This is a genomic window from Microbacterium oxydans, assembly GCF_900095745.1.
In the GTDB taxonomy this organism is placed as follows: Bacteria; Actinomycetota; Actinomycetes; order Actinomycetales; family Microbacteriaceae; genus Microbacterium; species Microbacterium oxydans_B.
In genome coordinates, this window is the sequence record NZ_FMIR01000015.1 from 1 (window position 1) to 114,781 (window position 114,781).

The window sequence follows — 114,781 nt, forward strand, 5'->3', positions numbered from 1 at the left end:
GGGGATCGGCGACCGGGAAGGGCATGGGCAGCGCCTCGATCGTCGGGAGACCGATGCCCGGCGTGGGCGCGATCGGCGCGCCGGGAAGCGAGGGCACATCCACCCGCGGGGGATCCGCGATCAGGTCGGGGAAGTCGGGGCCGGCAATCCCACCCGGCAGCGACGGCAGGTTGACCCGCGGCGGGTCGGCGATGAAGTCGGGAAGCGACGGGAGCACCGGCGCAGGACCGCCACCGATACCGGGCTCGGGAAGAGACGGCAACGGCGCAGGAATCGGATCCGGAAGCGACGGGAGCACCGGCGCAGGACCGCCACCGATACCCGGCTCGGGAAGAGACGGCAACGGCGCAGGAATCGGATCCGGAAGCGACGGCAGCACCGGCGCAGGACCGCCACCGATACCCGGCTCGGGAAGAGACGGCAACGGCGCAGGAATCGGATCCGGAAGCGACGGCAGCACCGGCGCAGGACCGCCACCGATACCGGGCTCGGGAAGAGACGGCAACGGCGCAGGAATCGGGTCAGGTGCAGGACCGGGGGCCGGTGCAGGAGCCGGCGAGGGGCCGGGAGCAGGTCCGGGAGTCGGCCCCGTGGCGCCGTCCGGACCACCGCCGACGGTGGGAGGCGTCTCAGCCTGGCCACCCTGCGGCCGCTCGACGTGCTTCATCCCGTCGGTGACGCTCTTGGCCATGTTGCGGTCGAGGTCGCCGAAGGTGTCGGCGATCGCCTGCAGGGTGTCGCGGATGCCTTCCAGGCTCTTCTGCAGCTGGCCGCGCTTGCGATCCCAGTTGCCGGCGAAGTCCTGCACCTTGCCGGAGAGGCCGCCGTGGCCGGTGAGCCCGGCGACGTCGTCACCGAACCGGTCGGCGTTCGCGAACGTCTGGATGGCGGCGCTGATCGATGAACGCGACGCGTCCAGCAGACTGCTCTCGAGCGTGAGGTCGCTCATCGTTCCCCCCGGAGATGGATGAAGGTCGTTCAGGCGCACACGAGGGGATGCCGAGGTCGGCATCCCCTCGTGTGGTGTGCGGCGATTACTGGCGGATCTGCGCGGCCAGCTGCTCGTCGGTCGACTGCAGCGACTGGGCTGCGACGTCGAGGAAGCGAGCCATGCCTTCGATGCCGGCGATGGTCGCGGTCGCGCCCTGGTTGAACTGTGCGTACGACGCGTCGAACGCACCAGAGGCGGACGTGGTCACGAAGCCGCCCGAGACGAGCTGCGAGACGTATGCGCGGAGGTTCTTCAGCTGCGTTTCGATGTCCTGCTGGCCCGTGCGGAGACGGCCAGCAGCATCCTTCATGTCGGCGTAGCTGACTTTGAGGTTCGTCATGGTGTTACCTTCCGGTCGCCCCGGCGGGTGCCGGAGAGTTCTTGTGCTTCGAGACTAACGAAGCGGTCCTGGTCTGCAAATGGGGAGAAGTCCCCATCGGTCTCGGATGTGCGCTCAGACGGTCTCGGGGATGACGAGCGGGAACTGCACACGCACCACCTTTCCGCGCTGCGCGAGCACCGCACGCCCCACCGGGAACTCGCCCCGACCGATCCGCGGCAGCGGCGCCTTGAGCACGAGTTCGCCGTCGATCGTCTCGGGCTGGAGCACCACCCCGCGGCGCGACTGCTTGATCTCGCCGAGCAGACCGAAGTTGCTCGTCCACTCGCTCGTGTCGCCCGTGAACAGCAGCAGCAGCTCGCCGCGGCCGGCCCTCTTGACCAGGTCGGACAGCGGCATCTCCAGCAGCGACGACGCGAACTCCGCCACGCCCTCGACGGCCACGACCGGCTTGAGACCCGCTTCGGCCTTCTCGACGATCTCGGCGACCGCCGCCGTGCCGCTGATGCCGTCGGCCGCCGAAGCCGTCCACGCCACCGCGTTCTTCACCGGCGAGCGCGATGACCCGAGGTACAGCGTCGGTGTGCCCGGCCGCGCCCGCAGCATCTGCTGGGTGATCGCGGCGAGCGCGTTGCTCTTCCCACTCGCGGGAGGGCCGGCGATCACGAACGTGCCGGTCGGCTCGATCCCGAACGGACCGAGGTCGGCGTCGGAGAGTCCGACGACGAGCTGGTCGCCGAGAAGAGCGGGGACCTCGTCGATGCGGTAGCTCAGCGGGAGCGCCCGCACCGGCGGAGCATCCGGAACGCCACGGCGCGACATGGACGCCGCCATCCGCTCGATCGCGAGGGACTGCTCCTTCATGCTGCGCGTGCCCCCGACGATCGCTATCTGCGCCTCGTTCTCGCCGACGATCGCGCGTCCGGGTACCGACTCCGGGTTCAGCACGTCCTTGGGGACGTTGAGGATGTTGTACGCGTCGGTGTCGGACATGCGCAACACCACGCGGCGCTGGATCATCGCGTTCAGCGCGCTGGGGATGCTCTGGAACCGGTCGGCCGACAGCACCACGTGGATGCCGACCGCTCGTCCGTCGGAGAGCACCTCCTGCAGGGCGTTGTAGGTGTCGGAGCGGCCGATCACGGCCTCGTAGTCGTTGCGGAACGCCGCGAAGCCGTCGATGAGCACCACGATGCGCGGCTCGTCGGACTTGCCGGACAGCGCGCGGTACTCGGTCAGGGTCGCCGCGCCCACCGCGGAGTAGGCGTCGCCCCGACGGTCGAGCTCGCTGCGCAGGGTCGCGAACAGCCGGGCCACGCGCTCGGCGTCGTCGCCCGAGATGACCGAGCCCACGTGCGGCAGCGGCTCCAGCATCCGCAGCGCGCCGGAGCCGAAGTCGAGCCCGTAGACGTGCACGGGGCCGCCGCGCGGGGTGATGCCGGCCGACACCGCGAGGGTGCGCAGCGCGGCGCTCTTGCCCGCGCCGCTGGTGCCGTAGATCACCATGTGACCCTCGGTGTCGGGCAGGAAATGGAACGGCACCTGCTCCTGGCGCTCCGGCTGGTCGACCACGCCGAGCAGCAGAGCCGCGTCCGTACGCTGCGGCAGCTTGAGCTGGTCGAACGTCGGTGCCAGCTCGTCGAGCCACGGCCGACGCGGCTTCTCGACCTGGGCTGCTTGGGCGGCGAGCACCATCGTGCTGACGAGGCGCTGCTGATCGTTCGGACCGAGGTCCTCATCGACCACGACCGCGTTCTCGTCGATGGGCAGCTCCCACGGTCCCTGGTCGGTGGTGCCGAACGAGGCGATCGCCACATCGACGCCGTCGCTCTCGCCGAGGCTCCAGCCACCGGCGTAGGCGGACTGGAACAGGGTCATGCGCCCCGGGCCGGTCTTCGCGATACCTCGACCCGGTGTGCCCGGATCGAACAGCGAGGCGTCCTTCGTGCCGATGACGTCGTTGCTGTCGGTCTCGTCGGCCATGCGCAGGGCGACACGGAGGTTCGTGTTCGCCCGCAGGTTGTCCTTGATGACACCGGCCGGACGCTGCGTGGCCATGATCAGGTGGATGCCCAGCGAACGGCCGCGCTGGGCGATGTCGATGACGCCGTCGACGAACTCCGGCACCTCCTTGGCGAGGGCAGCGAACTCGTCGATCACGAGCACCAGCGCGGGCGGAGCCTGCGGGTCTCCGGCGCGCTCGAGCTCGAGGATGTCCTTGGCCTTCTTGCGGTTGAACAGGTGCTCGCGGTAGTGCAGTTCGGCCCGGAGGCTCACCAGCACGCGGCGCACGAGGTGCTCGTTCAGGTCGGTCACGATACCGACGCAGTGCGGCAGGCTCGTGCAGTCGGCGAACGCCGAGCCGCCCTTGTAGTCGACGAACAGGAACGTCAGGCGCTCCGGGCTGTACTCGGTCGCCATGCCGAGCACCCACGCCTGCAGGAACTCGCTCTTGCCGGATCCCGTCGTGCCACCCACGAGGGCGTGCGGTCCCTGCTGACGCAGATCGAGCTGCAGCGCGCCCTCCGCGCCGGCGCCGACCAGGGCGCGCAGCTTCGGCTGGTAGCGCCGCGCCGACCCCGACTTGCGCCGGGAATGGAGCGAGTCGTTCTGGGTCCAGCGGTCGACGACGCTCTCGGGCTGAGTGGCCATGTCGCGCCCCAGCAGGTGCAGCATCGAGATGGTCCGCGGCACGTCGCTGCGGTCGAGGGCGACCTCGCCGGCGTCGGTCAGGCGGGCCAGGGCGCGGGCGAAGACGGCGAACTGCTCGCGTGTGAGCTCGTCGACGGAGAGGTTCTCGACCGTCTCGCCGAGTCGCACGAAGTGCGCACTGTCGGTCTGACCGAGCTCCACGAACGTGCGGCAGGATGCCGGGAGGGCAGCCGCGTCCTCCGTGAGCCACACCGGGAAGATCCCGCGCATGGCGGCGCGCTCGGAGAGCTGGATGAGGCGTCCGCGGTCGATGGGCGCATCCGGGGCGATGAGCACGACGATCGCCGGCTTCGGCACCGAGTCGTTGCGGTTGCGCGAGGAGTCCTCGCCGACCTTCGAGCCGCTGTTCGTCGCGGCCTTCTCGGCCTGCAGCGCACCGAGCTCCACGGCTTCGCCGCCACGGCTGGAGCGGTTGTCGATGAGCTCTTCGAGACGGGCGACGATCTGCCCGGCCGACGATGGGCCGTCGCCGATCGGCTGCACGCCGAGAACGGCCTGTGCCGACCAGGCGTGCGGCAGCCACTTCGCGTCGGCGAGCTGCGCACCCCAGCGCGGACCCCACAGACCGACGACGCCGACGTCGCCGGGAGCGTGCAGGCCGGCGATCTGCGCGAGCAGCGCTCTGGCGTAGCCCGTGGAACGGCCGCCGAGGCCGGCGATGCCGAGCGCGCCGACGTCTTTGAGGTCTTCGAGGATCGGCACCTGCGGCACGATCCGGGTGGCATCGATCACCGCGTCGAGCTTCTCCACGTACTCGGGGATGGCACGGTCCCGGCCGTTGGAATCCTTCACGGAGCTGCGGGAGCCGGTGTCGCCGATGCCGAGCCGCACGTGCAGGAACGACCAGTGCTCGGCACGACGCGTCCAGATGGTGGGTCCGGCCGCGAGCGCGGCGTCGCTGACCTCGCGCAGCAGCGGAACCTCGCGGCGACGCACGTCGATCTCGCGTTCGCGCTCGCTCTGCAGTCTGGCGTCCAGACGCTCCAGCTGCTCCTCGAACCGCTTCTTGTCCTCTTCGAGCTCCTGCTTGTTCTGGTTCCTCGTCGTGACCCAGGTGCCGATCATGAGCAGCGGCGACAGGGCCACGAACATCAGCGACATGGGGCTCTGGGTGAAGGCGAACATCGCACCACCCATGAGCACCGGCGCGACCAGTGCGAGCATCGGGAACGGCTGCTTGCGCGCGGGGACCGGCAGATCCGTGCCGTCGAGTTCTTCGCCCAGGTACCGTTCCTCGACGCGCGGCGATCGCACGAACTCGACCTGGCGGATCGAGGCGACGGCCGGCGAGGGCGCTGCGGCATCGGCCTCGACCTTGACCGTGATCGGGGTGTCGCCGATCACGACGGCGAGCTCGCCCTCGGCGGCGACCAGACGCACGACAGAGGCCCCATCGATCAGGATGCCGTTGGCGGAGTTCAGGTCGATCATCTCGACGCGATCGCCGATCTCGAGCCGCGCGTGCCGCTTGGACACCAGCGGGTCGTCGATCACGACATCGCAGGAGTCGTCGCGACCGAGCACGATCGTGCCGCGGGTGAGGGCGATCGACCGCGCTCCCGGCCCCGTGCCGACCTCCATGCGACCGATCACCGGGCGCTGCTGGTACGTGGCGGGGACCACACGGACGGTCGCTCCGTGAGCGAGACCGACGTGCGCGAAGGTCGACTCCGGCGCGAGCAGGTCACCGGAACCGGCGACCACCGAGCTGTACGCCTCGAGTGTCACCGCGGTCGGGTCGGCGGTGACGAAGGATCCGAGCGGATCCGCCCGGACGATCATCGCGGCGATCTCGCCGATCGTCGCCGTGTTCTCGGCGGTGACCTCGATGTCGCTGGATGCCGCGCCCTGGCGGAGCAGGGTCAGCCGTACCTTCACTCGTTCTCTCCCTCTGTCTCACTCGGCTGCGGGGCATCCAGCAGCGGGAGGTCGTCTTTGCTCACCAGCCGTGAGGCGATGACGTGCTCGACCAGGCGCGCGCGCCGGTTGGTCGCGAAGCTGCGCTGACCACCGCGCATGCCCGGCACGCCGATGCGGTCGAACTTGTCGCATACGTTGTCGAGCTTGCGGTTGAAGCGGGTGACCGTCCAGCCGAGCCGTTCCGCAGCCTTGGCCGACGACGGGATCTCGCTCATGCCGGTGCCGTCGCGGCGCAGCTGCGGCTCGGCCAGTGCGAGGATCAGCAGCTTCTGACTCAGCGTCAGCGGCACGTCGCCGATGGTCGAGGCGCCGCCGTCGTCGTGCTCGCGCTTGGTGGCGCGGAACGTCGGCTCGGCGGCATGCAGCACCAGCTCGTACGTGGTGGGACCGGCGCTGAACACGATCGTCGTGGTCTCGAACACCAGGGGCAGCCGCGCGCCGGGGGCGAGCCACGCCTGCACGCCGCCCGCCGAATCGGTCACGGTCGCGGTGAGACGCGTACCGACGTTCGCGAGCCACCAGAGCCCCTCGCCGTCGCTGATCTCGAGGAAGTGGCGGTGCAGGAAGAGGTTATCGTCGAGTTCGAGGTCTCCCTCACGCCCGACGATGAAGCGGCTCCCCGGTTCGATCGGGAAGTACTCCCCCGCGAACTCGACGGTGACTGCCGCGGGCGCGGTCATCCGACGCACCCCGTGGCGGGTTCGGAGGCGCGTCCGTCGCCGCGACGCAGCATCACCTCGATGCACACCTCGCCCGTCGACGCGGGGGTGAACGTGACCGTCTCGTCGGGCGCCTGCCGGACGGCGCCGTCTGCCGCACCACCCGTCTCGGACCAGATGAAGCTGTCGTCCTCGACCGGATCGGGGTTCGTCCACGTGAAGGTCACCTGGTCGCCCTGCCGCGTGCCGGTGAGCTCGGTGACCTTGGGCACGGCGTCGGACACCGGGTCCTGCGGGTCGACCTCCTGTGCGGTGGCCTCGGGCTGGGGCTCGGTGCCGAGGTTCGCGACCAGGGCGTTCAGGCCGAAGATCCCGCCGACGACCACGACGACGGCTGCCACGGCGGCCAGAGTGATCCACAGTCCCCTGCGGCTGCGCTGCGGGTGGTCGGCCGCCTCGGCGACCGGGGCGGGTGCGGCGGCGGGCGCCGGCTCGATCCGGGGCGCCGTGACCGGCGCCTGCGGCTGCACGACCTGCGGCGGCCGCACGATGGTGCGGTCATCACGATCGGGCATCACAGGGGCGGTCGGCGGCGGAGTCGCACCCGGCGCGGTTCGCTCCGCCTCCCGGCGACGCTGCGTCTGCTCGACGGCCGGCTCGGGACGCGGCGGCATCTCGAAGCGCGGAGCGTCGGGCACCACGACCGACGGCCCCTTCGGCTGCGTCATCGCCGACGGGCGCGTCGCGCTCTGCATCCCCGGATCGATGCTGACGATCTCCCGTACACGGGTGAGACCGTCGCCGTCATCTTCCAGATCCTCCGCCGGCGGGTGATCGTCGACGATGTCGATCGGCGTCACCGAGTGCGAGAGCTCGATCTGCACCTTCTGCAGCGCGCGGGCGAAGGCGACGGCGCTCGGGAAGCGGTCGTCGGGGTTCTTCGCCATCGCGCGGTCGAGCAGGCGCTGCAGGCTGTCGGGCGAATCGGGGCGGGCCAGATTCGGCAGGGCGGCGCGTTCGATGCGCTCGATCAGGTCGGCGCTGGAGTTGCGCTCACCCGGCCGCTCGAACGGGGAGCGCCCGGCCAGCAGCGTGTACAGCGTGGCACCGAGCGCCCAGACGTCGGTACGAGGACCGCTCTGCGGCGGCTCGGCGAACGACTCCGGCGGCGACCACGGGATCGACATCCCGGAGGACTCGCCCGTCGCACCGGTCGTCGACGCGATCCCGAAGTCGGTCAGCGCCGGACGGTTGTACTCGGTGACGAGGATGTTCGCCGGCTTGATGTCGCGGTGCAGCACCCCGGCACGGTGGGCGGTCTCGACCGCTCCGGCCACCTGGATGCCGACCCGCAGCGCCTCGGCCACCGAGAACGGCTCCTTGCGGGAGCGGATCTGCAGGTTCGGCCGCGGGCAGTACTCCATCACCAGGTACGGACGGCCGTCGCCGGCGACGCCCGCCTGGTAGATCGTGACGATCGCCGGATGCGTCGACAGCATCGCCATGACGTTCGCCTCGTCGGCGAACTCCTGCGCCGCACCGCTGGAGATGCGGTCGGCGAGCAGCACCTTCACCGCGACGCGACGTCGCGGCATCTCCTGCTCGTACAGGAACACGTCGGCGAAGCCACCCGTGCCCAGCGGCTCCACATAGGTGAACCCGGGCAGCGCGGGCGGCGGCGAGGGGCGTCGGTTCACGGCAGGTCCTCGAACGCGACGGTCACCCCGTCGCCGAGGTCCACCACATCCCCGGACAGGACGAGAGTCTGCTCACCGGGGTGCAGGCGCATGGGGTCGGCGCCGGGACGCAGCAGCGTCGAGCCGTTCGTGGTGTGCAGATCGATGACCACGACCGTGTCACCCTCCGGACGGATCTCGAGGTGACTGCGCGAGATGTCCTGCTGCGGGCTGTCCACCGCGATCAGATGCGGCAGGTTCGCCCCGCTCGCGCGGGTGGAGCGCGGTCGGCGTCCGATGATGACCGTCCGGTCGAGGGCCACGACCTGTCCCGACGACACCCGGATGCGCCCCGTGGATGCCGGGGCCGCAGCGGCCACCGGGATGACCTCCGTCGGAGCCTCGGGCGCCGCGGGGGCGCTCTGCCGCAGACTGCGGAGTTCTTCGGCCGAGATCGTCGCCCCGTCGTGATCGCCGGTCGCGGGGCCGGCGTCGACGGCGGGCGTCTCCGGCTCCTCGCTCGGGCGGACCGCGGCGGCCTCGATCGGCGTGTGCACGGTCGCGCCCCAGAGGTGGTCGAACTCGTCGACGGGCGGAGCGAACGTCGACTCCCCCGGCACCAGCGTCGACTCGATCATGTCGGCGTCGGCGACCTCTGCCGCGGCTTCGGAATCGGCATCGGAGTCGGCATCCGGTGTCTCGTCGTCGGCGCTCGGGGGCACAGTGGGCAGATCGGATGCGGCGTCGGGCGTCGGCACCGATACCGCGGGCACGGCCCCGACCCCGGGAGGCGGCGGCAGCGGCACCGAGGTGCCGGCCACCGGAGCCGGAGGTGCAGGGACGACGGAGGGCACGGACGCCGGTGCGGACGCCGGATCGAGCACGGGCGCGGGGCCCGCGGCGACCGAGATCGCCTCGGCGTCAGCCGGCTCGATGTCGGCGCTCACGGCTGCCGCGAGGACGATGCCGCTCTGCACGGGAAGCGCGGATCCGGAGCCGCCCTCGTCGACCGTGATCTCCACCTTCGAGACCCCCGGAACGAAGCGCTCGCTCCACGTGGTGACGTCGGCGCCGGAGAACGTCTGCGCCTCGGCATCCGCGCCGGTGACCCGCACGGCGAGCGAGCCGCGCACGGCCACCCTGGCGTCGGTGCCCTCCAGCACGGCCGCGACGAACGGCGGCATGTCGGCGAACGAACCGCCCGCCTGCGTCGTGAGCACGTCGATGACCGTGGCGAGGCTCCGCTCGCGCGGCAGCCGATCCCACAGCGCGGCGACCGTCTCACCCGTCGCGTCGGGTGGCAGCGCCACCAGGGCGCCCGGAATCACGATCAGGTACCACTGTCCCGGTCGGTAGATCGTCTGCATCAGCGAACCCCTCCTGCTGCGGCTTCTCGTGGACGCGTGTCGGCGTCGACGTCGTCGGCTTGGAGCAGCGCCCCCCGGCGCGCCGCCACCGACACGGCATCGACGATGACCACGGTGATGTTGTCGCGACCGCCCGCCTGCACGGCCTCGTCGACCAGAATGTCGGCCGCCCGCTGCGGGTCGGGCTCGGCGGCCAGGATCTGCGTGATCCGCTCGTCGGAGACCTCGGTGGTCAGACCGTCGGAGCAGATGAGCATCCGATCGCCGAGTTCCGCCGGGAACAGCCAGTAGTCGGCGTCGCCGGTGCTGCTGGCGCCGATCGCCCGCGTGATGATGTTGCGGCGACGATCCGTGGCCGCCTCCGCGGCGGTGAGCTCACCCGATTCGATGAGTTCCTGCACGACCGAGTGGTCGACGCTGATCTGCTCGAGCTCGCCGTCGGCGAGGCGGTAGGTGCGCGAGTCGCCGATGTTCACGGTGAGCCAGTAGCCCATCCCCTCGACCGAGGCGACGACGACGCCGCTCAGCGTGGTGCCCGCCCGGCCGCTGCCGTCGGTGGACAGGGCCTCGACGGCCGACCGGGCCCGGGCCAGCGCCTCGAGCAGATCCTCCAGCTCGAGGTCGACCCGGCCGATGTAGCGCGCGAACTCGTCGATGACGGTCGCGCTCGCGCGCTCGCCCGCCTCGTGCCCGCCCATGCCGTCGGCGACGAGGAACAGCGGCGGGCTCGCCATGTACGAGTCCTCGTTGAGCGGGCGGCGCAGGCCCGAATGGGTCGCGGCGCCCGTGGCGACGATGAGCGGACGGGTCATGCGTATCCTCCGACCATGACGACGCGGTCGCCGACCTCGATCACGTCGCCGAGCTTGATCGGCACGCGCTGGCCTGCGGGGCAGGAGATGCGCTGGCCCTCGCGCACGAGGGTCAGCCCGTTGGTGGAGTGACGGTCGAGGATCCAGCCGCCCGAGGTCTCGGCCGCGGCCTCGAAATGCGTCTTCGACAGCGAGAGAGTCTCGTCACGCACGGGCACGACCACGACGCCCTCTTCCGGAGCGGGGTTGCGCCCGAACACCGTGCGACGCGAGACGGGGATGCGCGTCCCGTCGTCCCACGTGAACACCAGCCGGTGACCCGGGATGCTGATGCGGGTCTCTTCGAGGTCGTCGTCGGCCGTCACGGGTGCGGAGGCAGTCGGTGCTGCGGCGGCGGGTGCGGTCGGAAGGACAGGCGGTGCCGGCGGTGCTGCCTGCGTCACCGGCGCGGGCGGCACGGGCGGTGCCGCGGGTGCGGGGGGAATCGGAGGGGCGGCGACGGGCGCCGGCGGTGCGGGCGCAGCAGCGACCGGTGCGGGCGCAGCGCTCGCGACGGCAGGAGCTGCCGGAGCGACCGGGGCTGCCGGCGCAGGAACCTTCGCGGGTGATGGCGGCTGAGTGACACCGGGGACATAGGCGATCATGCCGGAGTCCTGCACCGGGGCCGTGTAGCTCCGGGCGACCGGCGCCGGAGCAGCGGGCGGGGTCGGCTCCGGGGCCTGCGCGGGTGCCGGTGCGGGATGCACCGCCGGAGCGAATCCCGGCATCGGAGCCGGAGGAAGGCGCTCGAACGACGGTGCCGGCAGGAGCGGCGGTGCCTCGGGCACCGGTGCCTCCTCGACGACGGGTACCGGTGCCGGCACCGTGGCATCGAGCATCAGCGACGACGCGACCTTGTCATGCCATCCCTGGAAGCGGCCCGAGCCGTCGAACAGCGGGCTGAAGTATCCGACGACGATGGCTCCGGCGAGGCCGAAGATGATGTTGCGGAGCAGCGTGCGTCCGAACCCGAGGGGCTCTCCGTCGGCGGCGGAGACCAGGCGCAGCCCCTTCGCCCGCATCCCGATCGAGCCCTTTCCCGCCTGCATGACGGTGTACACGATGAACCAGGCGAGCAGCACCAGGCTCACGACGGGGCCGCCGATGAGCAGCACGGTGATCGAGGCCTCGAGTCCGCCCGAGAGCATCGAGGCGAGCAGCAGGCCACCGCCGAGAAGGAGGCCGAGTCCGCCGGCGATCAGGGCGTCGATGACGTAGGCGACCGCGCGACGGGAGATCGGCGCGATCTGATCGAGCGCTGGCTGCGTCATGGGGTCTCACTCTCGGAGGACGAAGTCGTCGTGCTGTTCTTGATGGTGCCAGGTTCGCGGCGCACGCGCGCGGCGGCCGCTTCCTTCAGATTCTGCAGGCCGTTCGAGACCGCGGTGCCGCCGACCAGAGACCGCACGCTCAGTCGCGCCTTGACGCGCTTCCAGAAGCCGGCCTCCTTGCCGAGTCCGCCGACGATCTCATCGACCTCGTGCCAGAACGACTCCACGTCCTGCGGGCTCGGCTCGGCGGGACCGAACACCTCGGCGTCGGCGCGTTCGGCCAGCGCGGTGACCTGCGGGACAGTCAGGGAAGACGCCACGACGGCGGCCTCTTCGATGCGGGTGCCGCCGGGGGCCAGACGCGCGCCGTAGTCGACGGCGCGGTCGGTCAGCTCGTCCCAGCCGCCGCTGATGCGGTCGGAGGTGCGGGCAGCGGCGCGACGGGAACGGCGCTTCGCGGCCTTCCAGGCGCCGATCACGATGAACGGCGAGGCGAGCACGGCGATCACCGCGAGCGAGATCCCGCCGATCAGCAGGATCGCGCCGATGATGCCGGCGAGGTTCAGGCTCTCATCCTCCGACTCGCGGTCGTCGGGCAGCGTCGGCGGCAGGTCGACCGGCTCCTGCGGCGGGGGCGGCGGCTGCAGCACCTGCGGCTTCGGGTCGACGCGGGGCTTGGTGTTCTGGTCGTTCGGGACCTGGTCCTCGGGCGGCGTCGGGTTGAACGTCATCCATCCGACGCCCTCGAAGTTGACCTCGACCCACGCGTGCACGTTGTCGCCGGTGGCGGTGAAGACCGCTTCTCCCGCCTGCTCGTCGTCGGGGTAGTACCCCATGACGACGCGGGCGGGGATGTCGAGCTGTCCGGCCAGCAGCGCCATCGCCACGGCGTACTGCTCATCGTCGCCGATCATCTGGTCGGCGCCGACGAGCGTCGAGATGCGCTCGGCGGTGTGGCCGGCGCGCGACAGCACCTCACCCTCGAGGCCATGGCTGAAGAAGCCGCCCTCGGAGAGGAAGGTCTCGAGCGCCCGCACCTGCTCGATCGGCGTCTCGGCACCCGCCACGGTCTCGGCGGCCAGCGAGGTCAGCTCTTCCGGCACGTTGCTGGGCTTCGGCATCGACACCTTGCCGAACGCCACCTCGGCCAGCTGCTCGTCGTCGGGCTCGCTCGGCATCACCGCGTCGACCGCGTACTCGTCGCCCGCGTTCAGCTTCGGGGTGGCCACGGCCGTTCCGGTCACCGTGTTGACGAAGGTGCCGCGGCGCAGGTCCTCGGCGCGGTCGCCGTCGAACCGGATCTCCGACAGCTCTCCGGCCGTTGGCATCCAGACACCGCGGTACTCGTCGATCGCGAACTTCAGCGTGACGGGCACACCCTCTGCCTCCGGCGCCATGTTCGACCGCAGCGGAGCGAACGCGCTCGACGATGTCGGACCGCCGTCGGTGACGTTGTAGACCATGCCGTCGAACTGGTCCATCACGGCCGTGCGGATGCGGGCGCCCTTGGGCAGACCCTGCACGGTGAAGAGCGTCTCCTCGGCCTCATCGCGCACGTTCTTGCGGAAGGCCTGCAGCGGGCTCGGGTAATCGCGGATGTCGAACGGCGGGATGATGACGTCGCGGAACACGTGGCGCGGTTGTGCGGGGGTCGCGACCGCGGCCGTGGCGACGCCCGCCCCACCCGCGACGGCCAGCACGGCGACTCCGGCCAGCAGGCGCCGGGTGCGCATGTGCGCCGCGCGGGACGGGTCGACCTCGCTCACCGAGACGGCCATGTTCTGCGGCGCCCAGAGCTGACGCAGCGCCAGCCAGGACATGCTCACCACGGCGAACACGAGCCCCTGCACGAGAGGGAAGGCCGGCTCCGGGGTGCCCAGCGCGATCACGAGCATGAGAAGCACGCCGGCCGGCAGCAGCGCCCACGCGACCTGCGACAGACGCAGTGCGAGCGAGGCGGTCAGCGTGGTCACCACGAGCGCCAGCAGGAACGGGACGATCAGGTGCCCGTCGGCCGCTGCCACCGGGGCGACCGTGGTGAGCATCTGCTTCCACGCGGTGACCGTGCCCAACGCCAGCTTCTGCAGCGTCTCGAGGGTGGGGATGAATCCGAGGATCGCGGTCTGCGGCAGCGCGAGCGCGGCGCCGAACACGAAGTACGCGGCGACGGTGAGTCCCGCGATGATCAGGATGCCCCAGCGACGCCACGTCGCGACGGCCGCGATCGCCAGGCCGAGCAGGATGCCGCCGATGACGGCGGGGAGGAAGGAGGGCCCGGCGAAGGTCGGCCAGAACCCCACCATCGACGTCACGACCAGGAGCGCCGTCGCTCCGAGATCGAGGATCCAACGGCGCGGGGCCAGGGTGGCGGACGCGGTGGCGGGCGCGGTCATGCGAGCACCTTCTGCAGAGCGAGGGGAATCTGTTCGAGGGCGCCGACCGTGACGACGTCGGCCTCACCGATGCGCCGCAGCGTCGGTGCGGTCGCGGTCGTGTCGGTGACGACGGCGAGCACCTTGGCGCCGAAGGGAAGGCGCGAGCAGGCGAGGCGGAGGTCGTCGGAGGGCACACGGGAGCCGCACACGAGCACCACCACGCTGGCGAGCGGCATGGTCGCCGAGACGATGCCGGCGAGGTCGGCGATGCCACCCTCCTTCGCCTTGCTGTTCTCGACGGCGGCGAGGGAGTCGAGCAGCTGCTTGCCCGTGCCGGCGGGCAGCTCACGGCCCTGCACGCGCACGTCGACGCGCTGCGAGTCGCGGAGGGCACGGAGGCCGATCGAGCCCGCGGCGGAGATGCCGAGCTCGAAGTCGTCGGCCGTGGCGTATTCGTTGAGGGAGCGGGACAGGCCGATCACGAAGTGCGAGCGACGGGTCTCCTCGTACTGACGGACCATCATCGTGCCCGTCCGGGCGGTGGACTTCCAGTGCACGTGGCGCAGATCGTCGCCGGGCTGGTACTCCAGGAGCGCGTGGAAGGAGACGTCGTCGCGGGAGAGGTCGGCGGCCGGAAGTCCCTCGAGGTCGCGCAGGTAGCCGAGCGACTGGCCGTCGAACAGCACGGTGCGCGGGTGCACGAACAGGTCGACCGGATCGTCACGGCGGTGTGCGCGCTCGAAGAGACCGAGCGGGTCGCCGCGGACGACGCTCACGGGACCGACCTTGACCACGCCGCGGCGCTGGGTGGGGATGGCGAAGAGCTCCTCCGCCTCCTCCCCCGGTGCGAGCCGCTGGATGCCGAACTCACCGCGGCCGGAGCCGACGGGGAGCACGACGCGCGAGGGCAGGATGGCCCGGCTGCCGCGGTTGGCCAGGGTGAGGGCGCCGACCGCGCGCTCCCCCACGACCACGCGGGTGCGGGCGAGGTCGAGCGAGACGTCGTAAGCGGTGCGGCCGATCAGGAACAGCGCGCACACGCCCACGGCGATCGCGATCACGACCGCGGCGATCGTGAACTCCGACCAGCCGGCGATCTGCCCGATCACCCAGAAGCCGACGGCGATGGCCATCAGCACCCAGGCCAGCGGGCGGATCGCCGCGGTGATCTTCCGGAGGCGCGTCAGCAGGCGCGCGCCGATGACGGCCGCGATGTCACGCCATCCGGCGTCGCGTTCCGTCTGCGGCGGCGCCGCCTGAAGAGCCTCCGCGGTCATCAGGCCGCTGCTCGGGCCTGGGGTGCCGCGACGCCGTCGAGCACGCGGGCGATCACGGTGTCGCTGCTCGTGCCGGCGAACTCCGCCTCGGCGTCGAGCAGCAGACGGTGCTGCCACACCGGCCGCGCGAGGGCCTTGATGTCGTCGGGCAGCACGAAGTGGCGGCCCTGCGCAGCGGCCCACACCTTGGCGATGCGGATCATCGCGATGGCACCACGCACCGAGACGCCCAGGCGGATCGCGCCGTCTTCACGCGTCGCCTCAGCCAGCTCGGCCACATAGCGCAGCACGGCCGGCTCGACGTGCACGGTCGCGGCGAGGTCGGCCATGTCGGCGACGGCGCTCGTGGTGATGATCGCCGAGAGGCCGGCCGACGGGTTGCGGTCGGATGCTCCGGCGAGGATGCTCTCCGTGACCGCGAGGTCGGGGTACCCGATCGACGTCTTGATCAGGAAGCGGTCGAGCTGGGCCTCGGGGAGCTTGTACGTTCCCGCCTGCTCGATCGGGTTCTGCGTGGCGATGACGAGGAACGGGCGACCGGCCTCGTGCGTGACGCCGTCGACCGTGACCCGCGACTCCTCCATGACCTCGAGCAGCGCCGACTGCGTCTTCGGCGAGGCACGGTTGATCTCGTCGGCCAGCACGATCGACGCGAAGATCGGTCCCTTGTGGAACTCGAACCGGTGCGACTGCTGGTCATAGATCGTCACACCCGTGACGTCGGAGGGCAGCAGGTCGGGCGTGAACTGGATGCGCGCGCTGGTGCCCTGCACGGTCGCCGCGAGCGCCTTCGCGAGGCTCGTCTTGCCGGTTCCGGGCGCATCCTCGAGGAGCACGTGGCCCTCGGCGAGCATCGACGCCATCACGAGACCGACGATCTCCTTCTTGCCCTGCACCGCCTTGTCGATGTTCTCGACCAGTCGCTGGAAGGTGCCCTGGAACCAGGCGGCCTGCTCGGGGGTCATTGTCATGAGTGTGGGGTTCCTTGTCGTAGGGGAAATCGTGTGACGGGAGCGGTGGCCTATGGCCAGCTGGTGCCCTCGGACGCGCCGAGGCCCTGGATGTCGGCCTGCAGCGTCCTGCCCATGCCGCCGTGCCAGCAGGAGAGCTGGATCGTGCCGTTGGCCGGCACGGTGTACCGGTTGTAGGACGAGACCTGCCCGTTGGCTGAGCGGTACGGCTGACCGTTGTCGAGGCAGCGGATCATGTACGTTCCCGCGGGCACATTCGCCGTGTTCAGGTTCAGGTAGTAGCACGTGTCGGGACTGCAGTTGCGGGAGTCGACTCCCTGCGAGGCCCACCAACGCGGCTGCGGCTGCGCCTGCGCGGTGTTCCCCGCCGTGCCGCTCTCATCCGACCAGGTGCCCGTGGTGTCCCTCGCACGCGCCTTGATGGTGTGGTATTCGCTGTATGTGCCCACATCGACGTAGCCCGACGCCGCGACGCCCTGCCATCCGCCCCCGTCGATGCTGACCTGCACGGTGTCGATGCTGCGGCCGTTGCCCGAGCCGTTCGCGTTCCAGTTCAGGCGCACCTGGCTCGCGAGCGACTCCGCGCTCACGGCCGGAGGGGCCGGCTTCCCGTGCGGGTTGCCCTGTGCGGCATTCGAGACGGCGCCGGCGTAGCTCGACCCCGCGAAGTCCGTTGTGAGGAGGCGGGTGACGGCCCTTACCTCGACGGTGTAGTTGTGGCCGTTCGTGAGTCCGCCGATGGTCTTGTTGCCCGGCAAAGCGTTCCAGTTGCCGCCGTCGAGCCGGTACTCGTAGAAGATCTCGCCGGAAGACGCGCCACCGCTCGACCCCGGACGGAAGTCGATGACGAGTGCGCGGTCGAGCTCCTGCGTGACTCGCAGGCTCGTCGGCGCTCCCGGTGCGATCACGCCGCGCCGTGGTGCCGACGGGGCGCTCATGTCGCCCCAGCCCGCCTTGTTATAGGCCTGGATGCGGTAGGTGTACGCCGTCTCCGAGGTGTCGACGACGACCGCCTGGCTCGTCGCCTCGGGGCCGGGGGTGATGGTGCGCACGACCGCGCCGCCGCGCAGCACTTCGAGCCGGTAGCCGCGGATCGCGTCGCCGTTCTTGTCCGGCGCCGCCCAGTTCACCTGCATCTGCGCCTGGTTGCCGACGGGCGAGAGCTCGACCGTCGTCGGGGGTGCCGGGGCCAGCGGGGGACCGGCCGGAATCTCGGAGGCCGACCAGCCGCTCCAGCTGGAGGGGTCCGGCGCCTTGTTGTGCGCCTGCACCTTCACCTGGTAGTCCGAGCCGTTCTCCAGCCCCTCCCACGTGATCGAGTTGCCCGTGACCTCTTTCTGCGTCACGCCGGAAGGCGGCGCGGGCGAGATCTCGAGCGTGTACCGGTCGACGGGAGAGCCCGGCGTGGTCGGAGTGGCCCACGACACCTGGAGCGACTTGTCGCCGAACTTCAGGGTCGGCGGGTTGGGGGTGTCCGGACGCGCGTCGGGGCGTGCCGGTGCCGACAGGGCAGACGGCTCGGACTCGCCGACGCGGTTGGTCGCGGTCACCTGGAACGTGTACTCGACGTTGTTGGTGAGGCCGTCGAGCGTGCAGGTGGTCGACTGGCACTCCTTGGTGTATGAGCTGCCCCCGACCGACTTCACGGTGTACTTCGTGATCTCGGCGCCGTTGTTCGAGGGGGCCGAGAACGACACCACGACCGTGCGGTCCTGCACGCTCGCGATGACCGGGACGCCGGGCGCATCCGGCACGTCCTGCACGGTGACGACGATCTGGCCGTTGACCTCGCGGTCGGCATCCTCGGTCGCATCCTGGATGCGGTAGCGGACGACGAGCGTCCCCACGAACGACTCGTTCGGCGTGACGGTGACCTCGCTGTCGGTGAACGTGACCTCGCCGGAGCCCGACTCCGCGACTGCGGTCACGATCTTCAGCGGCGTCTCGGGGAACGGGTTGTAGTCGTTCGCGAGAGCGGGCACCGTGATGGTCTTGCCCGCATCCGCTTCGGCGACCGTGTCGGTGTTCGCCGCCGGCATCGACCTCGTCGACGCCGTGACCAAGACCGCGACCGTGCCCTCTACCGGTTCGGTCGTGCCGTCGGAGACGCGGATCTTGAGCGTGACCGTGGTGCCCTTCTTGGCATTCGATGCGGCCTCGACGACGAGCTTGTCGTCACCGTCGATGCGGGCGGAGATGCCCTTCTCTTCGCCGCCGACGAGGGAGTAGTCGTGCTTGCCCTCGTCTTCGGGGTCGGGGTCGTCGGTGAGAGCGGCCAGGTCGAGCGAGGTCGCCGGCTCGCCGGGGGCGACGTTGACCTGCCCCTGGATGAAGGTGGGCTGCTGGTTCTCGGGCGGCAGCACGTTGATCGGGATGCTGAGCGTGGCCTTGCGCCCCTCGGGGTCGTCCGGCCCATCGCCGTCGGTCACCTCGAAGGTGAGGGAATCCGGTCCGAAGAAGCCCTTGGCCGAGGTGTAGACGAGGGTCTTCGCGTCCTTGAGCAGGTCGGAGCCGTCGGCGTGGTTCGCGCTGATCTTCGCCTTCTCGGTGATCACCACGTCACCCCCGCCGGCGACCGTGACGTACTCCGAGAGCGGAACCTCCTCGGTCTCGCCGCTGACGACCTCGAGCGGCTTCGTCGAGGTGAGCGTCGGGCGCAGGTCGGCGCGCGAGGGCACGAAGATGAACGCCGATGCCTGCAGGTCGTCGCGGTCGGTGAGCGTGTAGCGGATCAGCTGCAGCTCGTCGGTGACGGTGACGCGCACCTTGCCGTTCTCGAGCTGCGTGCCGCCCTCGCCGATCGCGACGGCGAGGCTGTCGGTGGTGCCGTCGGGGTCCTCGTCGTTGGCGAGGATGTCGAGGTCGGCGCTCAGGCCACCGTCCTTCAGATCCACCGGCTGCAGCCGGTCGTCGCGGGCGACCGGCGCGCGCAGGGGAACGTCTTCATCGACCGTGATCTGCAGGGTGGCCGTCGCCTCGGCCCCGCGGGCGTCGACGGCGGTGTACTGCAGCGAGGTCTCGGTCGGGCCGTTCGGCGCCTGCACGAGCACCCGGTCGCCGGAGACACGGGCCTCCAAGCCCTCCGGGAGCTCGAGGCCGTCTTTGAGGAGCGAGACCTTGTCGCCCTCGGGGTCGGAGTCGTTCGCGAGGACGGGCACGGCGATCTCGCGGCCCGGTCGCACGACCACCGCATCCTTCACCGCATACGGGGGCTGGTTGATCTGCTCGGCCGGGGCGATGCCGACGCGGATGGTCGCGACGCCCTCTGCTCCGAGCCGATCGCGCACGCGGTACTTGAACACGTCGACACCGGATGCCCCGTCGGAGGCCTCGTAGGTGAAGTAGTTCGGACCGTTCGTGATGCGTCCCTTGCTGGGGCTCGATTCGATGCCGACCAGCTCGACGGAGTCGCCGTCGGTGTCGATGCCGTCGAGCGGCACCGCGATGTTCACCTCGGTGCCGGCGAGTGCGCGGGCGACGAGGTCCTGCGGACGGGGAGCTGCGTTGTTCTCCTCGTCGATGGGCAGGATCTGGATGGTGACGTAGCCGGCCGCCTTCTGCTGGCGCGAGTCGGAGACCTCGTACGTGAGGTACACGGTCTTGGCCTCAGGGCCCGCCTTGAAACGCACGGTGTCCTGCGAGACGAAGGCCTCGCCGTCTTCGGGGTCGACGAACGGCTCGATGAGCTCGGGCTCGACGTGCATGACGTCGTCGCTGGGGTGCGTGTCGTTGTCGAGCACCGGGATCGTCACGACATCGCCGACGCGGACGGTCGCCGTGTCGGGGTTGGCGATCGGCTGCAGGAGCTCGTCCGGGGCCGGGATCGGGATGACGACGACCTCGCCCTCGGCCGACTTGGACCCGTTCGAGATGCGGTACTTGACGCGCACCTGCTCTTCGAGGGCGCCCTGATCCGTGATCCGCAGCGTCTCGTGGTTGAGGACCGAGACCGAGATGCCGCTGCTCGGCTCCAGTGACACCGACTGCACGACGAGGATGCCGCCGGCGGGGTCGGTGTCGTTGTTGAGCACGCCCAGCAGCACGTCGCCGCCGGTGGGGAGAAGTGCCACGTCGCGGACGGCGATGGGCGGCAGATCGGTCTCCGACTCCGGCATCACGTCGACGCGGACGATGCCCTCGCCGTTCTTCGGACCGGTCGTCACCTGGTACTGCACGTAGTAGACGCCCGGCTTCTCGGCCATGAAGGAGAAGGTCTTGTTGGGCGTGTTCGGGACGATCGTCGCCCCGGGGGTGTCGAGTACCCGGCTCAGACGCAGCTGCTCGCGGGAGGTGCTGGTGTCGTTCGCGGTCGGGGCGACGGTGACCTGCTCGCCGGCGCGTGTGATCACGTGGTCGGCGTTGGTCTTGGGGTTCGTCGAGCCCTGCGGGCGCACGTCGAGGGCGATGGTCGCGGTGCCGAGCTTTCCGAAAGCGTCGGCGACGGTGACCTGCACGTCTTTGCGCCCCTGCAGGCTCGCGGTCGCCTTGTAGGTGATCTGACCGTCCTTGCTGAAGTCGACCTCGTCGCCGGGGGCGGCGAGCACCTCCTTCAGGTAGATGTCGTCGCCGTCGGGGTCGATCCAGTCCGGGAGGATGTTGTACGAGATCGTGCCGCCGGTCTCGACCGCGAGCGAGGTCTTCCGCTTCGACGTGGGGCCGGCGTTCTCGTTCCAGTCGTGCACCGCGAGGGTCACGACCGCGGTGTCCTTGCCCTTGCGTCCGTCATCGACCTCGTAGGTGAAGCTGGCGGTGCCGGAGGCCTTCTCGCCGACGGTGATCTGCAGCGAGCCGCCGTTGTTGATCGGCTGCACGGTCCCGATGGACGGCTGCGCTTCGGCGAGCGCCGCGACGAGCACATCGCCGTCGGGGTCGTTGTCGTTGTCGAGCACGGGGAGCAGCGTCGTGGCGCCGGGGCGCACGCCGTACGAGTCGTCTTCGGCGATGGGAGGCGTGTTCTCCTCGCTGCGCTCCGGGAGTGTGGTCTCGACCGTCTCCTCGGTCGAGTCCTCCTGGTTCTCCGTCTCGCCCTCGGGCGGCGTCAGGTCGTTCCAGTTGTCGACGCGCTGCAGGCTCTCGTTGGCCATCCAGGCGGCGCCGCCCACCGCGTCGTTGAGGATGATCACGTCGCGGTTGACGCGGAACGTCAGGCTGGCGGATTCCTCGGCGCCGTCGATCGGGGCGTTCACGTCGTTGCTGTCACCCGGGCACTCGCGGATGAAGGTCGCCGACCCCGCCCAGGCCCCGTACGTGCAGCCGCGGAGCCAGACCGGTGCCGCAGCCGTGCCCTCGCCGCCCGCGGAGGTCTGCTCCGGTTCGCTGCCGTCGAGCGGCACGCGCACGAGCGCGGTCGGGGTGGCGATCGCGACGGCGTCGGTCTCGGCCGAAGCCTGCTGCAGCACGGCATCCGCCGCGCCCTCGACCTCGGTGCGGAGGCCTCCCGGCGTCGTGACGACTCCGGCCGCCTCGTCGAACACGACAGGTGTGCGTCCGACGGCGGTGATGGTGGGGCGCACCGACAGGTCGAGCTCGCCGACCGACGAGGTCGACGTCTCTCCCGGAGCACCTTCGTTGTCGACGGGCACAGTGACGACCTCGCCGCGTTCGCCGGAGAGGGCGAAGACTGTGCCGTCTTGGGCCACCGTGACGTCGGAGTTCTCGCCGAGTTCGACGACCGGCTCGGCCGCCTCGATCTCGAAGGAGGCGATGCCCTTGACCGGCACGACCCAGAGGTCGCCGGACTTCTCGTCGAGGATGGCCGCGGTGTTCGCCCCCATCGCGACCTTGGCCGACGAGGGGATGATCGTGGAGTCGCCGAGCGAGACCCGGGCCGGATCGATCGCGGTCACGGTGGACGCGCTCTGGTCGACGACGAGCACGTTGGCCGCGGCCTGGAGGATGTCGTAGTTCTCGCTGGTGGTGCGCAGACCGCCGTCGAGGATCGTGGACTCGTTGTTGAAGTGGCCGACGAGCAGGCTCGACGTCTTGGTGATCCAGACGCCGCCGTCGTTCAGGTCGACCTTGGTGGTCGGGAACCCCTCATAGGTGAAGGCCATGGTCGTGATGGCGATGACGCCGACGGTGACGCCGGCGGCGGACGCCAGCGTCTTGGGTCGCGCGCGCATCCATGACAAGGCCTTCATGCCCGGTTCCCCCCCAGGGTCACACTCTCCGATTACTCATGCGCAGGCCTGACTGGTCGCTGAGCACTCGTACATCCTAACCGCGTCGCGGAATATCACTCGATGGGCAGATATCCCCATCACCCTCCGTTACGCGCGCCAGCATCCTGCCATGTGATCGTCGACCATCCCGGCCGATTGCATGAGGGCATACATGGTGGTCGGCCCGACGAAGCGGAACCCGCGTCGACGCAGCTCTTTACTCATCGCCGTCGACTCCGGCGTGACCGCCGGAACGTCGGCGAACGACGCCGGACGGGCGCCGGATGCCGCCGGTGCGAACGACCACATCAGCTCGTCGAGCTCGCCCTCCGCCATCGTGCGCACCAGGCGGGCGTTGCCGATCGTGGCCAGGATCTTGGCGCGGTTGCGGATGATGCCGGCATCCGCCATGAGCCGCTCGACATCGGCGTCATCGAACTCCGACACCGCCTCGGGCTCGAACCCGGCGAACACCTCTCGGAACCGCGGACGCTTGCGCAGGATCGTGATCCACGAGAGTCCGGCCTGGAAGCCCTCGAGCGCCATCTTCTCGAACAGGGCGCGGTCGCCGTGCAGGGGCACACCCCACTCCTCGTCGTGGTAGCGGCGGTACTCGACGTCGTCGCCCACCCAGGCGCAGCGGTCGCGGGCATCTGGGCCCGTGAGAAGAGAGGTCATCGTGTCAACGTATCGGCCCCCACCGACGTCAGTCGGCGAAGGTGGCCGCGTCGATCACGAACCGGTACCGCACGTCGGATGCGAGCACGCGCTCGTAGGCGGCGTTGATCTCGGAGGCCGGGATCACCTCGATCTCGGCGGCGAGACCGTGCTCGGCGCAGAAGTCGAGCATCTCCTGCGTCTCGCGGATGCCGCCGATGTTGCTGCCGGCGAGCGATCGCCGCCCGCCGATCAGTGACATGACCCCGACCGACAGCGGCTCGGCGGGCGCGCCGACGCAGACGAGCGCGCCCCCGACGTCGAGCAGGCTCAGGTACGAGCGCACATCGATCACGGCGCTCACGGTGTTGAGGATCACGTCGAACGAGGAGCGCAGCTCGCGGAAGGTGTCCCGGTCACTCGTGGCGCGATAGTGGTCGGCGCCGAGCCGCAGACCGTCGTCCTTCTTGTTCAGGGTCTGCGAGAGCACAGTCACCTCGGCGCCCAGTGCGTGCGCGATCTGCACACCCATGTGCCCGAGGCCGCCGAGGCCGACGACCGCGACGCGGGTGCCGGGACCGACGTTCCAGTGCCGCAGCGGCGAGTAGGTCGTGATGCCGGCGCACAGCAGGGGCGCGGCGACATCCAGCGGCAGGGCATCCGGGATGCGCAGGACGAACTTCTCGGTCACCACGACCTGCTCGGAGTAGCCGCCCTGCGTGACGGTGCCGTCGCGGTCCGTGCTGCCGTAGGTCTGCACCGCGCCCTCGGTGCAGTACTGCTCCTCGCCGCGCAGGCAGTTGCGGCACTCTCCGCACGAGTTCACCAGGCATCCGACGCCGACGCGATCGCCGACCGCGTGCCGGGTGACGGCATCGCCCACCGCGGCGACCGTCCCGGTAATCTCGTGCCCCGGAGCGAGCGGGTACCTCTGCGGACCCCAGTCGCCGCGCACGGTGTGGATGTCGGAGTGGCAGATGCCGGCGAACGCGATGTCGATGAGCACGTCGAGCGGCCCGAGCTCGCGCCGCTCGATGACGGTCTTCTCCAGCGGGGCGGCTTCGCGGGGTGCGGCGTAGGCATTGACGCGGGTCACGGGGACTCCTTCTTCTGAGGTTCGATCCACCCTACGCACCGGCTGCCGTCAAGGCCCCTGACGGTCGATGCGAACGGTCCGTACCCTCGACATCATGAGCATCCACACCGACCGGATCGAACAGTACCTCTCGCGCTATGCGGCATCCCTGACGGAGTTCGACGCCGAAGCCGCCGTCGAGCTGTGGTCGACCCCCGGCATGATCGCCGACGACCGGGTCTCCGGCGTCCTGGACACCCGGGAGGAGATGGTCGCGGGGCTGAAGCAGTCCTATCCCCTGTACCGGGAACTCGGCCTCGCCTCCGTCGGGCACGAGCTCCTCGACGCGAACGAGCTGTCGGATCGACTCGTGCTGGTGAAGGTGCGCTGGCTGTTCCGCGACGCCGAGGGCAAACTGCTGACCGACGCGACCAGCTACTACCTGCTGCGCGACGACGACACCGCGGGGCTGCAGGCGTGCGTCTGCGTCGAGACGGATTCCGCCGAGCACCTTCAGGCGCTGGCCGTCGAACGCGGTATCGACCTCACGAAGTGGTCCTCCTGACCGGCGCCCGGTCGACGGCCCGTCAGCGCTGCTTCTTCTTGAGCGCCTTCTCCTGGATCGGGGCCTTGCCGGTGGCGGCGAGGTCGGCGTAGTAGGCGCGGGCCTCGTCCTGACGCTGCTTCTCGATGCCGCTCGCGATCGGCGCCCGCACGTGCTCGGGCTCGTAGCCGAACGCGTTCACCAGGTCGAGGGCATGGGGGCGCAGCCGCGCGCACAGCCGGTCGATGTAGCTCGACACGGCGGCGGCGCGCTGGGTCGACAGGCGTCCGTTGATCAGGTGCCAGGCAAGGTGCTTCTCGATGAGCTGCAGACCGAACAGGTCGCGCAGCCACGTGAGCACCTTCTTGGTGTCGGCGTCGTCGATCTGGTGCACGGCGTCGGTGAACGCCTCCCACTGCAGCAGCTCTCCGTGCGCGCGGGCGGCTTCGATGAGCTCGGCCTGGTTCTCGTTGAACAGGCGGGCGCCGAGGGCCTTGTCCTTCGCGCCGGGGCGCAGGCGGGAGGCGATGTCGGCCACCATCTGCTGCACGCGTCCGGCGAGCAGATCGTGCTGCTGCTCCTCGCGCAGCCCCCGCTCGACCGAACGGCTCACCTGGCCGAAGTCGGAGACGGCCTGGCCCAGCTGACGGAGTCCGGCGCCGTGGAACAGCTTGCCCGCGGTCATCCCGACGGCGAACTTGGCGAGCGCGGCGGCATCCTTGCCCTGGAACTGCTTGGCGTAATCGGTCAGCAGACGCTTGCCGACCAGCTGCAGCAGGACGTTGTTGTCGCCCTCGAACGTGACGTAGATGTCGAGGTCGGCGCGCAGGCCCACCAGACGGTTCTCGAACATGAAGCCGGCACCGCCGGTGGCTTCGCGGGCCTCCTGCAGCGTGTCGAGAGCGTGCCAGGTCGACAGCGGCTTGAGAGCGGCGGCCAGCGTCTCGAGGTCTTCACGGTCGGCGGGCGTGTCGGTGCGACCCGAGAAGACGCCGTCGAACTTCTGCAGGAACTCGTCGTGCGCGAAGATCTGCGCGTACGTGGTCGCCAGGCGCGGCAGCAGACGGCGCTGGTGCTTGCCGTAGTCCATCAGCACGACCTCCTGCCCGTCCGCGCCGTCGAACTGGCGACGCTGGGTGGCGTAGGTGATCGCGATGTGCAGGCCGAGCGCGGAAGCCCAGGATGCCGCGCCGTCGAGCGACACGCGCCCCTGCACGAGCGTGCCGAGCATCGTGAAGAAGCGACGGCCGGGGCTGTCGATCGCGCTGGAGTACGTGCCGTCGACGGCCACATCGCCGTAGCGGTTGAGCAGGTTCGTGCGCGGGATGCGCACCTGGTCGAACGAGAGTCGTCCGTTGTCGATGCCGTTGAGGCCGCCCTTGAGACCGTCGTCCTCGCGGCCGATGCCGGGGAGGTCGACGCCGTCCTCGCCGCGCAGCGGCACATAGAAGCAGTGCACGCCGTGGTTCACGCCGTTGGTGATCAGCTGCGCGAAGACGGTCGCCGCGACACCGTGCAGCGCGGCGTTGCCGAGGTACTCCTTAGTGGCCGCCCGGAACGGGGTGTTGATGACGAACTCCTCGGTCGCCGCGTCGTAGGTCGCGGTCGTCCCGACGGCGGCGACATCCGAGCCGTGGCCGATCTCGGTCATCGCGAAGGCGCCGGGGATCGAGAGGTCCATGATCCCGGGGAGCCACTTCTCGTGGTGCTCCGCGGTGCCGAGCTGCAGCACGGCCGAACCGAAGAGCCCCCACTGCACGCCCGACTTGATCTGCAGGCTGGGGTCGGCGACCACGAGCTCCTCGAAGCCGGCGATGTTGGCGCCATTGTTCTCCTCGCCGCCGAGCGACTTGGGGAACGCACGGTGCACGGCCTTGTTCTCGACCAGCAGGTGCAGCTGGCTGAGCACACGCTCGCGGTGCTCGTCCTTACCGAGCTCGTCCTTGCGCCAGAACGCGGAGTCCTTGATCATCTCGCGCGCCTGACGGCGCACGTCGCCCCAGGTGCCCATCAGGGCATCGTTGACGCGGGCGACATCGACTTGCGGGGCGAGCGCGGTCGCGGGCGATTCATCGGGTGTCGTCGAAGGACGGACGGCAGCGTCGACCATGGCATTCCTCCAGGGAAGTAGGGGTGCCCCCATGGTAGGTCTGCGACAAACCCGGGCGAACTCCGCTGTGAGCATCCTCCAACGGCGTGCGGGCATATCCCGGCGTTCCGTTGTCGCCTCGCGACAGGGCGACCGCGACAAAGGCTCAACGAGTGCGGAGATGTCCCCGCAGTCCGGGGATCGCGAAGTCGACGCGACCGTGGCCCGCCGGTTGGATCAGGCCCGAAGCGATGAGCCGCGCGCGGTAATTGCCGACCGTGTTCTTCTTATCACCGAGGCGACGACCGATGTCTGCCGTGGTTGCAGGGATATCGTCTTCGGCCATCGCTCTGAGGAAGTCGAGGTCCTTCGGGGAGACAGCGGACAGTGCAGCCTCGATGACCACCCGGGCATTTCTGCGGTGTGCGGCAGCCAGCGCCAGGTCGACGTCCTCGGCGCCGAGCGGTCGAGCCGTAGATTCCGCCAGCTGCCACAGGTGATAGCCGATCAACTGGATCAGAAACGGATAGCCTCCCGTCGACTCCGCCGCAGCCCTGATCAGCACCGGCTCGAGTGGCATCTCCCAGGCGGCGAAGATGTCTGCGAATGAGCTCTCGACTTCGTCGATGGCTGCAGCGTGCAGATCGACCCGATCCGCCCGCCGCAGGAAGGTCGCGACCCCCTCGTTGAGGAGATCGGACACCGTCGCGGGGAGGCCCGCGAAGAGGAGCGCGATCGGGAGACCATCGCGGATGTAATGCTGGACCGAGGCTGCGAGCTGAGCGAGTTCATCCCGGTCTGCCCCGTGGATCTCATCCAGGGTGATGACCAGCCCGGTTCCGTTCTCGTCGAGCTGTCGGAGAAGTTTCTCGCCGACCTGTCGCCATCCTGCTTGCTGTTCGGGAGGGAGCTGCGTCGTGATGGAGAAGCCTGCGGCGCCGATACCGGTGATCCGCCTTCCGGCCGGACCCTGCCCCTGTTCTTCTGCGGCGGCGCGCATCGCCTCGCCGATGCGACCCAGGAAGCCACGGGTCGCGGTCTCCGAGACGACCATCCAGCCGTGAGTGAGCGCCGCGTCCTCGGCTTCACCGAGCATGACGGTCTTGCCGATGCCTCGCGCGCCGGTGAAGATGGTCAGCAGCCCCGGCGCCCCGGAGCGGATGCGGAGCCCGTAGCGGAACTCATCGAGGATCCCGGCACGACCGATCAACTGCGGAGGCTCGGCTCCGGCTGTCGGGCGGAAGGGATTCACGCCGATCATCGCTGCCCTTCTGTGAACTCTTGTGTACCCAGTGTACTTAGATGTTCTTGCCGCACTCCCGACCGCCCGCCATGGGTCTATGCGATTGGGCCGCGGCGGTCAGGCGGCGGCGATGACCGCCAGCACGCCCTCGCCGTAGGCCTCGCGCTTCTTGGCGCCGATGCCCGTGATGCCGTCGAGATCCTTGAGAGATGCCGGCCGATGCTCGGCGAGCGCACGCAGCGTTGCGTCGCCGAACACGATGTACGCGGGCACACCCTGCTCGCGAGCGGTCTCGGCCCGCCAGGCGCGCAGCGCCTCGAACAGCCCGCGGTCACCGGCATCCAGCGCATCGGCGGCACTCGCCTTGCGCGCCCGCGACGAAGAGGTCGGACGCCCGATCGTGTCTTTGCGCAACGGCACCGCGGTCTCGCCGCGCAGCACACCCGCCGCCTGCTCCCCGGGGGCGAGGGTGCCGTAGTCGCCCTGGGCGACCAGGATGCCGCGGGCCAGAAGCTGCCGCACGACGCTGCGCCAGTCCTGGTCCGAGAGGTCGTTGCCGATGCCGTAGGTTGCGAGCTTTTCGTGCCCCTGCTGCCGGATGCGCTCGGTCGAGGCGCCGCGGAGGATGTCGATGAGGTGCCCGGCGCCGAACGACTGGTTGCGCTCTCGCTTGAGCCGAACGATCGTCGAGAGCAGCTTCTGTGCCGGCACGAGGCCGTCGAACGTCTCGGTGTCGTCGAGGCAGGTGTCGCAGTTGCCGCAGGGCTGCGACTCCTGGCCGAAGTACCCGAGCAGATTCTGCCGGCGGCACTCGACCGTCTCGCACAGCGCGAGCATGGCGTCGAGGTGCTGCCCCATCCGCATCTTGAAGGTGCGGTCGCCGGGGCTCTGGTCGATGAGGCGGCGCTGTTGCACGACGTCGCCGAGTCCATACGCCATCCACGCCACCGCGGGCTCGCCGTCACGGCCGGCACGACCGGTCTCCTGGTAGTACCCCTCGACGGATTTCGGCAGGTCGATGTGCGCGACGAAGCGCACGTCGGGCTTGTCGATGCCCATGCCGAACGCGATGGTCGCGACCATGACGACACCGTCTTCGCGGAGGAAGCGCGCCTGGTTGGCCGCCCGCACCTCGGCGGGAAGACCCGCGTGATACGGCAGCGCGTCGAGACCCTGCGCGGCGAGATAGGTCGCCGTCTGCTCGACCGACTTGCGGCTGAGCGCGTAGACGATGCCCGCGGGCTGCGCGCCGTCGTCGCTCGCCGGGGTCTGCGCCTTGATGAAGGCGACCAGCTGCTTGCGCGGGTCGACCTTGGGCACGATCCGGTACTGGATGTTCGGGCGGTCGAAGCTCGCGACGAAGTGCTTCGCGGTGTCGAGGCGCAGCCGCTCGGTGATCTCCTTGTGCGTCGCCGCGGTCGCGGTGGCCGTGAGCGCCATGCGCGGCACCCCGGGGAACCGCTCGCCCAGGTCGCCGAGGGTGAGGTAGTCGGGGCGGAAGTCGTGGCCCCACTGCGACACGCAGTGCGCCTCGTCGATCGCGATCACGCTGAGCGTTCCGCGCTGGAGGAGCGCCGTGGTCTGCGCGTTCGACAGACGCTCAGGGGCGACGTAGATGAGGTCGAGCTCGCCGGCGACGTAGGCCCGCTCGACCTCGCGACGCTCGTCGATCGCCTGCGTGGAGTTGAGGTAGGCCGCGTTGACGCCGTTGGCCCGCAGCGCGTCGACCTGGTCGTGCATGAGCGCGATGAGGGGGCTGATGACGAGCCCCGTGCCTTCACGCACGAGTGCGGGCACCTGGTAGGTGATGCTCTTTCCGCCGCCGGTGGGCATCAGGACGACGGCGTCGCCGCCCGAGATGACCTGCTCGACGATGTCGGCCTGGTCGCCGCGGAACTCGTCGTAGCCGAAGACCGTGTGCAGCGCCTCGCGCGCGGTCGGATAGCGGCTCGGGGTGGCGTGGCGCACGGCGGGCGCACGGCCGGCGGAGGGAGCCGGGGCCACCGGAGTGACCGGCCCCTGTCCCCAATCGAGCGGCGGCTCGTAGCCCGCGCCCTGCGGCTCCCAGTCCATGGGCTCCGGAGGAGCGGACGACTCCCATCCGTCGTCGTAGGGCTCGTCGGCGTACGGCAGATCCGCGTACGGGTCACGGGGAGTCTGCGGCATCCCTCCAGCGTAACGACCCCCGCCGACGCGGGCGGCGCCTCATCCACAGGAGCCCACCCCGCGCGGCGGGCGTAGGTTGGAGACACCCCGTTCGAAGGAGCATCCGATGACCGACATCACCGTGACTCGCAACGACAAAGAGTCGCGCTACGAGATCCGCTCCGACGACGTGCTCGCGGGCTTCGCGGCTTTCGACCTGCGCCCCGGGAGCATCCGCTTCATCCACACCGAGGTCGACCCGGCGTTCCAGGGCCACGGGCTGGCGGGGAAGCTCGCAGCGGCAGCACTGGCGGATGCCACGGAGCGCGGTGAGGCGATCGTCCCGCTCTGCCCCTACATCGCCAAGTATCTCGAGACGCACGAGGTGCCGGGCGCCGAGATCCGCTGGCCGCAGACCCCCGCGGGACATGCCGGATCCGCGGGTGAGGACCCGACGGGCCGAGCGGAATGATCGGGCAGCGCCGCCTCATCCTCGAGCCGCGCGAAGTGCCGCTCGGCGGGGTACGCGGCATGAACGTGCTGCGGGCACTGCCGCACCGCAACCTGCCGACGATCGGCGCCTGGTGCTTCCTCGACCGGTTCGGGCCCGCCGACACGAAGATGCGGGTCGAGCCGCATCCGCACATCGGGCTGCAGACGGTGACCTGGCCGCTGGTCGGCGAGATCCGCCACCGCGACTCGCTCGGCAGCGACGCCGACCTGCGCCGCGGTCAGCTCAACCTGATGACGGCCGGGAACGGCATCTCGCACTCCGAGTACTCGATCGGCGAGGGTCCGGTGCCCCTCGACGCCCTGCAGTTCTGGGTCGTGCTGCCGGATTCCGCCCGCCACGGCGCGGCCGGGTTCGAGCGCCACACCGAGCTGCCCTCCGTCGCCCTCCCGGCTGACGATGGAGCGGATGCCGAGGCCACGGTCGTGCTCGGCGAGTTCGCGGGCGTGCGCTCGCCCGCCACGGTGCACACTCCGATCGTCGGTGCGGAGATCGTGCTCGCCCCCGGCTCCCGCGTGCGACTGCCGCTGCGCTCCGACTGGGAGCACGCCCTCATGCTCGTCGAGGGCGATGCCGTGGTGGCGGAGCATCCACTCGACCGGAATGGTCTGCTCTATCTGGGCGACTCCCGCGACGAGGTCGAGGTGGCCAGCCGCGATGGTGCCCTGCTGTTCGTGCTCGGCGGCGAGCCCTTCGAGGACGACATCGTGATGTGGTGGAACTTCGCCGGCCGCTCGCATGACGAGATCGTCGCCGCGCGCGAGGAGTGGGAGGCGGAGTCCGCGACGGGAGCGGCATCGCCCCGCTTCGGCGCGGTCGAGGGTCACGACGTGCGCATCCCGGCCCCGCCGCTCCCCGACGTACGGCTCATGCCGCGCAGCCGGAAGCTCTGAGTCCGATGTCGACGTCGAACACCTTCCCGGGCGCGCTCGCGCCGATGCCGGACGCCATGTCCGCCATGCTGATCTGGCCGAGCCCCGAGCCGGTCGCGCCCCCGCGATTCGTCGAAGGCTTCGAGCTCTTCGAGGCCTTCGCCCACGACGCCGGCGCCGACCCCGCCGCCCTCGCCGCCGACCTCGGCGCACTGTGGGACTTCGTTGCCGCGCACCCCGAACTCCTCGATGATCCCGAGACGGCGGAGGCGGCGGAACGGTTCCTGGGCAACGCGATCGCCGTGGCGCATCCGGCGGCGAGGTGGCGCTTCACGAGCGAACCGGAGGTGGGTACCTCGACGATGTCGGTCCCGGTCGCCGGCCTGCTGAGGGGGATCATCGAGCACCCGGAACAGCGCGAGCCGTTCCGGGAGATGCTCGCGTCCTGGCCGCAGGCCGACCGCGACGGCGAGGAGCTCGACGCCCTGCGGCGCGAAGAGGTGGACATCGAATTCGTCGTCGCCCCGGTGCCGTTCACGCGCCCGGTGCTCGCGATCCCGGAGTTCGTCGACGAGTCCGGCCGTGTCATCGCCTACGGATCCCGCTGGGCCGGTGGCTCGCCTCCGGAAGACGCCTACTCGCGGGTGACCCATCCGGAGCGGTTCGCCCCGGTGATGTCGGTCGTCGACGCACTCGTCCACCACCTCGAGACCTGGTACGACGTCGATGTCGAACGACGGTCCGATGAGTCGGGGGCACGCGTCTGGCATCTGCGTCCCACCACAGGGGCGCAGATCACCCTCACCGGGACGGCCGAATCCGTCTTCATCCAGTCCGGAGCCCTGACCCGGGAATACGCGCCCAGTTGCACCTGCGATGCCTGCGACGAGACCGCCGAGAGTGTCGCCGACCAGCTCGAGGAGACCCTGCTCGCGATCGCCGCCGGAGGGCTGAGGGAGGTCTTCCCCGTCGGGCAGCGACGCTGGCTGCATACCGAGCTGCGCACCCCTGACGGGGGCGGACGGTCGGGCGGCGGCGAACCCGACCCGTCGTTCCCGGCCGAGGAGCTGGACGATGCCGAAGACCTCCTCGCGCGTCTCCCTGACGGCTGGTGGCCGGCCTGGACGCTGCGCACTCCCCGGTCCTGACTCAGCCCGCTGACTCAGGCGCGTTCCAGCCCTGACTCAGCCGCGCTCCGGGGTGTGCACCCGCGCGAGGAAGCGGTCGGTGCGTGGCGACGGCCCCCGCGGGTCGAGGAGCGAGACCACGACCGTCACGGTCGTGGCGAGCGGGATGGTCCAGGCGGCCGGCTGCGCGAGGTACGGCGCGGCGACGCCGACTCCCCCGACCGCCGCGTGCACGAGCAGCGCGAGACCTGCGGCCAATCCGCCCGACACCATCCCGGCCACGGCCCCTCGAGCGGTGAGCCCACGCCACCACACGCCGAGCAGCACCACCGGCGACAGCGTCGACGCCGCCACCACGAACACCACGCCGACGCTCGATCCGAGCCCGGCCGGCGCCGTGAGCAGCGCGATCACGAGCGGCACCAGGGCGCAGAGCACCGCCGACAGGCGGAACGAGCGCACCGAGCCCGAGAACACGTCCTGGCTGATCACCCCGGCAAGTGACACGACGAGTCCGGCCGAGGTCGCCAGGAACGCCGCGAACGCTCCGGCGACGATCAGCGCGGTCAGCAGCTCCCCGACCACCCCGGGGAAGACCCGCGAGGGCAGCAGCAGCACCACCGTGTCCGCCACACCCGGCACGGCGAGGTCGGGAGCGGCGATGCGGGCCAGCAGCCCCATCGTGCTCGACACCGCATAGAACGCGCTCACCATGCCGATCACGATCACGGTCGTGCGGCGGGCAGACACCCCGGTCGGGCTCGTGTAGAACCGCACCAGCACGTGCGGCAGACCCATCGTGCCCAGCAGCAGCGCGAGCAGGAGCGAGGCCGTCTCGTACACGTCGAAGCCGGAGGGACCGGCCTCGACGGGGAAGACGAGCGCCGGATCGAAGTCGTGCGGTCCCCCACTGAGGGCGAAGGCGATGAACACCACGGGCACCAGGAGAGCGGTGAGCTTGAGCCAGTACTGGAACGCCTGCACGTAGGTGATCGCCCGCATACCGCCCGCCGCGACTGCGGCGGCCACGAGCACCGCGACGGTCACCGCGCCCACCCATTCGGGAAGGCCGGCCACGACGAGCAGCGTGAGCCCGGCGCCGTGCAGCTGCGGCACGATGTACAGCCAGCCGATGACGAGCACCGCGATGCTGGTCACCCGCCGTGCGGAGGTCGACTCGAGCCGAGCCTCGATGAAGTCGGGGATCGTGTACGCGCCGCTGCGCCGGAGCGGGGCGGCGACGAATGCGAGCACCAGCAGATAGCCCGCGGCATAGCCGATCGGGAACCAGAACCCGCGGGCGCCGTCAAGCAGCACGAGGCCCGACAGCCCGAGAAACGTGCCGGCCGACAGATACTCGCCGCTGATCGCCGACGCGTTCCACACCGGTCGCACCGTGCGCGAGGCGACGAAGAAGTCGCCCGTCGTGCGCGAGATGCGCAGTCCGTAGACGCCGATCAGCAGCGTCGCGACGATGACCAGCGCGACCCCGATGAGGTCGAGCACCGCGTTCATTCGCGGTCTCGCAGCGCCCGGTACCGGCGCTCGTTGCGGGAGGCCGTGCGCACATACAGCACGGCGAAGACGACGATGATCGGGTAGAACGCGTACGCCTGCAGCAGCCACGACAGCGGCAGGCCCCACACCAGGATGCGTCCGATCTCGGGGATGAGCGCGATCGCCAGGGTGAGCGCGACGACGACGACCACGAATCCGGCGACGGTCCCCAGTGCGAGGCGGAGCTGGCTGCGCATCAGGGCCCGCGCGTAGACGGCATCCGCCTCATCCACGGGGGCACCGGGCAGTGCGATGCCGCGGGTCAGGGGCATCGGGCGCCGGTCGGGGAGGTCGGCGGTGACGCGGACCCGCTTCGGCCTCTCGGTCATCCCGCGCCCTCGCCGCGCACCAACGCCTCGCGCACGGCCGGCACCATCCTCCGACTCACCGGAAGTGAGAGCCCACCGATCGAGACGGCGGCCTCCGCGCCGGAGAGCCGAGCCTCGGTCACGGCGGAGATGCGCACGAGCGACGAGCGGTGGATGCGCACGAACCCGGCATCCGTCCACCGCGTCTCGAGCTCGGAGATCGGGATGCGCACCAGATGCCCCGCGCCGTCGCCGGTGTGCAGCCGGGAGTAGTCGCCCTGCGCCTGCACCCAGGTCACGTCGCTGCGGCGCACGAACCGCACCGCGGAGCCGACCGTGACCGGCAGCACCTCGTCGTCGCCGGATGCCGCGGTGTCGCCGCCGACCTCGACCACACGGTCGACCGCCTGACGCAGCCGCGCGGCCCGCACCGGCTTGAGCAGGTAGTCGGCGGCTCGCAGCTCGAACGCCTCCACCGCCTTGGCGTCGTCGGCCGTGACGAACACGACCGCCGGCGGCACGGCGAGAGTCAGCAGTGCCCGCGCGAGCTCGGTGCCGCTGAGCCCCGGCATGTGGATGTCGAGGAAGGCGATCCGCACCGCGCGCTCCGACATCAGCCGCAGCGCCTCGGCACCCGACGACGCCGTGAGGATCTCGCCGATGCGCGGATCGGTGCGCAACAGATGCACGAGCTCGTCCAGCGCGGGGCTCTCGTCGTCGGCGACGAGGACGTCGATCGGGGGTGCGCTGTTCGCGGTCATCGTCATCAGTCGGTGTCCGGATCGTGCTGCGGTTGAGATTTCGGGACCCGCATGCGCACCAGGGTACCCGCGCCGCTGTTGGTCTCGACCAACAGACCGCCGTCCGCGCCGTAGAGCTGGCGCAGCCGGGTGTCGACGTTGCGGAGGCCGACGTGCACGCCGTCGTCGCTCGCGGTGAGCGTGGCGCGCAGGGCTTCGGGGTCCATGCCCACGCCGTCATCCTCGACGGTGATCTCGGTGTGCGGGCCGTCGTCGCGCGAGACGATGCGGATCTCCCCGCCGCCCTCACCCGGTTCGAGTCCGTGGCGCACCGCGTTCTCGACGAGCGGCTGTACCGAGAGGAAGGGGATGACCGTCGCGAGGGTCTCCGGCGCGATCTGCAGCGTCACCCGCAGCCGATCCCCGAAGCGGGCGCGTTCCAGTTCGAGGTACGAGTGGATGCTGCCCAGTTCCTCGGCGAGCGTGGTGAACTCCCCCTGCCGCCGGAACGAGTAGCGCGTGAAATCGGCGAACTCGAGCACCAGCTCGCGGGCACGCTCGGGGTCGGTGAGGATGAACGAGGCGATCGCCGTGAGGGCGTTGTAGATGAAGTGCGGGGAGATCTGCGCCCGCAGCGACCGCAGCTCCGCCTCGGCGAGCTGGGTCCGCGATGAGTCGAGCACCCCGAGCTCGACCTGCGCGGCGCACCAGTCGGCGACCTCTTCGGCGGCCCGCACGAGCGCCGCCCCGACGGGTGCCGCGAACGCGACGACGACGCCGACCACGCGGCCGTCGACGCGGATCGGAGCCCCGACGGCCTCGAGGTCGTCGTCGCGCCCCGACGCGGGGAACACCTGTCGACGCCCGGAGGCCCGGACCTGCGCGGCGATGCGGATCGCCGCCGACTCCAGCCCGTCGGACGAGCCGTCGAACGAGACGGTGTCGTCGGCGCTGACGATCGCCACCGCGGCACTGCCGAGCAGCACCCGCAGGTGGCGTGCGGCTTTGACGACATCGGGGGCGGCGAGACCGGCGCGCAGGTGCGGAGCGGCCAGGCTCGCCTGGTGCAACGCGGTGAGCGCCGCCTGCTCCGCATCGCTGCCGAGGTCGGCCGCCCCGCGCGCGAGACGGCGAGCGAGCAGCAGCAGCAGCGTCAGGACGACGCCGCCGAGCACGCCGAGCACTGCGGCGAGAACGACGTCGGTCATGGGATCAGCCTACGGAGCCGTGCACAACGCGTCAGCAGCAGCGGGCACCGGGGTTGCGGTCCTGGTCGTCCATCCGCTCCCGCCAGAACTGCCGTTCGGTCATCGGCTCCTCGTCGGGGTGCACGCGGCGCTGATGGGCGACATAGGTCGCGTAGGCGCTGTCGCCCATCAGGTTCGTCATGTACCAGCGGATGCCGCGGCCCACCCGGCCCACAGCGCCCAGTAGAGCGCGCAGGAGGGTGGTCGCGGCATCCGTCCGACTCATGGTGTCGGCCATCTCAGTGGGACGACGCCTTGCGCTCGTCGGCGAGGATCGGCTCCCACTGCTTCTCTAGCTCGCGCTCCGCGGTGCTGGGCAGGAACCCGGCCGGGGCGAAGCGGCGCGAGGCGACCGGCTCGTCTTCGGTGTTCTCGCCGCCGCCGTTGCGGATCGCCTTGACCGTGACGATCACGGCCATGACCATCACGATGATCGCGAGGGTGACGAAGATGATCGACAGGGTGCCCTGCACGGCCGTGTTGCGGATGACCGCGTCGAGCACCTCGGGCCCACCGAGCGCGGTGTCGCCGGAATCGCGCGCCGCCACGTACTTGAAGTGGTTCGCCCAGTAGCCGATGGCGGGGACCGGGGAGAGGATCTTGTAGAACGACGCCGTGATGGTGACGACCGCGGTGAATGCCAGGGGCAGCGCGATGATCCACAGCCACTTGAAGTAGCTGCGGCCGCGCTTGGCGACGATGGCCAGCACCACGGCGAGCGCGATCGCGGCGAGCAGCTGGTTCGCGATGCCGAACAGCGGGAAGAAGGTGTTGATGCCGCCGAGCGGGTCGGTCACACCGAGGATGAGGATCGCTCCCCAGCCGGCCACCATGATCGCGGTGCAGATCCAGACGCCGGGGCGCCACGAGACGTCGCGGAACTTGGGGAACCAGGCGCCGATCGAGTCCTGCAGCATGAAGCGGGCGACGCGGGTTCCGGCATCCACCGCGGTGAGGATGAACAGCGCCTCGAACATGATCGCGAAGTGGTACCAGAACGCCATGAGCGCCTGACCGCCGAGGGCCTGCTGCATGATGTGCGCGAGTCCGAGCGCCAGGGTCGGGGCGCCACCGGTGCGGGACACGATCGACTCCTCGCCGACCGCCTCTGCCGTGCCGGTGAGCATCTCGGGCGTGAGGTTCACCCCCGACAAGCCCAACGAGTTCACGAAGGCGACGGCCCCTTCGACCGTGCCACCCGTCGCCGAGGCCGGTGCGTTCATCGCGAAGTAGATGCCCTGGTCGATCGAGATCGCGGCGACGAGGGCCATGATCGCGACGAACGACTCCATGAGCATGCCGCCGTAGCCGATGAAGCGCGTCTGGCGCTCCTTCTCGATGAGCTTCGGTGTGGTTCCGGACGCGATCAGCGCATGGAAGCCCGAGAGCGCACCGCAGGCGATCGTGACGAACAGGAATGGGAAGAGGGGGCCGGCGAACACCGGACCCATGCCGTTCTCGCCGAAGATGCTGACCGCGGGAACCGTGATCTCCGGACGCACCAGCACGATGGCGCCGGCGAGCATGACGATCACGCCGATCTTCATGAAGGTCGACAGGTAGTCGCGCGGGGCGAGCAGCAGCCAGACCGGGAGCACGGCGGCGATGAAGCCGTAGATGATGATGCCCCACGCGATCGTGGTGCGGTCGAGGTGGAAGATCGCCTGACCCCATTCGGTGCCCGCGACCCAGCCGCCGCCGATGATCGCGGCCATCAGCAGTGCGAAGCCGATGATCGAGACCTCGGTGACCTTGCCGGGGCGCAGGTAGCGCAGGTAGACGCCCATGAAGAGCGCGATCGGGATGGTCATGGCGACTGAGAAGACACCCCAGGGGCTCTCGCCGAGCGCGTTGACCACGACGAGGGCGAGGATCGCGACGATGATCAGCATGATCAGCAGCGAGGCGATGATCGCGGCGGTGCCACCGATCTTGCCGAGTTCCTGACGCGCCATCTGGCCGATCGTGCGGCCGCCGCGGCGCATCGAGAAGAAGAGGACCGTGTAGTCCTGCACAGCGCCGGCGAGCACGACGCCGACGATGATCCAGATCGTGCCGGGGAGGAAGCCCATCTGCGCCGCGAGCACGGGGCCGACGAGCGGCCCGGCGCCGGCGATGGCGGCGAAGTGGTGGCCGTAGAGCACGCGCCGGTCGGTGGGGACGTAGTCCTTGCCGTCCTGGCGGACCTCGGCGGGGGTGGCCCGTCGGTCGTCCGGGCGGGTGATGTACTTCTCGATCACCTTCGAGTAGAAGCGGTAGCCGATCAGATACGTGCAGACCGCGGCGAACACGAACCAGATCGCGTTGACGGTCTCGCCGCGGACGATCGCGAGCATGGTCCACGCGACGGCACCCAGCAGGGCGATCGCCGCCCAGAGGATGATCTTCGGCAGAGTCCAGCGGTTCGCCTTCTCGTGATGCTCCTCGCTGAGGGCGACGGGAGGGAGTTTCGGGTCGGTGACGGGTTCGATGCCCGGTGCGGTCATGGGAGTCTCCTCGGGATACGCGACGTTGCGTTCCCCCACGTTAGGAAAGCGCGTGGGCCGGATGCGGAGGAGGAAGCGGATGCTGCGACGAGCGGCGCCGATCACGCGATGAACGGATGCCCGTGCGCGCACACAGCGCCCCGCGGAAGGGAGACCGCGGGGCGCTGTGCTGTGGGGGCTACTCCGGTTTCGGCGTCTCCGGTGCCGGGGTCTCCGGTGCCGGGGTCTCCGGCGCCGGGGTCGGTGCCGGAGTCGGTGCGGGAGTCTCCGGGGCCTTCGTCTCGGGTGCCGGAGTCTCCGGGGCATCCGTCGGCGGGGCCTGCTTCGCCGGAGCGTCCGGCGTCGTCACCGTCACGACGGTGCGCACGTCCGAGTCTCCGTACTGGACGAGTCCGAGATAGCGGGCGCCGGCGGTCAGGCCGGTCCAGCTGAGGTCGTAACTCGTCTTCGCACCGCGGACCGCGGCGATCGGATTCGGCGTCGCGGTGAACGCGCCTTCGCCGCCCGGCTGCACGTTGGCGTAGGACATGTCCCACGTCATCGGCCCCGTCGTCGAGTACACGTTCGCCACCACCAGGTAGGTGCCGGCGGTCGGTGCCGGAACCGTGACCTGCTCGTCCGCCGAGCCGGTCGCCGACTGCCAGTTCTCGTAGTACCGCAGGTCGTCCGGGCTCACCACGCGGTACACGGTGAGGTCGAGGTCGCTGCCGTCGTCGTCCGACGAGTCGAGGTCGAACCGGGAGAGCGTGGTGCCCTCCGGGACGTCCACGATCCAGGCGACGTCCTTGTTCGCATCACCCGAGTTCTCGTCGCCCGAGTGGCCCTCGACCGGGTTGTCCGGGTCGGCGAGCAGCTCGTAGGCAGTGAGGCCCGAGAGGTTCAGCGCCAGGTCGCCGTCGAGTCCGGGGATGATCTCCACGGACGTGCTGCCGTCGATGCCGGTGCCGGTGACCTCGGCCGGAGCATCCGCCGTGACCGGGAACACCGCGATCGGCGAACGTACCGAGTTCTTCGCGCTCTTCCAGGTGAGCGAACCGGTCGCCCACTCCTCGACCGGCGCGCTCTTGTTGTCGAACGTGACGGTGAAGGTCTTGGTCTGCCCCGGCCTGTCGAACTTCAGTTGCTGCGGGGTGACCTTGACGTTCACACCCGGGACGGACGCCTTCGCGGTGAAGGTGCCCTTCTCGGTCGACGTGACCGTGCGGGTGACGGTCTGCGCGCTGGCCAACGAGCCGATCGAGATCGACGCCTGGTTCAGGTCGCTGCCGTCGATGGGCTCGATCCCCGGGAAGTCCGACAGGCCCTTCCCGTCGAGGAACGCCGCCCAGTCCTTGACCCCGTTGAGGTACAGCAGACCGGGATTCAGGTACCGCTTCGGGTCGACCTGACCGGCACCCTGCTCGAACGGGTCGGTGTTCTTCGAACCGTCGGGCAGCACGGTGTCGTAGGCGGTGGTCATCATCGCCGACCGGATCTCCGCCGGTGTCGCCTTCGGGTGCTCACCGAGGTACAGCGCTCCGAGACCCGCCACGTGCGGCGAGGCCATCGACGTGCCGGAGAGGATGCCGAAGGTCGGCTCCTCGTCGGGTCCGTTGTTCGTCGCCGCGAGGATCGCGACGCCGGGGGCCGCGACATCCGGCTTCAGCACATCGCTGCCGTCGGCCAGCATCGGTCCGCGGCTCGAGAAGCCCGCGATCTGCGGGGTGGGGGTGGTCACGCCCGTGGTGTTCTCGCCGACGAGGGTGATCGGACGGTCGACGCCGCCCTGCACGTACGCCAGCACAGCGGCGCGGTGCGCGGCGTTCAGGTGAACCGTCGGCACAGCGTGGAAGTCGTTGTCGAGCGAGTCGGCACCACCGGGCACGTTCACGAGGACCATGCCGATGCCCCCGGCATCCTTCACGACCTGCGACTTCTCGGCGCGCGCGTTGCCGCCGCGGTCGCAGACCACGATGCGCCCTGTGACCTTCGCGGGGTCGAGGGTGCCGGCCAGGCAGAGCTGCGGGTCGACGGCTCCGGCCGCGGCGGCATCCACCGCGGCGATCGACGGGCCCGTGACGCTCTCGCCGAACGGCACGCTCACCGATGCTCCGGCCTGCTCGAACCCGTCGAACTGCACGGTGCCCTCCCAGGTCGGGATGGTCGATGCGGCGACGGTCGTGTACCAGGGCGAAGCATGGTCGGCCGTAACCGGGTCGGGGCCGTCGTTGCCGGCACTCGTCGCGACGAAGACGCCCGCGGCCGCGGCGTTGAAGAACGCGAGGTCCTCCGGCGACAACACGGTGCTCGCGGCCCCTCCGCCGATGGAGTAGTTGATCACGTCGACGCCGTCGGCGACCGCCTGATCGATCGCGGCGACGAGGTCGCTCAGCGCGCAGATGTCGTCGGTGGTGACGGTCGTGTCCGGTCCGACGTAGCAGGCCTTGTAGGCCGCGACCTTCGCACCGGGCGCAACGCCCGAGATCGTCCCGAAATCGACGTCCTCGATGGCGGCATCGACCTTGAAGTTGCCCGCCGCGGTGCTCGCGGTGTGCGAGCCGTGGCCGTCGCCGTCACGCGGCGAGAGGTAGTCGTACTGGAAGTCGAAGCCGGCGGCCTCGGCCCCGGCATAGAAGTACTGTCCGCCGATGAGCTTCGAGGAGTAGTCCCTCGTGTCCCAGTCTTGGCCTTCGACCATGGCCGCCTGGAACTGCCCGCCGTCGGACTTGTCGAAGTACACGTTGGTGCCGTCGGTGTAGGGCTGGTTGCCCTTGTGCCGGCTCTGCTGCTTCTTCTGCTTCTTGATCTTCTTGCCCTCGAAGGAGGGGTGCTCGGGAGCGATACCGGTGTCGATCACGCCGACCACGACGCCCTCACCGGCCTTCTCGACGCCGCCGGTCTGCTGCCACACTCCGCCGCGGCCCTTGCGGTCGTCGCCGAGTCCGAGGAAGTCGGTGGACGTCTGCGCGTCGGGGTGCCGGACCTCATCGGGGTAGACACCCAGGACATCCTTCGACGCACGCAGCGCGTCGACCTGCTCACCGGAGAGGTCGGCACTGAAACCGTTGAGCGCGACCTGATAGGTGTTGTCGGGCGTGACGCCCACGTCGCCGATCAGGTCGGTCTGCTGCGTCTGCAGGTGCTCGACGTATCGCTGCGAGTCCTTCGACTGCGTCTCGAGCTGCTCGCCTTCGGCGGGCTTCGTGGCCTTCAGGCCCTTGACGTCGCCCTCATAGCTGGCGAGCGGGTCTGCCTTCATGACCACGATGTAATGCCCGGGCGTGCCGGCGACGGGGACGGGGTGCGTCCCCGTGGGCGTCGCCGCGTAACCGGTGGTTGCTGTCGATGCGATGAACAGAGTCGCCAGGGTGGTGGCTGCTGCCATCCGGAGGGGTGTTCGACCCATGTGGTGCTCCCGATGATCACGGTGCAACCTCGTTGCTGCACCGCGGCCAACATAGTCCCGCTGTTCGCCGCCGAAGAGAGAACTGGTCGATCGACCACCCGGCCTTCGCCGATCGACCAGGGTTATCCACGGCCTCCCTCCCGATAGGTCGACAGTAAGCTGGAGAGGTGGCCCGCACCCCCGTCCTGTCGACTCGAGTACTGCTCGTCTGCGCAGCGATCGGAGTGGCCACGGGCATCCTCGCCGGCATCGCCGGATGGGTGACTCCCGTGCTGCTGGCGAGCCCCCTCCTCTTCCTCTACGGGCTCGTGCTCGGCTCGCACGTGCTGCCGGGGATCATCGCCCAGGAGGTGCTGCGGCTCCCCCTCGTCGCCCTGATCACGCACGTGTTCGCGGCACTGATCGCGAGTGCCTTCAACCCGGCGTGGGCGCTGCGGTTCATCGGCACGGCCCTGCTGTTCGGCCTCATCCAGGAGGGCGTCGCCGCCCTCACCCGCTACCGCGCCTGGGGGCCGTGGCGCTTCTTCATCTCTGCCGCCGTGATCGGCGTCGTCGTCGCGGTCGTGGTGTTCTTCGCCGCGCATCTGTCGGTCATGCCGCCGTGGGCGCAGATCCTGTACCTCGCGATCTCGGTGCTCGGCCCGATCGCGTGGACCGCGGTGGGGCTCGCGATCGGCTCGGCGCTGCGCAGGGCCGGGGTCGCTCGGCGCTGACTGCATCGGCGCCGGTCGCCTCGGTGCCGGTCGGTTCCGCTCGATGGCGGATCAGGTAAGGCTCAGCTAAGTTAGACGGGTACGATCCGTCGACCCGGGACTCCGCCGTGCGCCCATCCGCGCCCCTGCTGAGCGTGCGTGAGCTCTCTCTCACCCACGCCGATGCCGCGCACCCCTCACCGCGCGACGTGACGTTCGACATCCACCCCGGAGAGGTCGTCCTGCTGCTCGGACCCTCCGGATCCGGCAAGTCGACCCTCACGCTCGCCCTCAACGGCCTGATCCCGCATGCGCTGCCGGCGACCATGGTCGGCACCGTCGAGGCCGGCGGAATCGACACCGCCGCCGCGCAGCCCGCCACTCTGAGCACGCACGTCGCGATGGTCTTCCAGGACCCGGATTCGCAGATCGTCACGGGCACCGTCTACGACGAGGTCGCGTTCGGGCCGGAGAATCTCCTGCTCGCACTCGACGTCGTACGGGGCCGCGTCGAAGCAGCACTGCGCCGGGTGGGACTGTGGGATCGGCGTGAGGAGAACCCGGATCACCTGTCCGGCGGCGGACGGCAGCGACTCGCGATCGCCTGCGCGCTCGCGATGGGCTCGCCCCTGATCGTGCTCGACGAGCCGACCGCCAACCTCGACCCGCAGGGCATCGACGACGTCTATGCCGCACTGGCCGATGTGGTCGCCGCCGGAGACCGCGCGATCCTCCTCGTCGAGCACAATCTCGACGCGGCGATGGACTTCGTGACGCGGACGATCGTGCTCGACCGCGATGGCAGAGTCGTGTTCGACGGGCCGGCGGGCGAGATCATCCGCGAGCATGCCGACGAGCTCGTCGCGATGGGTGTCTGGCTGCCGGCAGCGACGCTGGCCGCGCTCCGGCTGCGGGGTCAGGGCCTCTCGTTCGACCCGCTGCCGCTGACTCCGGATGAGCTCGCCGCAGGGCTCGAGCGGGAGGGCGTTTCGTCTCGCTCCGCTCGCTCGGTTGGCTCGGCTGGCTCGACGACCGACGAGGGCAGCGACGCGAAACGCGCAGACGCCAGCCGGCCCGAGCCGGTCATCCGCGCCCGCGGGCTGACCGTGCGCCGCCGACGGACCGAGATCCTGCACGGGATCGACCTCGACCTCGAGCCGGGAAGCCTCACCGCCATCGTCGGCGCGAACGGTGCCGGCAAGACGACGCTGATCCAGGCTCTCGCGGGTGTCGTGCCGCCCCCGCGGGGTCAGGTGTCGGTCGACGGCATCGATCCCGGTACTGCTTCCCCCCGCGACCTCGCCGCGCGCATCGGTTTCGTGTTCCAGAACCCCGAGCACCAGTTCATCGCGCACACCGTCTTCGACGAGCTGGCGCACGGGCTGCGGCTGCGGCATGTGCCGGATGCGGAGATCACCGCCCGCGTCGCGGAGATGCTCGCGCGGTTCGGACTCGAGCACAAGGCCGACGTGCACCCGTTCCTCCTGTCGGGTGGCGAGAAGCGACGCCTCTCTGTGGGAACGGCTCTGATCACACGACCGCGCGTCCTCGCGCTGGACGAGCCGACGTTCGGGCAGGACCGCGCGCGGGCCGCCGAGCTTCTCGATATCCTGCAGAACCTCCGCGCCGAAGGCACGACGATTGTGATCGTCACGCACGACCTGCAGCTCGTCGCGGAGCACAGCACGCACGTCGTGATACTCGCCGACGGGCGGATGCGGGCGGCGGGTGCCACCGCAGCGCTGTTCCGCGACCCGCAGCTGTTCGCCGACGCCGGGCTCCGCATGCCCGCGCTGCAGCGCGTGCTGGCATCCGCGGGACTCGAGGTGACCCGGTGAGCGCCGACGTCACGGGCAGCGCCACCCGCAGCACTCCCACCGCAGGAGATCGCGCTTTCGACCCGTACGCCCGGATGACGGCGACCTCGCCCCGGCAGTTCCTGTATGCCCTGAATCCGCTCGCCAAGGTCGCGGGGTTCGCCCCGGCGATGGTGCTGCTCGTGTTCGTCCGAGACCTCGCCACCCCGGCCGCGTTCATGGTGCTCGCGTACGCGCTGATCCTGGTCGGCGCCCGTCTCACCGGTCGGCTTCTCGCCCTGCTGTTGCTCGGACTCCCGGCCGGCATGCTCCTGGTCGCGGTCGGGTTCTCGCTGTGGGTGGATGCCGGGCTCGTCGACGGCAGCACACCACTGGTGCAGATCGGCGACTGGACGCTGTACAGCGGTGCTCTGGTGATCGGCGCGGCGACGGCGCTCCGGCTCGGCTCCATCATGGCGCTCGCCCTCGTCGGCGGGCTCACCACCAGCGGCCCCGACCTCGTGCGGGCGAGCGTGCAGCAGCTGCGGGTGCCCTACCGCGTCGGCTACACGGCGCTCGCGGCGTTCCGGTTCGTGCCGAGGTTCGGACATGAGCTGGCCGTGATCCGCGCCGCGCACCGGGTGCGCGGGTACCACGGTGGGCGCGGACCGTTCGCCCGCATCGCTCGCGGCTGGGGCTACATCGTGCCGCTCCTCGCCGGCGCCATCCGCCATGCCGAGCGCGTCGCCCTGGCGATGGATTCCCGGGCGTTCGGCGCTCATCCCACCCGCACCGAGCGGCATCTCGTGCCGTTCCGCACGCGGGACACGGTCTTCACCCTCACGACACTGCTGGCGTCCGCCGCCATCTTCGTCGTCTTCTTCCCCTGGCAGCTTCCCTGAAAGGCGCCCCATGGCATACAGCAAGATGGTCAAACCCGAGACGACCGAGCTCATCCATCTGACGGTGCTGCGCTCGGAGCGTCTCTCGGCGCACTGGATCCGTGTGACTCTCGGCGGCGGCGAGATCGAGAAGTTCCGCCCGATGGGCTTCGACCAGTGGTTCCGCCTGTTCCTGCCGATCGGCGGCGACGCCGGCCTCGAGCGGGTGCCCGCCAAGGCGAACAAGATGTTCGGGTATCTGAAGTTCCTGCGCATCCCCGACGGCGAACGCCCCGTGATGCGCAACTACAGCGTGCGCGCCTATCGTGCGGCGACGGCGACGGCCGGCGCCGAGATCGACGTGGACTTCGTGCTGCACGGTTCGGCGGCCGACGGCACGGCCGGTCCGGCGTCGCGCTGGGCGGAGACCTGCCAGCCGGGCGAGCACGTGCTGATCATCGACGAGGGGCTCACCTTCAACCCGCAGCGCGGCACGGACCGCGTGGTGCTGGTCGGCGACGAGACGGCGCTGCCGGCGATCGCCTCGATCAGTGCGTCGCTGCCCGCGGATGCCACCGGCACCGCGATCGTCGAGGTGCCGAGCGAGGAGGATGCCCTGGAGTTCCCGCATCCGTCCGGTGTCGAGGTCGTCTGGATCGTGCGGCCTCACGATGTCGCCCCCGGCGCGATGGCGCTGCAGGCGCTGGGGCGCACCGCGCTGCCGGATGCCCCGTTCCACGCGTATGCGGCCGGTGAGCAGGCGCTCGCCTCCGGCGCTCGCAAGCACCTGGTGGGCGAGCGCGATGTCGACAAGAACGCGGTCAGCTTCTGCGGGTATTGGAAGATCGGCGCAGCCTCACCCGCGTCGAAGGCCGCTCGCGAGGCGGCAGCGGAGCCGCTGGTATGAGCGGGGTGGATGCCGCGGGCGACCTCGCCCCCTCGGATGCTGCTGCTCGTCGGTCGGGCCCGCGTCGGCGGTTCCGGTTTCCCACCGCGATCCTGTTGACCTGTGCCGCCCTCGGTGTCGCCGGAGCGGTGCTGCTCGCGCCAATGAACTGGCTCTCGACGCTGCTGACCGGTCCGCTGCCCTTCGTCGGCATGGCGCTCGCCGGACTGTGGCTGCTGCCGTCGGTGATCGCGCTGCGGCTGCTGCGGCGTCCGCTCGTCGGACTGCTCGTGGCTCTGATCGCCGGTCTCGTGCTCGTGCCCTTCTCGGGTTACGGGTTCGGCAGCGTGCTGACCAACCTCTGGTGGGCGGCGTTCACCGAGCTGCCGTTCCTGTTCGTGCTGTGGCGCTACTGGGGCACCTGGATGCACTACGTCGGCGCCGTCGCGGTGGGGATCGTCTACCCGATCTCGGCGTGGGCGTGGTTCGATCTCGGCTCGATGACCCTCTTCGCGCAGGTCGCGTTCTTCGCGGTGACGATGGCGAGCTGCGTGGGCGGAACAGCCCTCGGTATCGTCATCGCCGACCGGCTCCGGAAGGCCGGCGTCGGCGGGCGCGGTTCGCAGCGATCCTGAGGTGATGCCGGCCGCGGCCGCTACCCGAGCCCCATCCGCGCAGGCGTGTCTCATGCGGCGATGTCGAAGCGGGCGCGTCCGCCGAGTCGTGGGGTGCGGGTGGGGTCGACGTGCGGCGGCGGGAGGAACCACACTCGTCCCCCGGTCTTGGGGTGGTCGATGCGGATGTCCCATCCGTTGTCGTGGATGCGGTGGTGGCAGGTCTCACACAGCAACACCCCGTTACTGAGGTCGGTGGGTCCGTGGTCACGTTTCCACCAGCGGCTGTGGTGTGCTTTGGTCATCTCCGGTGGGAGCCCGCACATCGCACACCCGCCATCGCGTTCCACGAGGGCGAGGCGCTGTGCGCGGGTGAACAGGCGTTTCTCCCGCCCCCAGTCCAACACTTCGCTGTCCGTTCCGAGGACGCAGGGGATGATCCCACCGCCGGCGGCCATCCGCCGTGCCGCTCCGATACTGACCGGCTGATCCAGACCATCCACGGTCGCCGACCCGGTGCCGGATTCGAGGTCTTCGACACGCATCCGGACGATCACGGTTGCCCCGGCGACCGGGACCCGCTTCTCACAGCCGAGGACGTGCGCGCAGAACACCGCGAGCGCATCGGCCTGGATCATCGGGACCGTGCGCCGGTCCGCATCCGGAGCATCCGCGTCGGGAGCACCCTGCCGGGCGGCGAACGCCGCGGTCACGAACCCGCGGATCGCGGCGATGATCGGGGCGGCGGTCTCGGCATCCAGGCGCGCGTTCAGGTGCAGCATCCCGCCGCGCTCGAACATCGTCAACGCCCTCTTCCCCCGCCGCTCCTCTTCTTTCGGCTCGACACCGTCAGGGTCCAACCACGCCTCCACCCGCACCACGAGCCGGCGGACATGGTCCAGCGCCAACCCGACCGCGGCCTCGGTCAGCAGGCGTTCCGCCTCCGCGACCCGCTCCACCCCGGCCGCGACCCGGCACCGGTCCAGCATTCCGATGATCATCGCCGCCGCCTGCGCGCCCAGCACGCCCGCGCGCAGCGCTTCCCGCACCACCGGATACCGTGCCGGCAACCGCGCCCCCAACAGGTCCGCACGCGGCGCTGTCGCCTCGCCGACCTTCACCAACCGGGCCGCATCGCCCGTGGAAACCCCGCTGGTCGCGGCGATCAACGCCGCCGCCGTGCGGAACCCCTGCTGCTTCGCCAGGCTCTCCGCCCCCAACTCCGGCCGCGACTCGTAGGCGAGGCGCGCGGCGACCTCGACATGCATCGCATCCACCCGCCGCTGCAGCGCACCCATCGCGTCACTGACCGCGATCAACTGCGCCCGGGACAGAACCCCCGCCTCCCCGGCACCCGCCCACGCCTCGCCGAGGTGACTCATCGCCTCGCGCAACCCGGTCAAAGTGGACATGCTTCATTCTAACCGACTAACACGTTACCTTCGCAGCTTTGTTCGCATCGGATGCCAGAATTCTGCCGAATCCCGCTACAGCACGCTCGCGACCTCTCCTCCACAGGACTCGCCAGCTTCGAAGCTATCCACGAACGCCACAACAGGCACAACAGGCACAACAGGTCATCACAGAACCCCCGATAACCTCGCTACTTCACGCTCCCCTGCGTCAGCCCACCGACGAGCCACTTCTGCAGGAAGAGCGCCAGCAGATAGATGGGGATCAACCCCGACAGACTCGCGGCCGCCATCTGACCGAACATCACCTCGCGGCCACCCTGCATCAGGGCTATGCCGACCGGGAGCGTCTGCGAATCGACGCTCTGCGTGAGCAGCAGCGGGATCAGGAAGTCGTTGTACGCGAGGATGAACACGATGATCGAGACCGCGACGATGCCCGGCGCGGTGAGCGGCAGGATCACCGACCAGAGCGTGCGGAGCGGTCCGCATCCGTCGATCTGCGCGGCCTCGTCGATCTCGAACGGGATCGCACGGAAGAAACCGTCCAGCAGCCAGACGGCGACCGGCGTGAGCAGCAGCCCCTCGACGATCCCGAGCCCGAGAACCGAGTCCATCAACCCCGCCGTGCGCACCAGCACGAAGAGCGGGATGATCGCGACGACCGGCGGGGCGACGTAGGCGGAGACGATCAGTCCGAGCGTCTGCTTTCCGCCGGCGCGCAGCCGGGCCATCGCATAGTTCGCGGGGATCGACACGAGGAGCGACACCAGCACGGCGATGATCGCCGCACCGAACGAATTGCGCAGGTACGTGAGGATCGGCCAGTTCTCGAACGCCGCGGTCCAGTTCTCGAACGCGAGACGCGAGGGGAGGATGCGCGTCGACAGGATGTCGTCCGGACTCTTGAACGACATGCCGACCATGTACAGCACGGGAAGGAGCGCGAGCGTGATCGCGACGGCGATCACGACCCACTTCACCGCCGTGACCAGTGCAGACGGACGCCCGGGGCGCGACGTGCTCGACGTGCGCACCTTCGAGCGCCCTCGGCGGCGGGCGGAGGGAACGATGAGCGTCTCGGTCGCGCTCTCCTCGAGGCGATCGGATGCGCGGAGCATGAGCGACATGATCAACTCTCCTTGTGCAGGCGCTGCCGCACGGCGTTGAGCGGCAGGATGACGATGGTGACCAGGACGAGGAAGGCGATGGTCTGCGCGGCCGCCGCCCCCACATCGAAGGTCTGCAGACCGGTGCGGTAGATCTCATAGCTGCTGACGGTGGTGTCGAACCCCGGCCCGCCGCTGGTCATGATGAACACGAGGTCGAAGACCTTGAACGAGACGACGAGCTTCAGCAGGAGCACCGTGATGAGGCTCGGCAGCACCAGCGGGAGGGTGATGCGCCAGAAGGTCTGCCACACGCCGGCGCCGTCGACCTGAGAGGCCTCGTACACCTCAGTGGGCAGCGTCTGCAGGGCGGCGAACACCAGCAGGACGCAGAACGGCGTCCACTGCCAGGCGTCGACCGTGATCACCGAGATCATCGCGGCAGGGCTCGACCCGAGGAACAGGAACGGCTCGGAGCCCGGATCGAGCGATTGCCCGATGTTGTTGAGCAGCCCGCCCGTGGGGGCGAGCATGAGCTTCCAGATGACGCCGGCCATGACCGGCGGCGTCATCAGCGGGAGCAGGAGCAGCACGCGGATGATGCGCCCGCCCTTGACGGCCGCATCGAGCGAGAGCGCGACGGCCAGCCCGGCGATCAGCGCGATGAGCGCCGACGGGATGGCGAACAGGAGCGACCTGCCGAGGGACGGGAGGGTGATCCCGTCCCCCAGCAGCGCCGCGAAGTTGTCGAACCCGACCCATTCCGAGAACGGTCGTCCCAGCGACGACTCCGAGAAGGAGGCGGCGATGATGTAGCCGAGCGGGTAGATCGCGATGATGACGATCGCGATGACGGCGGGGGCGAGCAGGGCGCGCCCCGTCCACGACGCACGTCGGGAGACGCGTCGGTGGGTGACGGGCTGCGACATGAGCGGTCCTTTCGGGTTCGACGAGGAGATCAGTCGGCCAGGGACTGCCAGGAGTCCCAGGTCTGCTGCATCGCCTGTTCGGCGGTCAGGCTCCCCTGGAGCATGAGCGCGAGGTTGTCGCTCAGCGACTGGATCATCTCCGGTGCCTGCGGCGACGTGGGCCACGACTGCGCGTTCGGCAGCACCTGCGCGGCGACCGCCGACACCTCGGGAGCGAACTCGACATATTCGGGGCTCTCCAGCGTCGAGGTGCGAGTGGGATCGACTCCGGAGCCGGTGGTCGTGATCAGCTTCTCGTTCGTCTCCTTCGACGAGGCGAAGGCCACGAATTCCTTGGCCAGGTCCTCGTCGCTCGCGGTGGGGCTGATCCCCATCGCCCACCCGGCGTTCAGCGCTCCGGAGATCTTGCCTTCCGGCCCGATCGGCAGCGGCGCGACACCCCAGCCGTCGACGATCTTGGACTGCTCGGGGTCCTGCGCGAAGACGCCGAGGTCGGTCCAGAACTCGATCATGCCGACGGACCCCGAGAGGAACTGCGGCAGCGCCTGCTCGAACCCGATCTCCAGCGGGCTGGGCAGGGCCGAGGGGGCGGCGTCGAGCATCGACTGGGCGGCAGCGACCGCGTATTCGGTGTCGAGCTGCGGCATCTGCGGGTCGATCGGATCGGGTGACATCGTGGCGAGCCGGTTGAAGAAGGTCGATCCGATGTTGAACGCGCTCTTCGAGCCGAGCAGGGCGTTGCCGTACACGCCGTCCGCCTTCTCGGCATCGGTGATCTTCTTCGAGACCGCGACGTACTCATCCCAAGTCGTGGGCACCTCGACGCCGTTCCGCTCGAAGATCGCCTTGTTGTAGAAGAGCACGTGCGTGTCGCCGTCGATCGGCAGACCGTAGGTGCCTCCCTCGTACTGCGAGTACGGACCGAAGATCGCCTCGATGAAGTCGGACGAGTCGATGTCTTCGTCGGACTCGACCCAGTCGGTGATGTCGGCGAGCGCGCCGGCGTCGGCGAGCGCGCCGACCGACGTGTACCAGTACTGGATGACGTCGTAGTTGTTCGTTCCGGACTGCGCGTCGAGGACCGCCTTGGTCTGGATCTGGTCGTAGGGCACGACCTCGACTTCGACCTCGACACCGGTCTCGGCTTCGAAATCGGCCTCGAGGATCTTTCCGGCCCCCTCCTGCGGGGCGGCGATGAGGACCTTGAGGGTCTTGTCACCGCCGTCGCCGGAGGATCCGCCGGCGTCGCCGGAGCAGCCCGCGAGCACGAGGCCTGCGACGGAAGCCAGGGCGATGACGGGCAGGGAGCGACGCGCATAGCGCGCGAGGGATGAGGAGCGTCGTTGCACACTCATGGTGCTGTCCTTTCGATGTTCTTCTTCGGGTGAGGGGGTGAAGCGGTCAGGATGCGGATTCGGGGTCCGGCGTCCAGGGGCGATCGACCTTGTCGCCATCGACCCAGGGGGTCTTCACGAAGACGGCTCGGAACGTCTCGTCGAACGGGTTGCGCACGAAATGCTCCTCGTGCGGTTCGGCACGGAGCACGTCACCGACCGAGACGACCTTGCAGGTGTCGCGATCGAGCCAGATCTCGGCGCGTCCTTCCAGCACCACGAACGACTCGGTGTGGTGCTCGTGCAGGTGATTGCCGAACTCGTCGCCCGGCCGCAGCACGACCACGCCGAACGCGGCGTCGTCGCTCTGGGCGAGGTAACCCGGCCCCCAGTCGCCGAACCGGAGTGCGGCGTCGGCGGCCCGGAGCACGTCGGCACTCATGCGAGCACCCGCGTCTCGGTGGCCTCGCGGAACAGCTCGTACGCGTCGGCGGGAGCGGCGTCGTCGTGGACGACCGCCCGCACCGCACGCATCATCGCCGCGGGATCGGCGCTCTGGAAGATGTTCCGCCCCATGTCGACGCCGGCGGCGCCCGCGCGGACCGCGTTCGACGCCATCGTGAGGGCATCCAGCTCGGGGAGCTTCTTCCCCCCGGCCATGATCACCGGCACGGGGCAGCCCGCGACCACGTCTTCGAAACCCTCGTCGCAGTAATAGGTCTTGACGAGCTGGGCGCCGAGCTCCGCGATGATGCGGGTGGCGAGGCCCAGGTAGCGGGAGTCGCGGACGAGCTCCTTGCCGACCGCCGTCACACCGAGCACCGGGATGCCGGCGGCGTAGCCCTCGTCGACGAGCGTCGTGAGGTTGCGGATGCTGCGGCTCTCGTGCTCGCCGCCGACGAAGACCTGCACGGCCACGGCGTCGGCGTTGATGCGCACGGCATCCGCCATCGCCATCGCGGTGTATTCGTCGGAGAGGTCTTTGAGGATCGACGGTCCGCCCGAGGCGCGCAGCACGAGACCGGCGCGGGTGGCCGGCGGCACGGAGGTGCGCAGCGCGCCGCGGGTGCACATCACGGCGTCCGCGTATTCGGCGAGCGGGGCGATGTTCAGGTCGATGCGCTCGAGGCCGGACGTCGGTCCCTGGAAGTATCCGTGGTCGAACGCCAGCATGACCGTGCGGCCGGTGTCGGGGTCGAGGATGCGGGAGAGGCGGTTCTGCATGCCCCAGTCGAGGTTCGCGGCCCCGCGGATGCTCTGCGAGAAGCGCACGGCCGGTGTCTCGGAGTGGAACTTCTTCGCTGCGGCGTTGCCTTCGAGGTCTGCCATGGTGTCTCCTTCTGGTGGTCGTCAGCCGGCGTGGCCGACGGGCGAGAGTCGGGTGGGGGAAAGGTCGTGGGGGCCGCGGGCGGCACCCGGTGGGGTGAAGAGCGGGAGCAGATCGGGGCCCGAGATCGAGAGCATGTCGCGATACACGCGGTGCCAGCGCTCGGTCACCGCGCGGTACTGCTCGTGCTCGTCGGGATCGACGCGCTCGATGCGGTCGGGGTCGCCCATCGGCGGCAGGGCGGCGCCCACACCGCGCGCGGCCAGGCGGGCGGCGCCGTACGAGGTGGCCTCCGGCGCAGGGGTCACGCGGGTGTCGAGTCCGGTCACGCCCGCGATCACCCGCGGCCAGAGAGCGCCCGCGCTCGAGCCGCCGGTGAAGGTGACCGATCCTTCGGCGACCGCTCGGCCGCCGGTGAGGGAGGCGAGGATCTCGAGGTGCGCGCCGGCCACGATCGCGGCTGATTCCTCGATCGCGCGGACGAATGCTCCCCGTGACGATCGCGCCGCGTCGTTGATGTCGAATCCCACGAACGCGGGGGCCGCGTGATGCCAGGCGTCCGCCTGCATCACATTCGCCATGGTCGCGACGACACCGTTGGCGCCTGCCGGAACCGCCGCGGCCCATTCCTCCATGACGGTGAACGCGGACGTTCCGGCTGCGCGTCCGAGCTCGGCGGCATCCGGGCACATCGCATCGCGGAACCAGCGCATCGCGAGACCGGAGAGGAAGCCGATCCCCTCGACCATCCAGGTACCCGGATCGACGTGGCAGAGCGTGCGTAGACGCCGCTCGGGGTCGATCAGAGGTTCCGATGTGACGGCCGTGGTCTGCCAGAACGTGCCGGCGACGATCGTCGGCACGCCTTCGCGGGCCGCGATGCCATGGAGCGCGAGCTGGGTGTCGGCACCGCCGGTGACGACGGGTGTGCCCACCGGGAGTCCGGTGGCGGCGGCCGCAGCGGGCGTGACAGCACCCACGACCTCGCCGCATTCGATCACGGGAGGGAGGATGCTGCGGTCCACGCCCACGAGTCCCGCGAGCTCGTCTGACCAGTTCCTCGACCGCAGGTCGAACAGGGCCGAACTCGAGCCGCTGGTCGGCTCGGTGACGAACTCCCCCGTGAGGCGCGTCGTGACCCAGTCGCTCAGCATCCCGAAATGGCGCGCCTGTGCGAAGAGGTCGGGCTGGTGGCGGGCGATCCACCGCAGCCGGGCCGGCGCCGTGATCGACACCCAGTCCCCCGCCGTGCGGTAGACCTCGTCGGCGACGCCTTCCGCGACGAGTTCGTCGGCTTCGGCGCGCGCCCGGCCGTCGGTGTTCGGGCAGGCCCAGAGTTCGCGGCCCGCGGCGTCGTACAGGACGAAGCCCTCCCGCATGCTCGACGCGGCCACGGCCGCGATGCGCCTCCCGTCCAGATGTGCCACGACCTCCGAGACGGCGGCGGCGATGGCCTTCCATCCGCTCTCGGTGTCGAAGACCGTGCCGCCGGGGTGGCCCGGTACGGCGGTGTGCGTCCACTCGCGCGCTGCCCGGGTGACGAGTCGGCCCTCGATGTCGAAGGCGAGCGCTCGCGCCGATCCGGTGCCGGCGTCGATGGCGAGGAAGACGTCCGTCATCGTTCCCATCGCAGGCTCCCGTCGGTGAGGAAGCTCTCGACTTCGGCAGCGAGCATGTCGGCACCGCGCACGAGGGTCTCGTTCGTCGCCCCGGCGAGATGGGGCGTGAGGATGAGGTTCGGTTCCGCGACGAGTTCCCGCCACGGCCCATCGGGTTCGTTCACGTCGAGGGCGACTCCGGCGAGGTGGCCGCTGCGCAGCGCTTCGAGGAGCGCATGCTCGTCGACGAGCGATTCCCGCGCGGTGTTGATGAGGAACGCCCCCTCCGGCATGCGGGCGATCTGTGCGGCGCCGATCATGTGGCGGTTCTCATCGGTGGCCCGCGCATGCACGCTGACGACATCGCTGGCGGAGAGCAGCGCGTCGAGGTCGGAGACGATCGTGGCATCCGCCACCGAGGCCGGGTCGACGAAGGGGTCGTACGCGGTGATGGTCGCGCCGAGCGCCCGAGCCCGAGCCGCGACGAGGCGGGCGACGTTGCCGTACCCGATGAGCCCGAGACGCAGTCCCTTCACCTCGCGGCCGAACCAGCGGGCCCCCTCGAAAGTAGATTCGGCGAGCGGACGGCCGTCGGCGACCCGCTCGTCCACGTCGCGCAGCGACGCCGGCACATTGCGCACCAGGGAGATCAGGAATCCGATCGTGAGGTCGGCGACGGCATCCGCGTTCTTCCCCGGCGTCGTGGTCACTCGCACCCCGCGCTCGCGCGCCGCATCGAGATCGACGTTGACGGGTCCGCCGCGTGCGCATCCGACGAGGCGCAGGTCGGGGAGCGCGGCCAGGACGTCGGCGGTCACGGGCGCCGCGTGGAAGGCGATGACGTCGTAGCCGCGGCCGAGGCTCGCGACCTCCGCCGGGTCGCCCTCGTACTCCCGGATGGAGGAGGTGTCCCACGTCGGCGTCGTGATCGTCATCGTCGTCGCGTCGACGGCGAGGCCCCGCTGCGCGAAGGCGCGGGTGAAGATCTCGGCGGTCATGTAGCTGTCGCCGATGACGAGGATGCGGTGGTCGGTCATGTGCAGGGCTCCCGATGTTCGTGAGTGGATGGGTCAGCGCAGGGCGGACGGGTAGCGGCCGGAGGCGGTCTCGGTCGAGATGCCTCCCGCGTCGAAACCGGTGTCGACGCTGACTCGGAGGCGATCGGTGCGCACGGAGGCGCGGGAGAAGTCGATGGGCTGGCCGCTCTGGTCGTAGGCGACGGCCTCGACGACGACGATCGGATGCCCCGGCTCGACCTCGAGCAGACCCGCGAGCGCCCGATCGGCGGCGACGGCTTCGATCGTCCGGTGCATGCGGGCGATGCGGACGCCGGCGACGTTCCTGATCGCGGCGTAGAGGCTCGCGCGGGGGTCTCGGAGGTCGGGCAGCACCCCGGCGAAGCGCGACGGCAGATAGTTGATCACGTGCACGGCGGTGCGCGAGCCCACGGCGCGCACGCGCTCCAGCACGAAGCCCGTGCCGTCGGGAGAGTCGCGTCCGACGACCGCGGCGGCCCACGAGGGAAGCGGCTCGATGCCGGCACGGAGGATCTCCGAGCTCAGGGCGCTGCGGCCGTCCTCGCTGTACTCGCCGAGAAGGCTCGGGGCCGAGGGGAGCGTCCAGGCCGACGGCCCCTGGGCTCGTTCCACGAAAGCGCCCTTGCCCTGCTGTCGGGAGATGATGCCGGCGCTCTCCAGCCGGGACAGCGCGTCGCGGATCGAGGTGCGCGAGGCCGAGAAGTGCTCCCGCAGCTCGTTCTCGCTGGGCAGGCGATCGCCCGGGGCCCAGGTGCCCTGGGCGATCTCGGCTTCGATGGCACGCATGATCTGGAACCAGATCGGAGCCGTCGACGTGCGGTCGAGCAGCGGCAGGCTGAGAGTGGACATTCCGGCCTCTTCGGTGAGCGGGTGCGGGAACATCTGCGTTCCCGAGCCGGACTCTCCTGTCCGGACATGTATCGATCATGGACCGATACTTGTATCCCCTGAAGAGACAAGTCAGGAAATTCTCCGACCCCTGCTCTCAGCGCTTGTTTAACGTGCCTGGTCAGGGATTTTGACACATTCGGTGTTCGCTCGGAGTGCACGCCGACTCCGGTGCAGCCCGGTCAGCGCGGCGCGGTCCGGTACAAGTTCGCCCTGATCCAAGCCTCAGAGCGCCAGGTGCACCCGCAGCGCCTCATCGATCTCCCCCATCTGCTCGGCCGGCACCCAGCCGAGCGGACGGATGATGTGCGCGGTGGAGATGGTCCGCACCTGCTCCGCCTGAGCCTTCGAATCGCGATCCAGCCCGGTGGCGGCGGCGGGCAGCAACACCTGGAACGGCAGCAACCGCGTGACGTTCGACGTCACCGGCACGACAGTGACCGTGGCCTGCGGGCGTCGCACGGCGACCGCGTTCGCCGTGTTGTTGCTCACGAGGACGGCCGGCCTCGTCTTGCGAGCCTCGGACCCGACCGTGGGGTCGAACGAGACGAGGACGATCTGACCACGACGGAGCAGAGAGACCGCGCTGTCGCTCACGCGGTGGCCAGGCCGTCGGAGGCCGCGGCATCCCACTCGTCGTCGTATCCCTCGGCGTAGGCCTCGGCGTACGCGTCGGCGAGACGGCTCTCACGAAGAAGGCGAACCGCCGCGTGCACCACGGCCGAGCGCGAGGGGTACCCGCCTTCGAGGGCCTGCGCATCGAGGAACGCCAAGTCGCTCTCACTCAGACTGAGACTGACCTTTGCAGTGGACATGCGGCAATGCTACTTCGGTAGCACCGTCGGTACCACCCGCCCTCCCTCGAGCATTCGAGCGCTGCAGCGTCCCCGGCTGCACGCGAAGAGGCCCCGGATGCCAGAGCATCCGGGGCCTCTTCGAGACGTGCGTCAGCGCTTGCCGGCGATCTGACGGCCGACGAGATCGCGCATGATCTCGTTCGTGCCGCCGTAGATGCGGTGCACCCGAGCATCGGTGAAGGCGCGGGCGATCGGGTACTCCATGATGTAGCCGTAGCCACCGTGCAGCTGCACGCCCGTGTCGAGCACCTCCCACTCGCGCTCGGTAGCCCAGAACTTGACCTTCGCCGCGTCCTCGGCGGTGAGCGTGCTGTTCTTGTAGGCGAGCAGCGCGCGGTCGATATACGCCCACATCGCATCGGTGGTCGCCGCCATGTCGGCGAGCCGGAAGCGGGTGTTCTGGAAGTCGGCGATGCGCTCGCCGAACGCCTCCCGGTCCTTCGTGTAGGCGACGGTCCAGTCGAAAGCGGCCTGCGCAGCGGCGGCCGCGGCAACGCCGATCGAGAGACGCTCGAGCGGCAGGTTCAGCATCAGCTGGATGAAGCCCTGACCCTCCTTGCCGCTGATGAGGTTCTCGTCGGGGACGAACACGTCGGTGAAGCTGAGCTCGGCCGTATCCCAGCCATGGAAGCCCATCTTGCTGAGCTTCTTGCCCTGGTCGAAGCCCTCCATGCCCTTCTCGACCAGCAGCAGGCTGAAGGCGTCAGGACGGTTGCCCTCACCGGTCTTGACGAAGGTCACAACGACGTCGGCCGTCGTGCCCGAGGAGATGAAAGTCTTCGCGCCGTTGAGGATGTAACCGCCGTCGACCTTCTTGGCGTTGGTCTTGATGCCGCGCAGATCCGAACCCGCTCCCGGGTCGGTCATGGCGAGTGCGCCGAGCACTTCCCCCGTGGCCATCCGGGGCAGCCACTTCTCCTTCTGCTCCTGCGTTCCCATGTGCACGAGGTACGGCACGGCCAGGTCGTCCTGGATGCCGAAGGCGCCTGCGAGTGAGCCGGCGCCCGCGGCGATGACCTCCTCCATGACGACCGTGCGGAAGCGGTAGTCCTGCAGCATCCCGGCGCCGCCGAACTCCTCGGGGACCGACAGTCCGATCAGTCCTGCCTCGCCGGCAGCCAGCATGGTCGCCCGGTCGATCTCACCCGCGGCGTCCCACTTCTCGATGGCCTCGTTCGTCACGTGGCGCTTGACGAAGTCCTTGACCAGGTCCCGGAATGCCTCGTGATCCTCGTCGTAGATGTCGCGTTCCATGCCGTCCTCCTGAACGTATCGTGCATCGTTGCTCCGGCGATTCTACGTGTCGGGCACCGCCGCGGACAGGACGTTGTGAGAATGCATCCCATAAGACGTGACACTGGGTACCGCGGTTGTCGGATGCCGCAACCGGGGCCTTCTCCGATGCCTCAGTGCGCGTAGTCAGGGGCCGCCGGGAGCCCGAAGAACTCCTCCAGCGTGTGGAATCCGCCGTCGTGATAGGCCGCGGCGAGGTCGACCCCGACGTAGCGGAGATGCCACGGCTCGGGCGCGTAGCCGGTGACCGGCGTACCCACCTGCTCGTACCGCACGATGAACCCGTACTCCCACGCGTGGGCCGCGACCCAGTCGCTCTGCGCGGTGCCGCCGAAGCCGTCGAGTCCGCCGCAGCCGCTGCCGCACGCGACGACGTCGAGGGCCAGTCCGGTCTGGTGCTCGCTGTGGCCGGGGCGCGCCGACCCGGCATCCGCCTGCCCCTGACCCTGCGACTGCACGTGGGAGTCGTAGGTCGTGACCTGCAGCCCGTACGACCGATAGCCGTTGTTCGCGCCGATGCGGCCTACCCCGGCAGCCTCCGCCGCATCAGCCATCTGCCCGACGGCGACCGCGACGTCGGTCCGCACCCGGCCCGAGGGCGTCGTCATCTGCAGCGGTACGGAGTCGAGCGCCCCGGGCTCGTAGTCCGCGGGCTTCAGCGGAAGGCTCTTGTTCACCACGACCCAGACCCGCGCCGGATCGCGGAGCGAGACGCAGGGGGCGTTGCCCGCCACCACGGCCTCGCGGAAAGCCGCTCCACCACCGAAACCGGCCACTGCAGCCGCGTCGTCACCGGCCTGGACGGCCTGTTGCACGGCGGGGTCCGAGCACGGGTCGGCTGCGGTCGTCGCCCCCACCTGCACGGTCGGCACCTGCATCACGGCGACCGGCTCCGGCATCGCGGCAGCATCCGGCGACGTCGCGGGAACGGAGGCGATCGAGAGCATCATCCCGAGCGCGGTCACGGCGACGCCGATCGGCAGTGCGGGTCCGCGGATCGGGGACCGCGGAGCCGCATGCTGAGCGTGCGGCGAGAAGGGCATTGGTCCATTCTCTCCCGCGCTGCGTGGATGGCACCACCGCGACGGCCACAACGGTACCCTCGACCCATGCCGTCCGCCCCGCTCGCCCCCGCACCATCGAGCAGCATGGGCCGAGGACTCGACGTGCTCACGGCTCTGAGTGCGCTCATCGAGAAGGGCAGCGGCACCACCGTCGGCGAGATCGCCCACGCCCTCGACCGCGAGCGCTCCCAAGTGTCCCGCACCCTCGCCACCCTCGCCCGTTCCGGTCTGGTCGAGCGTCGGCCCGACCGTTCGTACGCGCTCACCTGGTCCTGGTACGCCGCCGCGCAGGAACTCACCGCGCACCGGATGTACACGCACGGGCTCGCGGTGCTGGACTCCCTCGCGGCGCAGCTCGGCGAGGCCACCTTCCTCAGTGAGCTGCAGGGCGATGCGACCCTCACGACGCTCGAGAGCCTGCCCGCGGACTCCCGCATGATCGGCTCCTGGATCGGACGCTCCTACCCGGCGTACTGCAGCGATGCCGGGCGCGCCACTCTGTGGGATGCCTCGGATGACGAGGTGCGCGCGGTCTTCGGCTCGACCGACTTCACCGCCCAGGGGCCGAACACCCCGGTGTCGGTCGACGACGTGCTCGCGCGGCTCGACGCGGATCGCGAGCGCGGCTTCACCATCGTCGACCAGGAGGCGGAACCGGGCCTCTACTCGGTCGCGGCACCCGTCTGGGACTTCCGCGGAGAGGTCATCGCCGCGGTGCAGGTCGTGGGCACCCGCGACGCGATGCACGAGCGAGTCGGGGAGTGCGGTGCGGCATGCGCGCGGGCGGCCGCCGATCTCTCCCGCCGGCTCGGCGCACCCGCATCCGTCGAGCGCTGACCCGCGGGGCGTCAGACCGACGCGTCGGCCGCTGCGGTGAGCTCGCCCGCGAACCGGGCGAGCAGGGCACGGGTCTCGCGCGTGGCACCCTGCGCACGATGGCGCCCTCGGACCGCGAGCGAGGCGATGACCTCGCCACCCCGACGGATCGGGAGGGCGAACTCGTCGATCCCCTCGTCGTACTCCTCAGCGGCCGAGATGAGCCCTTCGGCACGGTCGCGTTCCTGCACGACGCCCACCTCGTCCACGGAACGCGGGGCGGTCGGACCGCCCACGCCGATGAACTGCACCCCGTCGAGCACCACTGCCAGCTGCTCGGGCGTTTGATCCCACAGCAGCGCGCGGCCCGCTCCCGTGCACCAGATCGGCGTGACCAGCCCGGCACGGATGGAGCGGTCGCCCCCGTCGGCAGATCGCTCGTATCGGAGCAGCACGCCGCGCGCACCGTCGGCCACGGTGATCAGCGCGTTGACTCCGAGCTGCGCGGCGAGCGTGCGCAGGGCGACCCTGGATTCGCGAAGCCAGGCCGCGTTCAGCACGGCGGCCGCGCGGAAATACTCGGTCCCCGCCCAGAACAGCGAATCGTCGTCCCGGCGGAGGAACTGTCGTGACTGCAGCTCGCGCGTGAGTCGCGAGACACGGCTCCGCTCGATGTCGGTGGCGTCGGCGAGCCGCGAGGCGTTGAGACCCGGTCGCGCACGGCGCTCCTGCTCGACGGCCGCATCGAGCAGACTCAGGCCCTGCACGAGCGAGGAGGAAGCCACGACGACCCCTCCTCTCCTGTCGGCCCAGACCTCGGCCATCCTATCCGGAGGCCCCCACCGCGCGACGCGGGAGGAGCCTCCCCCAGGCGACGTAGAGGTCGGCGGCGATGTTGCCGTGGGCCCGCTCGACGTCGGCCGCGGTGATCGTCTGGTTGCCCTGCGCGCCGAACAGCACGACCTCGTCTCCCGGCGTCGTCGCATCGAGATGGGAGACGTCCACGAGGAAGCTGTTCATCGCGATCCGGTCGACGATGCGCGCACGGCGACCACGGATGAGCACCTCGCCGGTGCCGCTCAGACTGCGATGCACGCCGTCGGCGTACCCCAGCGGGATCAGCGCGAGACGCGCATCCGCCTCGAGCCGGTGCCAGCGGTCGTAGCCGACCGTGCTCCCCCGCGGATACGAGTTGATCGCCGCGATCCGCGACACCACCCGCATCGCCGGTCGGAGCGATCCTCCCAGCGCGTCGGTGTCTCCGTAGAGCCCGGCGCCGATACGGACGAGGTCGAACCGGGACTGCGGCAGGCGCAGCGCCGCGAAGGTGGTCGCGCAGTGCCGGGCCACCGCGCCGTCGGAGACGTCGGCGACCGCGCGCGACTGCTCGTCGAAGCGTGCGGCGCCCGCCATCACGTCGGCCTCGTCTTCGCAGGGGAAGTGGGAGCAGACGCCGACGACATCCAGACGCGGATCCGCCAGGACGCCCCGAGCCGCATGCACTCCCCGGGGCTCACCGACCTCCAGCCCGTCCCGCCCGAGCTCGGTGGAGTTGAGCGAGACGTGCGCACGGATGCGCACACCCCGAGCGGCGGCGACCCCGGCCACGATCCCGGCATGCTCCGCCCCGCCGATCCACTCCTCGATGCCGAAGCGGATGCCGTCGTCGACCTCGGCCCGCCCCGCGGGCCGCACGCGCAGGAGACGACCGGCGAAGCCGCTCGCGCGCACGGCCGCCGCCTCTTCGTTCGATGCCAGTCCGATCAGGCCGAGCGTCTGCTCGCCGAGCAACGGCGCCACGATGTCGATGCCGTGACCGTAGGCGTCGGCCTTCACGACCGCGCAGAACCCGACCTCGGGGCCGAGTTCTGCGCGGATCGTGCGGACGTTGTGGCTGATCGCGTTGCGATCGATCTCGACCCATCCGCCCGCCGGTGTGGAGGCTGTCACGCGTCGACGGGCTCCGCCTCGTGATCCTGCACGACGTCGCGCTTCCCCTTGCGCCCGTGCCGCCACCAGAAGAACAGGTAGCACGCGGCGACGAACGGGATGCCGAAGTACAACGCCGCCACCTGGTTCGGGTCGAACGCGATCGCGATGACCGACAGGAGCAGCAGCGAGAACGCCACGATCGGCAACGCCGGGTACAGCGGCGTCCGGTAGGCGAGAGCCGACACGTCTCCGCCCTCGCGCACGAACTTGCGGCGGTGGAAGAACTGCGAGGCGACGATCGACATCCACACCGCGACGACCGCGAATCCGGCGATCGACACGAGCACCAGATAGACGGTGCCGGCGGCGATCACACTCGTGAGCAGCGAGACGAGGCCGATCAGGATGCTGACGCTGAGCGCGATGAGAGGGACGCCGCGCTTCGTGAGTCGCGTGAACGCCTTCGGCGCGTGGCCCTCCTCCGCGAGCGAGAAGAGCATGCGGGCACAGGAGAAGAGCCCGCTGTTGCCCGCGGAGAGGAGCGCCGTGATGATGACGAAGTTCATGATGTCGGGCGCGTACGGCACTCCCACGTACTGGAAGACGTCGACGAACGGGCTGCTGGTGACGCTGGCGTCTTCGTAGGGCAGGATCGCGGCGATCACGGCGATCGCGCCGACGAACAGCACCACCAGTCGCAGCACCGTGGAACGCAGTGCCTTCGGGATGTTCTTGGCCGGGTCCTTGGTCTCGCCCGCCGCGACGCCGATGAGCTCGGAACCGCTGAACGCGTAGAACACGGCGAGCGCGGTGACGATCACACCGCTGAACCCGTTCGGGAAGAGCCCTCCGGGGGTCTCGAAGTTGCTGAACAGGATCGCCGGAGGGTGCTCGGCCGACAGCGGCGTGAACCCGAAGATCGCCGCACCGCCGAGCACGATCAGCGCGACGATCGCGACGACCTTGACCAGCGAGAACCAGAACTCCGCCTCGCCGAACACCCGGGCCGAGATCGCGTTGAGCAGGAACAGCACGGCGGCGAAGATCAGGCACCACAGCCACACCGGCACCCCGGGGAACCAGCGCTGCATGAGGATGCCGGACGCCGTGAACTCCGACCCCAGTGCCACCACCCAGCAGAGCCAGTACAGCCACGCCGTCGTGAATCCGGTCGCCGGCCCGATCGATCGTGAGGCGTAGATGTGGAAGGCGCCGGAGACGGGATACGCGATGGCGAGTTCACCGAGGCAGGCCATGACCAGGTAGACCACGAACGCGCCGATCAGGTACGCGATGATCGCGCCGAGTGGTCCCGCCTGGGAGATCGTGTAGCCGGAGCTGAGGAACAGGCCCGATCCGATCACGCCGCCCAGCGCGATCATGATCAGATGCCGGGCGTCCATGGTCCGTTGGAGGCGGCGGAGCGGCACCTGCGTCGCCGTCGTGTTCGGCAGGACGTTGGGGAGGGACTTCTCCCCGGGAAGAGGCGTCATCGGAACTCTCAATCGGGTTTGATATGTGCATCATATTCACATCTATGTGCCAATGACGCATTTTGTTGGTCGGATGCGGGGACACTATCCGCTCCGCGATCCGGCCCACAAGACCCCGCGGCGGAATTCTTCGCCCCCGTGACCACTGCCGACCATCCGGCGGAGGAGCTGCCATTCCGGCAGTATCCGCGGCCGATCCGACAGGCGCGCACGGACGCCGCCCTCGCCGACGATGGATCCGTGTCCGCACGGCGTCGCCGGCGACAGCTCATGGAAAGAAGGAGACAACGGTGACTCACCACGACCTCGCCCTCATCGGCTTCGGAGGCGTCAACCGCGCCCTGGCCGAGATCATCCGCGACCGCGGTGCGGCGCTCGTCGACGACCTCGGCTTCGGCCTGCGCGTCGTCGCGATCACCGACCTCCGCCTCGGCTCGCTCATGCAGAGCGACGGCATCGACCTCGACGCGGCGCTCGCGATGACCGGCGCCGACACGTTCGCCGGAATGCCGGGCGGCCACGCCGAGCCCCGCAACGACTACGTGATCCGCAACACCACGGCCGATGTCATCGCCGAAGCGACGTTCACGAACCCGGTCGACGGAGAGCCGGCGATCTCGCACGTGCGCGCCGCCCTCGAGAGCGGCAAGAGCGTGACCACCACGAACAAGGGCCCGGTCGCGCTCGCGGGCACCGCGCTCAACCGCCTCGCCGCCGAGAACGGAGCCCGCTTCGAGTACGAGGGCTCGGTGATGAGCGGGACTCCGGTGCTCCGACTCGCCGGCGAGACCCTCAAGGGACTGCGCATCACCCGCATCCAGGGCATCCTCAACGGCACGAGCAACTTCGTGCTGGGGCGCATGGAAGAGGGGAAGTCGCTCGCAGACGCCGTCGCCGAGGCTCAGGCTCTCGGATACGCCGAGGCCGACCCGACCGCCGACATCGAGGGGTCCGACGTGCAGCTGAAGGTCGTGATCCTCGCGAACGAGGTGCTGGGCGCGCAGCTCACGACCGCCGACGTGCCGCGCACCGGGATCAGCGGCGTCACCGCGAGCGATGTGATCGCCGCAGCGGCGGCGGGCGAGCACTGGAAGCTCATCGGCACGGTCTCCCGCGACGAGTCGGGGGTGATCTCGGCATCCGTCCAGCCCCTCGCGCTCGGCGCCGACCACCCGCTCGCCGCCGTCTCGGGGGCCACGAACGCCGTCGCCTTCACGACCGACCTGCTCGGCACGGTCACGGTGTCCGGTCCCGGCGCGGGGCGCATCGAGACGGCGTACGCGCTCCTCTCCGACATCATCGCGATCGACGCCCACCAGAAGTCGTACGCCGGAGCGGTCCGGTGAGCGTGGCGATCATGGATGCTCCGACGACCGGCACCGCCGTACTCCGGGTGCTCGACCCGTACAGCGGCGAGACCATCGGCGAGCTGGCGCAGCACACGGTGGAAGACGTCGAGCCGATCATGGAGCGCGCGAGACTCGGCGCTTCGCTCTCGCGGGAGCTGACCCGGTTCGCTCGACACACGATCCTCGACCGCGCGGCGCGCATCCTCGAGGAACGTGCCGACGAGGCCGCCGCCCTCATCGTGCGCGAAGCGGGCAAGACCATCACTCAGGCCCGCAAGGAGGTGCGTCGAGCGGTCACCACGATCTCCCTTTCGGCGGAGACCGCTCGGGCGTTCGACGGCGAGGTCATCCCCTTCGATGCCTACGAGGGCGGGGGCAACCGCCGCGGCTGGTACACGCGGGAACCGCTCGGGGTGATCCTCGCGATCACGCCGTACAACGACGCACTCAACCTCGTCGCCCACAAGCTCGGCCCTGCGATCGCGGGAGGGAACGCCGTCGTCCTCAAACCCTCCCAGCTCACCCCGTTGACCGCACGCTTCCTCGTCGACGTGCTGCTCGAAGCCGGTCTCCCCGACGAGATCATCACCGTCGTGCACGGAGACCGCCAGGTCGCGCAGGCGCTGGTCGCGGTGCGCGACATCCGCATGGTCTCGTTCACGGGCGGGTTCGCGACGGGCGAGGCGATCGCTCGCACCGCGGGGCTCAAGAAGCTCGCCATGGAACTCGGCGGGAACGCGCCCGTCGTGGTCTTCGCGGATGCCGACATCGCGGAGGCCGTCGAGGCCTGCGTGTCCGGCGCCTTCTGGGCCGCGGGGCAGAACTGCGTGGGGTCCCAGCGCATCCTCATCGAGCGCTCCGTGTACGCCGAGTTCCGCGACCGGTTCGCGGCGCGCACCTCGACGCTGCGTGCCGGCGACCCCTCGGATCCGGCCACCGATGTCGGACCGATGATCTCGGATGCGGCGGCCGTGCGCGCCGAGCGAATGGTCGACGATGCGGTGAGCGCGGGCGCGCGGGTGCTCGCCGGACACCGCAGGGACGGCTCGGTGTACTGGCCGACCGCGGTCGAGAACGTGGCGCTCTCGTGCGAGCTCTGGAACGAAGAGGCGTTCGCCCCGGTCGTGGCCCTGGCACCGTTCGACTCCGAGGAGGAGGCCGTCGCCGAGGCCAACAGTGTCGACTACGCGCTGCACGCCGCGGTCTTCACGACGGACATCGGCCGCGCGCTGCGGGTCGCCGAGGCGCTGGATGCCGGAGGCGTGATGATCAACGACTCCTCCGACTACCGCATCGACAGCATGCCGTTCGGCGGATCCAAGTACGGGAGCATGGGGCGCGAGGGCGTGCGCTTCGCGTACGAGGAGATGACCCAGCCCAAGGTGACCTGCATCACCACCTGAGAACTCCTCGGGGAGGGCGGGGGTCCAGGGGGATACCCCGCCCCTCCCCGAGGTTCAGGCGCGGTCGACCACGCGGGTCAACGACACGGCCGTCACCGTGTTCGCGACGCCGGGCACAGCGGCGAGCATCTCCCAGATCTCGCCGATGCGGTCCATCGAGTCGGCCTCCAGCATGACGAGCAGATCGAAGTCACCGGACAGCACGTCGCACCGCCGCACCTCGGGGATCTGCGAGATCTCGGCGATGACCGCGCCGCCACGCATCCGGTCGGTGCGGTAGACGAGCACGATCGCCGAGACGGGGGAGCCGCCGGCGTGCCCCGGCGTGACGGTGTACCCGCCGATCACGCCCTGCCGCTCCATGCGCTCCATCCGCTGCTTCACGGCGTTGCGCGAGAGATGCACCTGGGATGCGAGTGCGACCAGGGGCACGCGGGCGTCTTCGGTGAGCGCGGCGAGGATGCTGCGATCGATCTGATCGAGGTGGAGCCGCTCCATCGAGACCTCCTGGGGGTACGCTGCAACGTGCATCATTCACAATTGCGTGTGTCTATTATGCACCTTAGAGTGGAATCGCACCACGAGCGGTGCAGGAACGAAGGAGTCACCATGGGCACTCGCCCCGACCGCAAGGATCCCCTCACCCTGTCGGACCTCAGCCTGGCCGTGCATGCGGGCAACCAGCTCGACTCGACGATGGCGCTTCGCACCCCGCTCGTGATGGCCAACTCGTATCAGCTCCCCGACGATCCGAGCGAGATCAGCTGGTCGGCCACCGCCCCCGGGCTGTACACGCGCAACACCGGCGTGAACCAGTCGGCACTGGAGCAGAAGCTCGCCGCGCTCGACGGCGCCGAGGATGCCGTCGCCCTCGCCTCGGGCGTCGCGGCACTGCACGCCGTCTTCTTCACCCACATGCGCGTCGGCGACCACGTGATCGTGAGCGACGTGGTGTACGAGGCGACCTGGCGCCTGTGGACCGAACTGCTGCCCCAGCGCTACGGGCTCGAGGCCACCTTCGTCGACATCGGCGATCTCGATGCCGTCCGTGCGGCCATGCGCCCGGAAACGCGCCTGGTGTGCATCGAGGCGATCGCGAACCCCACCACCAAGGTCGCCGACGTGGCGGCGATCGCCGAGATCGCGCACTCCGCCTGCGCGATCCTGATGGTCGACTCGACGTTCTCGCCGCCGCCGTTCTACCGCCCCATCCAGGACGGCGCCGATCTGGTCGTGCACTCCCTCACGAAGTACCTCAACGGACACGGCGACGCGATGGGGGGATCGGTCGCGGGCAGCCACGAGCTCATCCAGCCCATCAAGGCCGACGCGATGGTCGATGTCGGCGGCATCATCTCGCCCTTCAACGCCTGGCAGATCCAGCGCGGCACGGTCACTCTCCCCCTGCGATTGCGGCAGCACTTCGACTCCGCCGCCCGCATCGCCGAGATGCTCGCCGCCGACGACCGGGTGGAGTACATCGCCTACCCCGGTCTCGAGTCCCACCCCGACCATGCGCTCGCCGCCCGCCAGTTCGATGGACGCGGCTTCGGCGGCATGATGGCGTTCGCCGTGAAGGGAGCGCCCGACGTGCAGAACGCGTTCGTGGCGAACCTGCGGCTGATCACCTCGGGCTTCTCGCTCGGCCACGACGACTCGTTGATCGTGCACACCGGGACCGAGGGCGGCCGCGTCGCCACCTATCCCGAGCCCTTCCGGAAGTTCGGCCACCTGCGCCTCTCGGTCGGCCTCGAAGACGCGGACGACCTGTTGGCAGACCTGAGCGCTGCGCTCGACGCGACGTTCCCCTGAGGCTTGATCCGTCGAAGATAGTTACCATTCCGGGTTGACATCGAGTCGATGTTTTGTTCGAATGTTCAAATGCGGTGGCAGGGACAGAAGCTCGGCGAGACGGATGCAGCGGCGCTGCCCGGGCTCGAAGACCGGTCGAGCGTGCTGCGGTCGGTGACCACCCCCGAGTTCGCCGGGATGACGTTCCATGAGGTGCTGTCGAAGTCGGCCCTGAACCATGTGCCCGGCGCTTCGCGCATGCCGTTCGCCTGGACGATCAACCCGTACCGCGGATGCAGTCATGCCTGCGTTTACTGCGTCTCCCCCGACACTCTGATCCTGTGCGCGGACGGTCGGCAGCGACCATTGCGCGACCTTGAGATCGGCGATGAGATTGTGGGGACAGAGCGGATCGGAAGGTATCGACGCTATGTGCGTACGGAGATTCGCGCCAAGTGGTCGACCCAGAAGCCCGCATTTCGACTGACTCTCGCCGATGGCACAGCGGTGGTCGCCAGTGGCGACCACCGCTTCCTCACGGAGCGAGGATGGAAGCATGTCTCGGACGCCGAGTCCGGACAGAGACCGCATCTCACGACGAACAATCGTCTGATGGGCTTCGGCATCGGGCCGTCCGTCGATCAGATCGACTACACCAGTGACTCCTACCGGCGTGGTTACCTCGCAGGCATGATCCGGGGCGACGGAATGATCTTCCATGGCACCTATCCGAGTGCGACGCGAACTCGCGAGATCAACATGTTCCGCCTGGCCCTGATCGATTCTGAGGCGTTGGAGCGCACCCGCGGATACCTCGATGCCGAGGGCGTGCCGACGCGACTGCGGGCTTTCACTGCCAAGAGCGCGACCCGTAGCGCCGCAGACGCGATCCACACAGCAGCGCGCGCCGGCGTAGCGAAGATCGAACACCTCATCATCACGCCGGGATCGCCTGACGAGACCTGGTTCGCAGGCTTCCTCGGTGGAGTGTTCGATGCAGAGGGCAGCTGCTCGCGCGGGGTCCTGCGCATATCGAACAAAGACACGGACATCATCCGATTGATCGAAGAAGGTATGAATGCGCTCGGCATTCCCCACATCGTGGAGCCCCCGCGCCCCGGCGGCGTACGCAGCGTTCGAGTGATCGGAGGCCTGCCGAGTCGTCATAAGTTCTTCGCGACGGTGAATCCGGCCATTACACGAAAACTCGATGTCATCGGTACGGCGGTGAAGACAGCAGCGGATCTTCGGGTCGTGGACATCACCCCTCTGCCGGGGATTCGGGATCTGCTCGACATCACGACGGGCACGGGCGACTTCATCGCAAACGGCGTCATCAGTCATAACTGTTTCGCCCGCGGTACGCACGAGTACCTCGACCTCGACGGTGGGTCGGACTTCGATTCGCAGATCGTGGTCAAGGTGAACGTGGTCGAGGTGCTCGAGAAAGAGCTGCGGCGCGGCAGCTGGCAGCACGAGACGGTCGCACTGGGCACGAACACCGACCCGTATCAGCGGGCCGAGGGGCGCTACAAGCTCATGCCCGGCATCATCGAGACCCTCGCCGCATCCGGCACCCCCATGTCGATCCTCACCAAGGGCACGCTCATCCGCCGCGACATCCCCCTGCTCGTGAAGGCCGCGCAGCGCGTGCCCGTCGACGTGCAGATGTCGATCGCCATGTACGACGACGAGCTGCAGAAGGCCATCGAACCCGGAGCCCCGACCACGCAGGCGCGGCTCGATACGGTGCGTGCGCTGGCGGATGCAGGGTTCCCGGTCACGGTCTTCCTGATGCCGATCATGCCGCACATGACCGACTCTCTCGAGGCGATCGACAGCGCCCTGGTGCGCATCAAGGAGGCGGGGGCACGCACCGTGATCTACGGAGCGCTGCATCTGCGGCCGGGCGTCAAGCCCTGGTTCTTCGAGTGGCTCGGCGCCAACCGGCCCGACTTGGTGTCGTCGTACCGCGGGCTCTATCCCGGCGCCTCGGCCGAGGCTCCCAAGGGATACCGGCAGTGGCTCGCGAAACGCGCTCGCCCCCTCATCCGGATGCACGGACTCGACGGCCGCCATGAAGACGACTACTCCCGCCGCGGGTTCCGACCAGGGCAGGGCCACGTGCAGTCGGGAGCGGCGACCGCGGCAGCGGTGCGCTTCACGCCCAGTGCCGCCGCGGCTGCGCAGCCGATGCTGTTCTGATCCCGGGCCGCCCCTCTCACCAGGTCGGTCGCCCCTCCCACACCCGCGTAGGCTCGGGGATCATGGCGATCGGTTCGACAGTCCACACATTCGAGGTGCAGCTCGCTGACACCGACCGCGGAATCTACGAGGACTACTCGCTGCGCGTGGCGCGGCATCCGTCCGAGACCGACGCATACATGCTCACCCGCGTGCTCGCCTACGGGCTCGAGTTCGCCGAGGGCATCACGTTCGGCGGCAGCATCTCGTCGACCGAGGAGCCGGCCGTGCTCGTGCGTGACATGACCGGGCTGATCACCGCGTGGGTCGAGATCGGGGCGCCCGATGCCGACCGACTGCACTACGGCAGCCGCCTGGCCGAGCGCACTGTCGTCTACACGCACCGCGATCCCGCGAAGGTGATGGCGCAATGGGCGGACAAGCGCATCCATCGCCGCGAGGACATCCGCGTGTACAGCTTCGATCCCGACTTCATCGACTCGGCCGCGGCGCTGATCGAACGCCGCAACACCATGACCCTCACGGTGACCGAGAGCGTGATCTACCTCGACCTCAACGGCACGAGCCTGACCTCGACCGTGCACGTGCACGAACTCGCCTGACCGGAGCGAGCCTCAGCCGCCGCGAGCTCAACCGCCCACGAGTCCCTGCTCGTATGCGGCGATCACGAGCTGCGCGCGGTCCCGCGCCGCGAGCTTCGACAGCAGGCTGCCGATGTGCGTCTTCACCGTGGCCATCGAGATGGTGAGGGCCGCGGCGATCTCCGCGTTCGCGAGTCCGCGGCCGACGAGCGTGAGCACCTCGGTCTCGCGCGCCGTGAGGGTCGCGAGCGGGCGCCCCGCCGGTCGGTTCGCGCTGTCCAGGAAGTGCTCGACGAGGCGGACGAGGATGCTCGGCGCGAACAGCGACTCCCCGTCGTGCGTGCGGCGGATGGCCTCGATCAGCTGCTCGGGGCGCACGTCCTTGAGCAGGAATCCGCTGGCTCCCGCGCGAAGAGCGCCGTCGACGTACTCGTCGAGCTCCAGCATGCTGAGCACGAGGACACGGGTTCCCGGCAGGGCCGTCGTGATGGCGCGCGTCGCACTGATGCCGTCGAGCCCCGGCATCCGGATGTCCATCAGCACGACATCCGGCACGATTTCGCGCGCCAACTCGACCGCCCCCGCACCGTCGGCGGCCTCGCCCACCACCGTCAGCCCTTCGGCACCGGCGATGATCAGGGCGAGGCTGTGCCGCAGCAGGGCCTGATCGTCGGCGATCAGGACGCGGATCCCGTCGCTCACGCCTCCGCCTCGAACGGCAGGCGCGCCTCGACGCGGAATCCCGCACCCACCGGCTCGGCGACCAGCGTTCCCCCGAGGGCGCCCACGCGCTCGCGCATGCCCCGCAGACCTTGGCCGGCGCCGGGCTGCGACTGCCATCCCCGCGCAGGGCCGTCATCGGCGACGACGACCCGGATGGCGCTCCCGTCCCGCTCGACCGCCACGCTCGCCGGCACCGGACCGGCATGGCGTCCGACATTCGCGAGCGCCTCCCGGATCGTGGCGCAGGCGGTGGCCTGCACGGCGAGCGGCGCCTCGCCCAGATCCTCCATCCGCAGGCTCGCGCGCACACCGAACGCCTCCGCGGCGGTGACGATCCCCGGCACGTCCGAGAGTCGTGCCGGCGGATGCAGCGGCACCTCGTCTCCCGGCTCGCGCAGCACGGTCAGCATCCTCCGCAGCTCCGACATCGCAGAGCGCCCCGCCTGCTCGATGTCGACGAGGGCGCTTCGCCGCTCGGCGTCGCCGGCGGTCCCCTCGAGCGGGGCGACGGCGGCGGCCCGCATCGTGATCAGACCGAGTCCGTGCGATGCCAGGTCGTGCAGCTCACGGGCGATCCGCAGTCGTTCCTGCTGCGCTGCCCGGTCCGCCGCCCATTCCGTGAGGCTGCGCTCGTACTCCCGGCGCTGCCGCTGCGACCGCACCGTCGCCCAGACGAGCACGCCCACCACGAGGAGTCCGGCGGCCGTCACCACGACCGCCACGCTCTGCGGGCCGTCGAGTCCGAGAAAACTCAGGAGAGCGACCAGCAACGCGATCATGCCCCCGGCGGCGATCCACGTGCGCGAGCGCCAGGTCGGGCGGGGCGAAGCATCCATCCGCCCGAGTCTAGGCACCCTCGTCGCGACACACATCAGACCAGGGGTGGAGGGACCGGGGGCGGAGCATCGGCCGGGCTTCCCGCCTGCGGGCCGATGCCCCAGACGGCGCGGACCGCTGGGATCGAGGGATGCTGACGATCGAATCACTCACGAAACGACACGGTTCCCGCACGGTGCTCGACGGCGTCGCCTTCGAGGCACGACCGGGCCGCGTGACGGCCTTCCTCGGAGCGAACGGAGCCGGCAAGTCATCGACCCTGCGCATCCTCCTCGGGCTCGACCGGCCGACCGCAGGACGCGCGCTCATCGACGGCCACGCCTACCGCGACCTCCGTGATCCGCTGCGGACGGCGGGGGCGATGCTCGACGGGTCCGGCGCACACCGCTCGCGGACCGCGCGGGGCCACCTCTCCTGGATCGCCACGGCGGGCGGCATCCGCCGTGGCCGCGTCGACGAGGTGCTCGAGCAGGTCGGTCTGGCCCGCGCGGCGCGCACCAAGGTGGGCCGGCTGTCGCTGGGTATGGGGCAGCGTCTGGGGCTCGGGGCGGCGCTGTTGGGCGAGCCGCCGACGCTCATCCTCGATGAACCCGTGAACGGGCTCGACCCCGAGGGCATCCGCTGGATGCGCGAGCTGCTGCGCGGCCAGGCGGATGCCGGGGGGACCGTGCTGCTGTCCAGCCACCTGATGGGCGAGGTCGCCGGAGTGGCCGACGACCTGGTCGTGATCGCCCACGGTCGGATCGTGGCGACGGGCACCGTGGACGAGATCACCCGCGGGCACGCCGACCTCGAAGCGGCCTTCTTCGCCTTGACCGGCGGGGATACCTCGACCGACCCGAACGGCGGTCCCTCGCGATGAGACTCCTGCGCACCATCGCCGCCGAGACGGCCAAGATCCTCACACTGCCGGGCGTATGGGCCGGCGTGCTCGCGAGCATCCTCGGCACCGTCGCGATCACGACGCTGAACGCGACGCAGGCGGTCGCCGCCCTCGACGCGGGTGAAGCCGACCTGTTCGGTCCGATCTCGGTCTTCGAGACCGCCTTCGCCGCGGCTCCCCTCGGCACGATCGGCGCGATCGTCGTCGGGGTGCTGGCGGTCAGCAGCGAATACACGCCGAACAGTCCGGATGCCGGCGGATCCCGGCAGATCACGAGCACGCTCGTCACGAGCCCCGGTCGAGTGAGACTCGTCTTGGCCAAGCTCACGGCGGTCGTGGCGATCACGGTCCTGACCGCGGCCGTGGCCTTGTCGTCCTGCCTCGGGGTCGCTCAACTGTTCCTCGGCGATGTCGCTCCCGAGGCCATTCCCGTCGAACAGGCGATGTGGCGCATCGTCGGCACGACGGTCTACTGGACCCTCACCGCCCTCCTGGCGTTCGGCATCACTCTTCTCACGCGCAGCGGAACGCTCCCGCTGATCATCCTCATCCTGAACAGCTCGGTGGTCTCGATCTCCCTGCTGCTCACGAACCTGACCCCGCTCGCGCACTGGCTCCCCGACATGGCGGGACGGAACCTGTTCGGCTTCGACGCGGAACTCGTGCTCCCCGGCGGCATCGACGCCGTGCCGGGCGGGCTCGTCATGGCCGCGTGGGCCGTGGCGGCCGTGGGCGCCGGAACGATCGTCTTCACGCGGAGAGACGCCTGATGCGGCGGGCACTGGGGGCGGAGCTCTCCAAACTGCGGACGCTTCCGCTCACGACATATGCCGCCGCGGGCATGATCCTCGTCAGCGCACTCATCGCCGCGGCGCTCGCGGGGGTGCACGCCGAGCGAGGGGGAGCCGTGCCCGGGGTCGACGCGGTGCTCGAGGCCATGCCGTACGCGCAGGCGGGCGCGATCCTGCTCGGGGTCGTGCCGGTGGCGCACGAGTACGCCGGGCGTCAGTTCAGCACCACGCTCATCGCGGTGCCTCGCCGGATGCGGGTGATCGTGGCGAAGACGTGCGCGGCGATGGTCATGTTGTTCCTCGTCGGGACGCTGTCGGTCGCTGTGGCATGGTTGTCCGCCGAGCTGACGCACCAGGCCTCGGATGCCGGCGGTGTGGCCGCGACGGCGGAGGACCTCGCCCGCCTCGGCGGCGCGATCGTCTATCTGGTGCTGATCGGGCTCCTCGCCCACGCGGTGACGCTCGTCCTGCGGCATCTGGTACCGGCGCTGGTATCGATGCTCGTCGTCGTCTACATACTGCCGTTCGCGCTGACCGCGCTCGGAGAGCACACTCGGTGGCTGCCCACCCGTGCCGGGTCGCAGCTGTTCGCGCCGGACGACGCCGTGCTCACGGCGTTCACCGGGGCCCTGGTGCTGCTCGCCTGGTCGGTCGCGCTCGGCGTCGCCGGCACCGCCCGCTTCACCCTCTCCGACGCGTGACCGGGGCGGCCCCTCGCCCCTCCCCCTTCACCGATCCCGCCGACCGCGCTCAGAGGTCGGGGGCGGCGTTCCACGCGTCGACGAACTCCTGCGTCTCGTCGCCCCCACCCTTCACGAGGTTCGGGTGGAGCTTGCCGGTGACTGTGAACGCGTACGCAGGACGATCGGTCTCCGGCGCCCAGCTCGTCGACCCGAAGATCTCGGCTTCCTGATCGCGCAGGGCGGCATGCTTGATCGCCGGGGCGAGCGCGGCGACGTCGGCGTCGTGGTCGAGCACGACATCGAGTTCGAGCGGCCCCAGAGCGACGGAGCGCACCCCCTCGGCATCGGCGAGTCCGAGCGCACGATCGAAGTTCGCGACGTATCCGTCCTCGCTCATCGTCTTCGCCGTGACGCGCGAGCCCGGCTCGTCTTCCTTCAACACGAACAGCTGGAGGGAGTTGAACTCCTGGAGGTCCGGCGTCGCGACGAGGGCCCGCTGCACGGTCGCGGCCGTCTCGGCATCGGTCGTGGTCACCGAAAGGTGCAGAGCACGCGGCCCATGAGTGCCGATCGAGGCCCCCACGACACCGGCGATCGGCGTGAGGATCGCATCGAGTCTGGCGCCGAGCTCCTGCTGCAGCGCCGGAGCGGTCATGATCCCGCTGGAGAGGCTGACACGGAGCCGTGCCTCGCCCGACGTCAAGGCGTCGACTGCGGGCGTCGCCGCCGCGGCACCCTCGGCCGTACGCATCCGCAGCGCGAGCGAGTCGTCGTCGAGCGTGTACTTCTGGATCGGAGCGACGGCGGCCACCGCCGCGACCGTCTCGACCGCGGTCTTCAGCGCCGCCGGATCCTGCGTCTCGATCGACGAACGCTCGTGCACGTCCGAGACCTTGAGCGACACCCCGTCCGCGAGCGGACCGGCTGCGGCCGCATCCGCCAGCGGTTCGATCGTGGCGGTCGGGTCGACCCCTGCTTCGGCGACCGCCTCGACGCCCAGCGAATCGTCGGAGGACCAGACGCGACCCTGCAGGATGCCGTCGACTCCGGTCAGCTCGCCCACCGCCCCTGCGAGTTCGGCGACCTCGTCGTCATCCCCGGCGACCGTCCACTGCCAGGCACCGGTGCGGACCTTGAGCACCACGTCATCATCGGTCACGGACTCGGCGAGGTCGTTCAATCGCGCAGCGGCCTCGGGGAGATCCGCGGGTGCGACCGAGTCTTCGAGCGTGATCAGGTAGGCCCCGTCCTCCGCCTTTTCGATCGAGGAGACGGCCGGATCCTTCGCGACCTGCTCCTCGAGGTCTTCGCTCTTCCGCGTGCACCCGGCGAGCGCCGTCACGGCGACCACCCCACCCAGCAGCAGAGCGACACCACGAACGATCCCCCGGTTCCGACGCATTACTCCATCGTATGCACAAACGCGTGAGCCGCCGATGGGCACAACTCCCCATTCGGTCTCGTGCGCGCGCTCGCGCTCGTGCTCGCGCTCGTGCTCGCGCTCGCCGTGCGCGTCGAGTGCACGGCTTCGCGCCGAACGCACGGCTTCTTCACGCGGGTACGCCGTGCACTCGGCAGCATCCCGTGCACTCGACGCGCACAACGCGGGGCGCGGGCACAACGGGGGGCGCGGGCACAACGGGGGGCGCGGACACGACAGAGGCCCCGGACCGCGGAAGCGGGACGGGGCCTCTGGTGAGCGAGACTCAGGCGGTGAGGTCGGCCGCGGTCGGCACGCGACCGGCGATCTCCTCGATCACGTCGTCGTCGAGGCGCGCGTTCTCGAACGGTGCGTCGATCTCGGCGCGGTCGAGCAGCTCGGTCATGCGACGCTGACGCTGACGCGTGATCAGCGTGACGACACGACCCGAACGACCGGCGCGGCCGGTACGGCCCGAGCGGTGCAGGTACGTCTTGTACTCGTCGGGAGCGTCGGCCTGGACGACCAGGTCGATGTCGTCGACGTGGATGCCGCGGGCGGCGACATCCGTGGCGACGAGCACGTTCACGCGGCCCGAGGTCAGACGCTCGAGGTTGCGCGTGCGCTTGGCCTGGTTCAGGTCGCCGTGCAGCGAGACGGCCGGGATGCCGGCATCGTCGAACTGCTCGGCGAGCATGTCGGCGTAGGCACGGGTGCGAGCGAAGACCAGCGTCTTGCCGGCACGGTCGACGAGCGACGTGAGGATGTCGGCCTTGTCGCGGTGCTCGATCACGAGCACGCGGTGCTCGATCGTGCTGGAGTCCTGGTCCTCACCGGCGACCTCGTACACGGCCGGGTCGACGAGGAACTCGTCGACGAGAGCCGCGACCTCGCGGTCGAGCGTGGCCGAGAACAGCAGCTTCTGGCTGCCGTCGGCGGTGTGACGCAGGATGCGCTGCACGGGCTCGACGAATCCGAGCTCGCACATGTGGTCGGCCTCGTCGAGCACCGCGATGCGGCAGTCCGAGAGGTCGAGCTTGCCCTGGTTGATGAGGTCTTCGACGCGACCGGGGGTACCGATCACGATGTCGACGCCCTTCTTCAGCGCACCGACCTGGCGACCCTGCGGGACACCACCGTAGATCTGCGTGGTGAACAGGCCGACGCTGCGGGCGATCGGCTGGATGGTGCGGTCGATCTGCAGCGCGAGCTCGCGCGTCGGAGCGAGGATGATCGCACGCGGCGAGCGTCCGAACTCACGGCGCTTGCCGGCCTGCGACTGCAGCACACGCTCGACGAGCGGCGCACCGAAGGCGATGGTCTTGCCGGAGCCGGTGCGGCCACGGGCGAGCACGTCGCGCCCGGCGAGGACGGCCGGGATGCTGGCGGCCTGGATCGCGAACGGCGAAGCCGCGCCCATGCCGACGAGAGTGTCGACGATGTTCGAGCCGAGACCGAGGTCGCCGAAGGTCACACCGTCGACCTCGACGGCCGCGACGGACTTCGCCTCGAGGCGCTCGTGCACGACGTCGTCGCCCGGGGTGAACTTCGCTCCGGTCGACTCGGGCCGGCTGGTGGCGTTCCAGTCGTTACGGCTCGGGCGCTCGTTGCGCGCCGGACGCCCACGGGTGTCGGACGTCAGCGGGCGCGGACGCTCGGTGCGGTACGCACCACCGGTCGACGGACGCGAACGCTCGTCACGGCCACCCTCGTACGAACGCTGCGTGCGGTCGCGGTCGAAGGCACGACGGGCGCGGTCGGCGTCGAACGAACGCTCGCCGCCACGCTCGGCACCACGGTCGTTCGACCGGGCACGGTCGCCGCCGCGGTCGTCACGGCGCGGACGCTCGTCGCGGTCGAACCGGGGGCGCTCGGCACCACGGTCGCTGTTGAACCGGGGACGCTCGGCACCACGGTCGCTGTTGAACCGGGGACGCTCGCCGCCACCGCGGCGGTCGTCACGAACCGGACGTGCGCCGTCGCGGTGGTCGTTGTCGCGGAAGCCCTGGCGCTGGGTGCCGGCGCCACGGTCGTCACGACGCGAGCGGTCGTCGCGGTCGAAGCGGGGGCGGTCGCCGCCGCGCTCGTCGCGGTAGGTTCCGGGACCGGTCGGGCGCTGTCCGCTCGGACGCTGTCCGCCACGGTCGTCCCGACGCGGACGGTCGTCGAAGCGGCCGCCGGCGCTGGGCCGGTCGTTGTAGCGAGGACGCTCGGAGCGGTCGTCGTTGCGGTGGTGCGGTGCCTCGCGGCGTCCGGACTCGGCGCGGTTGCGGATGCCCCGGGCCTCGTCGCGGCCGGCACGCTCGGAGGCGTTCCAGCGCTGCTTGGGCGCACCCGACTCGGCCTCGGCCGGGCGGTAGCCACGGTGACCGGCGCTGCGGCTGCCGGGACGACGGTCGTAGCCGCCGGCGGCGGGGGCGGAGCGGCGGTCGCCGGCATCCGCGCGGGCACCACGCTCGTCGCGCGCACCGTCACGGGCGGGGCCGCCGTTGTGGCGGTCGTGGAAGGAGGTCTTCTTGGCGCCGTAGCGCGGCTCGAAGTTGGCGGCGGGACGTCCGCCGCGGGGCTTCTTGTTCTTGGGCATTGCGTTGTCTTCCTGTGTTCTCGCACGAGAACAGCGCCGCGCACACGCGCGAGCACCCTGCGCGTGGTCGGATGCGACCAGCGGGGTTCCGGACTGTCAGCGGCCGGGGCCATTCATGTGATGGTTGATTAGCGTCGAGCGACGCTCACCATCGGCCCCTGGACTCACACTTCACACACATAAAACGTCCGCGCCAACGCGCGGGTGTCCGAAGCCGACCGCACAAGTGTAGCCGACGCGCCTGAGAGAGTGCCGACGCGGGGGTGGCCGTACGATGTCGAAGTGACTTCCGCATCCCCCACCGGCGCCCAGATCACCCTCCGACTCGGCGATGCGACCGCCCAGATCGCGCAGGTCGGCGCGTCCCTGCGGTCGCTGCGCATCGGCGGCGTCGACCTCGTCCCTCCATACCCGCTCGATCAGCCGACGCCCGCCTGTTCCGGCGTGGTCCTCGCCCCGTGGCCGAACCGCGTGCGCGACGGTCGGTGGGATGACGACGGAACCTCGCGCCTGCTCGCGATCACCGAGCCGAAGCTGAACAATGCGAGTCACGGCCTGCTGCGCTTCACGGCGTACGAGGTGTCGCACACCGACGCCGAAGCCGTGCTGCGGGCGACGATCGTGCCCCAGACCGGCTACCCGTACCTGATCGAGACCGCCGTGACCTACACGCTCACGCCCGACGGCATCGAGGTCACGCACACGCTCACCAACCGCTCGGCGACGCCCGCACCGGTCGCCCTCGGCACGCATCCCTTCGTGACGATCGGCGACGTCGACCCGCATGACCTGGTGCTGCGTGTCCCCGCGGAGACGGCGTTCACGACCGACGAGCGGATGCTCCCCACCGGCACCCGTCCCGCCGAAGCCACCCTGCGCGACGGGGCGCGGCTGGGCGACGTCACCCTCGACACCGGGTTCACCGACCTCGCTCGCGACGCCGACGGCCGAGTGCGGCACTCGCTCACGGCACCCGACGGCCGCCGCGTGACCCTGTGGCAGGGCGAGGGCTTCGACTACGTGCAGGTGTACACGACGCCCGCCTACCCGGGGCAGAGCCTCGCGGTCGCGATCGAGCCGATGACCGCGCCCGCCGATGCGTTGAACAGCGGCCTCGGCATCCGTCGTCTCGCCCCCGACGAGACCTGGACCCTGCACTGGGGCATCGCCCTCGGCTGACCGATTCCGACTCATCGCAGGGTCGGGCCCGTTCACAATTCAGGAACTTCGAGCGAAAAGGCCCCGGATCACGCAGCTGACTGCGGATCCGGGGCCATTTTCCTGAGTTGTGAACAGCCGGCGGGCGAGACCGCACGCCCGCCGGACGGGAACTACTCCCCGCGGTCGCGCAGCTCGCGCCGCGTGAGCTGCGGCGCGTGCGGCAGGCCGGACGCGTCGATCAGCACGGATCCGGCCGGAGCCACAGCGGCACCCGACGTGTCGGGGTCGACGGGAGCATCCGGCTTCGGCGCTCCCTCGGCATCCGACCCACCGGCCTTGCGCGCGGCCCGCCGCTCTCTGGCACCCTCGACGAGGTTGTAGAGGGTGGGCAGCACGATCAGCGTCAGCACGGTCGAGGAGAGCAGGCCGCCGATCACGACGATCGCGAGCGGCTGCGAGATGAACCCGCCGTGACCGGTGATGCCGAGAGCCATCGGCGTCAGCGCGAGGATGGTCGCGAGTGCCGTCATGAGGATCGGACGCAGACGCTTCTCCCCACCGGCCTTCACCGCCTCGATGGTCGACAGACCCTTCTCCCGGTACTGGTTCACGAGGTCGACGAGCACGATCGCGTTCGTCACCACGATGCCGATGAGCATCAGCACACCGATCAGCGAGGCGACGCCCAGCGGCACGCCCGTGACGATCTGCAGCAGGATCGCGCCGGTCGCCGCGAACGGCACCGAGACGAGCAGCAGCAGCGGCTGGCGCAGCGACTTGAAGACCGCGACCATCACCACGTAGACGATCAGGATCGCCGCGAGCATCGCGAGTCCGAGCTGCGAGAACGAGTCGGCCTGCTGCGAGGCGACACCGCCGACCTCGGCCGAGGCACCGTCGGGCAGGTCGGCCGCGGCGAGCGCCTCGGTCACCGACTGCGTGGCGGTGGCGAGGTTGTCGGATGCCGGCGGCACGGTGACCGTCGAGGTGCGGCGACCCTGCTCGGTCGTGATCGAGGTGGGGCCGTTGCGCTGCTCGACCGTCGCGATGTCCTGCAGCTGCACGACGCCGAGCGGGGTCGGGATCGCGAGCTCCTTGAGCGCCTGGACAGTGGTCGGTGGCTCCGGCGTGACGATGTAGATGGTCAGCGCGGTGTCGTCGATCTCGACCGATCCGGCCTGCTGCGGACGCATGGTGTTCGAGACGATCGAGCCGACCGCGACCTCGGAGAGACCGCGCTGGGCGGCTGCCTCCCGGTCGACGACCACGGCGATGTACGGCAGCGAGGCGGCAAGGTTGTCGGTCACCTGGCCGACGCCGTCGCGTCCGTCGAGCTCCTCGACGACCGAGGTGGTCGCGGTCTGCAGGTCGTCGGCGTTGGATGCCGTGACCGTGATCTCGATGTCGCTCGAGCCGAAGCCGGCGGATGCCGCGACCGACACCTCGCCCACGTCGTCGCCGAGTCCGTCGATCGCGTCCTGCACGTCGGCGCGCAGCTTCTCCTGGTCGGCGTCGCCGTCGGTGAGCACCGAGTAGGTGACACCCGCTCCGCCCGAGAAGGCGTCGCTGAGGGCCGAGCCGCTGGTGCCGATCGAGGCCTGCACGTGCTCGATGCCGTCGATGCCGAGGAGTGCGTCCTCGACCTCGACCGCGGCATCCGACTTCGCCTGCAGGCTCGCGGTCGGGCCGAGGTCCTGCGTGACGGTCATGGTGTTCTGGCCCGAGTCGCTCAAGAAGTTGATCTTCATGAGCGGTGCGGCGGCGAGCGTGGCGCCGAGCACGACGACGGCGAGGATCACCGTGACACCGGAGTGCTTGAGGGTCCAGCCGAGGATCGGCCGGTAGACGCGCTGCAGCTGCGTCGGCGGAGCATCCGGGTGCTCGGGGTCGATGACGTTTCCGTGCTCGTCGACGAGCTCCTTGCCCGGCTTCAGGAACCAGTACGCGAGCACCGGGACGATGGTGAGGGCCACCAGGAGCGAGGCGACCATCGCGATGGTCACGGTCATGGCGAACGGTCGGAACAGCTCGCCGACCATGTCGCCGACGAAGACGATCGGCAGGAACACCGCGACCGTCGTGATCGTGGATGCCGTGATCGCCATGGCGACCTCGCGCACGGCGAGGCGGATCGCATCACCCTTGTCGGCATCGCCGACGTAGTGACGCTTGATGTTCTCGATCACCACGATGGAGTCGTCGACCACGCGGCCGATCGCGATCGTGAGCGCGCCGAGGGTCAGCACGTTCAGCGAGTAGCCGAACGCCTGCAGCCCGATGAAGGTGATGAGCACGCTGGTCGGGATCGAGATGGCAGTGACGAGCGTGGAGCGGATCGACATCAGGAACACGAGGATCACGATCACCGCGAACACCAGGCCGAGCAGGCCCTCGGTCGCCAGCGTCTCGATCGACTGCACGATGAACGGCGCCTGGTCGAAGATGATCGTGAACTCGGCGTCGGGGAACGCGTCGCTGATCGTGTCGAGCGCGGCGATGACGCCGTTCGACACCTCCACCGTGTTCGCGGCGGGGAGCTTGGTGATCGAGATCGAGAGCGCGTCCTTGCCGTCGACGCGCGAGATCGAGGTGACCGGGTCGGACTCCTGCGCGACCGTGGCGACATCGCCGATGGTCGAGGTGGTGCCGACGAGCGGGAGCGCCGCGATCTCTTCGACCGAGGTGATCTTGGCTCCGGTCTGCACCGTGAGCGTCTGACCGTTCTCGGTGATGTCACCACCGGGGAAGAGCGTGCCGTTCTGCTGCAACGCGTTGCTGATCGCCTGCGTGCTCTGGCCTTCGGCGGCGAGCTTGGCGGGGTCGGGCGTGATGCTGATGCGCTGCCCGACACCGCCGACGATCTCGGCGGCGTTCACGCCATCGACGTCTTCCAGCTCGGGGATCGCGACGGATTCGAGCTCGGCCTGCGCGTTGTCGGCATCCTCGAATCCGGTGACGGCCACCTGGATCACCGGGAAGTCATCGATGGAGACGGACAGCACCTGCGGGGCCACGTCTTCCGGCAATTGCGAGGAGACGCGGTTGATCGCCTGCTGGATCTTCTGCTCGGCGGTGGCGAGGTTCGTGCCGTACGCGAACATCGCCTGCACGATCGAGGCGTTCGTGGTACTGGTGGCCGTGGTCGACTCCAACCCCGGCACGCCCTGGATCGCCGACTCGATCGGCGTCGACACGTCGTTCTCGACCACCTCCGGCGAGGCACCCGGGTACGTCGTCATCACGACGAGCGCCGGCAGCTCGAGCGAAGGGATCAGCTCCTGCTTGAGGTTGGTGAGCGCGAGCCCGCCGAACACCGCCGCGACGATGGTGATCAGGGCGATGAGCGCGCGGTTCTTGAGGCTCAGGATGGCGAGTTTCGACAAGGCGGTTTCCTCGGTGTCAGGGTGTGGCTGTCGCTGCGGATGAGGGGGAGACGGAATCTCCGAGGATCCGCGCCAGTGCGGTCTCGATGAAGGACTGTTCGAGATGGGCGTCGCGGATCTGCATGCTCCACATGACGCCGTCGATGAAGATCATCGCCGCTCGGGCGCGGTCTTCGCCATAGGTCGGCTCCAGAAGTTCCACGAGCCGGTCGGAGAGATGGCGTGCGAGCTCGCGCAGGCGGGGGTCGTGCACGGCGGCGGTCACCACCGCGCGGTCGGCCTGGACGGCGTGGTGGTCGTCGAGGCTCTCGAACACGAGCGCGGCGATCACGGCGGGGCTGTCCCCACGATCGGCGATGGTCTGCCGAACGCCGTCGAGGCGCGCGTCCACCTCCTCGGCGAGGGCGCGGAAGGCAGCGGAGCGGAGGTCGTCAAGGGTGTCGAAGTACTGGGTGGTCGCGCCGAGGGGAACCCCGGCGCGGGCGGCAACCTTGCGGTGAGTGACGGCCTCGGCGCCCACCTCGACGATGAGCTCGGCGGCGGCGGTCACGATCTCGCGACGGCGCGCTTCAGGGTCACGTCGACGACGCGACCCATCACCCATCCGAACCCCCTGGACATCCGTACATGTACGTTTGTACATTTCCGGATTGTGAGGACGCTGGGAGCGGTCAGAACAACGAGCCGACAGCCAGCCCGAGACCCGCGGCGAGCAGGCCGAGCAGCAGCATCCCGACGGCGTTGAAGACGGATGCCGGGCGCTCGCCGTCGCGCCACAGGGCGACCGTGTCGAGCATCGCGGTGCTGAAGGTCGTGTACCCGCCGAGCAGCCCGGCGCCGAGCAGGAACGCGGCATCCGGCAGTGCGGTCGTGACGATGCCCAGCGCGAAGGATCCGGAGAGGTTCACCAGCAGGATCCCCCACGGGAACCGCCGACCGGCCAGCCGTGCGACGCCGAGGTCGACGAGGTATCGCAGCACCGCGCCGACTCCCCCGGCGAGCGCAGCGCCGACGAACAGCAGCGGGTTCACGATGCCGCTCCGGCGCGCGGGCGGGCGATGCGCAGCCCGAGAGCTGCGGCAGCGAGTCCGAGCACGAGACTCCCCGCGGCATAGGCGAACGCGAGGGCGGGAGCATCCGCCCACAGCTCCACGCTCCCCGTCGTGAAGGCGCTGTACGTCGTGAAGCCGCCCAGCACCCCGGTGCCGAGCAACAGCCGCAGATCCGTGGAGGCGGGGATCCGCGCGGCCAGCACACCGATCAGCAGGGCGCCGAGCACGTTCGCGACGAGCACCGCGACGGGCAGACCGCCGGCGTCCGGGAGAGCGAGCCCCAGGCCGAGCCGTGCCGCCGTGCCCACCGTGCCGCCGGCGGCGACGAGGAGGATGCGGCGGAGGGTCACGTCGCCACTGTAGTCGCGCGTGACAGTGTGCCGCGGCGATGTCAAGGGCGTGGATGCCGGGCACCGCACGCCGTTGACTGTGCGCATGACCCCTCTGTGGAAGCTCGAGAAGTCGCTGCCGACCGGATCGCCCTTCGAGGAGGGTGCGCGACACGACGTCGTGATCGTCGGCGCCGGCATCACCGGCCTCACGACGGCCGTGATGCTCACCCGGGCCGGGCTCGATGTGGCCGTGATCGACGCGGGTGGCATCGCCGAGCTCGCGACCGGTGCGAACACCGGCAAGCTGTCGCTCCTGCAGGGGTCGCGGCTCGCGACGATCCGCCGCCACCACCCGGCGTCGCTGGTGCGGGCGTACGTCGACGCCAACAGGTCGGGGATGGAGTGGCTGACCGCCTTCGCCGAGAGCGCGGATGTGCCGTTCACCCGCCACACCGACCACTCCTACGCGCAGGGTCCCGACGGCGCAGGAGACGTGCGAGACCAGCACGATGCCGCCCGCGAGGCCGGTCTGTCGACGCGGATGCTGGCCGCCACGACGGTGCCGTCGACGCCGTTCCCGGTGGCCGCCGCCGTGGCCCTCGACGATCAGATCGCGATCGACCCGGTCGCCGTGACCGTCGCGCTCGCCCACGAGCTGCTGAGCGCCGGCGGCACGCTGCACATCGGCGTCCGCGCCACCGGTACCCGCGCGCTGCCCGGTCGCGTCGACACCACGGCGGGGCCCATCTTCGCCGACCACATCGTGCTCGCGACCGGCACCCCGATCACCGACCGCGGGCTGTACTTCGCCAAGACGCACGGGCTGCGGTCGTACTGCGTATCGTTCCGGGTGCAGGGCGATGTGCCCGCGGGGATGTTCCTCTCGGTCGACGGCCCGACACGCTCGGTGCGTCCGGTGAGCGCGGCCGACGGCCCCGGGGGCGAGGCTCAGCTCGTCGTCGGAGGCAACGGCCACCCGGTCGGCAGGTCCGACAGCGAGAAGGCCGCGGTCGAAGACCTCGTCGCCTGGACACAGCTGCACTTCCCCGGCGCCGAGGAGACGCATCGGTGGTCGGCGCAGGACTACGAGTCGCACAACCTGATCCCGTTCGTCGGTGCGATGCCCCGCGGTCTCGGCCGCATCCGGTTCGCGACGGGCTACGCCAAATGGGGCCTATCGAACGCGCCGGCCGCCGCACAGCGTCTCACCGCCGAGATCCTCGGCACGCCGTGGCGCGACCGGCCGACCTGGATGACGACCATCGGCACGCGTATGACCATGCCCGCCGACCTCGGGCGCGGAGCCGTCGAGGGTGGGAAGGTCGCGGCCGCGCTCGCCGGCGGATGGGCGGATGCCGAGAGCCGCTCGGTCCCCGTCGCGAAGCCTGCCGAGGGCGAGGGTGTGGTGGCGAACCGGGGCGGTCGTCCGGTCGGCGTATCGACGGTCCACGGCGTGACGCGCGCGGTCGGCGCGGTGTGCACGCACCTGGGCGGCGTGCTCGAGTGGAACGATGCCGAGTGCACGTGGGACTGCCCGCTGCACGCCTCACGGTTCGCGGCCGACGGGACCCGCATCGAGGGTCCGGCGGTGAAGGACCTCAGTCGCCTGCCGCGCTCGGGCCGGGAGTGACCGGGCCGGTCGTCGGGCCGTCGTCCCACCCCTCCTGAGGCGTGTCTCCGTTCTCGCGGAACACGTACTGCGACACGAGCTTGCGCTGGCTGCTCGACCAGTCGATCGCGGGTCGGCGCTGCTCGGGCGGCAGGTAGCCCAGCCGGTAGACGGCCATGAGCTCGAGGTCGTCGGGCACCCGCAGCAGCTCGACGATCTCGTCCCAGCGCCCCGGAACCTCCATCGGGAAGGAGATGAACTGGATGCCCATGCCGAGCTCGACCGTCGTGAGCCAGATGTTCTCCATCGCCGCCCCCATGCTGAACACCGAGTAGAACGACGACAGCTGCCCCGGTCGGTACTCGCTGCGGTCGAGCATGACGCCGATCAGCAGCGGCGACCCCGCGACGAGCTTGCGGTTCTCGGAGCCGAGGGTCTTGGGCACCCCGAACGTGTTCATGAGCGTCTGGCCGCGCTTGGTGAACACCTGGCTCGTGAACGGGCGGAGGGCGGCGGGCAGCTTGTCGAACAGCATCCCGCTGCGCTTCTCTTCCATCTCGGCCTGGCTGAAGCGGAAGTACGGCTTGTAGCGCTCGAAGAACGTGCCGTTCGACATCGCCTCGGTCATGCTCTCTCCGGAGATGCGGGCGATCTGCTCGATCGTGTCGCGGCTCTCGATCACGACGAACCGCCACGGCTGACTGTTCAGCTGCGAGGGCGCGCGGCCCGCGGCTTCGAGGAGGATGCGCTGATGCTCCTCCGAGACCGGGTCGGGCAGGAACGGCCCGTTCGTGGTCTTGCGGCGGCGGATGGCGTCGAGCAGTTCCATGCGGTCACTTCCGGTCGGCGGGGCGGCGCGAGACGACGAGTCCCGCGACGATGAAGGGGGCCGCGGCGAGCGCGACGAGTGGATGCCGGCGGCCGTGGCTGCCGAGGTACGGGATCGCGGCGAGGGGGCCCGCCGCGGGGAGCAGTGCGAGGGCGGCTCGGCGACCGGAGGTGCGGGGACCTTGTGACCAGCCGACCACCGTGGCCGCGGCGACGGTCGTGCAGGTGACGATGTAGAGCGCGTGATGCAGCCAGCGGAAGCGGCTGGTGTCGATCAGACGGGCGGCGACCGAGGCGCCGAGTGCACAGTTCGCGGTGTAGGCGGCGGTCGCGACGAGGAACAGCGGCGATGCATCCCTGTCCCTGTGCCGCCGACTCATGGCACGACACTACGCCCGCCTTTGCGCCAGAAGCTCCCCCTTGCCCCTCGACCCGCCGTTCGCTACGCCCGCTCTCCCCTCCCCCTCTCCTTTCCTGCCGAGCGGCCCCTCTGTGTGCGAACGGCCCCCTTACGCACGTCCACAACGGGGTGGTTCGCACGTAAGGGGGCCGCTCGGCATCCGGAAGGATGCGTCTAGAGGTTCGCCTCCGCATAGATGCGGAGCGCGTCGCGGACGAACTCCGCGCCGTGGGTGCCGCCGGACGACGTCGCGTAGTTGGCGCCGAAGCGCGGATCCGCGACGTACATCTCGCCGAGCCCGATCACGTACGCCTTGGTGTCGCCGCCGGGGACGGCGGCGGGCGTACCCGGGATGCCCGTGAGCCACTCGACGTGGCGTCGCGCGACATCCTGCGCCTCGGCGGATGCCGGGTCGATGCCGTTCTCTGCCGCGGCGATCCAGTCGCGTCCGAGGTCGGACACGCGCTGCTGCCAGTCGGCGCGTTCGGCATCCGTCATCCCCCGCCACCAGCGGTCGCTGTCGGCGTAGGCCTTCTTACCCCAACGATCCTCGACCTCCTCCTTGTACTGGGTGTGGTCGAATCCGTCGAACATGTTCTCTGCCATGAGGTTCTCACCTCCTCTCAGTGCGGTGATGGTCGATTCGACCGACGCGATCTGACGCGCCAGCCTGGTCTGTTCCTCGCGCAGCAGCGCGAGATGGGTCTCGAGGGCGGATGCTTCGCCGCGCTCGCGTTCGAGCACCTCCGCGATCTGCGGCAGCCCGAGTCCGAGCTCCCGCAGCAGGAGGATGCGCTGCAGCCGCACGAGCGCCTGCCCGTCGTAGTGGCGGTAGCCGTTGGGCGCGATGCGCGAAGGCGGCAGCAGTCCGATGTCGCCGTAGTGCCGCAGCGTGCGACTCGTGGTTCCCGCCAGCCGCGCGATCTCCTGGATGGACCAGTCGTCCCGTTCCATGTCGCCTCCTTCCTGTTCGATATCTCGACTCTAGAAGTTGACGTCGCGTCAAGGTCAAGCAATCCGCCACTCCTTCCCGAGTGCACGGCTTACCGACGACTGCACGGGCTGTAGACGCGGCCAGGCCGTGCATTCGACCGCTTCCCGTGCACTCGGAGCAGCGACGGTGGAGCGTCAGCACTGAGCGGGCGTAGCGGGCCTTCATCAGCGCGAGAGTGGAGTCCTGGGCGTATCAACAGATCGCGGACGCTGACGGACCAAGATCGCGTCAAGCGCGGCGGTCAAATAGACCGTCCTGCCTTCTTACAGTGGAGCGATCTTTCCTGGAACCCCGGCGAGTGTGGTCCCGGGGAGGCGGTCACCGGTGCTCGATCGCATCGTCGGGGTCGGCCGTCCTCGGCCGCACCTTGTCTCCGACAGACAGGGCGACGAAGCACATGACGCTTCCGAGAACGGCGAGTCCGCCGACGACCGCGAAGGCCTGATACCAATCCCACACGAGCAGATAAATCGGGAAGATACCCACGACAGCCGCCAAGGCGTTGGGGATGAGGACATGGCGGATACTGTTGCGGCTGACTCGCGATGATCCGCCACTCACCGGTCGCTCGAGAGACCAGCACATCAGCGCGACCGGCACTCCCCCGGCCGCGAAGATCGTGAAGGTGCCGAGCAGGGGCGTGACATGGTCTGGCTCTACGGGAGATACCTCCCAACCGCCGACCGATCCGTAGCGGAACAACGCAACGATCGCAGCCGTCACCAACACGGCACCAAGCAGCAGGAGCATGAGGGGGAACACTCTCGTCCGTCTCGACGTCATCGCGACTCCTCTAAAAGCGCCGAAAGGTGAGAAGCCTGCTGTTCCCAGGTCGGCTTCGCCGCTTCGAACCAGCTGAGTGACGCGTAAGTGAAGAAGTCGGCGTCATGACCGTCGGCTGCCTGACTCAAGTAGACATTCCCACGCCGTTGACCAGCCGAACAGCCAGGATGCAGAGCGCACCGCCACCGACCGCTGCCAGCGCGACGAATGCGAGCACAGCGGGAAAGTACCAGACGAAGATAAAACTGAGAAGGGAACAGGCCACAGGCCCCACGGCTACTCGCATCGGCCACGAACGAGGTGATCTCGGCTGCGGAACCAGCGACAAGAGACTCAACCCCGTGGGCACGAGAAGTCCGAAGACGGCGCTCGCCAGGACGGAACTCCACACAGCCTCGCCGTTGCCGGAGTCCGCGATACTTCCCCAGTCGAATCCAAACGAATACAGCCAGTACATCAATCCCAGCAGAGCGCCGACGGTCGCATTCGAAACCCCGAGAGCCACGAGGCAACGCACCCATCGCACGCGGTATCTCACTCCCAAGATCGTGCTCATCGTCGATGATCCTCGAATTCGGGTGGCAGGGGTGGCGATCACTCGACTCTAGAGCTGACGATGCGTCACCGTCAGCATCGCCCCCCACACACGCGAAAACGGCCCCACCCCCGATTCCGAGGGTGAGGCCGTTCGAGAGACGCCCGTCAGTCGACAGCGGTTCCGAATGCGGTCACCGAGGCCGTCAGCGCGTCGGCGACCGCCTGCGCGTCGATGTCGAAGAGCACGTCGACGTTCGGCACTCCCTGCCACCGGTCGATCATCTGAACGACCGTCTGACCGCGGGTGTGCGTGCCGTTCAGCTCCACGTCGACGCGCAGCCGCCGCACGGTGAACCACTCGGGGTTGAGCGCGTAGGCGACGCAGGGAACGTCGTTGAGGTGCATGCCCTCGGTCTTCCACTCCGGCATGTCGTCGCGGTCGTCCTGACGGTCGGGGTAGCCGATCATCTCGCAGAGCGCCACGCCCATCGGCGAGCGCGACTCCCAGAGGGTGCGGATGTGATCGGGCGAGAGCGAGAAGCTGCGGGACACATCGAGACCGACCTGCGTGAGCGGAGCCCCGGACTGGATGACGATCTCGGCCGCCTCGGGGTCGTTGTAGATGTTCGCGCTCGCGACCGGGGTCACGTTGCCCCAGGTGAGGGCCGCCCCACCCATGTAGATGATGCGACGCACCGAGCGCGCGAACTCCGGCTCCAGCTTGATCGCCAGCGCGACGTTCGTCAGCGGAGCGAGCGCCATGATGGTCACCTCGCCCGGTGCCGCCATGACCGTCTCGATCATCCGACGCACGGCATCGGATTCGACGTCGGCATCGGGATCCGGGTCCGGGTACTCCCAGTAGCCCACACCGCCGGGACGGTGGATGTGCTCCGCGAAGTTCGGCTCACCGACCAGCGGCCGACTCGCACCCTTCCAGATGGGCAGGTCGGGACGACCGGCGAGCGCCGCGATCTTGCGGGCGTTCGCCGTGGCGGTGTCGACATCGACGTTGCCGAACACCGTGGTCAGCGCCTCGATGTGGAAGGCGTCCGAGGCGAGCGCCCAGAACAGCGCTCCCGCGTCGTCGATCCCGGGGTCGGTGTCAATGATCAGTCGTTCCATATCCATGCTTTCTGTCATGTCCTAGCGGCTCACAGGCCGTTCGGACGCTTCACTGAGCCCGTCCGCGACCACCGGCTCCACCCGTGCAGCACGGGCGGAACGCATGTAGACGAACAGGTACCAGCAGTTGATCGCGATCAGGGTGATGTTGAGCGCGACCATGGGCGCGCTGCCGAGCATCAGGTTGTAGGCCATGAGCATCGCCGATGCTCCGAGGTTCAGCCACCGGAGGCGAGAGATCGTCGGCTGGAGGATCGAGATGATCAGGAGAGCACTGCCGGCCCAGCCGACGATCTCACGCCAGATATCCATCAGACGGTCACTTGCCCACGAAGAGGCCGTTGCGGTTCTTGGCGAGGACGTAGAGCACGACGCTGATCGCACACAGAGTGGCGATGTAGATCGGGAAGATCCACATCATCCCCTGGCTCTGCAGCCACAGCAGCAGGTACGACGCGGTGCCGCCGAAGATGGCCACGCCGAGGCCGTATCCGAGTCCGAGACCGGTGCCGCGGATGTGCTGCGGCAGGAGCGAGTTGGACACGACGACGAAGATCGTCATGTTGAGCAGCAGCACGATGGCGCCACCGAACATCACGCCGGCGAGCGTGCCGACCCCGGGCTGCGAGTACAGCAGCGCCAGGAAGATGGTCGGGATCGCCAGCAGACGGGCGACGACGAACCACCGGGACATCGGGAAGCGGTCGAGGATGCGGCTCAGGCCGTAGGCGCCGAGGGTCAGGAAGATGCCCATGCCGGTGGTGATGGCGAACACCGCGGTGGGGTCTTCTCCGAACGTGCCGTTGGCGAGGTTCGGCAGACCGGCGATCCAGGTGTAGTTGTACGCCTGGATGGCGCCGACGATGAACACCGTGGCGAGCACGCTCAGCCAGTACTTGCGCACATCGCGCCACACGGAGTTGTTCTTCGTGGGGATCGCGCCGACCGTGCGGATGGCCGCGGTGTCGAGCGTCTCCGGGAGCGTGCGGCGCAGCCACAGGACGATGAGACCGAACGCTCCGCCCACGAGGAACGGGATGCGCCAGCCGTAGGCCGCCAGAGCTTCCGGTCCCAGCAGCAGGCTGATGAAGAAGATCGACAGCGGTGCGAGCAGGTTGCCCAGGTTGTTGAAGAAGGCGAAGAAACCGGCGACATAACCGGGACGGTTGGGCACCAGTTCGAGGGCGTATGCCGTTCCGAGCGGTGCCTCGACACCGGCGGAGAGGCCCTGGAGGAGGCGCGCGGCGACGACGATGATCGGCGCGAGAACGCCGATGGTCTGGTAGTCGGGGAGGATGCCGATGATGAAGCTGCCCAGTGCGACGGCTCCGACGGCGAAGATCATGATCTTCCGGCGCCCGTAGCGATCGGCGACGAAGCCGAAGACGACGCCACCGAGGGGGCGGGCGACGAAGCCGACGGCGAAGACGGCGAGCGCGTTCAGGGTCGAGGCGAGCGGGCTGTCGGAGGGGAAGAACGCCGCACCGAGGTAGACCGACAGGAGCCCGAAGATCGCCCAGTCGTACCACTCGAGCGCATGGCCCCAGCTGAGCGCCCGGAGGTTGCGGCGCTCTGTCTTGCTGGCCTTGCTCGTCAGCTGCTGCGGCGCCGTGGCTGCCACTACTTCTTCAGTGCTCATGGAGCTCCTTTGCTCTGCCCTCGGGAGGGAGGGGATCGTCCCGTTGACGACTATAGTATAGCAAGAATCGCCTTCGCGACAGAAAGAGTGCAACGTGACTTCACCGCTGAACGACACCGACCGCCGCCTCGTCGAGGCCGCCTCCGCACTGCTCATCCGCACGCACGACGCCGACCTGCACCGCGTCGCGGCTGCCGCCCGCGGAGCGTCAGGACAGATCTATCTCGGCCTCAGCCTGCGCTCCCCGCGAGTGAGCGTCTGCGCCGAGAGCACGGCCCTCGCGAACGCCAGGATCGGCGGCGAGCAGGACATCGAGGCCATGGTCGCGGTGGGGCTGCGGGAAGACGGAACCACGGTCATCCTCAACCCCTGCGGCGTGTGCCGTGAGCTCGTGCCCGCCGTCGCCCCGGGCATCCGCACACTCGCCGACGACGGCGGCCACCCGGTGTGGGTGACCGCCGCCGATCTGCTGCCGATGCCGTGGGTGCGCGCGCGCTCCTACGACTGAATCGCCGCGGGACTCAGCGCCAGGGAAGCGGGCGCCGCAGCACCTCGCCGATCCGCTCGAGCACGCCGTCGAAGTCCATGTCGAAGACGACCCGATGGATCGGCCGCGTCTCGTCCTTCACCGGGTGCACCCCGGCGAGGTAGCGGTCGCCGGTCTCCTGGTCGAGGAATGTCTCGAGCGGACGCATGACCGCACCGGTCACGAGCTCGGGGAAGAGCAGGCTCGCGACCGCCATGCTGTCGTTGATGCCCATGACCCGGCGTCCTTCCGGCTGCGGGTACGAGCGCGAGTAGAAGCCGGCATAGTCGCGGCTGATCGCCGTGATCAGCTGCGCGGGGGCGAAGCCGGTCGAGGAGGCGATGTCGAGGAAGAAGTCCTCGGGCACCAGGGCCTGACGGGTGACGTACGGCCCGCACCAGGTGACGTCGCCCGCGTGGGCTGCCACGCTGCGCGCCGCGTCGATGTCGAACGACACGTTGGGGTCGCGCGAGACCCGGAACCGGCGATCCTCCCACGGCGCGGTGTCGTGATAGAGCGCCGGCCCGAGCGTCCCCACGATGGTGGTCGAGCGGAGTCGCTGCAGCAGGTCGGGCCGCCTCTCGAGAGCGGCGGCGAGGTTGGTCTGCGGGCCGAGCGCGAGGTAGTCGATCTCGCCGTCATGACGATCGACCAGGTCGAGCACGACGTCGACGCCGACCGGCTCGGGATCCACGGACTGCGCCGGACGAAGCCCAGTGTTGCCGAAGCCGTCCTCGCCGTGGATGCCGGGGTTCATCCGCAGCTCCTGGATGAGCGGCACGTCCGCGCCGCGGTATACGGGCACATCCGTGCGTCCGCAGGTGTCCAGCACGTAGCGGGCGTTGTCGGCCGCGCGCTCGCCGGTGGTGTTCCCGAAGACGCTGACGACGGCCAGGATCTCGACCTCGGGATCGGCGGCCAGCAGCATCAGCGCCAGCGCGTCATCCACGCCGGTGTCGGTGTCGACGATGACTTTTCTCATGAATGCTCTCCAGGTAGGGGGTCAGGGACGCGACAGCCCGAACGCGGCGAACGCGTCCTGCGTCGACTTCTCGGTCAGGAGGGTGACGAATCGCGCGGCGTCATCCCCGGCTCCGGGGCGCGCGCCGATCGCGAACCGTCCATAGGACTGCAGTTCGTGCGGGATCGGTTCGACGATCTGCGGGCCGACGACGGAACGCAGCTCGCTGACCTGCTGGACCGCGACATCCGCCCGGCCGTCGAGCAGCGCTTCCACGGTGAGACCCGACTCGCAGCGAACGGCACGCTCATCGATGCGCTCGAGAAGACCGCGCTCCCGAAGCACCTTCATGAAGTGCACTCCGCTCGCCCCGCTCAGCGTGTACGCGACCGCACGGGCCGCGAGCAGATAGTCGAGGAAGGCCGCCGCCGAGTCATCGGCCGGCACGGGCGCACCCTCGAGCCGCGCGAAGCCCACGGACGAGACCGCGATCTCGGCGACCTGGGCCGGGTCCACCAGCCCCTGTTCGGCGAGGTCGGTCACCGACGACGAGACCCCGAGCACGAGGTCGGGGCGCTCCCCCGCGGCGATCCGCTCGAGGAGCACGGTCGTGGGCTCGAACGTCGCGTCGACGCGGACACCCGTGGCGCTCTCGAACGCCGGGATGATCTGCTCGACGAGGGGCTTCTTGACGACGAGGCCGCTGTACAGGGTGATCATGAGGGAGACCTTTCGGAGGGCGCCGCGAACGCGTGCAGCTGCGCAGGGGTGAGCGGGGCTGTGGCCAGGCCGCGGGTGACGAAGAACAGCTGCGCGGTGTGCTCGAGCTCTTCCAGGGCGTCGACCGCCGAATCCAGGTCGGCGCCGGCGACGACGGGTCCGTGGTTGCGCAGCAGCAGAGCGTGGGTGACACGCGCCGCCTCTTCCACGGCGCTGGTCGCGGCAGGATCGCCCGGAGCGAAGTAGGGAAGCATCCGCAGCGCTCCCACTCGCATGCCGTAGTAGACGGTGAGGGGAGGGATCGGAGCATCCGCGTCGACGTCGGCCAGGCACGACACGGCGGCCGCGTAAACCGAATGGGTGTGCACGACCGCGTTCAGGTCCGGACGCACCCGCAGCATCGCGACGTGCAGGAACGCCTCCTTCGTCGGCTTCGGACCCTCGAGGTGCGTGCCGTCGAGAGCGACCACCGACAGCTGGTCCGCCTCGATGTCGGCGAGGCTGACACCCGTCGGGGTGAGCAGAACGTGATCGCCGTCCCGCACCGCGAGGTTCCCGGTGCGGCCGTGGGTGAGGCCCCGGCGATGGATGGAGTGCGCGACGCGTTCGATCGCGCGACGGGCGGCGGCGCTCATGCGGCGACCCCCTGCAGAGCGACATCCACGAACAGCTCCTCATCGCCGAAGTTCCCCGACTTGAGGATCAGGTGCACGTCACGCCGCTCGTCGTGGATCCACGGCGCACCCGGCGCGACCTCCTCCCCCACGACCGCGACGGTGGTGCCGAGCGCGCGGATGACCTCGCCCGAGGTCTCGCCACCGGCGATGAGCAGGCGCTTCACCCCGCGATCCGACAACTGGGCGGCGATGAGACCCGCCGTCCGCTCGTACAGCTCGCCGGCATCCGGCACGTCGTCGCGACGCTCCGAGGCGGGACTGGAGGAGTAGAGGAGAGCGGCGGCATCGTCGGGCTGGCGGTCCCACCACTCCACGGCGCGTGCGGCGAGCTGCTCGGCGGTGTCGCCGGGTTCGGCCGCGATGCGGAAGGCGGGGCTTCCAGAGGAGACGAAGCGGTCGATCTGCTCGAGGGTGCGCCGCGAGCAGCTGCCCGCGATGATCGCGGTGCGCCCCGGAGGCGGCACGGGCGCTGCGGTGCCGCTCGCCGTCTCGCGCAGCGCGATCGCTCCGACGAGTCCGGCGGATCCGGCGACGAGCACGTCGCCGTCGACGGCCTCCGCGAGGGCGGCGAGGTCGGCATCGGTGACGGCATCCGCCACGACCTGGAGGGCGCCCTCTGCGCGGGCGCGGACCAGGGCCTCGCGCACCGCCTCGGCGCCCTGCTGCACGACTTCGAGGGGAAGCGCCGCGACCGGTTCCGCGCTCTGCGCCGCGAGCAGCCGCGGCACCGACGAGTCGCGCATGGGCGTCACCGGGTGGTCGCGCATGTGGGTCTCCGCGAGCAGGGTGTCGCCGACGAAGAGGTGCCCGCGGTACACGGTGCGCCCGTGCAGCGGTGCGGCAGGAGTCGTCACGACCCGGTCGACACCGAGCTCGCGGGCGACCGCCTCGGTGACCGGTCCGATGTTCCCCTCGGCGGTGGAGTCGAAGGTCGAGCAGTACTTGACGTAGATGCGGTCGGCTCCGCGCTGTCGCAGCACCGCGAGCGCGGCGAGGCTCTGTGCGACGGCCTCTGCGGCGGGAAGGGAGCGCGTCTTCAGGCCGATGACGATGGCGTCGGCCGAGACCGCGGCGTCGTCGATGTCGGTGCCGAGCGCGAGGAGGGTGCGCAGACCCCCGCGCCGCAGCGCCGCGGCGACATCCGTGGCCCCGGTCACGTCGTCGGCGATGACGCCGATCATCGGGGCCCCTCCTGCAGCGCCGCGGTCAGCCGGCGTGCAGCAGCGGCGGGCCCGTCGAGGACGGTCACGCCGAAGCGGTCCGCGAGAGACGCAGCGGCGGCAGCGAGCGAATACTGCGCGAGCACGATCAGGTCGTAGGACTCGTCGACACCGTCGATCGCGGTGGCGAGGGCATCGACCAGGTCCGGCGCAGCCATCGGCACAGCCGCGGCCGGGACCACGAGCGGGCGCACCTGCGCCGACGATCCGCTCTGGACGAAGGCGTCCGTCAGCCGCGCCGTGCTGTCGCTCGCGGACGACTCGAGCGACGCGACCAGCAGCACCCGCGCGGGGGCGGCAGCGACGGCCTCGGCGAACAGCGGACCGTCTGCCGACAGCACGGTGACGCCATCGGCCTCGCGATCACGCCGGTCGGCGCGGATCCCGAACTGCGAGCAGGTGAGCAGCACGCCATCCGCTCCGCCCGCCAGAGCGAGCTCGATGAGGCTGTCCATGCGCGCGGCCAGCGGTGCGGTGATGCCCCCCTCGACGTGCGCGTCGGCGAGCAGACGATCGTCGAGCAGGTTCCACACGGTCGCCGTGGGAAGGGCAGCGGCGATGGCCGTCGCGGAGGGGGCGATCGCCAACGGGGTGGCGCTGATGAGCGCGATCTTCGGGTCGGTCATCGGATGATCCTCTCGATCCAGGAGAGTCCGTCACGGGTGCCCGCGACGGGGGCGTACTCGCAGCCGATCCACCCGGGATAGCCGCTCTGGGCGATCCGGGCGAGCACGCGCTCGTAGGCGATCTCGCCCGTGCCGGGTTCGCCGCGACCGGGGTTGTCGGCGATCTGCACGTGCGCGACCACAGGCAGCAGCTGCTCGAACCGTTCGATGAGGTTCCCGCGGTCGACCTGCGCGTGGTAGACGTCGAACAGGACGCCGACGACCTCCGGGTCGACCTCCTGCGCGACCGCCGCCGCGGTCTCCATCGAGGCCAGGCCGTAGCCGGGCTGATCGCGCTTGTTGATCGCCTCCAGCGCCAGGCGCACACCCGTCCCGCGCGCCTGTTCGGCGGCCCAGGAGATGTTCGACACGTATGTCGCGAACGCCGCGTCCGCGTCGGCATCCGCCGGCTTGATGCCGGCCATCGCATGCACGACGCCGGCGCCCAGGACGTCCGAGTACTCCAGCGCGCGCAGCACGCCGTCGCGGAACTCCTGCTCCGCTCCGGGCACGTACGCCGCGCCCGAGGCGGTGGGCGAGCCCGCTGCACCGGCGGGGGTGTTGATGAGGATCTGCGTCAGGCCCGCATCGTCCAGCAGACGCCGCACCTCGGCCGGCGCGAGGTCGTACGGCGACGCGAACTCCACCGCCGTGAACCCGGCATCGGCCGCCGCGTCGAACCGCTCGGCGAACGGCACCTCGGTGAACATCCACTTCAGGTTGGCCGCGAGGCGCACCGGCCCCGACGACGTCTCGATGATCATGCGGACACCGCGTCGTAGTCGGGATTGACCACGAACTCCGGGGCCGCGCCGCTGAGGGCGGCGATCACGTTGCGGGCCGCCATCCGGCCCGATTCGCCGCGTGCCTCCCGGGTCGCACCGGCGACGTGCGTGGTGGCGAGGATCCCGGGGGTGTGCAGGAGCGGGCTCGACGCGCTCAGAGGTTCGTCCGCGAAGACGTCGAGCGCGGCGGCGCCGAGGCGCCCCTCTCGCACCGCGTCCACCAGCGCGTCCTCGTCGACTATTCCCCCGCGGGCGGTGTTGATGAGCACCGCATCGCTCTTCATCATCGCCAACCGGGAGGCGTCGATGAGGTTCCGCGTGGATTCGTCGAGGAAGAGGTGCAGGGTCACGAAGTCGGCCTCGCGCAGCAGGTCGTCCAGATCGAGACGACGGATGCCGTGGGCCGCGGCGAAGTCCTCATCGAAGTACGGGTCGTACGCGACGATGTGCATTCCGAAGCCCGCGGCGATCGTCGCCACCGCCTTGCCGATCGAGCCCAGGCCGAGGATCCCGAGGGTCGACCCCTGCAGCTCTCGTCCGGTGAGTTGCTGCCACGTGCCCGCGGCCAGGTTGCTCACGTTCTCGGGGATGCGGCGGGCGCAGGCCAGCGCCAGCGCGAAGACGTGCTCGGCGACGGCCTGTCGGTTGGCGCCGGGGGTGACGCACACGGGCACCTGGCGCGCGGTCGCGGCTTTCACATCGACGCTGTCGTACCCGACGCCGGTGCGTACGACGATCTGCAGTGCGGGGGCGAGCGCGAACTCCTCCTCACCCAGCGGCCGCGTGCCGGCGATGATGGCGCGGGCTCCGGCAAGTGCGCCGGCCCGGTCGTCGGCGTCCAGCAGGGCTAGCTCGGGCTCGTGCCGCGTCGTGAGGCCGGCCTCGCGCAGCATCCGATCGACCTCGTCGCCGGGCTCGAGGAATGCGGTGGTGATCAGCACGTCGTGGGAATCGGTCTTCGTCACCAGATCCCTCCTTCGTAGTCGGGGGCGGCGAATGCGCCGCCGTGCAAGGTGGGTGCGGGGGCGCTGAAGTCCACCGCGTCGGTGTGGTCGGCCGCGTCGTCGCGGGGCACGTAGCCGATGGCCGCCCAGCCCGCGTCGCCGTTCCACCAGCGTTCGGTGTTCGCCGAGCAGCCGTAGACGACCTGGCAGCCCACGGGAGCGCTCTCGATCGCGCAACGGAACAGTTCGATGCCGTCGCGCCAGCTGAGCCAGAGGCCGAGCTGACGTCTGTCTTCGGGCGCCGGACGGAAGGTGCCGATGCGCACGAGCACCGACTCGACGCCCCACTTGTCGTGGTACAGGCTGGCGATCGCTTCGCCGAATGCCTTCGACACCCCGTAGAAGGTGTCGGGGCGCAGCGGCGCACTCTCGTCCAAGACCTCGCTGGCGGGGTGGAAGCCGACGACGTGGTTGGAGCTGGCGTAGACGACGCGGCGCACACCGGCCCGTCGCGCGGCTTCGTAGACGTGGTAGGTCCCGTCGATGTTGACCGTGCGGATGCTGTCGTACGAGGCCTCGTCGGCGATGCCGCCGAGGTGCACGATGACGTCCACACCTTCGGCAGCCGCGGTGAGGGCGTCGAGGTCGCCGAGGTCGCCGATCACGACCTGCTCCCCGGGGAACAGAGGCTCGTCGGCGTCGGAGCGCGCGAACAGCACGACGCGGTCGTAGCGGGAGGCGAGTCCTTCGCGGATCACCCGACCCATCCGTCCGGTCCCGCCGGTGTACAGCACTGTCGTCATCGTCATCCTCTCCGGCAGCATCGGCGCTCAGCCGATGCTGCGGTCCTCTTCACCCGTCGACGCGTCGGCGAAGAACCCGATCTCCGCCCGCTGCGGATGCCGGCGCAGCGCGGTGCGTCCGTCCCAGTGCAGCTCCACATCGTGTCCGGGCACGAGCGTCGCCCCGGTATCGGTCAGCAGCGAGCGCATCGCGGCGATCGTCACGGCACTGGCCTCGGCGTCCAGCGTGGAATCGACCCGCCCCGAGGCGAGCTCATACACGTTCTTCACGGCGTCGCCCGCGAACACACGCTTCTCCTCCGCACGGTCGAGGTAGAAGGCGAGGTGGTGCGGGGTGTGACCCGCGCTGTCGATGGCGTGGATGCCGGGAAGCACCTCTTGCCCTGCGGTCATGCGCTCGACACGGTCGGTGCGACGGAGGAGCTCCTGCACGTGCAGGTCGGGGATGAACGGCGTGCCGGCGGGCTGATCCGCCGCCCAGCGCAGCTCCTTCTCGCTGACCCACGTGGTCGCGTGGGCGAACATCGGGAAGTTCGAGACGTGATCCCAGTGCATATGGGTCAGCAGCACGTCGGTCACGTCATCCGTCGTCAGCCCCAGGCGTGCGAGGCCGGTGTGGATGAGGGGGATGTACGCGGGCTGGCCTGCGTCGATGAGCACGCGGTGCACGCCGTCGTCGAGCAGCCACAGACTGCTCCAGCCGAAGGCCCCGTGCGAGCTCGACTTTCCGGGGAAGCCCTCGACGAGTGGACGCGCGACGTATCCCGACGATCCCGCTGATCCGGTCGTCGGCGTCGACATGGGTCCCTCATTCTGCGCCATCACAAAAAATAGTATAGCGCAGAAACGGGGGAACCGACAGGCCGATCAGCCCTCGAGAAGCCTCTCGGTCGCACCGATGATGTGGTGGCGCATCGCCTCGGCCGCGCCGTCCGCGTCGCCGGCCTTGATCGCCTCGTAGACCGCATCGTGTTCCGGCGCCGCGCTGACGGCCCCCGTGCGTCCGAACTTCGAGAACAGCCGGAACCGCTGGATCTGCCCACCGAGCGCGGCGTACGACAACTCCAGGAAGGCGTTGCCGGACTGCGCCGCGATCATCATGTGGAATCGTGCGTCACTGCGCCAGTAGAGGTCGAAGCCCTCGGTCTCGGTGTCGGCGACATCTGCCGAGCGGCGGAAATCCTCGACAGCCTCACGCAGCCCCTCCAGGAACTCGGGCGTCGCGCGTAGCGCGGCCTCGTACGCGAGACGGGGCTCCAGCAGCACGCGGGCCTCCCCCAGCTGCTCCACCTCTTCGCGCGTCATGACCGGGGCCACCTGGTAGCCCCGCAACGCCTCGCGCTGGACGAGTCCGGTGTGCTCCAGGCGCGCGAGCGCCTCACGCAGGGGGGTCTGACTGACGTCCAGTTCGCGCGACAGGGCTCCGATGTTCAGGCTCTGCCCTGCCGCCCGCTCTCCCGACATGAACTGATGCAGCAGCACCTCGTACATTCGGTCGGCGATGGGCTGCTTCGTCGATCGCCCGGCCACGTCTTCTCCCCTCGAAGTCCTTCCGTCGAAGACTACCGGTCGACCACCACGGGGCCTGGACGGACGCGCGGCCCCTGCGGCGACCGCCCCCTCTCAATGAGGGTTACATCCGAACTTCGCACGGAGGGTTGACAACATCGAGATATATCGTGTTACTCTGACCACACACGATATATCGTGACCCTACACACAGGAGAAGCACACATGACCGAGAAGTGGCTCATCGCCCCCGGCGAGGAACGCGTCATCGACATCGAGTCCGTCACCCGCCTCAAGGTGGGCCTCGTCGGCGGACAGGTGGACATCATCGCCCACGACGAACCGGGCATCCGCATCGAGGTGCACGGCGTCACCAACAAAGACCTCCGCATCGAGTCCCACGACGGCGAGGTCGAGATCGACCACCCGCAGCTGGGCTGGGACAACTTCCTCGAGGTCTTCCGCAACTTCGGCTCCGGCGGCCCCCGCGCCGAGGTGAGCGTCGCGGTCCCCCGCGCGATCGCCCTGAACCTCGGCGTCGTCAGCGCGGGCGCTCTCGTCTCGGGCCTCCGCAACGACGCTCGCCTCAACACCGTCTCCGGCGACATCATCGTCGACACCCTGATCGGCGACCTCACCGTCAACTCGGTCTCGGGCGACGTGCAGGTGCGCGGCCTCACCGGCTCGATCAGCGCGAACAGCGTCTCGGGCGACGTGGCCGTCACCGGCGCCATCCGCAAGGCGACCGTCGACATCGTCTCGGGCTCGACACTCGTGGATGCCGCGGGAGATGTGAACACCATCAACATCAACTCCGTCTCCGGCGGCACCACCGTGCGCCTCGACGAGTCGCTGGCCGCGAACTACGTCGTCCGCACACTGAGCGGTCGACTGCTGATCGACGGCGTCGAGCGCAGCTCGACCGGTCCCAGCAACTACAACGGCACGAAGGGCGAGCTCTCGGGACGATTCGTCGACCTGCGCGCGAACTCCGTCTCGGGCGGCGTCACCGTCCTCCGCCGCACGCCGGCCTCGATCACGGAAGACGAGGAGTGGGAAGCATGAGCCCCGCCGTCTTCTCCCACGGCGACCTGCGCCTGTACCTGCTGTCGCTCCTCGCCGAGGCCCCGCAGCACGGCTACGGCATCATCCAGTCGCTGACCGACCGTACCGGCGGCACCTACACGCCGAGCGCCGGCACCATCTATCCCCGCCTCGCGAAGCTCGAGGAAGAGGGACTGGTCACGAAGACCGTCGACGGCCGCACCACGATCTATGCGATCACCGAGGCCGGTCGAGCCGAGCTCGCGTCGCGCGAGGGAGACCTCGCCGGCATCGAGGCAGGGCTCACCGATTCGGTGCGCCTGATCGCGAGCGAGGTGCGACAGAGCGTCCAGGACGCGATGAAGAGCCTCCGTGCCGATCTCGCCGCCGCCGAGAAGGGCGAGCGCACGGCGGCCAAGAACCGCCCCCGCACGGCGAGCGACGACTCGCGGCTCGTCAGCCGTGAGGAGATGCACCGAGCGGATGCCGTCATCAATGCCTTCCGGGCGCGGGTCCGCACCGACCTGCGCACGCACCTCGCGAAGGGCGGCACGCTGTCTCCGTCGGTCGTCACCGAGCTGGAGGATGCACTCGACAACGCGGCCCGCGGAGTCACCGTCTCGCTGAGCAGCTCCGAGTCCTGAACACACGCAGAGGGCCCCGTCGGCGAAACGCCGACGGGGCCCTCTGGCGCTGGCCGATCGACAACTCGCCTCGATGGGCGCAGGCCGCATACCCGGTGTGCCACCTGATGGCTGTGAGGAATCAGCTTGACCGTAACGGTCGCCCATCCGGGTACCGGTGCACCACAGAGGAGTGTGACCGGGAGGCGAACTTGAAGAACGACGGCGGCGTGTGGGCGTCGGTGTTCGTCGAGCCGGCACCGGCCGAGGTTCGACCGCATGACCCCCGGTGGCTGACCCCCGCGACGCCGCATGCCTCGTCGAGCGCACCACGGGCACGGTTCGCAACTGGGCGACGCGGAACCTTCTCGCCCCGCAGATGGGCGGGTACTGGCGGGACAACGTGCTCGCTGTTGCAGCGCAGAAGAGGGGAGAGGTCGCATGAAAACCTCGCGAACAGAGGCTGCCGAACGTATCCGTGCGGACGGCACGGGCGCTGGGTGGAGGTTGGTGAGATTACACCGATTGCTGGCTGGTTCCGTCGGCGGGCGTCCTAGCAGTTGAAAGACGCATGCGTTCGCGCAGCGGACGGCCTCGTAAGTCTGTAAGGGGAACGATACGAGGTAGTTGGCCCCGAGTTTCGGCTGGGCACTAGTCTGCACAACATGGCAACGGAAAAACGCGAGCAGGTCTTCGTCAGCTCAACCTATGTTGACTTGCTGGCTGAGCGGCAGGTGATCATTCAGACGCTTCTTCAGGCTGACTGCTTGCCTGCTGGCATGGAGCTCTTTCCGGCGTCTGACGACGAAAAATGGGATTTGATCAAACGAGTCATCGACGACAGCGACTACTACGTCGTCGTAATCGGCGGTCGCTACGGTTCGGTCGATGATGATGGCTTGAGCTTCACCGAGAAAGAATTCGACTACGCCGATTCGATCGCTAAACCAATTATGGCGTTTTTGCACGGCGAGCCTGGCGCGATTACGGCCGACAAGACCGAACTGGACCCAGACGCGCGCGCCAAACTCGACGCGTTCCGAACCAAGGCTAGCAAGCGTATGGCAAAGTTCTGGACTACTCCTGACGGACTAGCGGGCGCCGTGGCTCTCAGCCTGATTCAAACGCGGAAGACACACCCAGCTGAAGGATGGGTTCGTGCGTCGGCGGCGATGACGCCCGAGGTGGAACGAGAGATGGCTGAACTCCGGGCCACCGCGGCTGCCCTCGAGAAAGCACTCCAGGAGGAACGCGAAAGCCTCTCGCGGCGGGAGTTCGACGCGGACCTTGCTCAGGGGGATGACGAGTATCAGCTACCTATCATCGTGCGGTACTACACGCAGGAGGACGTCGACAGCGGGCGGAACCGGCCAGTGTTCGCCACCGGGCATTTTGCGTATTCCCCGGTCACTTGGGACGAGATTTTCGCTGATCTTGGTCCGTCTTTGCTGGATGAGGCGAGCGAAACTGCGATGAGGCGCGAACTAAGCATATTCGCCTACGCTGTGTCCATGCCCGACCCACCCGCGCCCGAAGATGCCGTCGAGATCGCAGACGTCGATGCAGCTGCAGGCGCGCTTGAAGATGTGAAGGTTCAGTTCTTTAGCTTGGGACTTATTGAGCAGAGTTCACGGCGGCACCCAGTTACGGACAAGAACAGCTACTGGACTCTGACCTCAGAGGGGCGCGCTCACCTCATGAGGCTGCGTGCTCTTCGCAAGCCTTCGCGAGTGGATGCGGGAGAAGATGGGCGACACGTGTAGGGATACCCCGGGGGGAAAAGGCCAGCAGGGCACGGGATTTCTTCGGTCGTCGGGAAGTGCCGCGACGAACGTGTCAATATGTCCATCCTGCGCGTCAAGCTGCGCCTGCACCTGAACTATGAACTATGAACCGAATCCGCGCCGATCTGGCGGGGCTTCCGTCGTTCAGCTGTGTCCATGACCTCGCACCGAGTCCCGCTGAGATCGGGTCAGCGCCTGGGCGAGCAGCCTAAGATGCCCCCGTGATGCACACCTCGTGCGGTGATGGGTGGCGGGGCGCAGTCTTCAGTTCGGCAGCTCCTCGCGTACTTGGATGGTGTGCTCGTGGAAGCCAGAAGCAGTTGCTTGCGACGGTGCGCAAGAATCTAGTGTGAAAACCAGCGTGGCACCAGGATGTCCGCAGTGCCCCGAAACCCAATACAGGGCCTGGCCCGGTTGTATCCAGGCCTGCGGGAGCTCTAGCACGAACTTGACGGTTAGATCCACTCCGCGATTCTCGGACGTCGGATTACGACCGTTGAGCGATTCGAGTCGCAGGAGCCTGATCGATTCTGTATCCCCTCCCGCACGGATGTTCCGGATGCCGTGCGCATAGCGATCGGGCTCTCGGAGACTCGGGTAAGGGCCTTCGATGGTCATTCGCTCTGGCTCGAGAACCTGCGGGGCCAACCGCGGCGCACCCCAATCCGCAGGCGGACCGATGATATCGCCGGGCGTCGAGGATGGGTCGGCTCGACGGACTAACTCGACCTCCGCGGTGAAGGAATTCTGCTGCGGCCGTTCTTCGGACTCGTTCGCCAAAGCGCCGACCGCGGCTACCCCGCCTGCGGCGATTGCACTTGCGGCGGAGTTGAGCGCGATTTCGGATAGCCATCGGCGGGCATTCGTTGCGTTCGCCGCTCGGAAGACGGCATCGTCGAGGTCGTCGAGATGCTGCTCCCACCAGTTCAGTACCTCGCGTTGTTGAGGTCGGGAGAGTTTTGACCCCATTCCTAACTCGGCTTCAAACCAACGCTTCATCTGGGCTACTCGCTCGGAGGCGACGGGGTCGTCCGCGGTCGCAGCTTCGATCGTCGTGATGGCCTCAATGCCCGAACTGAAGTCAGCACGTCGGCGTCGAAGCGACGCCAGTACCAAGCGGCTAGGCGACTGCATCTCTGAACTCTAGCCGTTGGGTAGGGGAGCGGCCGGATGAGCAGCAAGCGCGCAGCAGCAGCTGGGGCAAAGGCGACGCCGAACTCGGGTACGGCGAGCTGATGCCGGCAGGGCGGTAATAGGACTCAATCGTGGCCCGGTGCCACCGATCGCATTCCGTGAATAGCCCCTTGCCGGCTGGTGTATCCAACCGGGTTAACCGCGATGATCTCGCCATTACGCGCTTTCAACCGCCAGTGCCACTCGCCGTCCTTCCCCTGAAAGATCTCGAACTCGCCCTTCGGCCCGGGACGAACCTGAGCGAGCGAGTCAGCGGCGACTCGGTTCTTCATGCTCGCGAGAACCTCGCGCACCTTCTCTGGCTCGCTGTCGCTCTCGGGCAGCGACAGCAAGACGCTGGCGGTCGTCGCCCGGTCGGTGTCGCTCACCCATTTCTCAGTCGAGAGCGACTTCATCAGGAGTGCTCCGGTCTTGGCCTCGCCAGGGTCAGCGCTTCTAGCGAGCGACAGGGCCTGCTCGAACCGACTCCGCCACTCGCTCCTTGCGGACGTGGCCTTGGTGATATGTCGAGTGATGAAGAAACTCACGACTGCCCACGCGAGTCCAATGGACGTGACGATCGCAGCGACGACCGCAGCCGTGAGGGTCGCTTCGGCACCAGTCATTGGTCGCTCCTTGGTCGCACGGATCGACCTCAGCATCCCATACTCAGTCTTCCGGCTCGCCTTCGCCGTGGCGCACCTACCTCGCGTGCGGGCTGAGCGGGCTGGACGTATCGTCACTCGCTGTCGGAGGTGGGGGCTTTGGGTAGCAGCTCGATCCGCCACGGGAAGGGCCATCGCGCCTATCGTCGCCAGCAGGCAGCGCTGAAGCGCCGCACGCGAACGCAAGACCTCCCCGCGGTCACGGATCCCCTTCGGGGTGGGGCTGTGGGGGAGAGCATCGATACGACGCTGCCGGACACACACCGGATGTCGTTCACCGCTGACCTTGACCAGGCGATCGCGAAGGGTGGCCGCCTGGCCGGTCAGCTCTTGGTGCCGATGCAACGCTCTTGTAACAGCCGGAAGTCGAACCATGCCGCAACCGAGATCTGGAGTGCTTCATGAAGACTGACCCGAACTGCGCCGCGATGCAGCTCCGACCGTTCTCCGCAATCGGGGATGGTGAGCCGACCGAGGTCGCCATCATCGGTGTGGTCACTCAAGCTGACCTGTCTTCCGCATGACCAGCCCTGGTGACAGTCCGCAGGTGGCCCTTCGCCGCGTGCTCCGCAAGCTCGGTCGTGCGCTCGAACGATCACTCTGCTCACTTCACTCGGGTTCCGACTTCTCGCGGCGACTTCAAAGCCCGCAGACGCGACCCCGCGCCGTTCACGGCCCATCCGGGCCCGACTCCTGGATCGTAATAAATTCAGAGTCGACCCGGGGCTGCTAGCCTCCCGCGCGGTCCTGGCGGTTCTCTCCGCAGGTGAAAACGGCGCATGGGGAATTCGGATCAGGGACACGACCCGGGGGATCCGATAGGGTCACCCGCATGTGGCGAATCACAGCCCAAGAAGCCCTCGGTAGCCGAAACGCCAGAACCGCGGCATGGGCGATCGAACAGAAGCTCGCCACCCTACGGACGGTGTCTGATGACCGCCTTCCCCACCATGTAGCGGCTGCGATTGCTGAGTGCTGCTGGTGGCTTGTGTCTCTGAATGATCTGATCGAACGCGAGCTCACGAGATCAGATCGGGACCGCTATAGATGCGAGCGCAATGGCGACCCAGACGGGAGTTGCGTCGTCGGGGCCATCTGGGCTCGCAACAGACACACCCACCAGCTAGTCGTTGACGTGCACGAAGGTGACGAGAGGCCATTCGCCGGGACGGGCACGGACTACGTGGTGTTCATCTCCCGAGAACTGCTTTGGAAGCGTGTCGACGAGATGGCCCTGCGACCTCAGGAGCTCGAGAAGGGGCAATGGGCGCAGTCGGCATACGAGTCCCGATTCCAGGATCAGCGTGTCGTGGGGCCTCTCGAAGCCGCAGCCGCATGGTTCCGACATTTGGGCGCTTCCGCGCCGGAGTAAGTCGCTGGGAGGTGCCGGGTGGGACGCCCCAAGGCTCTCGTGTGGCACCGACGCGGCATACCGCCGACACCTCCGCGAGAGCGTCGAGGTCGCCAAGGCACGCCGCCGCGCGAATACCGAAGCCGGGCGAAAATCATCCGGGCGCACCAAGCCGAGCACGCCGACGCAGCCCGCGTTCACGCCGACGCCCGACGATGCATCGACCGTTCCGCCTTCGGCTGACGACGTTGCGCGGCCGGACGACATGAAGCTCATCGTCGACACACTCCGCACCTCGTTCACGACGATCGCCGCATCGGACCCATCCGACTCGCTCCGCCCTCTTATCGCTGCGCAGAGCTTTTTTAGGACTCCGGCCAGATCTCCTTCTGCTCGTCGGGCACCGACTCGCCGAGCGGGACAACCAGGATGGAGCGGTGCTGCCGGTGCGCGAGCCGCGCCGCGACCGAGCCTGTGAAGAACTCGCGGATCGACTCCCCGATGCCGCGCTTGCGCGTGCCGACGACGATGAGCTGCGCATCGAGCTTGTTGGCGAGCTGCTTGATCGCCAGCGCCGGATCGCCGACGAGCTGACGCGCCGTCCATGTGACGTCCGTCCCCGCCAGCAGCTTCGCGGCAGCAGCCTCGACCGCTTCGAACTCCGCGGCGCCCGCGTCGAAGTTGATGTCGATCGGTGCCGAGTGCACGTAGCCGTCCGGATCCTCATAGGTGACGAATCGCGTGACGTCCACGTGCGCCACGACGAGCGGCACACCGAGCAGCCGCGCATACCGAACCGCTTCGTGGATCACATGGGGATCCTGGTCCAACTGCATGCCGACGATGACGGCTTTCTGCAGCGCCACGTTCTGTGCGGCCTCATCGGATGGAGTGGAGGTGTTGTCGGTCATGAAGATCGTTCCCTTCACCAGTCTGGCCTCGGCCAGAGCGTCTTCCCCGCGTGCTATTCTGAATGCTACTCTTACCGGCTTCTCGCCGGTGTCGTGAATGCCTCGGGCCTCACCGCCCGCAGCTTAACTCGTGAGGGGGTCTCGCGCATGGGCCGTGGCCGTCAGAAGGCGAAACACACCAAGATCGCCCGCGAACTCAAGGCGTACAGTCCGTCGGTGAACTACTCCGCGCTCGAGCGCGAGCTGGCTCACCCGACCGACGAAGACGCCTATGTCGACAAGTGGGCCGATGAGTATGAAGACGAAGACGAGGACGAGCTAGAGAAGGCCTAACCGCCCTCTCTACTCCGAAACACCCGCACCACGTGCGGGTGTTTCGTCGTGTCCGGATGCTGTAGTCCGGGCGCAGACGCCGAGCACGTCGAGGCGCGCTGCCCGCGGCTCACCAGCGTCCGTGCCGGCGCTCCCACTCGTCCTCGACCGTACGGCGACGCCCGGCGACGATGCCCGCGGGAATCGAGACGATGAGCACACCGGCGATGACGAGCAGCGGGATCTGCCAACCGGCGGTCGTCTCGTGGAGCAGCCCGACCAGCAACGGGAAGGTCGCGGCGATCGCGTAGCCGATGCTCTGCACGAACCCGCTCAGCGCGACGGCACTCTCCGAGGTGCGGGCCCGGATGCTCAGCAGCACGAGGCTCAGCGGGAACATGATGGCAGTGAGGCCGAAGATGCTCACCCACAGCGGCAGCGCGACCGTCGGGACCAGCAGGAGCCCGGTGAGCCCCACCAGACCGCCGATGACGGCGACGAAGAAGAGCGGGCGCGTGGCCTGGAAGCGGACCACGAGAATCGGCACCAGCAGCGAGCAGGGCAGGCCGATCAGTGCGAACAGGGAGAGCAGGAGTCCGGCCGTCGCCGGAGTCACCCCGCCGATGTCGACGAGCATCGTCGGCATCCACGCGAACGACACGTAGGCCATTGTCGACGAGGTACCGAAGACGACGGCGAGAGCCCAGGCCAGCGGCAGTCGCCAGAGGCGAGCGAAGTGCCGCCGGTTCGTCGGCGCGCTGGAGATCGGGCCCGTCACGGTCGCGACCGCATCCCGGAAGTCGTCGACCCCGTCGGTGGGATCGGGGACGAGGAGCTCGGCCTTCACCGGCTCGTCCCGACGCGACCCGTTCTTGAGCAGCAGCGCCACCCACGGCACGAGCGCGATCCCCGCGACGATGCCCCACATCCCGAGCGACACCCGCCAGCCGAGGGTGTCGGCGACCGGAACGGCCGCTAGCGGGGGCAGGAACGTCGACACGGCCAACGTGGTCGAGTAGATCGTCATGACGATCCCGAGACGATCCGGGAAGTACTTCTTCACCAGCGGCGGCAGCAGCACGTTGCCCGAGCCCACGCCCGCGAACACGACCACGGTCGCGGCGAGCAGGCTCGTCGAATCCACCGCGAATCCTCGCAGCAGCATGCCCAGCGCCATCAGCGTGATCGCGGCGACCGCCATCCGCTCCAGGCCGAATCGCCGCTCGAGCAGCGGGGTCAGCAGCCCGAAGAGCGCGAAGCACACCGGGGGCGCGGCGCCGATCAGACCGACGACCAGCGGCGAGACCGGGAAGTCCGCGGCGACATGATCGATCACCGGCGACAGGGAGGCCACTGCCGACCGCAGCGAGAAAGCCACCAGGACGATCCCCGCGAGTGCGAGAGCCCGACCGTGCCACAGCGGTCGTGCGCTCGGCATCGTCATGAGGTCTGTGACCCCTCCACCCAGGCGAGGTATTCGTCCGAGACCGTGCCCGTCACGTAGCGGCCGTCGAAGCAGCTCATGTCGAGATCGGTGAGGACCGAGCCCTCGATGATCGCTGCCTTGAGGTCGTCGACCTCCTGGTAGACGAGGTGATCGCAGCCGAGCACTTCGGCGATCTCGGGGATCGTGCGCCCGTGGGCGATGAGTTCGTGGCGCGACGGCATGTTGATGCCGTAGACGTGCGGATACCGCACCGGCGGAGCCGCGGATGCGAAGGTGACCGAGGCGGCACCGGCATCCCGCGCCATCTGGATGATCTCCTTGGAGGTCGTCCCGCGCACGATCGAGTCGTCGATCAGCAGCACATTCTTGCCCTGGAACTCGGTCGACATGGCGTTGAGCTTCTGGCGCACGCTCTTCTTGCGCACCGCCTGCCCCGGCATGATGAAGGTGCGGCCGACGTAGCGGTTCTTGTAGAAGCCCTCGCGGTACTCGATGCCGAGCTTGCGCGCGACCTCCATCGCGGCCGGGCGCGAGGAGTCGGGGATCGGCATGACCACGTCGATCTTGTCCATCGGCACGTGCTTCGCGATCGTGTCGGCGAGGCGGTCGCCCATGCGCAGACGCGACTCGTACACCGAGATGCCGTTCATGACCGAGTCGGGACGGGCGAGGTAGACGTACTCGAAGGCGCAGGGCGCGAGCGTCGCGGCCGTGGCGCACTGCTTGGAGAACAGCTCGCCGTCGGTGGTGATGAAGACGGCCTCGCCGGGCTCGACCTCGCGGACGACGTCGTAGTCGCCGTTCTCGAGCACGAGCGACTCGCTGGCGACGACCCACTCGTCCTTGCCCTCCGCGCCGGGGACGGTCGACGGACGACGACCCAGGATCAGCGGACGGATGCCGAACGGGTCGCGGAAGGCGAGCAGACCGTAGCCGGCGATCACGGCGATCACGGCATAGGCGCCTTCGATGCGCTCGTGCGTGCGGGCCACGGCCTCGAACACCCGCTCGGGGTCGAGGTCGACGGTCGACGTCGTGTTCTGCAGCTCGCCGGCGAGCACGTTGAGCAGCAGCTCGGTGTCACTCGACGAGTTGAGGTGACGGCGGTCGCGCTTCGCCATGTCGGCCGTGAGCTCACGCGTGTTGGTGAGGTTGCCGTTGTGGATGAGGATGATGCCGTACGGCGCGTTCACGTAGAACGGCTGCATCTCCTCTTCGTTCGAGGCCGTGCCCTTGGTCGCGTACCGCACGTGACCGAGGCCGACGTTGCCGAGCAGCGCACGCATGTCGCGGGTGCGGAACGCCTCGCGGACCATGCCCTGCGCCTTGGCGTTGTGCATCACGCCGTTCGCCTCGGCGGTGGCGATACCCGTCGCATCCTGGCCGCGGTGCTGCAGCAGCAGGAGTGCGTCGTAGATGTCCTGATTGACCGGGGCAGAGCCCACCATTCCGACAATGCCGCACATGGGCTCTTACTTCGCTCCGTCCGCGTAGGCGCCGACCAGGCGCACTGCTCCACCGTCGACGCCCTTGGCGCCCTGCTCGAATTCGCCGGTCGGACGCGGGCCGAAGCCGACGGTCCCGACCTGCCACGAGGGCATGCCCTCGGCGTTCAGCGCCGCGATCGCGGCATCCTTCTTGTCTGCGGCGACCACGGCGAGGAAGCCGATGCCGAGGTTCCAGGTGCCCTCCGCGGACTCCAGCGTGGAGCCGGCGATGTCGCTGAGCACCCGGAAGACGGGGCTCGGCGACCAGCTGTTGCGGTCGACCTCGGCCCAGCTGCCCTGCGGGAGCACGCGCGCGAGGTTCGCCGCGATGCCGCCGCCGGTGACGTGGCTGAGGGCGTGGACGCCTCCGGTCCCGGCAGAAGCGCCGAGCTGCTCGATGAGTCGCAGCAGCGGAAGCGTGTAGAGGCGGGTCGGCTCGAGCAGAGCCTCACCCCAGGTGGTGCCGAAGTCGGCGGCGTTGTCGCCGTAGCCGATGCCGGCACGGGTGACGATGTGGCGCACGAGCGAGTAGCCGTTGGAGTGTAGTCCGCTGGAGGCGACCGCGATCACCGCGTCGCCGTCTTGCACGCGATCCGCACCGAGGATGGCATCCGCCTCGACCACACCGGTGGCCGCGCCGGCGACGTCGTAGTCACGCGGGCCGAGCAGGCCCGGGTGCTCCGCGGTCTCGCCGCCGACCAGCGCGGTGCCGGTGGCCGAGCACGCCTGAGCGATGCCGCGGACGATGTCAGCGATGCGCTCGGGGACGACCTTGCCGCACGCGATGTAGTCGGTCATGAAGAGCGGCTTCGCGCCCACCACGACGATGTCGTCGACCACCATGCCGACCAGATCCTGGCCGATCGTGTCGTGCTTGTCGATCGCCTGCGCGATCGCGACCTTCGTGCCGACGCCGTCGGTGCTGGTCGCGAGCAGCGGGCGACGGAAGTCGCGCAGCGCGCTGGCATCGAACAGGCCGGCGAACCCGCCGACACCGCCGAGCACTTCGGGGCCGTGCGTCGCGCGCACGGAAGACTTCATCAGCTCGACGGCAAGATCACCTGCAGCGGTGTCGACGCCGGCTTCGGAATAGGGATTGGTGGGGGAGGCAGCCACGCCCCCAGCCTACCGCCCGCAGGCGGTCCGACTCTCCGCGAGAGACGACCTCGGATCCGGACCCCCTCCCCGCCTACGATGGGGCCATGGCCGACAAGCCGCAGTGGCTCATCCGCGAAGACGCGAGCGTTCCGGTGCTCGTCGCGCTCGCGCTGCGCCAGCAGCTCGGGATCCGGGCGCCGGAGGATCTTCCCGCCCTTCGCGATCTCGCCGTGCGCGCGCCGGACGCCGCCGATGCCTCCCCCGCCGTCGAGGAGCAGTGGCGGAGCTACTGGGACATGACGGTCGAGCCGCGCGCGCATCCGTCGGACGTGCCGCTCGAGCTCATCGACGGCTTCGACACCCTCGTGGCCCTGCCCGCCACCGGCGCGGAGGAGCTCACCACCGCGATCGCCCCGCAGGCGACATCCGCACTCCTGTACGCGCACGCCGCACATGACCGGTACGTGA

The 114,781-nt window shown here is 69.4% G+C and carries 100 protein-coding genes (1 of these 100 cut by a window edge); 27 read left to right on the plus strand and 73 right to left on the minus strand.

Translation table 11 applies throughout. The features are described from left to right. The 14 genes from BQ2383_RS08130 to BQ2383_RS08195 all read right to left on the minus strand — a co-directional run. A partial coding sequence (locus tag BQ2383_RS08130; protein WP_208617639.1) for a hypothetical protein occupies positions 1-949 on the minus strand: 949 nt, incomplete at its 3' end. Between the two features lie 85 nt (positions 950-1,034). Beyond that, entirely contained in the window at positions 1,035-1,331 is a 297-nt protein-coding gene (locus BQ2383_RS08135) for a WXG100 family type VII secretion target (RefSeq protein WP_017204355.1), read from the minus strand. 114 nt (positions 1,332-1,445) lie between these two features. Beyond that, positions 1,446-5,921, minus strand: a complete 4,476-nt coding sequence (locus tag BQ2383_RS08140; protein ID WP_091032343.1) for an FtsK/SpoIIIE domain-containing protein — start codon at positions 5,919-5,921, stop codon at positions 1,446-1,448. Further along, complete coding sequence (locus BQ2383_RS08145) at positions 5,918-6,643, minus strand: hypothetical protein (RefSeq protein ID WP_167381566.1); 726 nt, start codon at positions 6,641-6,643, stop codon at positions 5,918-5,920. The genes BQ2383_RS08140 and BQ2383_RS08145 overlap by 4 nt, the downstream gene beginning before the upstream one ends. Beyond that, a complete protein-coding gene (locus BQ2383_RS08150) occupies positions 6,640-8,319 on the minus strand; it encodes a serine/threonine-protein kinase (protein WP_091032348.1) in 1,680 nt (559 codons plus the stop codon). The genes BQ2383_RS08145 and BQ2383_RS08150 overlap by 4 nt, the downstream gene beginning before the upstream one ends. Beyond that, positions 8,316-9,665: an FHA domain-containing protein gene (locus BQ2383_RS08155; RefSeq protein WP_091032350.1), complete on the minus strand. Its 1,350-nt coding sequence runs from the start codon at positions 9,663-9,665 to the stop codon at positions 8,316-8,318. Before BQ2383_RS08155 ends, BQ2383_RS08150 begins: the two co-directional genes overlap by 4 nt. Continuing rightward, on the minus strand, positions 9,665-10,477 hold the full coding sequence (locus tag BQ2383_RS08160; RefSeq protein ID WP_029261272.1) for a PP2C family protein-serine/threonine phosphatase: 813 nt from the start codon (positions 10,475-10,477) through the stop codon (positions 9,665-9,667). The genes BQ2383_RS08155 and BQ2383_RS08160 overlap by 1 nt, the downstream gene beginning before the upstream one ends. Next, positions 10,474-11,787 carry an RDD family protein gene (locus BQ2383_RS19595; RefSeq protein WP_091032353.1) on the minus strand — a complete coding sequence of 438 codons (1,314 nt, stop codon included), beginning with the start codon at positions 11,785-11,787 and terminating at the stop codon, positions 10,474-10,476. The genes BQ2383_RS08160 and BQ2383_RS19595 overlap by 4 nt, the downstream gene beginning before the upstream one ends. Next, positions 11,784-14,180: a transglutaminase-like domain-containing protein gene (locus tag BQ2383_RS08170; RefSeq protein ID WP_091032356.1), complete on the minus strand. Its 2,397-nt coding sequence runs from the start codon at positions 14,178-14,180 to the stop codon at positions 11,784-11,786. The genes BQ2383_RS19595 and BQ2383_RS08170 overlap by 4 nt, the downstream gene beginning before the upstream one ends. Continuing rightward, positions 14,177-15,439 (minus strand): DUF58 domain-containing protein, encoded by a 1,263-nt coding sequence (locus BQ2383_RS08175; RefSeq protein ID WP_091032358.1) that lies wholly within the window; start codon positions 15,437-15,439, stop codon positions 14,177-14,179. The genes BQ2383_RS08170 and BQ2383_RS08175 overlap by 4 nt, the downstream gene beginning before the upstream one ends. Next, a complete protein-coding gene (locus BQ2383_RS08180) occupies positions 15,439-16,410 on the minus strand; it encodes an AAA family ATPase (protein ID WP_091032360.1) in 972 nt (323 codons plus the stop codon). Before BQ2383_RS08180 ends, BQ2383_RS08175 begins: the two co-directional genes overlap by 1 nt. A gap of 50 nt (positions 16,411-16,460) precedes the next feature. Then, on the minus strand, positions 16,461-22,550 hold the full coding sequence (locus BQ2383_RS08185; RefSeq protein WP_091032363.1) for an Ig-like domain-containing protein: 6,090 nt from the start codon (positions 22,548-22,550) through the stop codon (positions 16,461-16,463). Between the two features lie 129 nt (positions 22,551-22,679). Beyond that, positions 22,680-23,249, minus strand: coding sequence for a DNA-3-methyladenine glycosylase I (locus BQ2383_RS08190; RefSeq protein ID WP_091032366.1), 570 nt, complete (start codon positions 23,247-23,249; stop codon positions 22,680-22,682). A gap of 28 nt (positions 23,250-23,277) precedes the next feature. After that, positions 23,278-24,324 (minus strand): NAD(P)-dependent alcohol dehydrogenase, encoded by a 1,047-nt coding sequence (locus tag BQ2383_RS08195; RefSeq protein WP_091032369.1) that lies wholly within the window; start codon positions 24,322-24,324, stop codon positions 23,278-23,280. 94 nt (positions 24,325-24,418) lie between these two features. On the opposite strand from BQ2383_RS08195, the gene BQ2383_RS08200 reads away from it, so the two are divergent. Then, positions 24,419-24,868, plus strand: coding sequence for a hypothetical protein (locus BQ2383_RS08200; RefSeq protein WP_091033247.1), 450 nt, complete (start codon positions 24,419-24,421; stop codon positions 24,866-24,868). Positions 24,869-24,890: 22 nt separating this feature from the next. On the opposite strand, the gene BQ2383_RS08205 is transcribed toward BQ2383_RS08200, so the two are convergent. From BQ2383_RS08205 to recQ, 3 genes are all read right to left on the minus strand, one after another. Further along, positions 24,891-26,957, minus strand: coding sequence for an acyl-CoA dehydrogenase (locus BQ2383_RS08205; RefSeq protein WP_091032371.1), 2,067 nt, complete (start codon positions 26,955-26,957; stop codon positions 24,891-24,893). A gap of 145 nt (positions 26,958-27,102) precedes the next feature. Continuing rightward, positions 27,103-28,197: an ATP-binding protein gene (locus BQ2383_RS08210; protein ID WP_091032374.1), complete on the minus strand. Its 1,095-nt coding sequence runs from the start codon at positions 28,195-28,197 to the stop codon at positions 27,103-27,105. Between the two features lie 99 nt (positions 28,198-28,296). Next, positions 28,297-30,345, minus strand: coding sequence for a DNA helicase RecQ (gene recQ, locus BQ2383_RS08215; protein ID WP_091032377.1), 2,049 nt, complete (start codon positions 30,343-30,345; stop codon positions 28,297-28,299). A gap of 106 nt (positions 30,346-30,451) precedes the next feature. Between recQ and BQ2383_RS08220 the strand changes: the two genes are divergently transcribed. Genes BQ2383_RS08220 through BQ2383_RS08230 form a run of 3 tightly spaced genes read left to right on the plus strand, consistent with a single transcriptional unit; the run spans position 30,452 to position 32,855 of the window. Next, complete coding sequence (locus BQ2383_RS08220) at positions 30,452-30,796, plus strand: GNAT family N-acetyltransferase (protein ID WP_091032379.1); 345 nt, start codon at positions 30,452-30,454, stop codon at positions 30,794-30,796. Then, positions 30,793-31,728, plus strand: coding sequence for a pirin family protein (locus tag BQ2383_RS08225; protein WP_091032382.1), 936 nt, complete (start codon positions 30,793-30,795; stop codon positions 31,726-31,728). Before BQ2383_RS08220 ends, BQ2383_RS08225 begins: the two co-directional genes overlap by 4 nt. A gap of 5 nt (positions 31,729-31,733) precedes the next feature. Continuing rightward, positions 31,734-32,855 carry a DUF6226 family protein gene (locus tag BQ2383_RS08230; RefSeq protein WP_091032383.1) on the plus strand — a complete coding sequence of 374 codons (1,122 nt, stop codon included), beginning with the start codon at positions 31,734-31,736 and terminating at the stop codon, positions 32,853-32,855. Between the two features lie 36 nt (positions 32,856-32,891). On the opposite strand, the gene BQ2383_RS08235 is transcribed toward BQ2383_RS08230, so the two are convergent. The 7 genes from BQ2383_RS08235 to BQ2383_RS08265 form a co-directional block, all read right to left on the minus strand. Beyond that, positions 32,892-34,349: a cation acetate symporter gene (locus tag BQ2383_RS08235; RefSeq protein WP_091032385.1), complete on the minus strand. Its 1,458-nt coding sequence runs from the start codon at positions 34,347-34,349 to the stop codon at positions 32,892-32,894. Further along, positions 34,346-34,720: a heavy metal transporter gene (locus BQ2383_RS08240; RefSeq protein ID WP_091032388.1), complete on the minus strand. Its 375-nt coding sequence runs from the start codon at positions 34,718-34,720 to the stop codon at positions 34,346-34,348. Before BQ2383_RS08240 ends, BQ2383_RS08235 begins: the two co-directional genes overlap by 4 nt. After that, positions 34,717-35,460 carry a LytR/AlgR family response regulator transcription factor gene (locus BQ2383_RS08245; protein ID WP_091033250.1) on the minus strand — a complete coding sequence of 248 codons (744 nt, stop codon included), beginning with the start codon at positions 35,458-35,460 and terminating at the stop codon, positions 34,717-34,719. The genes BQ2383_RS08240 and BQ2383_RS08245 overlap by 4 nt, the downstream gene beginning before the upstream one ends. Positions 35,461-35,465: 5 nt before the next feature. Beyond that, a complete protein-coding gene (locus BQ2383_RS08250; protein WP_091032391.1) occupies positions 35,466-36,647 on the minus strand; it encodes a sensor histidine kinase in 1,182 nt (393 codons plus the stop codon). Positions 36,648-36,678: 31 nt separating this feature from the next. Beyond that, a complete protein-coding gene (locus BQ2383_RS08255) occupies positions 36,679-36,924 on the minus strand; it encodes a YbdD/YjiX family protein (protein ID WP_091032394.1) in 246 nt (81 codons plus the stop codon). 1 nt (position 36,925) lies between these two features. After that, positions 36,926-39,172 (minus strand): carbon starvation CstA family protein, encoded by a 2,247-nt coding sequence (locus BQ2383_RS08260; RefSeq protein ID WP_091032397.1) that lies wholly within the window; start codon positions 39,170-39,172, stop codon positions 36,926-36,928. Between the two features lie 178 nt (positions 39,173-39,350). Continuing rightward, positions 39,351-42,536, minus strand: coding sequence for a S8 family peptidase (locus tag BQ2383_RS08265; RefSeq protein ID WP_167381567.1), 3,186 nt, complete (start codon positions 42,534-42,536; stop codon positions 39,351-39,353). Between the two features lie 188 nt (positions 42,537-42,724). Between BQ2383_RS08265 and BQ2383_RS08270 the strand changes: the two genes are divergently transcribed. The 5 genes from BQ2383_RS08270 (at position 42,725) to BQ2383_RS08290 (ending at position 47,447) form a co-directional block, all read left to right on the plus strand. Beyond that, the gene (locus tag BQ2383_RS08270; protein ID WP_091032400.1) at positions 42,725-43,270 is read left to right on the plus strand and encodes an ECF transporter S component; all 546 of its coding nucleotides are present in this window, start codon (positions 42,725-42,727) and stop codon (positions 43,268-43,270) included. 107 nt (positions 43,271-43,377) lie between these two features. Next, the gene (locus BQ2383_RS08275; RefSeq protein WP_091032402.1) at positions 43,378-45,087 is read left to right on the plus strand and encodes an ABC transporter ATP-binding protein; all 1,710 of its coding nucleotides are present in this window, start codon (positions 43,378-43,380) and stop codon (positions 45,085-45,087) included. 74 nt (positions 45,088-45,161) lie between these two features. Further along, positions 45,162-45,947: an energy-coupling factor transporter transmembrane component T gene (locus BQ2383_RS08280; protein WP_091033253.1), complete on the plus strand. Its 786-nt coding sequence runs from the start codon at positions 45,162-45,164 to the stop codon at positions 45,945-45,947. Positions 45,948-45,957: 10 nt separating this feature from the next. Beyond that, the gene (locus BQ2383_RS08285) at positions 45,958-46,833 is read left to right on the plus strand and encodes a siderophore-interacting protein (protein ID WP_091032405.1); all 876 of its coding nucleotides are present in this window, start codon (positions 45,958-45,960) and stop codon (positions 46,831-46,833) included. Next, on the plus strand, positions 46,830-47,447 hold the full coding sequence (locus BQ2383_RS08290) for an ECF transporter S component (protein ID WP_244175944.1): 618 nt from the start codon (positions 46,830-46,832) through the stop codon (positions 47,445-47,447). Before BQ2383_RS08285 ends, BQ2383_RS08290 begins: the two co-directional genes overlap by 4 nt. Positions 47,448-47,497: 50 nt before the next feature. On the opposite strand, the gene BQ2383_RS08295 is transcribed toward BQ2383_RS08290, so the two are convergent. The 13 genes from BQ2383_RS08295 to BQ2383_RS08355 form a co-directional block, all read right to left on the minus strand. Beyond that, positions 47,498-48,838, minus strand: coding sequence for an HNH endonuclease signature motif containing protein (locus tag BQ2383_RS08295; RefSeq protein ID WP_244175946.1), 1,341 nt, complete (start codon positions 48,836-48,838; stop codon positions 47,498-47,500). Positions 48,839-49,029: 191 nt separating this feature from the next. Continuing rightward, positions 49,030-49,968 (minus strand): carbohydrate ABC transporter permease, encoded by a 939-nt coding sequence (locus tag BQ2383_RS08300; protein WP_091032408.1) that lies wholly within the window; start codon positions 49,966-49,968, stop codon positions 49,030-49,032. 2 nt (positions 49,969-49,970) lie between these two features. Beyond that, entirely contained in the window at positions 49,971-50,876 is a 906-nt protein-coding gene (locus BQ2383_RS08305; RefSeq protein ID WP_091032410.1) for a carbohydrate ABC transporter permease, read from the minus strand. A 29-nt stretch (positions 50,877-50,905) separates the two neighbouring features. Further along, on the minus strand, positions 50,906-52,231 hold the full coding sequence (locus BQ2383_RS08310; RefSeq protein WP_167381568.1) for an extracellular solute-binding protein: 1,326 nt from the start codon (positions 52,229-52,231) through the stop codon (positions 50,906-50,908). 46 nt (positions 52,232-52,277) lie between these two features. Further along, positions 52,278-52,652, minus strand: a complete 375-nt coding sequence (locus BQ2383_RS08315) for a cupin domain-containing protein (RefSeq protein WP_091032415.1) — start codon at positions 52,650-52,652, stop codon at positions 52,278-52,280. Beyond that, positions 52,649-53,539, minus strand: coding sequence for a 3-hydroxy-5-phosphonooxypentane-2,4-dione thiolase (gene lsrF / locus BQ2383_RS08320; protein WP_091032417.1), 891 nt, complete (start codon positions 53,537-53,539; stop codon positions 52,649-52,651). Before lsrF ends, BQ2383_RS08315 begins: the two co-directional genes overlap by 4 nt. 21 nt (positions 53,540-53,560) lie before the next feature. Next, positions 53,561-55,165, minus strand: coding sequence for an FGGY family carbohydrate kinase (locus tag BQ2383_RS08325; RefSeq protein WP_091032419.1), 1,605 nt, complete (start codon positions 55,163-55,165; stop codon positions 53,561-53,563). After that, positions 55,153-56,172 (minus strand): NAD(P)-dependent oxidoreductase, encoded by a 1,020-nt coding sequence (locus BQ2383_RS08330; RefSeq protein ID WP_091032422.1) that lies wholly within the window; start codon positions 56,170-56,172, stop codon positions 55,153-55,155. Before BQ2383_RS08330 ends, BQ2383_RS08325 begins: the two co-directional genes overlap by 13 nt. Before the next feature lie 33 nt (positions 56,173-56,205). Further along, the gene (locus BQ2383_RS08335; RefSeq protein WP_167381569.1) at positions 56,206-57,021 is read right to left on the minus strand and encodes a GntR family transcriptional regulator; all 816 of its coding nucleotides are present in this window, start codon (positions 57,019-57,021) and stop codon (positions 56,206-56,208) included. Between the two features lie 264 nt (positions 57,022-57,285). Beyond that, the gene (locus BQ2383_RS08340) at positions 57,286-57,657 is read right to left on the minus strand and encodes a type II toxin-antitoxin system PemK/MazF family toxin (RefSeq protein ID WP_091032427.1); all 372 of its coding nucleotides are present in this window, start codon (positions 57,655-57,657) and stop codon (positions 57,286-57,288) included. After that, entirely contained in the window at positions 57,654-57,875 is a 222-nt protein-coding gene (locus tag BQ2383_RS08345) for a ribbon-helix-helix domain-containing protein (protein ID WP_091032430.1), read from the minus strand. The genes BQ2383_RS08340 and BQ2383_RS08345 overlap by 4 nt, the downstream gene beginning before the upstream one ends. Positions 57,876-58,007: 132 nt before the next feature. After that, the gene (locus tag BQ2383_RS08350; protein WP_091032432.1) at positions 58,008-59,171 is read right to left on the minus strand and encodes an acyl-CoA dehydrogenase family protein; all 1,164 of its coding nucleotides are present in this window, start codon (positions 59,169-59,171) and stop codon (positions 58,008-58,010) included. Between the two features lie 152 nt (positions 59,172-59,323). After that, a complete protein-coding gene (locus BQ2383_RS08355) occupies positions 59,324-60,253 on the minus strand; it encodes a M15 family metallopeptidase (protein WP_091032435.1) in 930 nt (309 codons plus the stop codon). A gap of 66 nt (positions 60,254-60,319) precedes the next feature. Between BQ2383_RS08355 and BQ2383_RS08360 the strand changes: the two genes are divergently transcribed. Continuing rightward, on the plus strand, positions 60,320-61,111 hold the full coding sequence (locus BQ2383_RS08360; protein WP_091032437.1) for an IclR family transcriptional regulator: 792 nt from the start codon (positions 60,320-60,322) through the stop codon (positions 61,109-61,111). Between the two features lie 11 nt (positions 61,112-61,122). On the opposite strand, the gene BQ2383_RS08365 is transcribed toward BQ2383_RS08360, so the two are convergent. Genes BQ2383_RS08365 through BQ2383_RS08375 form a run of 3 tightly spaced genes read right to left on the minus strand, consistent with a single transcriptional unit; the run spans position 61,123 to position 64,515 of the window. Beyond that, positions 61,123-61,875 carry an IclR family transcriptional regulator domain-containing protein gene (locus BQ2383_RS08365; protein ID WP_167381570.1) on the minus strand — a complete coding sequence of 251 codons (753 nt, stop codon included), beginning with the start codon at positions 61,873-61,875 and terminating at the stop codon, positions 61,123-61,125. A 40-nt stretch (positions 61,876-61,915) separates the two neighbouring features. Next, positions 61,916-63,040, minus strand: coding sequence for an alanine racemase (gene alr / locus BQ2383_RS08370; RefSeq protein ID WP_167381571.1), 1,125 nt, complete (start codon positions 63,038-63,040; stop codon positions 61,916-61,918). Further along, positions 63,037-64,515 carry an amino acid permease gene (locus tag BQ2383_RS08375; RefSeq protein ID WP_091032445.1) on the minus strand — a complete coding sequence of 493 codons (1,479 nt, stop codon included), beginning with the start codon at positions 64,513-64,515 and terminating at the stop codon, positions 63,037-63,039. Before BQ2383_RS08375 ends, alr begins: the two co-directional genes overlap by 4 nt. A gap of 290 nt (positions 64,516-64,805) precedes the next feature. Between BQ2383_RS08375 and BQ2383_RS08380 the strand changes: the two genes are divergently transcribed. Next, positions 64,806-65,861 carry a homoserine dehydrogenase gene (locus BQ2383_RS08380; RefSeq protein ID WP_091032448.1) on the plus strand — a complete coding sequence of 352 codons (1,056 nt, stop codon included), beginning with the start codon at positions 64,806-64,808 and terminating at the stop codon, positions 65,859-65,861. An 11-nt stretch (positions 65,862-65,872) separates the two neighbouring features. Further along, positions 65,873-67,267 carry an aldehyde dehydrogenase family protein gene (locus BQ2383_RS08385; protein WP_091033257.1) on the plus strand — a complete coding sequence of 465 codons (1,395 nt, stop codon included), beginning with the start codon at positions 65,873-65,875 and terminating at the stop codon, positions 67,265-67,267. 54 nt (positions 67,268-67,321) lie between these two features. On the opposite strand, the gene BQ2383_RS08390 is transcribed toward BQ2383_RS08385, so the two are convergent. After that, positions 67,322-67,765 (minus strand): Lrp/AsnC family transcriptional regulator, encoded by a 444-nt coding sequence (locus BQ2383_RS08390; RefSeq protein ID WP_091032450.1) that lies wholly within the window; start codon positions 67,763-67,765, stop codon positions 67,322-67,324. Between the two features lie 111 nt (positions 67,766-67,876). Between BQ2383_RS08390 and BQ2383_RS08395 the strand changes: the two genes are divergently transcribed. From BQ2383_RS08395 to BQ2383_RS08410, 3 genes are all read left to right on the plus strand, one after another. Continuing rightward, the gene (locus BQ2383_RS08395; RefSeq protein WP_091032453.1) at positions 67,877-69,079 is read left to right on the plus strand and encodes a trans-sulfuration enzyme family protein; all 1,203 of its coding nucleotides are present in this window, start codon (positions 67,877-67,879) and stop codon (positions 69,077-69,079) included. 69 nt (positions 69,080-69,148) lie between these two features. Beyond that, on the plus strand, positions 69,149-71,263 hold the full coding sequence (locus BQ2383_RS19445; protein ID WP_208617640.1) for an intein-containing Rv2578c family radical SAM protein: 2,115 nt from the start codon (positions 69,149-69,151) through the stop codon (positions 71,261-71,263). Between the two features lie 62 nt (positions 71,264-71,325). Further along, positions 71,326-71,865, plus strand: a complete 540-nt coding sequence (locus BQ2383_RS08410; RefSeq protein ID WP_091032456.1) for a YaeQ family protein — start codon at positions 71,326-71,328, stop codon at positions 71,863-71,865. 27 nt (positions 71,866-71,892) lie between these two features. Here the strand turns inward: BQ2383_RS08410 and BQ2383_RS08415 are convergent, their stop codons facing one another. Both BQ2383_RS08415 and BQ2383_RS19510 read right to left on the minus strand, forming a co-directional pair. Next, positions 71,893-72,546 (minus strand): response regulator, encoded by a 654-nt coding sequence (locus BQ2383_RS08415; protein WP_244175947.1) that lies wholly within the window; start codon positions 72,544-72,546, stop codon positions 71,893-71,895. Continuing rightward, the gene (locus BQ2383_RS19510; protein ID WP_244175948.1) at positions 72,543-73,403 is read right to left on the minus strand and encodes a sensor histidine kinase; all 861 of its coding nucleotides are present in this window, start codon (positions 73,401-73,403) and stop codon (positions 72,543-72,545) included. The genes BQ2383_RS08415 and BQ2383_RS19510 overlap by 4 nt, the downstream gene beginning before the upstream one ends. Positions 73,404-73,534: 131 nt before the next feature. On the opposite strand from BQ2383_RS19510, the gene BQ2383_RS08425 reads away from it, so the two are divergent. Genes BQ2383_RS08425 through BQ2383_RS19335 form a run of 3 tightly spaced genes read left to right on the plus strand, consistent with a single transcriptional unit; the run spans position 73,535 to position 75,779 of the window. After that, positions 73,535-74,266: an ABC transporter ATP-binding protein gene (locus BQ2383_RS08425; protein ID WP_091032465.1), complete on the plus strand. Its 732-nt coding sequence runs from the start codon at positions 73,535-73,537 to the stop codon at positions 74,264-74,266. Next, complete coding sequence (locus tag BQ2383_RS08430) at positions 74,263-75,057, plus strand: hypothetical protein (RefSeq protein ID WP_091032467.1); 795 nt, start codon at positions 74,263-74,265, stop codon at positions 75,055-75,057. The genes BQ2383_RS08425 and BQ2383_RS08430 overlap by 4 nt, the downstream gene beginning before the upstream one ends. Next, positions 75,057-75,779, plus strand: coding sequence for a hypothetical protein (locus tag BQ2383_RS19335; protein WP_091032470.1), 723 nt, complete (start codon positions 75,057-75,059; stop codon positions 75,777-75,779). Before BQ2383_RS08430 ends, BQ2383_RS19335 begins: the two co-directional genes overlap by 1 nt. Before the next feature lie 49 nt (positions 75,780-75,828). On the opposite strand, the gene BQ2383_RS08440 is transcribed toward BQ2383_RS19335, so the two are convergent. After that, positions 75,829-77,163: a hypothetical protein gene (locus BQ2383_RS08440; RefSeq protein ID WP_091032473.1), complete on the minus strand. Its 1,335-nt coding sequence runs from the start codon at positions 77,161-77,163 to the stop codon at positions 75,829-75,831. Between the two features lie 304 nt (positions 77,164-77,467). Then, positions 77,468-79,765 (minus strand): DEAD/DEAH box helicase, encoded by a 2,298-nt coding sequence (locus BQ2383_RS08445; RefSeq protein ID WP_091032476.1) that lies wholly within the window; start codon positions 79,763-79,765, stop codon positions 77,468-77,470. A gap of 282 nt (positions 79,766-80,047) precedes the next feature. On the opposite strand from BQ2383_RS08445, the gene BQ2383_RS08450 reads away from it, so the two are divergent. After that, positions 80,048-80,944 (plus strand): aldose 1-epimerase family protein, encoded by an 897-nt coding sequence (locus BQ2383_RS08450; protein WP_091032479.1) that lies wholly within the window; start codon positions 80,048-80,050, stop codon positions 80,942-80,944. Between the two features lie 152 nt (positions 80,945-81,096). Here BQ2383_RS08450 and BQ2383_RS08455 read toward each other — a convergent pair whose 3' ends face one another. The 4 genes from BQ2383_RS08455 to BQ2383_RS08470 all read right to left on the minus strand — a co-directional run bounded on the left by BQ2383_RS08455 (position 81,097) and on the right by BQ2383_RS08470 (position 85,711). Beyond that, positions 81,097-84,309 (minus strand): efflux RND transporter permease subunit, encoded by a 3,213-nt coding sequence (locus BQ2383_RS08455; protein ID WP_091032482.1) that lies wholly within the window; start codon positions 84,307-84,309, stop codon positions 81,097-81,099. Between the two features lie 16 nt (positions 84,310-84,325). Then, positions 84,326-84,913 carry a TetR/AcrR family transcriptional regulator gene (locus BQ2383_RS08460; protein ID WP_091032485.1) on the minus strand — a complete coding sequence of 196 codons (588 nt, stop codon included), beginning with the start codon at positions 84,911-84,913 and terminating at the stop codon, positions 84,326-84,328. Positions 84,914-84,980: 67 nt separating this feature from the next. Then, positions 84,981-85,340: a fluoride efflux transporter FluC gene (locus tag BQ2383_RS08465; protein WP_091032488.1), complete on the minus strand. Its 360-nt coding sequence runs from the start codon at positions 85,338-85,340 to the stop codon at positions 84,981-84,983. Next, on the minus strand, positions 85,337-85,711 hold the full coding sequence (locus tag BQ2383_RS08470; RefSeq protein WP_244175949.1) for a CrcB family protein: 375 nt from the start codon (positions 85,709-85,711) through the stop codon (positions 85,337-85,339). The genes BQ2383_RS08465 and BQ2383_RS08470 overlap by 4 nt, the downstream gene beginning before the upstream one ends. An 85-nt stretch (positions 85,712-85,796) precedes the next feature. Here BQ2383_RS08470 and BQ2383_RS08475 point away from each other — a divergent pair, with 85 nt between their 5' ends. Next, complete coding sequence (locus BQ2383_RS08475) at positions 85,797-87,323, plus strand: FAD-dependent oxidoreductase (RefSeq protein WP_091032493.1); 1,527 nt, start codon at positions 85,797-85,799, stop codon at positions 87,321-87,323. Here BQ2383_RS08475 and BQ2383_RS08480 read toward each other — a convergent pair. The 8 genes from BQ2383_RS08480 to BQ2383_RS08515 form a co-directional block, all read right to left on the minus strand. Then, positions 87,292-88,131 carry a nitroreductase family protein gene (locus BQ2383_RS08480; protein WP_091032496.1) on the minus strand — a complete coding sequence of 280 codons (840 nt, stop codon included), beginning with the start codon at positions 88,129-88,131 and terminating at the stop codon, positions 87,292-87,294. The genes BQ2383_RS08475 and BQ2383_RS08480 overlap by 32 nt on opposite strands. Before the next feature lie 4 nt (positions 88,132-88,135). Then, positions 88,136-88,510 carry a hypothetical protein gene (locus tag BQ2383_RS08485; RefSeq protein ID WP_091032498.1) on the minus strand — a complete coding sequence of 125 codons (375 nt, stop codon included), beginning with the start codon at positions 88,508-88,510 and terminating at the stop codon, positions 88,136-88,138. Between the two features lie 194 nt (positions 88,511-88,704). Next, positions 88,705-89,484: a MerR family transcriptional regulator gene (locus BQ2383_RS08490; RefSeq protein ID WP_091032501.1), complete on the minus strand. Its 780-nt coding sequence runs from the start codon at positions 89,482-89,484 to the stop codon at positions 88,705-88,707. Positions 89,485-89,842: 358 nt separating this feature from the next. Next, complete coding sequence (locus tag BQ2383_RS08495) at positions 89,843-90,307, minus strand: hypothetical protein (RefSeq protein WP_140403321.1); 465 nt, start codon at positions 90,305-90,307, stop codon at positions 89,843-89,845. Positions 90,308-90,431: 124 nt separating this feature from the next. After that, a complete protein-coding gene (locus BQ2383_RS08500) occupies positions 90,432-90,863 on the minus strand; it encodes a hypothetical protein (protein ID WP_091032506.1) in 432 nt (143 codons plus the stop codon). Between the two features lie 146 nt (positions 90,864-91,009). Further along, the gene (locus tag BQ2383_RS08505; protein ID WP_167381572.1) at positions 91,010-91,969 is read right to left on the minus strand and encodes a nucleoside hydrolase; all 960 of its coding nucleotides are present in this window, start codon (positions 91,967-91,969) and stop codon (positions 91,010-91,012) included. A 21-nt stretch (positions 91,970-91,990) separates the two neighbouring features. Then, on the minus strand, positions 91,991-92,281 hold the full coding sequence (locus BQ2383_RS08510) for a hypothetical protein (RefSeq protein ID WP_091032510.1): 291 nt from the start codon (positions 92,279-92,281) through the stop codon (positions 91,991-91,993). A gap of 7 nt (positions 92,282-92,288) precedes the next feature. Continuing rightward, positions 92,289-93,608: an MFS transporter gene (locus BQ2383_RS08515; RefSeq protein WP_091032513.1), complete on the minus strand. Its 1,320-nt coding sequence runs from the start codon at positions 93,606-93,608 to the stop codon at positions 92,289-92,291. Between the two features lie 94 nt (positions 93,609-93,702). Between BQ2383_RS08515 and BQ2383_RS08520 the strand changes: the two genes are divergently transcribed. Beyond that, entirely contained in the window at positions 93,703-94,116 is a 414-nt protein-coding gene (locus BQ2383_RS08520) for a hypothetical protein (RefSeq protein WP_091032515.1), read from the plus strand. 13 nt (positions 94,117-94,129) lie between these two features. Here the strand turns inward: BQ2383_RS08520 and BQ2383_RS08525 are convergent, their stop codons facing one another. From BQ2383_RS08525 to BQ2383_RS08570, 10 genes are all read right to left on the minus strand, one after another. Then, positions 94,130-95,116 (minus strand): nucleoside hydrolase, encoded by a 987-nt coding sequence (locus BQ2383_RS08525; RefSeq protein WP_091032518.1) that lies wholly within the window; start codon positions 95,114-95,116, stop codon positions 94,130-94,132. 21 nt (positions 95,117-95,137) lie between these two features. Further along, a complete protein-coding gene (locus BQ2383_RS08530; RefSeq protein WP_091032521.1) occupies positions 95,138-95,815 on the minus strand; it encodes a substrate-binding domain-containing protein in 678 nt (225 codons plus the stop codon). Further along, positions 95,812-96,450 (minus strand): class II aldolase/adducin family protein, encoded by a 639-nt coding sequence (locus BQ2383_RS08535; protein WP_091032524.1) that lies wholly within the window; start codon positions 96,448-96,450, stop codon positions 95,812-95,814. Before BQ2383_RS08535 ends, BQ2383_RS08530 begins: the two co-directional genes overlap by 4 nt. After that, complete coding sequence (gene otnK / locus BQ2383_RS08540; RefSeq protein WP_091032526.1) at positions 96,447-97,673, minus strand: 3-oxo-tetronate kinase; 1,227 nt, start codon at positions 97,671-97,673, stop codon at positions 96,447-96,449. Before otnK ends, BQ2383_RS08535 begins: the two co-directional genes overlap by 4 nt. Continuing rightward, positions 97,670-98,338, minus strand: a complete 669-nt coding sequence (locus BQ2383_RS08545; protein ID WP_091032529.1) for a hypothetical protein — start codon at positions 98,336-98,338, stop codon at positions 97,670-97,672. The genes otnK and BQ2383_RS08545 overlap by 4 nt, the downstream gene beginning before the upstream one ends. Beyond that, the gene (locus BQ2383_RS08550; RefSeq protein ID WP_091032532.1) at positions 98,335-99,141 is read right to left on the minus strand and encodes a hydroxypyruvate isomerase family protein; all 807 of its coding nucleotides are present in this window, start codon (positions 99,139-99,141) and stop codon (positions 98,335-98,337) included. Before BQ2383_RS08550 ends, BQ2383_RS08545 begins: the two co-directional genes overlap by 4 nt. After that, positions 99,138-100,127 carry a phosphoglycerate dehydrogenase gene (locus tag BQ2383_RS08555; protein ID WP_091032533.1) on the minus strand — a complete coding sequence of 330 codons (990 nt, stop codon included), beginning with the start codon at positions 100,125-100,127 and terminating at the stop codon, positions 99,138-99,140. The genes BQ2383_RS08550 and BQ2383_RS08555 overlap by 4 nt, the downstream gene beginning before the upstream one ends. Further along, on the minus strand, positions 100,124-100,909 hold the full coding sequence (locus BQ2383_RS08560; protein WP_091033260.1) for an NAD-dependent epimerase/dehydratase family protein: 786 nt from the start codon (positions 100,907-100,909) through the stop codon (positions 100,124-100,126). The genes BQ2383_RS08555 and BQ2383_RS08560 overlap by 4 nt, the downstream gene beginning before the upstream one ends. Positions 100,910-100,936: 27 nt before the next feature. After that, on the minus strand, positions 100,937-101,710 hold the full coding sequence (locus BQ2383_RS08565) for an MBL fold metallo-hydrolase (RefSeq protein ID WP_091032536.1): 774 nt from the start codon (positions 101,708-101,710) through the stop codon (positions 100,937-100,939). 66 nt (positions 101,711-101,776) lie between these two features. Next, positions 101,777-102,439 (minus strand): GntR family transcriptional regulator, encoded by a 663-nt coding sequence (locus BQ2383_RS08570; protein WP_244175950.1) that lies wholly within the window; start codon positions 102,437-102,439, stop codon positions 101,777-101,779. A 204-nt stretch (positions 102,440-102,643) separates the two neighbouring features. Here BQ2383_RS08570 and BQ2383_RS08575 point away from each other — a divergent pair, with 204 nt between their 5' ends. The 4 genes from BQ2383_RS08575 to BQ2383_RS08585 all read left to right on the plus strand — a co-directional run bounded on the left by BQ2383_RS08575 (position 102,644) and on the right by BQ2383_RS08585 (position 105,848). After that, positions 102,644-103,483, plus strand: coding sequence for a DUF4097 family beta strand repeat-containing protein (locus tag BQ2383_RS08575; protein WP_091032539.1), 840 nt, complete (start codon positions 102,644-102,646; stop codon positions 103,481-103,483). Then, positions 103,480-104,106: a PadR family transcriptional regulator gene (locus BQ2383_RS08580; protein ID WP_091032541.1), complete on the plus strand. Its 627-nt coding sequence runs from the start codon at positions 103,480-103,482 to the stop codon at positions 104,104-104,106. The genes BQ2383_RS08575 and BQ2383_RS08580 overlap by 4 nt, the downstream gene beginning before the upstream one ends. A gap of 268 nt (positions 104,107-104,374) precedes the next feature. Beyond that, a complete protein-coding gene (locus tag BQ2383_RS19340; RefSeq protein WP_167381573.1) occupies positions 104,375-104,530 on the plus strand; it encodes a hypothetical protein in 156 nt (51 codons plus the stop codon). A gap of 220 nt (positions 104,531-104,750) precedes the next feature. Then, a complete protein-coding gene (locus BQ2383_RS08585) occupies positions 104,751-105,848 on the plus strand; it encodes a DUF4062 domain-containing protein (RefSeq protein ID WP_091032544.1) in 1,098 nt (365 codons plus the stop codon). Positions 105,849-106,133: 285 nt separating this feature from the next. On the opposite strand, the gene BQ2383_RS19200 is transcribed toward BQ2383_RS08585, so the two are convergent. From BQ2383_RS19200 to BQ2383_RS08605, 3 genes are all read right to left on the minus strand, one after another. Further along, positions 106,134-107,003, minus strand: a complete 870-nt coding sequence (locus tag BQ2383_RS19200; RefSeq protein ID WP_140403322.1) for a hypothetical protein — start codon at positions 107,001-107,003, stop codon at positions 106,134-106,136. Between the two features lie 125 nt (positions 107,004-107,128). After that, positions 107,129-107,668, minus strand: coding sequence for a YegP family protein (locus tag BQ2383_RS19450; RefSeq protein WP_208617641.1), 540 nt, complete (start codon positions 107,666-107,668; stop codon positions 107,129-107,131). Between the two features lie 1,755 nt (positions 107,669-109,423). Next, on the minus strand, positions 109,424-109,969 hold the full coding sequence (locus tag BQ2383_RS08605) for a universal stress protein (protein ID WP_091033267.1): 546 nt from the start codon (positions 109,967-109,969) through the stop codon (positions 109,424-109,426). Between the two features lie 147 nt (positions 109,970-110,116). Between BQ2383_RS08605 and BQ2383_RS08610 the strand changes: the two genes are divergently transcribed. Beyond that, positions 110,117-110,302, plus strand: a complete 186-nt coding sequence (locus tag BQ2383_RS08610; RefSeq protein ID WP_029263716.1) for a DUF3073 domain-containing protein — start codon at positions 110,117-110,119, stop codon at positions 110,300-110,302. Between the two features lie 109 nt (positions 110,303-110,411). Here the strand turns inward: BQ2383_RS08610 and BQ2383_RS08615 are convergent, their stop codons facing one another. The 3 genes from BQ2383_RS08615 to purM are packed head-to-tail and all read right to left on the minus strand — an operon-like array spanning position 110,412 to position 114,331. Continuing rightward, positions 110,412-111,725, minus strand: a complete 1,314-nt coding sequence (locus BQ2383_RS08615) for an MFS transporter (protein ID WP_091032552.1) — start codon at positions 111,723-111,725, stop codon at positions 110,412-110,414. Beyond that, positions 111,722-113,194, minus strand: a complete 1,473-nt coding sequence (gene purF / locus BQ2383_RS08620) for an amidophosphoribosyltransferase (RefSeq protein WP_091032557.1) — start codon at positions 113,192-113,194, stop codon at positions 111,722-111,724. The genes BQ2383_RS08615 and purF overlap by 4 nt, the downstream gene beginning before the upstream one ends. A 6-nt stretch (positions 113,195-113,200) precedes the next feature. Next, a complete protein-coding gene (gene purM, locus BQ2383_RS08625; RefSeq protein ID WP_091032559.1) occupies positions 113,201-114,331 on the minus strand; it encodes a phosphoribosylformylglycinamidine cyclo-ligase in 1,131 nt (376 codons plus the stop codon). 86 nt (positions 114,332-114,417) lie between these two features. Here purM and BQ2383_RS08630 point away from each other — a divergent pair, with 86 nt between their 5' ends. Next, positions 114,418-114,781: the 5' portion of a zinc-binding alcohol dehydrogenase gene (locus tag BQ2383_RS08630; protein WP_091032562.1), read on the plus strand. 242 nt of this gene lie beyond the right edge of the window; 364 of the gene's 606 nt are visible here — the first part of the coding sequence; it begins with the start codon at positions 114,418-114,420; the stop codon falls past the right edge of the window.

Bases quoted from the DNA above. Each gene is read 5' to 3' on its own strand.
- BQ2383_RS08135 (WP_017204355.1), bottom strand. From the start codon at position 1,331: ATGACGAACCTCAAAGTCAGCTACGCCGACATGAAGGATGCTGCTGGC.
- BQ2383_RS08145 (WP_167381566.1), bottom strand. From the start codon at position 6,643: ATGACCGCGCCCGCGGCAGTCACCGTCGAGTTCGCGGGGGAGTACTTC.
- BQ2383_RS08155 (WP_091032350.1), bottom strand. From the start codon at position 9,665: ATGCAGACGATCTACCGACCGGGACAGTGGTACCTGATCGTGATTCCG.
- BQ2383_RS08160 (WP_029261272.1), bottom strand. From the start codon at position 10,477: ATGACCCGTCCGCTCATCGTCGCCACGGGCGCCGCGACCCATTCGGGC.
- BQ2383_RS19595 (WP_091032353.1), bottom strand. From the start codon at position 11,787: ATGACGCAGCCAGCGCTCGATCAGATCGCGCCGATCTCCCGTCGCGCG.
- BQ2383_RS08170 (WP_091032356.1), bottom strand. From the start codon at position 14,180: ATGACCGCGCCCGCCACCGCGTCCGCCACCCTGGCCCCGCGCCGTTGG.
- BQ2383_RS08175 (WP_091032358.1), bottom strand. From the start codon at position 15,439: ATGACCGCGGAGGCTCTTCAGGCGGCGCCGCCGCAGACGGAACGCGAC.
- BQ2383_RS08180 (WP_091032360.1), bottom strand. From the start codon at position 16,410: ATGACAATGACCCCCGAGCAGGCCGCCTGGTTCCAGGGCACCTTCCAG.
- BQ2383_RS08185 (WP_091032363.1), bottom strand. From the start codon at position 22,550: ATGAAGGCCTTGTCATGGATGCGCGCGCGACCCAAGACGCTGGCGTCC.
- BQ2383_RS08190 (WP_091032366.1), bottom strand. From the start codon at position 23,249: ATGACCTCTCTTCTCACGGGCCCAGATGCCCGCGACCGCTGCGCCTGG.
- BQ2383_RS08200 (WP_091033247.1), top strand. From the start codon at position 24,419: ATGAGCATCCACACCGACCGGATCGAACAGTACCTCTCGCGCTATGCG.
- BQ2383_RS08205 (WP_091032371.1), bottom strand. From the start codon at position 26,957: ATGGTCGACGCTGCCGTCCGTCCTTCGACGACACCCGATGAATCGCCC.
- BQ2383_RS08210 (WP_091032374.1), bottom strand. From the start codon at position 28,197: ATGATCGGCGTGAATCCCTTCCGCCCGACAGCCGGAGCCGAGCCTCCG.
- recQ (WP_091032377.1), bottom strand. From the start codon at position 30,345: ATGCCGCAGACTCCCCGTGACCCGTACGCGGATCTGCCGTACGCCGAC.
- BQ2383_RS08220 (WP_091032379.1), top strand. From the start codon at position 30,452: ATGACCGACATCACCGTGACTCGCAACGACAAAGAGTCGCGCTACGAG.
- BQ2383_RS08225 (WP_091032382.1), top strand. From the start codon at position 30,793: ATGATCGGGCAGCGCCGCCTCATCCTCGAGCCGCGCGAAGTGCCGCTC.
- BQ2383_RS08230 (WP_091032383.1), top strand. From the start codon at position 31,734: ATGTCGACGTCGAACACCTTCCCGGGCGCGCTCGCGCCGATGCCGGAC.
- BQ2383_RS08235 (WP_091032385.1), bottom strand. From the start codon at position 34,349: ATGAACGCGGTGCTCGACCTCATCGGGGTCGCGCTGGTCATCGTCGCG.
- BQ2383_RS08240 (WP_091032388.1), bottom strand. From the start codon at position 34,720: ATGACCGAGAGGCCGAAGCGGGTCCGCGTCACCGCCGACCTCCCCGAC.
- BQ2383_RS08245 (WP_091033250.1), bottom strand. From the start codon at position 35,460: ATGACCGCGAACAGCGCACCCCCGATCGACGTCCTCGTCGCCGACGAC.
- BQ2383_RS08250 (WP_091032391.1), bottom strand. From the start codon at position 36,647: ATGACCGACGTCGTTCTCGCCGCAGTGCTCGGCGTGCTCGGCGGCGTC.
- BQ2383_RS08255 (WP_091032394.1), bottom strand. From the start codon at position 36,924: ATGGCCGACACCATGAGTCGGACGGATGCCGCGACCACCCTCCTGCGC.
- BQ2383_RS08260 (WP_091032397.1), bottom strand. From the start codon at position 39,172: ATGACCGCACCGGGCATCGAACCCGTCACCGACCCGAAACTCCCTCCC.
- BQ2383_RS08265 (WP_167381567.1), bottom strand. From the start codon at position 42,536: ATGGCAGCAGCCACCACCCTGGCGACTCTGTTCATCGCATCGACAGCA.
- BQ2383_RS08280 (WP_091033253.1), top strand. From the start codon at position 45,162: ATGACGGCGACCTCGCCCCGGCAGTTCCTGTATGCCCTGAATCCGCTC.
- BQ2383_RS08285 (WP_091032405.1), top strand. From the start codon at position 45,958: ATGGCATACAGCAAGATGGTCAAACCCGAGACGACCGAGCTCATCCAT.
- BQ2383_RS08290 (WP_244175944.1), top strand. From the start codon at position 46,830: ATGAGCGGGGTGGATGCCGCGGGCGACCTCGCCCCCTCGGATGCTGCT.
- BQ2383_RS08295 (WP_244175946.1), bottom strand. From the start codon at position 48,838: ATGTCCACTTTGACCGGGTTGCGCGAGGCGATGAGTCACCTCGGCGAG.
- BQ2383_RS08300 (WP_091032408.1), bottom strand. From the start codon at position 49,968: ATGTCGCTCATGCTCCGCGCATCCGATCGCCTCGAGGAGAGCGCGACC.
- BQ2383_RS08305 (WP_091032410.1), bottom strand. From the start codon at position 50,876: ATGTCGCAGCCCGTCACCCACCGACGCGTCTCCCGACGTGCGTCGTGG.
- BQ2383_RS08310 (WP_167381568.1), bottom strand. From the start codon at position 52,231: ATGAGTGTGCAACGACGCTCCTCATCCCTCGCGCGCTATGCGCGTCGC.
- BQ2383_RS08315 (WP_091032415.1), bottom strand. From the start codon at position 52,652: ATGAGTGCCGACGTGCTCCGGGCCGCCGACGCCGCACTCCGGTTCGGC.
- lsrF (WP_091032417.1), bottom strand. From the start codon at position 53,539: ATGGCAGACCTCGAAGGCAACGCCGCAGCGAAGAAGTTCCACTCCGAG.
- BQ2383_RS08325 (WP_091032419.1), bottom strand. From the start codon at position 55,165: ATGGGAACGATGACGGACGTCTTCCTCGCCATCGACGCCGGCACCGGA.
- BQ2383_RS08330 (WP_091032422.1), bottom strand. From the start codon at position 56,172: ATGACCGACCACCGCATCCTCGTCATCGGCGACAGCTACATGACCGCC.
- BQ2383_RS08335 (WP_167381569.1), bottom strand. From the start codon at position 57,021: ATGTCCACTCTCAGCCTGCCGCTGCTCGACCGCACGTCGACGGCTCCG.
- BQ2383_RS08345 (WP_091032430.1), bottom strand. From the start codon at position 57,875: ATGTCCACTGCAAAGGTCAGTCTCAGTCTGAGTGAGAGCGACTTGGCG.
- BQ2383_RS08350 (WP_091032432.1), bottom strand. From the start codon at position 59,171: ATGGAACGCGACATCTACGACGAGGATCACGAGGCATTCCGGGACCTG.
- BQ2383_RS08355 (WP_091032435.1), bottom strand. From the start codon at position 60,253: ATGCCCTTCTCGCCGCACGCTCAGCATGCGGCTCCGCGGTCCCCGATC.
- BQ2383_RS08360 (WP_091032437.1), top strand. From the start codon at position 60,320: ATGCCGTCCGCCCCGCTCGCCCCCGCACCATCGAGCAGCATGGGCCGA.
- BQ2383_RS08375 (WP_091032445.1), bottom strand. From the start codon at position 64,515: ATGACGCCTCTTCCCGGGGAGAAGTCCCTCCCCAACGTCCTGCCGAAC.
- BQ2383_RS08385 (WP_091033257.1), top strand. From the start codon at position 65,873: ATGGATGCTCCGACGACCGGCACCGCCGTACTCCGGGTGCTCGACCCG.
- BQ2383_RS08390 (WP_091032450.1), bottom strand. From the start codon at position 67,765: ATGGAGCGGCTCCACCTCGATCAGATCGATCGCAGCATCCTCGCCGCG.
- BQ2383_RS08395 (WP_091032453.1), top strand. From the start codon at position 67,877: ATGGGCACTCGCCCCGACCGCAAGGATCCCCTCACCCTGTCGGACCTC.
- BQ2383_RS19445 (WP_208617640.1), top strand. From the start codon at position 69,149: ATGCGGTGGCAGGGACAGAAGCTCGGCGAGACGGATGCAGCGGCGCTG.
- BQ2383_RS08410 (WP_091032456.1), top strand. From the start codon at position 71,326: ATGGCGATCGGTTCGACAGTCCACACATTCGAGGTGCAGCTCGCTGAC.
- BQ2383_RS19510 (WP_244175948.1), bottom strand. From the start codon at position 73,403: ATGGATGCTTCGCCCCGCCCGACCTGGCGCTCGCGCACGTGGATCGCC.
- BQ2383_RS08425 (WP_091032465.1), top strand. From the start codon at position 73,535: ATGCTGACGATCGAATCACTCACGAAACGACACGGTTCCCGCACGGTG.
- BQ2383_RS08430 (WP_091032467.1), top strand. From the start codon at position 74,263: ATGAGACTCCTGCGCACCATCGCCGCCGAGACGGCCAAGATCCTCACA.
- BQ2383_RS19335 (WP_091032470.1), top strand. From the start codon at position 75,057: ATGCGGCGGGCACTGGGGGCGGAGCTCTCCAAACTGCGGACGCTTCCG.
- BQ2383_RS08440 (WP_091032473.1), bottom strand. From the start codon at position 77,163: ATGCGTCGGAACCGGGGGATCGTTCGTGGTGTCGCTCTGCTGCTGGGT.
- BQ2383_RS08445 (WP_091032476.1), bottom strand. From the start codon at position 79,765: ATGCCCAAGAACAAGAAGCCCCGCGGCGGACGTCCCGCCGCCAACTTC.
- BQ2383_RS08460 (WP_091032485.1), bottom strand. From the start codon at position 84,913: ATGGGTGATGGGTCGCGTCGTCGACGTGACCCTGAAGCGCGCCGTCGC.
- BQ2383_RS08475 (WP_091032493.1), top strand. From the start codon at position 85,797: ATGACCCCTCTGTGGAAGCTCGAGAAGTCGCTGCCGACCGGATCGCCC.
- BQ2383_RS08480 (WP_091032496.1), bottom strand. From the start codon at position 88,131: ATGGAACTGCTCGACGCCATCCGCCGCCGCAAGACCACGAACGGGCCG.
- BQ2383_RS08485 (WP_091032498.1), bottom strand. From the start codon at position 88,510: ATGAGTCGGCGGCACAGGGACAGGGATGCATCGCCGCTGTTCCTCGTC.
- BQ2383_RS08490 (WP_091032501.1), bottom strand. From the start codon at position 89,484: ATGGAACGGGACGACTGGTCCATCCAGGAGATCGCGCGGCTGGCGGGA.
- BQ2383_RS08495 (WP_140403321.1), bottom strand. From the start codon at position 90,307: ATGACGTCGAGACGGACGAGAGTGTTCCCCCTCATGCTCCTGCTGCTT.
- BQ2383_RS08500 (WP_091032506.1), bottom strand. From the start codon at position 90,863: ATGAGCACGATCTTGGGAGTGAGATACCGCGTGCGATGGGTGCGTTGC.
- BQ2383_RS08505 (WP_167381572.1), bottom strand. From the start codon at position 91,969: ATGGAACGACTGATCATTGACACCGACCCCGGGATCGACGACGCGGGA.
- BQ2383_RS08510 (WP_091032510.1), bottom strand. From the start codon at position 92,281: ATGGATATCTGGCGTGAGATCGTCGGCTGGGCCGGCAGTGCTCTCCTG.
- BQ2383_RS08515 (WP_091032513.1), bottom strand. From the start codon at position 93,608: ATGAGCACTGAAGAAGTAGTGGCAGCCACGGCGCCGCAGCAGCTGACG.
- BQ2383_RS08525 (WP_091032518.1), bottom strand. From the start codon at position 95,116: ATGAGAAAAGTCATCGTCGACACCGACACCGGCGTGGATGACGCGCTG.
- BQ2383_RS08530 (WP_091032521.1), bottom strand. From the start codon at position 95,815: ATGATCACCCTGTACAGCGGCCTCGTCGTCAAGAAGCCCCTCGTCGAG.
- BQ2383_RS08535 (WP_091032524.1), bottom strand. From the start codon at position 96,450: ATGAGCGCCGCCGCCCGTCGCGCGATCGAACGCGTCGCGCACTCCATC.
- otnK (WP_091032526.1), bottom strand. From the start codon at position 97,673: ATGATCGGCGTCATCGCCGACGACGTGACCGGGGCCACGGATGTCGCC.
- BQ2383_RS08545 (WP_091032529.1), bottom strand. From the start codon at position 98,338: ATGACCGACCCGAAGATCGCGCTCATCAGCGCCACCCCGTTGGCGATC.
- BQ2383_RS08550 (WP_091032532.1), bottom strand. From the start codon at position 99,141: ATGATCATCGAGACGTCGTCGGGGCCGGTGCGCCTCGCGGCCAACCTG.
- BQ2383_RS08560 (WP_091033260.1), bottom strand. From the start codon at position 100,909: ATGACGACAGTGCTGTACACCGGCGGGACCGGACGGATGGGTCGGGTG.
- BQ2383_RS08565 (WP_091032536.1), bottom strand. From the start codon at position 101,710: ATGTCGACGCCGACGACCGGATCAGCGGGATCGTCGGGATACGTCGCG.
- BQ2383_RS08575 (WP_091032539.1), top strand. From the start codon at position 102,644: ATGACCGAGAAGTGGCTCATCGCCCCCGGCGAGGAACGCGTCATCGAC.
- BQ2383_RS08580 (WP_091032541.1), top strand. From the start codon at position 103,480: ATGAGCCCCGCCGTCTTCTCCCACGGCGACCTGCGCCTGTACCTGCTG.
- BQ2383_RS08585 (WP_091032544.1), top strand. From the start codon at position 104,751: ATGGCAACGGAAAAACGCGAGCAGGTCTTCGTCAGCTCAACCTATGTT.
- BQ2383_RS19200 (WP_140403322.1), bottom strand. From the start codon at position 107,003: ATGCAGTCGCCTAGCCGCTTGGTACTGGCGTCGCTTCGACGCCGACGT.
- BQ2383_RS19450 (WP_208617641.1), bottom strand. From the start codon at position 107,668: ATGACTGGTGCCGAAGCGACCCTCACGGCTGCGGTCGTCGCTGCGATC.
- BQ2383_RS08605 (WP_091033267.1), bottom strand. From the start codon at position 109,969: ATGACCGACAACACCTCCACTCCATCCGATGAGGCCGCACAGAACGTG.
- BQ2383_RS08610 (WP_029263716.1), top strand. From the start codon at position 110,117: ATGGGCCGTGGCCGTCAGAAGGCGAAACACACCAAGATCGCCCGCGAA.
- BQ2383_RS08615 (WP_091032552.1), bottom strand. From the start codon at position 111,725: ATGACGATGCCGAGCGCACGACCGCTGTGGCACGGTCGGGCTCTCGCA.
- purF (WP_091032557.1), bottom strand. From the start codon at position 113,194: ATGTGCGGCATTGTCGGAATGGTGGGCTCTGCCCCGGTCAATCAGGAC.